The following is a 110,554-nucleotide window of genomic DNA, read 5'->3' as shown; positions in this document are numbered from 1 at the left end:
GTGCGCCGGCACCCGCACGTGTTCGCGGATGCCGTGGCCACCACGCCCGAAGAGGTCCTCGTGCACTGGAATGCGGCCAAGGCGGCCGAGAAGCGCGAGCGCACGAGCGTGCTCGACGGGGTCAGCGACCACATGCCCTCGCTCGCCCTGGCGCAGAAGGTGATGGGCAAGGCGGTGCAGGTCGGCGTCTGCGCCCCGACGCATCACCTGGCCGATCCCGAGACCGAGGCAGAGCTCGGCGACGCGCTGCTCACGCTCGTGCACCTCGCCCGGGCTCGGGGGTGGGACGCCGAGCGCGCCCTGCGCGAGCGCGTGCGCGGTCTGCGCGCCGAGGTGCGCGAAGCGGAGGCCGGCGCGAGCTGACACGCTCGGCTTGCGCGCGGGCGGCGGGACCGCCCGAGTCGCTCTGGAAGAATGGCGCCGTGGCATCCGTGAACCCGCCGCGCGGCATGCGCGACTTCCTCCCCGCTGACAAGGCCCGTCGCGAGCGCGTGCTCGCCGTCATCCGCGAGCGTTACCGCGCGCACGGGTTCGACGAGATCGAGACCCCGGTCATGGAGGACTACGACCGCCTGCACGCCGGGATCGGTGGCGACAACGAGAAGCTGTCGTTCAGCATCCTCAAGCGGGGGATGGATGCCGATGGCATCCGCGCCGCTGCCGACGACCCTGCCGCGCTGGCCGACCTGGGTCTGCGCTACGACCTGACTGTTCCGCTCGCCCGGTTCTACGCCACGCACCGCGCGTCGCTGCCGACGGTGTTCCGCTCCATCCAGATCGCCCCGGTCTGGCGTGCCGAGCGCCCGCAGAAGGGCCGCTACCGCCAGTTCATGCAGTGCGACATCGACGTCATCGGCGACGCGTCGGCGCGCGCCGAGGCCGAGCTCATGGTCGCGAGCCTCGACGTGCTCGATGCGCTCGGGCTCGAGGGCGGCACGATCCGGGTCAACGACCGGCGCGCCCTCGATGCGATGCTCGACGTCTTCGGCTTCGCCCCCGAGGAGCGCCCGGGCGTGCTCATCACGATCGACAAGCTCGACAAGGTCGGCCCCTCGGGGGTCGTGGAAGAGCTGCGCGGACGCGGAGTGGACGCCGCGGCGGTGGATGCCTTCGCCGCGTACCTCGAGCGCCCCGTGGCCGGGTCGTCGTTCGATGAGGCCGGCATTCGCGCGGCGCTGCCCGACGGCATCCCCGACGAGGTCGTCGCGCACCTCGTCGACCTCGGCGACACGGTGGCCGCCGCCCGTGGGGGAGCGGTGCCCCTGGTCTTCGACCCGTTCCTCGTGCGCGGCATGGGGTACTACACGGGCACGATCTTCGAGCTCGCCCACCCGAGCGTCGACTACTCGCTCGGCGGCGGGGGACGTTACGACGGCATGATCGGCCGCTTCCTCGGACAGCAGGTTCCGGCCGTCGGCTTCTCGATCGGCTTCGAGCGGATCGTCGACCTGCTGCCGGCCACCGACGCCGACTGCGAGCGTTCGGTCGTTCTCGTGCACGATCGCGACGTGCCGTTCGCCCACCTGCTGTCCATCAAGACCGCGCTGGTCGCGCAGGGCGCGCGCGTGCGCGTGGAGCAGCGCGCGAAGAACATGAAAGCGCTGCTCGAGCGCTCCGCCGCCGACGGCTACACCTCGTTCGCGACGGTGACCACCGGCAGCGACGTCGACCACCTGGAGCTCAAGCCCCTGGGCTGAGCGCGGTGCCGGTCCCCTCGGATGGCGAGGTGGCTGAGCGTGTCGAAGCCGACGGGCGGGGCGTGGGTCCCGGGCCCTTCGACAGGCTCAGGGACCTCCGTACCGAGGTGGCTGAGCTTGTCGAAGCCGACGGGCGGGGTGTGGGTCTCGGGCCCTTCGACAGGCTCAGGGACCTCCCTTCGACAGGCTCAGGGACCTCCCTTCGACAGGCTCAGGGACCTCCGTACCGAGGTGGCTGAGCTTGTCGAAGCCGACGGGCGGGGTGTGGGTCTCGGGCCCTTCGACAGGCTCAGGGACCTCCCTTCGACAGGCTCAGGGACCTCCCTTCGACAGGCTCAGGGACCTCCCCTCGACGGGCTCAGGGACCTCCGAACCGAGGTGGCGGAGAGCGCCTCAGGCGACGGCGCTGATCAGCGCCTCGTCGGGGCGCTCGGCCGCGAGGCGTTCGAGACGGTCGGCGGTGGCGGCATCGCGCGGCGAGAACCACACCACCCGGGAGCCGAGCGCGTCGTCGAGCCAGAGACTCGACATCTCGAGGTTGAGCTCTCCGACCCGGGCGTGCACCAGGTGCTTCGTCGCGGCGCGCTCGCCCCCGACATCGCCCAGGCGCCAGAGCTCGGCGAATCGCGGGGACTGCTCCTCGAGCTCGGCGATGAACCGCTGCCACGCGGGCTCGTCGTGGTGACGCCCGAAGGCGGCGCGGAGCCGGGCGGCGATGCGGCGCTGCGCGTGGTCGAGGTCGACGTGTGCGCGCTGCCACTCGGTGTCGGTGAACAGGAGCACGGCGCAGTTGCGACGCTCGGCGGGCATCTGGTCGAGGTCGCCGAAGAGGTGGCGGTACGACCGGTTGTAGGCGCGGATGTCGAAGCGCGCGGTCTGCACCGCGGCGGGGTAGGGCAGCAGCTTCTCGAGCAGGTCGAGGTGTGCGGCGCCTACGCAGGGGCGGCTGTCGCGATCGGGCACGGGGAGGTCGGCGAGGGCGAACAGGTGATCACGCTCGTCGTCGCTGAGGCGCAGGGCGCGGGCGATCGCCGAGACGACCTGGGCGGATGCCGCGATGGGGCGGCCCTGCTCGAGCCAGGTGTACCAGGTGAGTCCGACCCCGGCGAGCTGGGCGACCTCTTCGCGGCGGAGTCCGACGACTCGTCGGCGCACGCCCTCGGGGAGCCCGACGTCGGCGGGACTCAGGCGCGCGCGGCGACTGCGCAGGAAGGCCGCGAAGGCGGCGCGGGTCTCGTCCGAGCGGGGCATGAACACTCCTGTCCTCCGGCGAGCCTAGAGCCGTGCGCGGCGGACGCTCGCACGGTGGGGAGTGCTCTCAGTACCAGGATGAGCAGACTCCTGGTACCAGGATGGCATCCGGTTCATCCTGGCACCATGACCAGTACCGCGCACCCTCAAACCGGGTCGGCCCCGATACCTCTCCGTCCCGGAGCGTTCGATGTTCCGACGTGGCGCTATGTCGGGTTCCTCCTCGGACCCTTCGCCGGCACGTTCGCGTTCAACGCCGTCACGGTCACCCTGCCGGCACTGCGCGACCGCTTCGGCGCGGGCGACGTGGCGCTCGAACTGGTCGTGGCGGGATACGGCATCCCGTTCGCGGTGTTCCTCATCCTGGGCGGCCGACTCGGCGACCGCTTCGGTCGTCACCGCCTGTTCGTCATCGGCATGGGGCTCTTCCTCGCCTCGGCCATCGCGTGCGCGGTCGCCCCCTCGATCGAGACGCTCATCGCGGCGCGCGTGGCGCAGGGACTCGGGGCGGCGCTGTGCACGCCGCAGGTGCTCGCGACGATCCAGGCGACCTCGCAGGGCCCCGCACGCACGAGGGCGATCGCCGCCTTCGGTGCGAGCGGCGGCATCGGCGCGGCCGTCGGTCAGGTAGCGGGCGGCGCTCTCGCGGCGACCTCGTTCGGCCCGGTCGAGGGCTGGCGCGCGGTGTTCGTCGTCGTGGCGCTCATCGCGGTCGCGGCGATCGTCTGCGCTCCGCTGGCACCGCGTTCCCGCGCCCACGAGGTGGTCGCGATCGACCTCGTGGGATCGGCGGTGCTCGCTGTCGGCATCCTCGCGGCATCCGTCGCCCTCACCTTCGGCCCCGCGTGGGGCTGGTCGTGGCCGGTGTGGGCGGTGCTCGCGCTCGCCGCCGTGGCCCTCGTGGCGATGTGGCGTCACCAGAACGCGATCGAGCGATCGGGACGCGTGCCCCTTCTGCCGCCGAGCGTGCTGCGCCTGCGCCCCCTGCAGCTCGGTCTGGTGGCCGCGGCGCTGTTCTTCGCGGGATACTCGGCGCTGCTGTACGTCTTCCCCCGCGCCGTCGAGGGCGGCGGACTGACCTCTCTGCAGGCCGGAATGGCGTTGCTGCCGTTCGCCGTCGTCTTCGCGGGGATGTCGCTCGCGGTCGCCCGCATCCAGAGCCGGCTCGGCGATGCGACGCTCGTGCTGGGGGTGAGCCTGCAGATCGTCGCCCTCGTGGCGATGACGGCGACCCTCGCGTTCGCCTGGGGGAGCGACATCGGCCTGTGGCTGCAGCCGGCCCTCGTGCTGCTCGGCGCGGGGCAGGCGCTGATCTTCTCCCCGCTGACCCAGCTGGTCGTGCGGGAGGTGCCGGTCGAGGCGGCGGGCCTGTCGGGCGGCATGTTCAGCACCGCCCAGCAGCTCGCGCTGTCGTTCGGGGTGATCGTGATCGGCAGCGTCGTCACTGTGACCGGGGTGACCGGCCGCGACGAGCTGGTCGCCGGCCTCGTGCTCGACATCGGACTCGCCGTCGCGGTGCTCGTGCTCGCGATGGTGATGCGGGCCCGGGGCCGGCGCGGGGTCTGATCACGCGCGACCGGGAGCTCTCGGCATCCGCCTCTCGAAGGAGATGCACCGGATGCCGGGAGCCGGTCGTCTGCCGGGCGTCACGCCGCGTCCACCCCGCGTTCACCGGCGAGGGGTGTCATCGACGCATGTCCTCTCATCGGCCCCTCGCCGTGACGGCCGCCTCCGCGGTCGCGATCCTCGGGGCGGGGGCGGTCGGAGCCCGCACCCTCATCGTGCGCCAGGCGGCGATCGCCCGGCGCCGCATCGGCAAGCCGCTCGGCGAACAGGCGCTCGACGCCGATCGCGTGTGGCGCCGCAAGAAGCATCCCGGCCGCCCGGTGGAGCTGCTGCTGCTCGGCGACTCGATCGCGGCGGGCCTGGGCGCGACGCACCGACGCGACACGCTCGGCGCGCGACTGGCGAAGGGCGTCGCGCGATCGGCCGGACGCCCGGTGCGGCTGCGCACCGCTGCTGTGGTCGGATCGGAGACCTCGGCCCTCGCCGCGCAGGTCGCCTCTCTCCCCGCGGGGTACCGACCGGATGCCGCGGTGATCGTCGTGGGCGGAAACGACGTCACGCACCGCATCCCGGCGTCGCGCGCGGCGGAGCAGCTCGAGCGGGTCGTGCGCGACCTAAGCGGACGCGGAGTGCCGGTGGTCGTCGGCACGTGCCCCGACCTCGGGACCCTCCGTGCGATCCCGCAGCCGCTGCGCGCATTCGCCGCCCGTTCGTCGCGACAGCTCGCGGCCGCGCAGGCCGCCGCCGTGCACCGGGTCGGGGGTCGCGTCGTGGCTCTCGCGCGCGCCGTGGGGCCGGTGTTCGCCGAGCGGCCCGACGAGATGTTCAGCGAGGATCGGTTCCACCCCAGCGCGCTCGGCTACCGCCGCACCGCCGAGGCCCTGCTGCCGGCCGTAATCGAGGCGCTCGAGCCGTCACCCGGAGTGCGCGCTGGCGATGTGCCCGACCGGGCGGGCGTGCCGAACTCCTGAAATCCGGGTCGGGCGGGCGCGCGCCGCCGCGGATCTCCGGGCTCGAGGTGCGGGACGCGTCGACTTCTCCGGAGTTCGGCACGCCCCGATCCCCGGCGGACGCATAACTCGTGGATCTAGGTTTCCCTCACGCCTCCCATCGATGTCTTTCTCAGCACCTGGCGCGCCGATCCGCTCACGCTCGGCGTGCTCTTCGTGGCATCCGTCGCGTATCTGTTCGGCGTCCGGCGGGTGCGCCGTCGTGGTGAGACCTGGCCGGTGCTGCGCACGATCGGGTTCTTCGCTCTCGGACTGCTGCCGTACGCGGTGATCGAGCTCGGCTTCCTCGGGGTGTACTCGGCGGAGCTGCGGTGGGCCTTCTCGACGCGCGTCGCCCTGCTGATCTTCGCCGTGCCGGCGGGGATTGCGGCCGGACGCCCGCTCGACCTCGTGCCCTCGGGCATCCGGGAGCGGTTCCTCGCGTCGAGGGTCACGCGCATCTTCGGCAACGCGATGATCGCCACCGTCGTCATCGCCGCGGTCTTCTGCCTCTTCCTCACCCCGATCGCCGGCATCCTGCGCGTGAATCCGGTGGTCGAGGCCTCGCTCGGGATCGTCGTGCCCCTCGTGGGGCTCGCGATGGTGCTGCCGATGATGGCGCTGGGCGCCGTGCACACCGGCACCTTCATCGCGATCGAGTTCCTGCTCGCGTTCGTCGAGCTGCTGATCGACTCCGTGCCCGGTCTGCTGCTGCGCCTCAACGACGGCATCCTGGATCTGATTCCGGATGCCGCGCAGACGGCGCCCTGGTGGCCCTCGCTGCTGCACGACCAGCACCTCGCCGGCGACATGATCTGGTTCATCGCCGAGTTCGCCGACGTGCCGATCCTCGTCATCCTCATGGTCCGTTGGATGCGCTCGGACCGCGTCGAGGCGAAGGGGTTCGACGACCTCTCCGACGAGGAGTACGACGAGATGACCCGCGCCCACCTGCGCGGAGAGCGTTGACCGCCCGCCCGCACGCCGACAGGCTGGGGGAGTGCGCACCCACGAAGACGTCGACGCGTTCCTGACCGAGACCCTCGTCGGGTCCGACCCCGCGGGCGAGGCCGCGCTCTCCGCCCAGCACGACGCCGGACTGCCCGCGATCGAGGTCGCCCCGGTGAACGCGAAGTTCCTGCACCTGCTCACGCGAATCGCCGGCGCGCGCCGCGTGCTCGAGATCGGCACCCTCGGCGGGTACTCGACGATCTGGTTCGCCCGCGCCGTCGGCTCGGACGGGCAAGTCGTGACGATCGAGGCGGAACCGGCCAATGCGGAGATCGCCCGCGCGAATCTGGCGAACGCGGGCGTCGCGGACCGCGTCGACGTGCGCATCGGTCGCGGAGCGGACGTGCTGCCGACCCTCGTCGACGAAGAGCCGTTCGACCTCGTCTTCATCGACGCCGACAAGGAATCGAACGAGACCTACCTCGACTGGGCTGCGCGCCTCGGCCGACCCGGCACGGTCGTCGTGCTCGACAACGTCGTGCGCGGGGGAGAGGTCGCCGACGCCGACACGCCCGACAGCAAGGTGCAGGGCGCTCGCCGCGGCATCCTGATGCTCGGCTCCGACCCCCGCTTCGACGCCACGGCGCTGCAGACCCTCGACCGCAAGGGCTGGGACGGGGTGGCCGTGGCGATCGTGGTGGATCCGGTGGCGGGCCTCGGCGGGCACAGAGGTCCCTGAGCCTGTCGAAGGGACCGGACCCACGCGCGCACCGGTGGCTTCGGCGGGCTCGGCCACCTCGCTCCCGACCCGGCCCCACGCCCGACGGGCGACATCACTAGACTCGATCACGGACCGACGACGCTCCGCCCCCTCTCCACCCAAGAACCAACGAGGAGTCCTTCGTGGCACTTATCGAGGCTGTCAACGCGCGCGAGATCCTGGATTCGCGCGGTAACCCGACCGTCGAGGTGGAGGTGCTCCTCGACGACGGAATCGTCCAGCGGGCCGCCGTCCCCTCCGGCGCGTCCACCGGCGCGTTCGAGGCCTACGAGCTGCGCGACGGCGACAAGAGCCGCTACAGCGGCAAGGGCGTGCTGAAGGCCGTCGCCGCGGTTGTCGACGAGCTCGGCCCCGCCATCGAGGGCGTCGAGGCCAGCGAGCAGCGCGTCATCGACGAGATCCTCATCGAGACCGACGGCACGGAGAACAAGTCGCGCACGGGCGCCAACGCCATCCTCGGCGTCTCGCTCGCCGTGGCCAAGGCCGCCGCCGACAGCGCCGACCTCCCCCTGTTCCGCTACCTCGGCGGACCCAACGCGCACCTGCTGCCCGTCCCGCTGTTCAACGTCATCAACGGTGGCGAGCACGCCGACAACGGCATCGACTTCCAGGAGTTCTTCCTCGCCCCCATCGGCGCCGAGACCTACGGTGAGTCGCTGCGCTGGGGCACCGAGGTCTACCACGTCCTCAAGGGCGAGCTGAAGTCGGCCGGCTACAACACCGGCCTCGGCGACGAGGGCGGCTTCGCCCCCGACCTGCCCAGCAACCGCGAGGGCCTCGACTTCCTCATCCGCGCGATCGAGAAGGCCGGCTTCACCCCCGGCACGGACATCGCCGTCGGCCTCGACGTCGCCGCCACCGAGTTCTACAAGGACGGCGTCTACACGGTCGAGGGCAAGGAGTGGAGCGTCGACACGCTCGTCGACTACTTCGCCGACCTCGTCGCGAACTTCCCGATCGTCACGATCGAGGACGCCCTCGCCGAAGACGACTGGGACGGCTGGAAGAAGCTGACGGATGCCATCGGCACCAAGGTGCAGCTCGTCGGCGACGACCTGTTCGTCACCAACCCCAAGCGCCTGCAGCAGGGCATCGACCTCGGCGTCGCCAACTCGCTGCTGGTCAAGGTGAACCAGATCGGCACGCTGTCCGAGACGCTCGACGCGATCTCGCTGGCCACGCGCTCGGGCTACACCTCGATGCTGTCGCACCGCTCCGGTGAGACCGAGGACACCACGATCGCCGACCTCGCCGTCGCCGTGAACGCGGGCCAGATCAAGACCGGTGCCCCCGCGCGCAGCGAGCGCGTCGCGAAGTACAACCAGCTGCTCCGCATCGAAGAGGACCTCGGCGACGCCGCGGTCTTCGCGGGCCGCTCGGCGTTCCCCCGCTTCAAGGGCTGATCGACCGACCATCGAGGAGGGGGAGCCGAGAGGTTCCCCCTCCTTCGTCGTTTCCGGCTAAACGGATGCCGAGACCCGGCGCGTCCGCGAGCCGCCGAGGCCCCGCGACGTAGACTCGCTCGGGTTCCGATGACGTGCGCGCCGGGACGAGGAAGGGAGCATGCCGTGGATCGACCGACATTGCCTCCCCGCCGCCCCGCGGCATCCGACGCCCCGAAGGCGAAGAAGACTGCTGCGCCGCGCGCCGGATCGTCCGCCCGTTCGTCCGCCTCACGCCCCGCTTCGACGCGACCGACCTCGTCGCGTCCCTCGGCTCCGCAGGCGACCGGCCGTCGTGTCGACGTGCGCGAGTGGCTGGGCAAGGTGCGCGTCTCGGGCTTCGTCGTCATCATGCTCGGCCTGGTGGTGCTCGGTACGTTCGTGCTCGTTCCGACCGTCGGCACCTACATGGACCAGCGCCAGCAGATCCAGGCCCTGCGCAGCGCGGTCGAGCTCAGCCAGTCGGAGGTCGCCGACCTGCAGACCCAGCGCGACCGGTGGTCGGACCCCGCCTACATCCGCACGCAGGCGCGGGAGCGGCTCGGCTACACGTTCCCCGGCGAGGTGGTCTACCTCATCGACAACGACCTCCCCGCCTCGGCGACGCCGCAGGAGCAGGACGACGTGAGCCAGGACGTCGGCCAGACGCACACCGACTGGATGGCGCAGATGGTCCGCTCGGTGGCCGCCTCGGGCGCAGCCCAGGTCGCGGTGCCCACGACCCCGACGATCGGCGTGCCCGACCCCGCGCCCACCGACGCCCCGCCCGCGGGCTGAGCCCGGCGCACGCTCGGCGGAGTGTCGCCGACCCCGGGTACCCTGAGAGCGATGAGTACCGCAACGCTTCCCCCCGCTTCCGACGCCGACCTCGCCGTGCTGCAGGCGCAGCTGGGGCGCGTCCCGCGCGGAGTGGTGGGCATCGCCGCGCGGTGCGTGTGCGGCAACCCGACGGTGGTCGCGACCTCGCCGCGGCTCGACGACGGCAGCCCGTTCCCCACCTTCTACTACCTGACGCACCCGGCCGCGACGGCCGCGATGTCGGTGCTCGAAGCGGGTCACGTCATGAAGGAGTTCTCCGACGAGCTCGCCGAAGACGAAGAGCTTCAGGCGGCGTACGTGCGCGCGCACGAGGCGTACCTGCGTGATCGCGCCGCCTACGGCGAGCCCGAAGAGATCGCGGGCATCTCCGCCGGCGGAATGCCCACCCGCGTGAAGTGCCTGCACGCCGTCGCGGGGCACGCGCTCGCGGCCGGCCCGGGGGTCAACCCGATCGGCGACCGCGCGCTCGCCCGCGGTACCTGGTCGCCCGAGCGCTGCGCCTGCGAGAGCCCCGGGGCGGGCGGATGAAGCGGGTCGCCGCAGCCCTGGCATCCGTCATCCTCGTGGCGGTGCTGACGGGTGCGACGGCGACGCCCGCACCGGCACCGGCCAACCCGGTGCCCGAAGACCCGACCGACTCGGTGCGCGCCTCGGAGTACTGGCTCGACCAGTACGGCGTACGCGAGGCGTGGAAGACCACGCGCGGCGCGGGCCAGAAGATCGCGATCATCGACACCGGAATCGGCCGGGGACCCGCCGAGTTCAGCGGGGCCGTCGTCGGCGGCACCGATGTGTCGGGGGTCGGCGCCGCCGACGGGCGCACCCCGGTCGGCGCGGTGGACTCCAACCACGGCAGTTGGGTCGCCTCGCTCGCCGCCTCGCGCGGCACGGGCAACGGCCGCGGCATGATCGGCGTCGCGCCGGAGGCCGAACTGCTGTCGATCTCGGTCGGCTTCGGCAACTCGACCCCCAAGCCCTTCACCGAGCAGATCGCCGACGCCATGCGCTGGGCGGTCGACAACGGCGCGACGATCATCAACCTCTCGCTCACCACCAACACCCTCGACTGGGACACCAGTTGGGACACCGCGTTCGAGTACGCCTTCGATCACGACGTCGTCGTCGTGGTCGCCGCCGGCAACCGGGGGAGCGGCACCGACCGGGTCGGTGCCCCCGCCACGATCCCGGGCGTGCTCGCGGTGGGAGGCGTCGACCCCAACGGCGTCGCGAGCAACGACGCGTCGACCCAGGGCATCACGATCGGACTGTCGGCCCCCAGCGAGCGACTCGTGGGCGTCTCGGCAGACGGGACGCTCGTCGGGTGGAACGGCACGAGCGGCGCGGCCCCGATCGTGGCCGGCATCGCCGCGCTCGTGCGGTCGGCGCATCCCGACCTCGACGCGAACAACGTGCTCGCCCGGCTGATCGAGACCGCGAAGCCCGCCAACGGCGCCTCGTCGGTGCCCGACAAGCTGTACGGGTACGGGCTCGTGGATGCCGCCGCGGCGGTCTCGGCGCGCGTGCCGAGCGTCACCGAGAACCCCCTCGGCAGCCTCAAGGAGTGGATCCGCCTCTACCGTCGGGCCGACACCGAGCCCGCGCCCGAGCCGACGTCGTCGCCCGTCGTCATCCCGCCCCTGCCTCCCGTGGAGGCGGCGCCCGCCGCCGGTTCGCCTCTGCTGCCCTCGCGCGATAGCGTTCTCTACGGATCGTTGCCGCTCGCGGGTGCCACCGTCGCGGCTATAATGATTGCGCTCGGCGTCACTGCTGCTGCCCGGCGAATTCGACAGGCGCGCATCTCCCGCGAGCCGAGCCGCACCACAAACGAGGAGTCCCTCCCATCGTGACAACTACCGTGCCCAGAATCCTCATCGTCGGTGGGGGCTACGCAGGTTTCTACACCGCCTGGAAGCTCGAGAAGCTCCTCGGCCGCGGCGAGGCCGAGGTCACCCTCGTCGACCCGCTGCCGTACATGACGTACCAGCCGTTCCTCCCCGAGGTCGCAGCCGGCGAGATCGAGCCGCGCCACGTCGTCGTGGGTCTGCGCCGCCACCTCAAGCGCACCACGGTCATCGCGGGCAAGGTCACCGGCATCGAGCACGCCTCGAAGACCGCGACCATCACCCCGATCGAGGGCGACGAGACCTTCACGCAGAGCTACGACCAGATCGTCGTGACCGCCGGCGCCGTCTCGCGCACCTTCCCGATCCCGGGCATCGCCGACAACGCGATCGGCCTCAAGACGATCGAAGAGGCCGTGGCCATCCGCGACCGCCTCACCTCGAACTTCGACAAGGCGTCGGTGCTGCCCGCCGGTCCTGAGCGCGACCGTCTGCTGACCGTCGTCGTCGTCGGCGGTGGCTTCGCCGGCATCGAGGTATTCGCCGAGCTGCGCGCGTACGCCTCGTCGCTGCTGAAGTTCTACCCGACGCTGGCGTTCGAAGACACGCACTTCCACCTCATCGAGGCCATGGGCCGCATCATGCCCGAGGTGTCGCAGAAGACGAGCGAGTGGGTGCTCGCCGACCTCGCGAAGAAGGGTGCGTTCGTGCACCTCGACACGCAGGTCAAGGGCGCCGTCGACGGTGTCATCGAGCTGTCGACCGGTGAGCAGCTGCCCACCGACCTCATCATCTGGACGGCAGGCGTCATGGCCAACCCGACCGTCGTGCGCGGGAGCGACCTGCCCGTCGAGGAGCGCGGTCGCATCCGCACCCGCCCCGACCTGCGCGTCGGCACCGAAGACGAGATCGTCGAGGGTGCCTGGGCCGCCGGTGACGTCTCGGCCGTCCCCGACCTCTCGGGTGGTGGCGTGGGCGGCTTCTGCGTCCCCAACGCCCAGCACGCTGTGCGTCAGGGCAAGCTCATGGCGAAGAACATCGTGGCGGTGCTGCGCGGCGAGCAGCCCAAGGAGTACAACCACAAGAACCTCGGCGCCGTCGCGGGCCTGGGTCTCTACAACGGTGCGTTCCAGTCGGGCAACATCGCCCTCACGGGTCTGATCGCCTGGTTCGCCCACCGCGGTTACCACGGCCTGGCCATGCCCACGTGGGAGCGCAAGTTCCGCGTGATCGGCGACTGGATCCAGAACTTCTTCCACGGCCGCGAGGTCGTCAACCTCGAGGCCGTGCAGAAGCCGCGCGCCGCGTTCGAGGAGTTCGCCGCGCGCCCGCGTCCGGCCGCTCCCGCCGCCGACGCTCCCGCGCCGGCCGCAGCCCCGGCCGACAAGAAGGCCGAGCCCGTCGCCGCGAAGTAATCTCTCGCACGCTCGAGACCCCCGTGCCCCTGTGGGTGCGGGGGTCTCGTCGTTTCCGGATGCCGCGGGCGACGTGGTCGTGCCGTGGTGCGGATGCGGTGGGGGACACGCCGGGCGGTCGCGTCCGGGAGCGGCGTGTCGGGGGTGCGGTCCGCAGGACGGCGGGTGGAGCGGTGTGCGGGGTGGCGGGGCCGTCGTGCGGATGCCGTGGGGGACACGCCGGGCGGTTGCATCCTGCTTCGGCGTGTCGGGAGTGCGGTCCGCGGGACGGCGGGTGGAGCGGTGTGCGGGGTGGAGGGGCCGTCGTGCGGATGCGGTGGGGGACACGCCGAGCGGTCGCGTCCGGGAGCGGCGTGTCGGGGGTGCGGTCCGCAGGACGGCGGGCGCATGGCCGCCCGCGATACGGTGGAGCACGGGCCCCCGTAGCCCAATGGCAGAGGCAGGCGACTTAAAATCGCTTCAGTCTGGGTTCGAGTCCCAGCGGGGGCACCATCTAGCCCCGGATTTATGCGGCAGGCGGCCCCCTTCGACCTCAGTCGGCGGGGGCCGCTCGCTATTTACTCGCTGTTTTCGCCGAAGGCGTCGAGCGCCGAAGTCGCGTCCGGGCCGACAGCGAGAGGCTGCACGTAGTGCTTCTTCGTCACGGTGCTGCCCGACGTGTGGCCCAGCTGCGCACCTGCCATCTCGATGCCCAGCTCATCCCGGATGCGGGTAGCGACGGCCTTGCGGAGGGAGCGAGGCGTGATGTCCGCGTAGGGGGTGTCAGCGAGTGCCTCGCGCCAGTTGCGGCGGAGGTTGTGCGGCCAGCGCAGTGTGCCGACGGCGGAGGGGAAGACCCATTCGCAGTAAGAGTCGATGCGGCGTCGGGTGAGGACGTCAACGACGTATTGGGGGAGCTTGAGCGCGCGGTTCGAGTCTTCGGTCTTCGGGTAGGGCTGGACGAAGACCTTTCCGTCGGCGTCGAGGCTGACGGTGCCGCGGATGCTGAGTGTTGGGCGGGGGAGCGCGCTGAGGTCGATGTCGACCCACCGAAGGGCGAGGATCTCGGCCGTGCGTGCGCCGGTGCCGGCGAAGACGTCGAAGAGGTCTCCGAGGTCGGCGGTGCGGCGGTTGCCGCGCTTGTCGGGGGCGGCGTCGTATGCGCGCATGAGCGCAGCCATCTCCCGGATGGAGTGCGCGTCAGGCGCGGTGACGGCTTTGCGCGCCTGGACGATGCGGCCGACGTCGCGGACGGGGTTGGATCGGATGGCGCCGTGGCGAACCCCGAGGGCGAAGACGTGCTGCAGGAGGGTTCGGGCTGTCTTGGCGGTGCCGGGGCCGTGGTCGGCGGTGACGGTCTTGAGGAACCGGTCGACGCGCGGCACGGTGGCCTCGCCGAGTCGGACGCTCCCGAAGCCGTCGCGGACGATCGTGCTGAGGATGTCGGTGTAGCGCCGGACGGTGGAGATGGCGAGCTCGGAGCGCTCGGGCTCGGCGAGCCATTTCTCGGCGGCGTGCTTGACGGTGCTGTCGGCGGTGAGGTCTTCGCCGGCGGGGGCGAGGCGTGCCTTCATTGCGGCGACGAGAACGCGCTCGGCCTCGGCGCCGGTCTTGCCCTGCCTCTGCATCTTTCGGGTCTTGCCGTCGGCGTCTCGGTAGTAGGCGACGGCCGTGGGCTTTCCGTCAACGATCGTGCGGCGGATCTTTCCCCACGTCTCGAGGTGGAGTGGCGGGCGGGGCATCAGCGCGCGGTGAGGCGGCCGGTGCGGTGCAGGCGTACCCACGTCCGCATGATCTTCTCGGTGACGTTCAGCTCGAGGGCGATGAGGCCGGCGTCTTCCGTGATGCCGTGGAAGGACTCGAGGCGGGAGCGTCGGATCAGTCGCTGCGCGGCAATGCGGTCGGCCCGCTCTTCCTGCAGGTCGTTGGTGCCGACGTCGTTGTGCTCGAAGTGCACGATCTCGTGCGCGAGTGCGCAGCGCTCGACGGCGGCGTGCAGGTTTGGGCGGACGAAAATCGCTTGGTGGGCTGACGAGAACGCGGCGACAACCTCTTCGGGTAGGTCGTCGCGGAAGACGATGGGCAGGTCGAGCATCTCGGCATGCGCCCACGGGTCGTAGTCGGCAGCGCAGACGCTGTCGCGGACGCGGTCGATGCCGTACATCAGGCGCATTCCTCGGTGCGTTTCGGGCGCCTCGCTGATCTCGATGTCGTCCCAGTAGTCGTCGTATGCGCTTGCCATCGTGGTACCCATTCCCGTGCTTAAGCCTCCCCGCGCGAGGGATCGACCGGCGTGTTGTCCGTGGTGGCGGCGAGTTCGGTGGTATCGAGCTCGACCGTCTCCAAGTCAGTATGCGTTCGACCTCCGACACCGAACCGTCCGGTCACCACGTTGCCGCGGTCGCGACTCTCGACGCGCGTCAGTAGCTCGCGAGCCAGGTCGACGTCGGAGAGATCGGCGACCCCAACCTTGACGGTCCGAACGTTCGCCTCCGTGTCCGTGATGTATTCGCTCGCGGCCAGCGCCTCGACCACCGGGCGGTCGTAGGCGCGAGCGAACTTCAACACGAACTCGACGGCGGGGCGACTGCCCTGCTTCCAGCGCGTGACGTTCGACTTGTCGATGCCTACGAGGTCGGCGATGTCCTTGGCCTGGACGTCCCCAGCGACTGCCTGCACGAACTTCCACCAGCGAGTTTCATTCACGGCCTTCACTGTAGTTGCGCACACGCAACAGCGCAAGAGAGTGCAGCAACCAAATCGTGGTTGCACAACAGCAACTCGACGCCTACTATCGGTTGCATCGCAGCAACTGACTGTTGCAGCAGGTCGACCAAAGGAGGCGAGATGGCAACCCTGACCATCGACGTCCAGTGCTTCGAGGCCCTCCGGAAGGACCAGGGCCTCGACACCGTCCAATCCCTCGCGACAGCCCTCGGCGTCGACAAGGGGACCGCATCTCGCGTGCTCAACGGCAAGGCCGCGCCCGGTCCGCGATTCATCTCGTCGGTACTCCGAACGTTCCCGATCAAGTTCGAGGACGTGTTCATCGTCGTCGACGACGACGCGCCGGTCGCGAGTGCCGCGATGCGGAGCGCCGCATGAGCGGCGGACGCAGCGGCCCGGTGCTCACGACCAAGGGCGCGGCCGCCTACTGCGGAATCGCTGTTCAGACGCTCTACAACGAGCTATCCGCCGGCACCGGACCGACGTCGCACAAGCAGGGGCGCCTCAACGCCTTCTACGAGGCGGACCTCGACGCGTGGCTTAAGACGCGGATCACGGAACGCGAGATGGCGGTGGCGTCATGACTATCCCGGCTGTCTTCACGCTGGACGGCGCGGACGTGCGCACCGTCGTGCTGGACGGCGAACCGTGGTTCGTCGGCCGAGACGCGTGCGACGTCGTCGGCATCGCGAAGTACCGCGACGCGCTCGCGCAGCTCGCCCCCGACGAAAGGGCGTCCGCGACCGTGGACACCCTCGGCGGCCCGCAGCAGATGACCGTCGTCAACGAGGCTGGCGTGAACGCCCTCCTCCTGATCAGCCGGTCGCCGCGCGCTCGCCTCGTGCAGCGCTGGATCGCGCACGACGTGCTCCCCAGCATCCGTCGCACCGGCGCGTACGTCGCGCCGCAGACGCCCGAGCAGCGCTTGGCCGCCGCCGTGCTCGAGGCGCAGCGGATCATCGAGGCCCGCGACGTGCAGGTCGCCGAGCTAACGCCCCGCGCCGAGGCGTGGGACGAGCTGGCATCGGCCGACGGCGACTTCTCTGTCGCGGACGCCGCGAAGATGCTCGCCCGCGCGGGCGTTGAGACCGGACCGCAGCGCCTCTTCGAGCAGCTCGCCGGCATCCGCTGGATCTTCCGCGGGGGCGACGGCAAGTGGCGCGCGTACGCGACCTACGTCTCCGAGGGATACCTCACCGAGCGACCTCAGTCGCACGAGCACCCGCGCACGAAGGAGCGCGTGCTCGACGCCCCGCAGGTGCGCGTCACGATGCGCGGCCTCGAGCGCCTCCGCATCCGCCTCGGCGTCCTGCGCCCGCTCGAGGTCGCGTCGTGAACCCCGACGAGATGCCGGTGTGGTTCGCCATCCCCACGGCCACCGTGCTGTGCGTGATCTGGCTCGCCCCCATCCTCCGCGAGCGGCGACGAGCACGCCGCCACCGATAGCCCCACAACCCCACAACCTCGATCCCGACCGAAGGGCACATCATGACGGATCACAGCAACACCCTCATCCTGAACGTTCCCGTCCTCACGCGCGCCGTGGGCAGCCTGCTCCGCGCCATCACCCCCACCGCGCAACGCCGCCGCACGTGGGAGCCCGCGCGCGTGCAGTGGAACCACCGCGCCAGCATCCTCGCGAGCCTCGAGCCCGCCGACCGCGCGGCACACAGCATCGCCCGCCCATACCTCGTGATCCACCCGGAGCGTGAGATCGCCGAGGAGCGCAACGGCGCCGCGTACTGCGCCGCGTGCGACGAGCACTACCTCGGCGACCGCTTCGAGTGGGTGCGCTCGCCCGCGTTCCTCCGCGCGCAGCGCTGGGCACACGTGCACAACGCCAAGCGGCACCCGAGGAGATGGCAGCGCGCGCAGCAGTTCCCCGCGAGCATCCCCGCCGAGATCCGAGAGCGCGCCAGCGCATGACCGCCGACTTCTCGTGCCCGTGCGGCACGACCGCCTCCGCCGCGCCCAATGCGACCCCCGAAGACACCGAGACCTTCGACGCCACCGTGCGCCGCCACTTCGCAGGAGACCACTCATGACCACCGACCAGCAGACCTCCGAACCGCGCATCGTCGTCCCGGGCGACGGATCCCGCGTGCAGTGGATGGCCGAGCGCGGCGAAGGCGTCACCGCATCCGAGGCGTGGGAGATCGCGCGCGGCGGCATCAAGACGTGGCGCCGCATCCTCGAGCAGAAGATGAACGGCTCGACGTTCCGCGGCAACCGCGCCACCAACGCCGGCCACGCCCGCGAGGCCGCACTGCTCGACGAGACCGCCGACGCGCTGGACGCCGTCGAGCCAAACAGCGCGCTCTGGGCCGCGGCGAGCAACGACCTGTTCCGCGCGACACCGGACGGCATCGGCTGGGAAGACCAGCACGCCGTCGTCGTCGAGGTGAAGTCGCACGAGCAAGGCTGGGAGCACGACGGCATCCCGATGGACCACCTCGCTCAGATGCAGTGGCAGATGCTGGTGCTCGGCGCGGTCCGCGGCCTCTACGGCTTCGAGGTCCGCGACGAAGACGACCAGCCCCCGCTCGACGGCGCGACGTGGATCCCCGTCGAGCGCGACGAGGAGATGATCGCGTGGCTCACCCAGCGCGCAGAGGCGTTCCTCGCGTGGCGTGAGGCCGGATGTCCCGACGTCATGCCGCTGCCCGACGACGTCGAGGCCGCGCGCGCTGCGTGGGTGCCGCTGAAGCGCGCCGCGGACGCTGCGGCCGCCGCCGAGAAGACCGCGAATGCCGCGTTGAAAAAGGCAATTGAGGGTCAGCCCTACGCACGCCGCTTCGGCCACGTCGGCATCGGCGAGGACGGCGGCTACCAGCTCACCGTGAGCGAGACCCGATCGATCGACGAGGCCGCGTTCAAGGCCGCCGACCCCGAGGGACACGACGACGTGGAGCAGCTGCGCGTTGCGCTCGCATTCGCGGAGGCCGCCGCCGCCCGCACCTACCCGAAGACCACGCGCAGAACGACCCTGCGCTACCAGGAGGCGTGAACCATGCCCGAACCCCGCACTATCACCGTCGAGCAGGCAAGATCCGCAGTCCTCGCCTCCGGCCAGCTCGCCGCCATCGACGGCCCCTATTTCCTCGCCGCTGCAGACGCCGAGTGGCGCGACGTGCACATCGCCGACGCCCCGCCCGTCGCGGCGCGCGTCATCATCACCCGCCGAGACCAGGCGCCCCGCAAGATCACGATCGGCTGGGCAGAATACGAGGCGCAGGAGCAGACCGACCCCGAGTGGAACGCCACCCGGGCCGCCAAGCCGATGACCATCTTCGGCAGCGAGGTCGAGCGTCACGCGTACCGCGCCGTCTTCGCCGACATCCTCGCGCCCCTGCTCGCCGCCACCCCGGCCGCGCCCGCGGACGGACCCGCACCGTGGGAAACCACCGTCGCGCCTGAGCGCGACTGGGCCGCCGACATCGACACGGCCGCAGACGTCGAAGCTCTCGACGTGGTCGTGCGCGAAGCCCGCGCCGCCCGCGTCTTCAAGCCGACACCGGAGGGCACCGCCCTGGATCGTGCGTGGAAGGCGCGCCGCAAGGTGCTCGCCGAGGCCGCCGACGTTGACGCATGGGCGCCGGCGCCCGGACCGTCCGACGCCGCACAGGGCCCGGCGACGCCGGAGCGCCTCGACGAGCTCAACGCGATCGCCACCCGCACGCGCCCGCTCGACCACCTCCCGACGAACCGCGCCGGACGCCGCGCCCAGAAGCGAAAGGGGCACCGCCGTGGACGCTGATCCCTCTACCGGCGCCGTCGTGCCTGTCCCGGACGGGTTCGACGCCGTCCCCCTGAATGTCGCCGTCCTCGACGAGGACTGGCTGCTGCAGTGGACGCCGTCGCGCGCGCAGATCGTCGGCGCCCTGTCAATCGCCCGGGCGAAGAATCTCGCCGCGCCGGGCGCGCTCGACGACTACCGCCGCAAGCTCACTGACGCGAAGCGCGAGCAGAAGGTAGCCATCGGCCTCGCCGTGCAGCGCCTCCGCGGCGAGTTCGGCCACCGCACCACCCGCACAGAGCTCGTTGACCTCGCGCACGGCGTCGACGACCGTGTCATCGCCGCGGACGACGCCGTCGACACCGCCTGGCTGCTATTCGAGTACGCCAAGGATTTTGCCGAGGCGATCGAGCGGGACGTGTCCCTGCTGCAGTCGATCGCCAAGGCGCAGGCGGGAGGACAGCCGTGAGCCCCCGCCGGTCCGCGGATCCGATGGCCGCCGCGCGCCCCGTCGTGCGCGAGCGCTCCCGCGGTGTGTGCGAGCGATGCGGTCAGGCTCGAGCAACCGATATGCACCACCGAAAGCTACGCCGCCACGGCGACCACGCCCCCGCAAATCTCGTGCACCTGTGCCGCGTCTGCCACGGCGCCGTGCACGCTAAGCCCGCAGCCGCCGCGGATGCCGGGTTCATCGTCTGGCGCCACGAGGACCCGCGCGCCCTGCCCATCGCTCACGGCATCTTCGGCCGCGTCATCCTCGACGACGCCGGCGGATACGAGCTCGCAGCATGAGCGCCGCAACGCTCGCTGTCGGGTATCAGCGACCGACTGTCCCCTGGAACGGCCTCACCGTCACTGACCTCTTCTGCGGTGCCGGCGGATCGTCTTCTGGTCTGGTCGAGGCGGGCTACCGCGTCGTCATCGCGGCGAACCACTGGGCACTCGCGATCGAGTCGCACCAGATCAATCACCCCGACACGGACCACTCGCAGGCCGACATCTCGCAGGCGAACCCGGCCTACTTCCCGAAGACGCACGTCCTGTGGGGATCGCCGGAGTGCACGAATCACTCGATCGCGAAAGGCGTGAAGCGCCAGCGTCAGCAGGATCAGGCTCTGTTTGAGCTCGATGGCACCCGCCCCCTCGCCGACGAGGCCGCGAATCGCTCGCGCGCCACGATGTGGGACATTCCCCGCTTCGCTGAGCACCACCGCTACATGGCGATTATCCTCGAGAACGTCGTTGACGCGTACCGCTGGGATCAGTTCGACGCGTGGCAGATGGCGATGCGCGCGCTCGGGTACCGGATGCAGCTCGTGTGGCTGAACAGCATGCACGCGCAGATCGGCGGGCTCCCCGCACCGCAGTCCCGCGACCGCATGTACGTCGTGATGTGGCGCGAGGATCTTGTGACGAAGGACCGCCAGGGCCCCGACGTCGGGAAGTGGACCAGGCCCATGGCTGTGTGCGCCGAGCACGGCGAGGTGCAGGCCGTCCAGGCGTTCAAGAAGAAGGAGGCGTGGGGCCGCTACCGCGCGCAGTACGTCTACCGCTGCCCGACGTGCTGGACGCCGATTGAGCCCGGGTGGCTGGCCGCCGAGTCGATCATCGACTGGTCGCTGCCCGCGCCGCGCATCGGCGACCGCGCGAAGCCCCTCGCTGAGAAGACGCGCGAGCGCATCCGCCGCGGCATCGAACGCCACTGGGCGCCGATCATCGCGAAGGCCGCGGGCAACACCTACGACGGCGTCACGACCGGCTCGGGTTACCTCCGCGTCAGCGACCTGGACTCGCCCATCCCGGCGCAGACGGGCACCGCCGAGCACGGTCTCGCGATGCCGCCGGCGTTCCTCGCCCAGTTCCGCGAGCGCGACCGCACGCAGACGCTCGACAAGGCGCTGCCAACGGTCGTCGCCGACGGCGCGAGCCAGGCGCTCCTGGTGCCTGTGGAAGGTCGCGACGGCAAGAGCGCGGCGTCGGCCGGTGAGCCCCTGCGCACGCAGTCGACGCGCAATGAGACCGGGCTGCTCGTCCCTGCAGGTGGCACATGGCGATCCGACGCGAGCCCTCTCGGCGCGCCCATGCCGGCGCTGACGACCCGCGAGGCGCACGGCCTGGTCGTGCCGCTTCGGAACCACGGCGTCGCGAAGCCGATATCGCACCCGATCGACACGGTGAGCGCCGAGGGCAATCACCACGCGCTCGTGCTCACGAACACGCACGAGAACCGCGCGCGCTCCGTGACCGAGCCGCTGCCGACGGCGACCACCGCCACGACGCAGGCGCTCATCATGCGGAACAACACCGCCCGGGGCGACAGTGGCCAGATGTCGACGCCTGTCGACGAACCGCTGCGCGCGCTCACCACTGCCGGGCATCAGTCCCTCATTGAGCCGGGCGCACCGATCAGCCTCAACGTGGACGACGCTGGGTTTCGCATGCTCGAGCCCCACGAGATCCAACTGGGCATGGGTTTCGCTGCCGACTACCACCTCGTCGGGTCGAAGAGGGACAAGGTCAAGCAGGCTGGGAACGCCGTGACGCCGCCCGCCGCGCGCGACCTCGGCCATGCCGTCGCCGAGTTCCTGCTGGCGGTGCTCGCATGATCGCTCAGTGCCCGCCGATGCTCACTTCTTCCCAGTGGCGTTCGCCTCTCTCGTCGTACCAGACGACGCTGAAGTCGATGCCGGCCCACAAGGCGGTCTCGTCGACGATAACCATCCTGAATGTCCCCGTACCCGGTCCATCGATGCTCGGCCACACTGCCGCTGATCGTAGAGAGGCGCCGAGCCCGGCATCAAGCCGCACATTTCGCGCCGCGGAACCATGCGACCAGTTGACGAGCACGTACTCATCGTCATCGCGTCGGTCTTTCGATGTCGAGATGCTCCATCGGGGCGGGATGACGAGCATGTTCTTGGGCTTGATCTGGCTCTCCGTCGTGATTCGCAGACGGCCAACGGCGCGCGCCATCGTCCGCAGGACGCGCCACGCAGCACGGATGACAGCCCACAGACGCCTCCAGAAAATGGCGCTGAAGATGATCGCCGCGATGGCAAGGCCGACGCTGATCCAGCCCGCCGGGTCCGCCGCAAAAGTCTTCTCGAGATCCCCCACAGAGCGCACTCTACCGGGGGTGATCGCATGACTCAGCGGCCATCGGTTGGAACGGTCTACGCGGTGTACTGGCCCCGCGAAGGGGTGCTGAAGGTCGGCATCATGTGGCGCGACTCGCGCATGCGCGACCTGATCGCGACGGGCGCTGAGGTGCTCATGATGATGCGAGACAGCCCCGCCGCGTGGGAGAGGTACGCCCTCCGCGAGCTCGAGAAGACCTGGCCGCGCGCGTTTCCGACTCTCGCCGACGCCAAGGCCGAGCCCATCCTGCGCCGCGATCGCGGCTTCACCGAGTGCTACCGGGTTCCGGTCGACGAGCTGCCCGCCGCCGTCGACGCGATCCTGAGAGGGACCGTCCTCCATGACATTGACCAGACCAAGAACGACCCCGCTCGAGGCGTACCTGACAGCGCGGACGCTGCCGCCGATGGTGCGGGTGACCGCCGAGGGCCTGCGAATGCATGCCGACGACCACGGCCGCGGCCGCGTCGAGCTGCGGCAGATACTCGCCGACGTGTGGCCGGAGACGTCCGAGGTGACCGAGGCGGTGCTCGTCGATCACCTGCTGCTGATGGCGGAGGCCGACCTGATCGTGCTGTTCGAGGATGCGTCGGGTCGCGAGTGCTACGCCTTCACCTCGTGGGGGCGGGTCGACCGGGCGAACCCGTCGGCCGTGCCGGAGCCGCCGCCGTTCGCGAGACCCTCGCGAGAGCCTCGCGAGACGTTCGCGGCGGGGGAGAGGGAGGGCGCGGGGGAGCGCGAGAGCGAGAGTGCGGGAGCGGGTGGGCGGGAGGCTCACAGCCTCCGCCTGTCTCGCGAGGAGCTGCCCCCGGACCCGTTCTGCCCCGACCACCCGAACGCCACCCTGGATCCCTGCATCGCCTGCCAGAACGCCCGCCTGCGCAACAAGCGCTTCCTCGACCAACGACGACACGACATGCGAAAGGCGGTCAGTGACGATGTCATCCCTTGGTGACCTTCGAGTCCCCCTGATGATCCACCTCGACGGAGACACCTTCCGAGCGATCGAGGCCGCAGCGCACCGTGCGTCGAAGGTCGCCGGCCGGGAGGTGCAAATGCGGGAGCTGATCGAGAACCGTCTCGCTGACGCCGTGGTCGGCATCCGAGTCCCGACGCCGCCGAGGCGAGTGCGGATGAACAACGGCCGTGCGGGGCAGGCCAGTCGCCTGTCGGACGAGGGTCGCGAGGCCATCCGCTCGCTGACGGAGCAGGGGCGATCCGCCAAGTCGATCGCCGAAGAGGTCGGATGCCACCGGCAGACCGTCCTGAACTACCGCCGCAAACTACGCGACGCGCAGCAGCACAAAGAGACGAGGACAGCATGAAGATCAACGGAGCACTGCCCAAGGGCAACGCCGACGGCATCTCGCACGTCGAAACGCGTGTCATCCAAAGCCGGAAAATGATCGCCGCGGTGGTCATGCTCGACCCGGCGTCGATCGATGAGGACGTCGAGACCAGCGAGAAGTCGGTGCGCATGCGCGTGCGGCGCATCGAAGCCATCCTCCCCGAGGACGTCGACGCGGCAACGCGCCTACTCCGCCGAGCGTTCGAGCAGCGCACGGGTCAGGTGACTCTCCCCATCGAGGTAGAGGAAGACCTCGACGAGGCGCTTCGAGGCGTGCAATTCGATGCCGCCACCGGCGAGGTCGTGGACGAGGAGGGACGGGAATGACCGGAGAGACAGTCATCACCGTAGTCGGCAACCTGACGGCCGACCCCGAGCTGCGCTACACCCAGAACGGGATCCCGGTGGCGAACTTCACCATCGCGAGCACCCCGCGCACGTTCGACCGGCAGGCGAACGAGTGGAAGGACGGGGAGGCGCTGTTCCTCCGGGCGAGTGTGTGGCGTGAGTTCGCTGAGCACGTCGCCGGGTCGCTGGCTAAGGGGTCTCGTGTGATCGCGACGGGTCGTCTGAAGCAGCGAACCTACCAGGACCGTGAGGGGAACAACCGGACCGCGATCGAGCTCGAGGTCGACGAGATCGGACCCTCGCTCCGGTACGCAACGGCGACGGTGACGCGTGCAGCGCCGACCGGGCGTCAGCAGCCCACCCAGTCCACCGAGTGGGATTCTCGTCAGCCGGGTGACTCCGAGGCGTGGCCGACCCCGACGTCGGGGGAGGGGAGCTTTGGAGACGACACCCCGTTCTGAGGCGCCTGAGCGGATCGTCTGTCCCGAGTGTGCCGCTGGCAAGCACAGCTCGTGCGCGCACTTCGGCTTCGACGCCGCCGACGAGGAGACCGACTGCCAGTGCGGCTGCGAGACGTCCCGCACGTGCCCCAGTTGCGCCGACACCGTGCCCGAGGGCTGGACCCTCGACGACCACCTCAACTGCAACAACCCGGAGGACTTCTCATGAACGAGCGAGCATGCATCCGTGGCTGCACGGTGCGGGATGTGCACTTCGCGACGTGCCCCTGGTTCGGGGTCGACGAGGGCACGGAGCGTGCGCAGGAGATGCTCGAGGCGGGTGTGCGCTCGTGCTCGGGCTGCGCGCCGCGCGTGGCCCGCGAGGGCGTGCTGGTGTGCGAGGGCTGCTATCGCCGTATCCGACGTCTTTTGGGGGAGACGCCTGACCTGATAGCGCACCTGCGGTCGCTGGCGGATCCGTTGAAGGCGGCCGTGTACGACCGGGTGATGGTGTCGTCGTCGCGGCCGGAGCTCCCGGCGCCGGTGCCGGCTGATCTGGTGGACGCGTCGGATGATCTGATGCGGATGCTGCGGGAGTGGGCGGTCGTCGTCGACCCGGGTCTCGCGGGGCGCGCGGGTCTCGCCGCGGGCACGGAGACGGCTGAGGCGTTCGATGACGCTGACCTGTGCCTGCAGGCGATCCTGGTGGACTTTGACCACCTGGCGAACCGCGTGGAGGTCGTGGCGTTGGCGGATGCCGTGCTGCACCGACATTCGGGGGAGCCGGAGTGGTGGTCGGTGGTCGACGCGCTGGGGAAGTGGCCGCTGGATGATCAGCCGCGGTGGGCGAAGAACCCGTGCCCGGAGTGCGACTGCAAGACGGTGCGTGTGCGTCCGCCGCGCCGGAAGGGTGATGCGGCGGTGTACCAGTGCACGACGTGCGAGTGGGAGTCCGACGATCGTGCGGATGGCGGGTTCTGGGCGGAGGCATTCGCCGAGCTCGTGCCCGACACGACCCCAACCGTGCTGGTCGGCCGGGATGCGCCGGCTCTCGATCGCCCGCCCCTGCCTGCCGCAGACGCGCCTCGTCCTGGGCTGAGAGTCCTTCCGCAGCTACCGCCGGTGCTCCCGGCGTCGGCGGTGTGCTCGGAGTGCTTCACGGCGCGCGCGGTGAATGGGGCTTGCGCATGTGGCTGACGCAGGAGCAGGCCGCGGCCCGGGCGGGGGTGACTCCTCGCACGATTCGCAACTGGGTGGCGTGGGGGGAGATCAAGCCCCGCCTGGGCCGGTTCGCGGAGGCGGACGTGGTCGCGACGGAGAAGCGGATGCGCGCTCGGCGTGGTCGACGCAGAACACCATCGACCTAGGGAGCCGGCCACTGTTGGCATCCGGGCGAGTCGATTCATGCAAGGGGTCGCAGTCACGGGTGAAGACCCGTTGCACGCGGAAGAAGGCACCCATACAGCACTGCCACTCACAGAGGACAGGTGCTCCGAGAGACAGCTCCCGTGTATATGATCAGGGCATGCAGCGATGGACCTCGAGCTACCGCTTCGAGTGGACTCCGATTGTGACCTTCGGGCGGAGGCAGATCCGCTTCCTCGACTGGATCGAAGAGAACCTCGAACCGGTAGCTTTCTACGACCAGGTTGGAGTGACTGGTGTTGCCCTGGTCTCGAGGAATGTCCGCCTGACTCTCGATCAACGAGGGATGACTCTCCAAGACGGATCTGCCGTTGATGCGGGCGTCTCCTTGCTGATGCCAGCGGTGCGCGGAGTATTCGAAATTCTGGAACCAAAGGGAGCGCAGCTCCATAGCGCGTCTGTCGCGTGGTCGCGTGGGATAGATCACGTTGCCTACAACGAGGCTCGGGCGTCGCTGGCGCGATCAATCTCCCGGATCGGTCTCAATGACTCAGGCCCGCTCGCGATCGACGTGTCGGCACTGATGGACATCGCGACGCCTGCCTATAAAGGTCAGGTAGAATGGGGTGTTGTCAGCGCGGACGAGCTGATCGATCGCCTCAGCGTTCCGGAGGCGGGTCGTCTCTCGTCGAACAGGCCTGAAGCTGAGCTTCCTGGGATCGATGCTGGGGATCTTCCCGAGTCGTCGCTCTTCGTGGACACTAGTTTCCGGGCTACAAGTTCAGAGCTGATTGACAGCGCGCAAGGGATTGCAGACGCTGTTGACGACGTTAATAGAGTGAGCATGAGCACAGCGGATGCGATATTCGCTGGCACCGAGGAACTATGGGGGAAAAAATGAGCTCGACTCCAACCATCGAGCGCGCCGCATTGGCGCCTTCCACCGACTGGGTGGACATAGTCCCTCCCCGCAACGGCGCCCGCCTGACCAGCGCAAGTGTCCTCATTGCAATCAGCCGAGCCCGCATGGGAATGGACGACAGCATCGTCATCGACACGGACGCTTTGCGCCCGGTGGACAGCGCAGACATCGACGCCGCTCACCTCGCCGACGACCGCTGGGACAGTTGACCCACTGACCGATGCAGGTCTTGATACAGCGTGGCCAGGTTTGGCACGCGCAAGTGCCGTACAACGATGAGGTAGACGAGTCGAAGGTTAGGCCGATCGTGATCGTCGGGTGGTCAGACTTCGGATCCAAAGATGACCACAACATCCTCGTCGTGCCGTCGTCGACATTCGGTGGCGACCCGTCGAAGGCCAAATCGAGCGACCTGTCCCTAGCGGATTGGAAAGCAGCGGGGTTGAGTGCCGGCTCATTTATCCGGACGCGACGCGTGATGTCGTTGCACCCCTCGATGATCTTGTGGGAGCGCAAGATGCTCGGCACCCTCATCAAGTCCGACTGGGAGGCTGTGCTGTCGGGTATCGGCCTAATGTTCGCCACGACTCAGTACGCGGCCGTACCCGGGGCAAACGTCTGATCTCGACGAGCCAGAGATGGATTGAAGCCTCGCCAATCCGGCGGGGCTTCAGCTCTTCCGTGAGGGACACCCCAGGCTGAGCGTTTCCAGCGTTTCCACCTGCTGTGGTACGCTGTGCGTGCACTCGAATAATGCCCAAGCCCTGCCGACATCGGCGGGGCTTTCGTCGTTCCTGGGTGCGTTTACTTCCGGCCTGGTGCCCCAGGCGGGATCTCGTCTCACACGCCGCACGCTCACCTCAGACTGCACGAGCGGCCACCGACGCCCACCGCCCCTCACACCGCGGCGCGTTCGGATGGCACCACCTTCTGCATCCAGAGCCCCCTGCCGCGCGCGTGAGACGCAGACGTGAAAGGCGGGGCGCCCGGCCGCGATGACGCACCGGGCGCCCTACCGCTAAGCCGCGGGGGTAGCGACGTGGGCAATCCGCGTTATGCGAACGGGCATCGACGTCGACAACGACGGACCGAGCTGCTCGCTCAAGGTGCTCGATGCGTCTGGGGCGGATGCCGGTGGCCGGGGGACTGGCTCGGCGTCACGATGGCGCAGACGCTGAATCACCTCGATGACCGGTTCCCCGTCGTTGACGAGGTGGTGCCGATCAAGTACGGCGGGTCACCCACGGCGACCGACAACACTCGGCTGCTGCACCGATGGTGCAACCAGCAACGAGGGGCAGGACGCGAGGCACCGACCATCGTCGTGCACGAGTCCGAACCTCGCCCCGCAATCGCATCATCCCCAGGCTGGGGCCCGCAGAGGTAGCACGACAGCACGAGGCCGGGAGCGACTGACCACGATGACTGACCAGGGACAGCCCACCACGGGTGCATCGAGGCCCGCAGGCCGCCACCAGGCGCCGCACAGGGGGCACCACCCCCCACCCCCCGCAAGGGGCGGCGACCCCAGGGGATCGTGTACGTCCACGAGGTCGTGCGCGGGCTGCTGCTGATCATGGCGGCCTTCGCGCAAGGAGCGGCGCTGTGATTTGCACCCTCGCCGCCGTCGCGCACGCCCTCGCGTGGGCCGTGCTCTGGACTGTCACCTGGGTCGGACGCACCGCCGCGCGCGTGTGGGGTCGCATCCACGAGCCCCGCGTCGCGAAGGTGTTCCATCTCATCGGCTACCTCCTGGCCGTCGGCATCGGCGCCGTCACCCTCTGGCGACCGCCGACGTCGATCGAGACGCCCCTCGGCCCCACGCTCACCACCATCTGGGGCGCGCTCATCCTCACGGGGGCGGTTGCAGCGGCCGTCGCAGTCCTCCCCGGCTGGTGGTGGCTCGAACGCATCGGCATCTACTGCGTGGCCACCGGCGCCCTGATCTACTTCGCGGTCGTCATGACGCTGCACGTGCAGGGCCCGCCCGGCGCATCGCGGCTCACGCAGGCGGGCGTGATCCTCGCGTTCGCGTGGCTGGTCAGCGCGAACCGGCTCTGGGAGATCCGGGGCTACACCTTCGAACCGCGCGGGAGGTAGCAGTGGACCCCGCCGCTCAGGAGCTCACGCGCAACGTGCTCCTCATCCTCGGTGGGGTGCTCGGCGCGGAACTATTCAAGTCCCTCCGCGACGGCATCACCGGTTCGATGCGTCGGCGTCGCGCCGAGGTCGATCGCATCGCTCGCGAGAAGGCCGCCACCGAAGACGAGATCCACGACCTCGAGACGTGGAACCGCATCGTCACCGAGCACGCCCACGCCGTGCGCGTCGTCGCCATCCAGGCGGGTCTTCCCGTCCCGGAGTTTCCGGCGCGACCGCCCGGGAAGAAGAAGTGACCCCGGACCGTCCGGGGTCGTCTCGAAAGGACACCAGCATGACCGAAAAGCTCATCCCCGCCGACGCGCAGCTCGCCGCCAAGCGCGGCTTCGTGCGCACCACCTCGCAGGCCTACGGCACCGCCCTAGCCGGCGGCGTCAGCACGGCCGTCATCCTCGGCGTCGTCACAGGCGAAGCGCCGCTGGTGCCGCTGCTGATCACGGCAGGCGTCACCCTCGTGTCGCCCGTGATCGCCGGCGCCGCGTCCTACTTCTCGATCCTGTCGCGCGGCATTCCCGGCGACTACGCACCCGTCGAGTGACACGGCTCCTGGCGGCGGTCGGCATCACGCTGGCCGCCGCCTACCTCGCGCTCACCCTGCAGCTGCTTCCTCTGCCGCGACGCGGCACCCCGACCACATCACATCGAACGGAGTAGCCGCGCATGGGCGATGTCACGTTCAGCGTCCGCACCTATGGGATGGGCGCCTTCCCCGCAGACGAGAAGCTCATCGTCGCTTTCGAGCCCTCGGGGCCTGGGTTCACCGCGTTGTCGTCCTTCCCGCAGCGCACGGTCTACGCCGAACCCGAAGCCGACGGCTTCGTGCGAGTCAACCTCGCCCCCACCCTCGGCCTCAGTCCGGAGGTCTACTACCGCGTGCGATTCGAGTGGTTCTACCGCCACCCCGTGGAGGACCGGTGGATCAAGCGCGGCTGGTCCGACGTTGCCACGGAGCTTCGCGTGCCGTCCCAGGGCGGAGACCTCGGCGAACTGCTCGCCTCGACGCCCCCGCCCGGGGCCTACATCTGGGGCTTCGGCCCGCCCCCCAAAGCCATCAACGCGATCTACGTCGACCTCCTCGGAATGGTCGGCGGGCTGTACATCCCAACAGGAACGGTAGGAATCTGATGACCGATCTCTCAGTGGTCACCGGCATGGCGTACGTCGGCGACCTGCCCGCCGTCCCCGACGCGATGCTGGCCAGCCTCCTGCGCAACCCGACGCAGGCGCGCGCCGTTCTCGAGGCACTGTTCCAGACGAACGTGCCCGAGATCGTCGTCGCCGAGCTGGCGAAAAACCCCACCCTCGTCGCCGGCGCCGCAGCCGCCATCGCCGCGCAGCTCGCAGCAGCCGACGTCATCATCGGCACCGACAAGCGCGTGATCCCCGCCGAGGCCAAGGTCGGCTGGTACGTGATGCCGGAGTCGTCGGGCTACATGATCGCCCTGCAGGCGATCACGAAGCGTGACGCGTGGATTCTCGCCGGCATCACCCTCGACGGCTCCTGGAAGTTCCGCGGCGACGCGGGCGACACCAGCGGATCCCTCTCGCGGATGAAGATTCCCGACGCCATCCCTGAGTGGTGGGTCGGTCTGCCGCAGTGGCACCTCGACACCATCTACGCCACCGCCCTCGGGAGCAAGGGCGAGGTGCTGGCCGCTGACTTCAACGCGCGTACCGGCCCCATGGCCGTCCAAGTCGCCACCGCGCCCGTCGACGACCACAACGTCCCGGGCCGCGCGACCGTCCCAGGTCGTGGCACGTTCCTCGCCTACACGCACCACGGCCTCGAAGGCGACAGCCAGCTGCGCGTCGTGGTCGGCGGCGGCAGCGGACGCGCCGACTGCCTCACCGGCAAGACCGTCAGCTCGTTCAACATGGGCGGCGCGGCGTCGTACGCGGCACCGTGGAACCTCGCGCACGCAAGGACCGCCACTACCGACACGTTCTGGACGCTTGTCCGCGTGGCGCTGAAGTGGTGCATCCGGGAGAACGTCGCCGATTGGCCCACCAGCACGGTCACCGCAACGGCGGGCATCAAGCAGCTCGTGGAATTCCCCGACCAGGCGTACCTGCACGCTTCCGTCGCAGCTGTCGACGCATTCGGCAACCCGACGAAGCTCGGCATCATCGCGGGCTTCAACCCTGCCGTCACCCGCAGCGCCGTCTACGTGCTCGAGCTGGATCTGAAGACCGGCAAGATGCACGACAAGAAGAACCCGGACGTTACCCAGGACATCAACTCAGCGACCGAGCCGCTGAAGTCCTCGGCGCTCACCGCGGTGCTGCCCGACAAGGCCTCCGGCACGCGCCGGGTGCTCGGCCTGTACTGCGACAACGGCGGCAAGCTGTGGAAGCTGCTCACCGTCGAGTACGCCGGCGCCGTCGGCCCCGACGGGATCATCACGGAGTACACCTTCGATGTCGACGCGATGCAGCTCGTCGGTAACCCGCGCACGTTCGGTGCGACAGGTCGTCACTTCGAGCGGTACCCCGGCGGTGCGCAGTTCGACCGCAACGGCAAGGTCTGGCACATCAACGAGTCCGGCAACATCTACACGCTCTCGCAGGAGGGCGTGTCGGTTCGCAAGTCGTCTAAGGGCATGCTCCGCGTGCTGACCGTGACGCCCATCGTCAAGCAGACGGGCGAGCCGTTCGCCGACGTGCTCACCGGAGACATCAACGGCTCCTACACGGACTACCGGGCGTGGTCCGACGTGAACCTCCTCGCGATCAAGAAGGGAGCCTGACATGGGCGCCGGTCTCGGAGCACCCCCGTCCGCGCTGTTCGACCCGACCGGGCTGCAGCGCATCACCCCGCCGAACCCCGCGGTCATCCCCGGGACGTTGTTCTGGTGGGAGCCGGGCACGATGGCCAGCCGTACCCTGGTGCCGGCCAACGGGGATCTCATCGAGAACCAGTCTGGGTGGGCGATCGACCTGCTCGGCGAGCAGGCACGATGGCTGACCTACAAGAGCTCGCTCCTCACCGGGGCCGCGTCACGGCTGCAGCCGAACGGCGAGTTCCGAGTGACCCACGGTCGCGGCGCGGCGACGCAGGCGGAGAGCATCACGCTCGAGAATCAGCGCGTTCGCGACCACATCGACGGCAACCGGTCGCGTCGCATCGGGCAGGTGCTCGCCTACAACGTGACGCAGAAGCCGGAGGCGTACACACCGTCTGTCAGTCAGCGGGTGATGGGTCTGGTCGACGCGACGAACTACAGGGCCGCGATCGCGCTCAGCTCGGACCGCACCCTTCTCACCGGGTACCCGACCGGCGCGACCCGCCTGTACAACAAGACGGGATCCACCGCTGGCGGCCGCGACATTGTCATCACCGTGCACGACGGGTACACGGGCGCGGCATCCTCCAGCCCCACGTTGCTCGGGCTCAACAACGGCGGCGCCGGCGCACCCGGCATGTCATTAGACGTGTTGTTCGCCGGCATGTGTGACTTGACCGCCGCGAACATCGGTCCTGTCGCGTGGGCGACTCTTATGCTCGCGCACTACAACGAGGTTCTCGCCACCGGCGGGATCTACGCCTGAACAACTACGCCCCCGGCGCCCCTCACCTTCTGGTGGGTGGACGCCGGGGGCGTTTTTGTTCGCGCGCGGGGGGGGGGGGGGGGGGCTTAGTTCGCGAGTCCTGCGGCAACAGACCGCTGCAACTTGCCGAGGCCCTGCGATGTGATGTCTCCGATCCATCTCAGGTGCATGAGAGGGGGATGAATCATCGGATCTTTCAGCATCCGGGCGACGGATTCGAAGCCGAAAATGCCTTTCTCTTTCTCCTTCGGAGCACGGAGGTGGTTGCGACCCGACATGGTCTGCGAATAACGGATCAGATCCGCGACGGTCACATCATTTCCACGCGCAATCCCGATGACGTTCTCGGCCCACTCTTTCCGTGAGAGTCGAAGAAGCGGTGCAGGGAGGCCAGGGTCGTGGTGGCGAGGGAGCATAGCTACGCCCTGCCACATGTCGTGCAGGTCGTCGCGACCCTTCGCGAAATGGGCCTTCATCTGCTCTCTCGTCTCCAAAGGTATGTGCGTAGCACGGTCTATCTCGGCGTCCGAGGGGTGCGCGTTGAGAAGGATCTGCCGCACTGTGAAGACTGGTGTGATGCCTTCGCGCGCCGCGAGGTCATCAACAGGGCTGTCCCAATCGACCAACATCTGACGCAGCAACTGACCGAGCTCGGACAGCTCGCCGTCGTCGAGAGCGGCGCGCCCTCGTGACAGACTGCGGATGCGATCCACGTTACGGACGAAACCTGCGTCCACGTGCTCTCTACCTAGCCGATCAATGAACTCGTCGTCGAGCATCCGCGTGCGTCCTCTCCTCTGGCGCATCAGCGTAGCCAAATTTCTCACCCGCGAGCCGCCGCGGCGTTGATTTGCATCCGACGAACGGTAACGCCGTTGCGTCACGCGACAGGCTGCCAGTGGCACCCTCGCGGGGCACCCCTTTATACGACAACGCCCCCGGCGTCCCTCATCTCGAGGTGACGCCGGGGGCGTTTCGTCGCGTGACCCGCTCCTACGCCTCGCCGGAGGTGGCCTCACCGAAAGTGCGTTCCTGCAGGTAGGCGCACAGGTTGCCAGCTACGACGATCTCCGCGCCGAGATTGATGAGGTTGACCGGCCGCACGGTTTCCTCTTCGTGTCGCTCGGTAAGCGTTGCCTGCCACATGACCTCCGCCGGACCGGTCGACTCGAGATAGATCGACGCGGAAGTGTTCTGCATGGTTATCACGACCAGGCCGACGTCGTCGGACTCTTCGGTGTCCTGTTGCAGTACCCGGATGCTGCCCGCGATGACGTGACCCTGGTCTTGAAAATCGCGCACCCACTCTTCGAGTTGGGCGATCTTGGGGCGGGGCAGAGCGACAGTCCCGTCCGTGGTGTTCTGCTCAGACATAGGAAAACAGTAGCCCGAGAGAGGAAGGCAGCGGCTAACGAGGGAGCAGGACTAAGGAGTCCTCGTCGCGGCCAAGCCCCCTGCTCGCGTAGTGCGCCGGAGCCGCCAGAATCAACGCCCCGAGAATGAACCAACCGCCGATGTCGGATGGCATCAGGGCCACACCGATCACGCCGCATGCGACGACAAGGGACCACAGAACTATGCGGACCACCGGCATCAGAATTGGTGACACGAGGATAGGAGTTTAGTCGCGGGCAACCGCGCAGACGCGCCTTGAGGTGATCTGGCGTCTCAGAGACAGATCACGCGACCATACCGGCAGCCCGCGAGGCAAGTCGTCGTAACGGGAGGCCGCGTCTGTCAATATCGAACCATGACCGGAGCCGTCCGGAGCGGAGACCAATATCGCGACGCCCGCTCCACCCAGCTCGAAGAGCTGATGCAGACAGTAGTAGCGGGAGACGCCGCGGCCTTCGCACGAATTTACGACCTCACCGCCGCTCAGGTTTTCGGGGTGATCGTCCGAGTCGTCAAGAACCGTGCACTGGCAGAGGAGGTTCTGCAGGACGTCTACCTTCACGTCTGGCAGAACGCATCGAGATTCGTAGCCGCGAGAGGCACCGTTGGTGCCTGGATATGCATCATCGCGCACCGACGTGCAGTGGACTGTGTCCGGGCGACTCAATCGTCGCGCGAGCGCGACTGGCGCGAGGGCACACGCTTAGCTCGCGACAACGTCGTCAACCCACACGAGTCGATAGACAGCCAAGAAGAGCGTCGATACCTCTGCGAGGCGCTTGCGCAATTGTCGCACGAGCATCGGCGGTATCTGGATCTTGCGTACGGTGCCGGCCTCAGCCAGGCCGAAATCGCGGCTCACACCGGAGTGCCCCTTGGTACGGTCAAGTCCCGAATGCGGAGGGCACTCACACTGCTACGCGGGAATCTCGCGAACAACCCGGTCTTCATCGCCTGATCGCGCGGGATCAGGCGCGCGAGTGCCCACCTAAAACGGCGGGGCCCGCCTAGGCTGCACCGTCGGACACACTGATGACTATTGGTGGTGTCGGAGATACTCAGCGATTGAGAGTTCGGTCGCTCCACGCCAACGCTGCTTCGTGCGCACGAGGGTGAAGCCGAGTGTCTTCAGCTCTCGAGCCGTATCGGGTGTCAGCAACTGTCGAGGGTGCTTCTGCCAACCGCCTGGAATGCGGTATGCGTGCGTGATTGTGCGTCGTTGAGCCATCGGCTGCTCCGTGTGTTGGGGGGAGGTGAGCCACGATACGGCCATCAGAGACATCCCGGTCGCGTCCACGGGCATTGCACGCACCGTTGAAAGAGGCAAAGGGACGCGTTCGGCTACCCACTGACCGACGTCTTGGACGACATATTCCTCGGCTCGAGATAGTTGTCGGCCGAAGCCACCACCCCGCTCGAGCGGCGCCAGCATGACGCCGCGTATGCCAAGTACCAAGACCGCTTCCGAGCCGCCTATATGGCGAAAGTAGGGCGGCGCTCTCGGAGCTGAGTGCGGGGCACGCGACACCGCTCCCTAGGTGCAGATCGCGCCCGTCTCCGGCGCCGATGAGTCGTCGTCACATCGTTGTGTCGAGAACGAGGCCGTTCGGTCCGCTGGCGTCCTGCATCATCTGCTCGATGAGCTGACCATCGAGCTTCGGTGCACGGCTACCGAAGAATTGCATCACGATCGGTGTCGCAGGGTGCAGCCACAGGCTCAGCGTTCCCTGCTCGGGGTGCGGGGCCATCAGCATGAACGGTTCTTGCCGGCGCAGCTTATTCATGATGACGACACGAAGGTGGGAGAGGAGGCGGTCCTCGATGTCGAGGACGTGACGCTCCTGATAGATCCGACGGCCCACGGGGTCAGGCGCTTTCGGTTGTGTCGTGGCGTCCGCTGTCGCGGTCCCACTCGAGCGATTTCCACTGCAGGAATGTGCAGAGGTTACCGGCGACGACGAGTTCGGCGGCGAGGCTGGCGAGGACGTAGGGCGGGATGCTCAGAGCGCCATCGTCGAGCTCGACGGTCGCATGCCAGAGTGGTTCGTCGTACCCGACGGGCTCGAGGTGAATCGACCCCTTGGCGTGGACGAGGCCGACGGTGACCAGGCCGGTGTCACGCTCGGCCGTATCCTCTCGCTCCACGACACGCACATCGCTCGCAACAAGGTGACCCTGGTCGATGAACTCCCGCACCCACTCCTGAAGCATTGATCTGCTGCGGCGCGGGGGTGAGTCCGCGATGGCGTCTTCTGGCACGGTCCTAGCCTAATAGTTCGCGTCGCTGAATTCTTTTCGAGGTTGACCTACCTCGGCGAGCCGCTGAAGGATACTGATCACGTGACCCAGATTTCCTTACGAGTATCGGTCGAGGATCTCGCAGAGGTCGTTCGACTGGCGACCCTCGCTTTTGACGACTCCGTGCAGGGCACAGGCTCGGCTTACGAGGCGAGAATCAGGCCTGTCCTCGACAACTTGCACGACCAGGTGCATCGGCTCGTTGAGGGGTGAATGCGCCACCTAGGGATCCGAAGCCGGTGGTCCCGTGCGCGGGTGCCGCGCGACGGCGTGCGCCGTCGGCAGTCCACGCAGCCGCGCCGGGGATCTCGGTGACGATCGCGGCGACCAGGGCGGCGGAGTGCTCGTCGTCGTAGTACCCCGCCCACCGGCCCGCCTCCATCGCCAGGATGTCCACGCGGTCGCCGGCCATTTCGAGCAGCTCGGCGATCACCGGGACCGTGTTGCGGTCGTACCGGTGGCGGGAGCAGATCGCCGACAGGTGGATGCCGAGAAGCACGTCGGGGTGCAAGGGGCGGGACATGGCGGGGATGCTACGCCGCACTGCCGACATCGGCGCCGTCTAGGCTCACCCCATGAAGAAGCTTGGGGGAGCGGCCATCGCCGCGCTGTCCGTCATCCTGCTCGCCGGTTGCTCCGCCCCGGCACCCGAGGCCGCACCAGCCGAGACAAACGCCCCCGCAGCATCGTCCGCGCCGCCCGCGGCATCACCCACACCCACCGCCACCCCGATCGCCGCGGCCACCTGCGACAGCTACCCGCCCCTCGCCTCCGAGCAGGCGGATGGGGGAGCGGTCGAGGCGCAGGTCGGGGCGATCGCCCTGCCCGACGGTGTCACCCTCAACCCGGGGGTGCAGACCATCACGTCCGTCGACGAGCCCGGCACCTTCGAGGCTGTCGTCCGCGTGTGCAGCGCACCGCTCAGCGAGGACGCTCTGATCGAGGTCGGCAACGCGATCGCCGTGCCCCTGTCGCAGACCCCCGCCGGCGAGACCGTCACGTCCCTCGTCATCTCCGGCTGGTCGCCCGGGGGCGCGACGCTCACGAAGGGGGAGGCGGTGACGACGGAGTTCCAGCTGTACACGTGGAACCCCAACGCCGCCGTGCCCCTGTCGTCGAACTGGAAGTGATGTCGGAGGTCCGAGAGGCACTCGGACCATGCCCACCGACAGTGAACTGCTCGACTTCGAGCGCCGCCACGAGCGGCACACCGGCAAGAAGGAACTGCTCATCCTTGACGAGCTCGGGCTCAGGCCGGCCCGGTATTACCAATTGCTGCGTCGCGCCGCGCGGACGTGGGAGGCGTGGGCGTCGGACCCGATGCTGTGCCGTCGCGTGCTCGACAGGCAGAGCGCCGCCTGAGCCGCTATTTACTCGCGGTTTTGCCGACGTTACGAGCGTTTACTTGGGACTACTGGCCAGGGAAAAGGCCTGGTGAAGTAGGCATAAGTAGTCAAGCGTAAACCCCGCCCCATACCGCTTCAGTGTGGGTTCGAGTCCCACCGGGGGTACGCGAACGATACAGCGCTCTCCGCATCGCCTGGGAGTCCTCACCCTGCTCCGTAACCGTCGTCACCCCGCGGTTACACTGAAGGGCAATCTCTCGAACGGAGTGTGGGGACTTATGTGGGAGTGGCTCGTACCGGTCATCGTGATCGTCGGCATTCTGGTGATCGCCGGCATCTACCTGTGGGCCACCTACAACGCCCTCGTCGCGCTCAACGTGCGCGTGGACGAAGCGTGGAGCGACATCACCGTCCAGCTGAAGCGGCGCGCCGACCTGCTGCCCAACCTCATCGAGACGGTGAAGGGCTACGCCGCCCACGAGAAGGCCGTCTTCGAGAACGTCACGCGAGCGCGCGCCGAGACGCTCTCGGCGCAGAGCCCCGCCGAGGCCGGTGTCGCCGAGGGGCACATGCAGCAGGCGCTGAAGTCGCTGTTCGCGGTCGCCGAGGCGTACCCGCAGCTGCAGGCCAGCCAGAACTTCCTGCAGCTGCAGCACTCGATCGTCGACACCGAAGACAAGATCCAGGCGTCGCGCCGGTTCTACAACGGCGGTGTCCGCGAGCTGAACACCAAGATCAAGGTGTTCCCCAACAATCTCTTCGCGCGCCAGCTCGGCTTCCACGAGCGCGAGTTCTTCGAGGTGGTCGACGGCGCCGCCATCTCGGAACCGCCACGCGTGCAGTTCTGACCTTGAGCGCCCCCTCCGCTTCGGCAGAGGGGGCGCGTTTCAGTTGGTGCGCCCGTCGGGGTGATCGTGCCGGTCGGCCCTCAGTGCCACGGCGATCTGGTCGGCCGCGTCGCCCCAGCGCGACACGGTGACGCGTTCGAGGCCCTGCCAACGGGCGGCCGTGCGCAGTTCGGCCGCGACGCGATCCGCGGCCTCGGGCGGTGCTCCGGGCTCCCACCAGGCCGACTGCACGCGCAAGGCGCTGTCGGCGCGATCGGCCTTCAGATCGATACGGCCCACGACGTCGTCGCCGACGAGCACGGGCAGCGAATAGTAGCCGAACCGGCGCTGGGGCGCGGGCGTGTAGATCTCGATGCGGTAGTCGAAGTCGAACAGCCTCTCGGCGCGATCGCGGAACCACACCACCGGGTCGAAGGGGGTGAGGATCGCCGCCGCATCGATGCGTCGCGGGCGGGCGGCGTCGCGGTGCAGCCACGCCTTCGCCGGACGCCCGGCGATGCGCCAGCCGTCGACCTCGACAGGCAGGAGCTCGCCGCTGTCGACGAGATCGCGGATGCCGGCGAGAACCGCGGGACGGTCTCGGATGCGCCAGTAGTCGGCGAGGTCGGATGCCGTGGCCACGCCGTACGCCACGGCGGCGCGCCGGACGAGCTCGCGGATGGCCTCGGCGCGAGGGACCGCCGTGTCGAGGACGGAGGCAGGGAGGACGTCGGATGCCAGGGCGTAGCGCCGCTCGAAGCCGCGGCGCCCCGCGATGGCGACCTCGCCGAACAGCCACAGGCGTTCCAAGCCGTTCTTGACGTCGTCCCAGCCCCACCAGGAGCCACGTGATCCGCTGCGCGCGTCGTGATCGATCTCGGCCGGACGCAGGGGCCCGCGATCGGCCAGTTCGTCGCGCAGCCACTGCAGCAGGGGCTGGTTGGCCTCGGCCCAGGCGTCGTGCCCGTACTTGGCCCGGAGGTCGTCGCGCCGGAATTGCAGCAGCGGCCAGTCGTCGACCGACACCAGCGAGGCGACGTGCGCCCATGACTCCACCCACGACGGACGACGGGCGAAGGCGAGCTTGTCGAGCAGAGCGGTGTCGTACGCCCCGAGGCGTGCGAACAACGGCATGTAGTGCGAGCGCGAGAAGACGTTGACCGAGTCGATCTGCAGGATGCGCATGCGATGCAGGGCGCCGGTGATCTGGCGCGTGCCGACGGCGTCGGGCCGGGGGCGGGCGAAGCCTTGAGCGGCCAGGGCGATGCGGCGCGCATCGGCGCGGCGGAGCGTCGTGGTCATGTCTGTCACCGTATCGGCGACCTCCGACATGCTCGGCGATCCACGTCGGAGGGCGGCGGTAGGCTGACGGGATGAGCGGCACCGATCCCGAACCTCGCGGATCGTTCCTCGACGCCCTCAAGCGGCGCACCGTCTCGAGCGACCTGCAACCTCCGGTGCCGCCCGCGCTGCGCCAAGCGACCGCTTACGCGTGGCGCCTGCTCGTCATCGCCGCCGCTCTCGCCGTCGTGGTGTTCGTGGTCATCCAGCTGAAGCTGCTGGTCGTGCCGCTTCTCATCGCGGTGCTCATCACCGCGCTGGTGTGGCCGGCCTTCTCGTTCCTGCTGCGCCATCGGTGGCCGAAGTGGCTGGCCATCGTCGTCACGGTCCTGGGCACGATCGCCGTGATCTCGGGCCTCGTGTGGCTGGCCGTCTGGCAGATCACCCGCGAGTTCGGCTCGGTCCGTCAGCGCACCGTCGAGGCCGTCACGCAGTTCCGCCAGTACCTCATCGACGGCCCGCTGCACTTGAGCGCCCAGCAGATCGACGACGGCCTGCGACAGGCGGGCACGTTCCTGCAGCAACAGGCCGAAGTGCTCTGGACCGGCGCGCTGGCCATCGGCACGACGATCGGCCACGTCGGCACGGGCGTGCTGCTGACGCTGTTCATCCTGCTCTGCCTTCTTGCCGACGGCGGCGGCATCTGGCGCTGGACGACCCGGTTGTTCCCCCGTGTCGCGCGTCCCGCCGTCGACGGCGCCGGTCGCGCGGGCTGGCGCACCGTGAAGAGCTACGCGCGCACGCAGCTCCTCGTCGCCACGATCGACGCGATCGGCATCGGCCTCGGCGCCTTCCTGCTCGGCGTGCCGCTGTCGATCCCCATCGCCGTCCTGGTGTTCCTCGGCGCGTTCATCCCGTTCGTGGGTGCCGTCGCCACCGGGGCCCTCGCCGTCTTCATCGCCCTGGTCTATAACGGCCCGCTGATCGCCCTGTTCATGCTCATCGTCGTGCTGGCCGTGCAGCAGATCGAGAGCCACATCCTGCAGCCGATCCTCATGGGCTCCGCCGTGAAGGTGCACCCCCTCGCCGTCGTGCTCGTCGTCGCCGGTGGGGCGATGGTCGGCGGGATCGCCGGCGCCCTGTTCGCGGTGCCCCTGGCGGCGTTCGTCAACGTCGTGGCCGTGTACCTCAGCACCAAGGCCTGGCAGCGCACCGGCGACCCCCTCGCTTCCCCGGATCTCATCTGGCGGACCGTCCCGCGTGAGCGCGGAAGGAGATCATGAACGACACTCCCACTCTGGCCGAGTTCGAAGATGCCGCGCAGAATCTGCGCGGCATCATCACGCGCACGCCGCTCGACGAGTCCCTGCACCTGACCGAGCTCCTCGGCGTGCCGGTCAACCTCAAGCTCGAGAACCTGCAGCGCACGGGGTCGTTCAAGATCCGCGGGGCGAGCTACCGCCTTTCGCGGCTGTCCACCGAGGAGCGCGCGCGCGGCGTGGTCGCGGCATCCGCCGGCAATCACGCCCAGGGGGTCGCCCTGGCCGCGCAGCAGCTGGGCATCTCGGCGACGATCTTCATGCCGTTGGGCGTTCCCGTGCCCAAGCTGCTGGCGACGCGGGGGTACGGCGCCGAGGTCATCCTCGAGGGCGCGACCGTCGAGACGCCCCTGCGCCTCGCGGCGGAGTTCGCCGAGCGCACGGGCGCCGTGCTGATCCACCCCTTCGACCACCGCGACATCATCGTGGGCCAGGGAACGCTCGGACTCGAGCTCGTCGAAGACATGCCCGACCTCGAGACCGTGATCGTCGGGATCGGCGGGGGAGGCCTCGCCGCGGGCGTCGCTGCGGCGGTCAAGGCCCGCGCAGCCGCCGAGGGGCGGACGGTGCGCGTGATCGGCGTGCAGGCGCACAATTCCGCGGCCTACCCGTCATCGCTCGCCGCGGGGTATCCGATGCAGGTCGAGACGACGCCGACGATCGCCGACGGCATCGCCGTCGCCCGCCCGGGCGACCTGCCGTTCGAACTCATCCGCCAGTACGTCGACGAGGTCGTCACCGTGACCGAGGACGATATCGCGCGCGCGCTGCTCGTTCTGCTCGAGCGCGCAAAGCAGGTCGTCGAACCCGCGGGAGCCGTCGGTGTGGCCGCGATCCTCGCGGGCAAGGTGAACGCCAGTGGCCCCACGGTCACGATCCTCTCGGGCGGCAACATCGACCCGCTGCTGCTGCAGCGCGTCGTGGCGCACGGGCTCTCGGCATCTGGTCGCTACATGTCGCTGCGCATCCCGCTTCCCGACCGCCCCGGGCAGCTGGCCCGCGTGTCGGAGCTGCTCGCCGGCGTCGGCGCGAACGTCATCGAGGTGCTGCACACGCGCCACGGGCAGGGCCTGCAGATCAGCGAGGTCATCCTGCAGCTGAGCGTCGAGACGCGCGGCGAGGAGCACCGCGCCCTCGTGATCCAGACGCTCGAAGACGCCGGGTTCATCGCGACCGTCGTTCCGAACTGAGTGTCCGGCGCCGGGCCGGTCGGGTCCGGTTCTGACGCGGGCGCGCTTCGCGGGCTGTGCGGGCACGTGGCGGGCGTGCGCTGGAGGGCGCGGTCGTTGTCGCGCGTTGCGCGAGGTTTGGGGCGCATTTCTCCGTTCGGGGCGAGCATCATCCGCCCCGAGCGGCGGAATCCGCCCCAAACCGTAGAGTCCGCGGAAACGTCGCGAGCCGCCCACCCGACGACGGGGGAGCGGCTCGCGAGGAGTCAGCGGGTCACTGACCCGAGTAGGTCTCGACCTTCACGACCTCGACCGAGATCTCTTTGCCGTTGGGCGCGGTGTACGAACCCTTGTCGCCCTCTTTGAGCCCCATGATGGCGGCACCGAGGGGGGACGCCTCGCTGTAGACGTCGAGCTCGGAATTCGCGGCGATCTCGCGGTTGCCGAGAAGGAACTTCTCTTCGCCGCCGGCGACGATCGCCGTCACGACGGTGCCCGACTCGACCACGCCGTGGCTCTCGGGGGCCTCGCCGACCTTGGCGTCTTTGAGCAGCTGCTGGAGGGTGCGGATGCGGGCTTCCTGCTTGCCCTGCTCGTCTTTGGCGGCGTGGTAGCCGCCGTTCTCCTTGAGGTCTCCCTCTTCGCGTGCGACCTCGATGCGCTTGGCGATCTCTTCGCGACCCGTCGTAGAGAGGTGCTCGAGCTCGTTGTGGAGGCGGTCGTAGGCGTCTTGCGTGAGGAACGTCACCTGAGCGTCGTTGGACACGGGTACTCCTTCGTCGAGGCGCAGACGGCGATGCGTTTTCGGGCCGTCGGCGGGGGATATGTCGAACGCCCCGGCATCGAGCCGGGGCGCTTCCTGACCTACGAGTTTACGGTACCCAGCAAGCGTTGACAAAACCTGTCGTCGCCAGGGAAAGCGTGGGAATCGTCTCGGTGAAGGCGCGGGTGTGATCCTCGGATGCCGGGTACTCCACGACCCGCCAGCCCACGGTGCCGTGGTCTTCGTCGCGGGCTTCGAGGGCGCAGGCGACAGGTTGTCCGGTGGGGCCGGTGATCTGGAACGTGGCCGACACGGACTTGTCGTTCTCGACGGTGAACCCGGTGTCGGTCGCGGTGACCGAAGCGGCGCTGCTGGCGAAGGTCGTCCACCCGAGGTAGCCGATCGCGCTCAGTGCCAGGACCGCGACGATCGTCCAGCCCAGGATGCGGCGCCGCGGGGAGCGCGTGCGCCCGTAGCGGTCATCGAGCAGGGCTTGCGTCGTCATGGTCTCTCCGGGCTTTAGGCTGGAGTTCCAGGCTACGCGCTTCCGCCCGGACCGAAGGACTCCATGCTTCCCGTGATCGTCGCTCTCGCGACCACACCCTCCCCGGTCGTCACCCCCGACGAGTCGATCGTCACGCCCGGGCCGCTCGGCTTCGCCGCGATCGCCTTCATCGGCGTCGCGGTCTTCCTGCTCGTGTGGGACATGCTGCGCCGCATCCGCCGCGGCCGTTACCGCGAGGAAGTGAACGCCGAGCTGGATGCGGAAGAGCAGGCCCGCGCCGCCGAGAATGCCAGCACGGTCGACGACCAGGACATCGACCCGGCCGCTCCTCGCAGCTGAGTCGTTGCCGGGGTCCCCGGCATCCGGAACCTCTGTCGCCGTACGAGTCGCCGCGGCGCGCCGCTCGGGTGGCCCGCACGCGACGAACTCACGCGCGACGCGGGGCGGGATCAGCCCCCGTGGTACGCGGGGGCGAGCGAGATGAGCAGGCACGCCGTCCAGTGGCAGAGGAACGCCAGCACGGTGCACACGTGGAAGATCTCGTGGAACCCGAAGTGCCCCGGCCATGGGTTGGGCTTCTTGAGGGCGTAGACGATCGCCCCGGCCGTGTAGAGCAGGCCGCCGACGACGACCAGCACCATCATCGCCACGTTCGCCGCGAGCAGGTCGCCGAGGTACATCACAGCGGCCCAGCCGAGCGCGAGGTACAGCGCGACGTAGAGCCAGCGCGGCGCGTTGATCCAGAAGACGCGGAACAGGATGCCGAGGATCGCCCCACCCCACACGATCGACAGCAGCAGCGTGGTCTTGGGGGTCGGTAGGGCCAGGACCGCCAGCGGGGTGTACGTGCCGGCGATCAGCAGGAAGATGTTGGCGTGGTCGATGCGCTTGAGCACGGCCAGCATCTTCGGCTTCCAGGTGAAGCGGTGGTAGAGCGCCGAGTTGCCGAACAGCAGCATCGACGTCACCATGAACACTGCTGCGGCCCACTTGGCGGGCGTGCCCTGGGCGAGGGCGATCAGGACGATGCCGGCGACGATCGCGACGGGGAACGTGCCGGCGTGGATCCATCCGCGCCAGGTCGGCTTCATGTCCTTCTGCGCGCCGAGGGCCCCCGCTTCGAGGAGGGGGAGCTGGGGCATGTCGGGGCCGTCGGCCGGGGTGGAACTCGTCACCCTTCCGAGATTACGTCTGCTCCCATGCGCCGCAGGGAACATGAACCGATGCTCACCCTTCCCCCAGGAATCGACCACCCGGGATACGAGGGGAAGGCCTCGACGCGGTAGCGTAGGCGGGTGGCGCGCGAGCGGAAGAACGAGGGGCGGGGTCCCCTCTACCGTCTCTACATCTCGCGCCTGCGCCGGCGCATGCCGACCACCGTGCCGCACCACGTCGCGATGATGATCGACGGCAATCGTCGTTGGGCGCGCCAGCTCGGCTACGACAGCGCCGCGCACGGTCACCGCGCGGGTGCCGCGAAGATGCACGAGTTCCTGCGCTGGTGCGACGACCTCGGCATCGAGGTCGTGTCGCTCTACCTGCTCTCCAACGACAACCTCGTCAAGCGCGACAGCAAAGAACTGCAGGAGCTGCTCGAGATCATCGCGCAGCTCGCGGGAGAGCTTTCGCGCGAGCCGAACTGGCGGGTCCAGCACGTCGGTCGCGCCGAGGGCCTGCCGCCCGAGCTCGCCGAAGTGCTGCACGAGGCGACGGAGCGCACCCGCGGCCACAAGGGTCTGCACGTCAACCTCGCCGTCGGCTACGGCGGGCGGAGCGAGATCGTGGATGCCGTGCGCTCGATCATCGTCAAGCACGACGAGTCGGGCGGGTCGCTCGAAGAGCTCGCCGCGAGTCTCACCCCCGAGCAGATCGGCGAGCACCTCTACACCGGTGGCCAGGCGGACCCCGACCTCGTGATCCGTACGTCGGGGGAGCAGCGGCTCAGCGACTTCCTGCTGTGGCAGTCGGCCCACTCGGAGTTCTACTTCGTCGAGGCTCTCGGCCCCGACCTGCGCGAGGTGGACTTCCTCCGCGCCATCCGCGACTTCGCGGCGCGCGACCGCCGGTTCGGTCAGTAGCACCCACCCGGCCGGCCGCCCGGTCGCGCGCACGGGTGCCCGAGCGGCATCCGGTGAACTACTTCACGGCTGCGAGACGCGTGAACGCGCTGTTCACGAACTCGTCACATTCGCGGCGTGTTAACGACCCTCGAGGGTGTCGCGGAGTCGTACGGTGATCACATCGGACACGGAGTCCGGTCGAGTCGACCTTCGGATCGCGACTCGTGACCCACAGGTCGACTCGTGAAAACCGGGTGAAACACCCGGGTCGGGAGTGGGTTGTGACTGCACGAGCACCGTACGACCAGCGTCACGTCGTCGAGAGCACCGAGTCCGAAGCCGGAGCCGATCAGGCCCTGCGCACGTACGTCCTGGACACCTCCGTCCTGCTGAGCGACCCCCGGGCGTTCTTCCGCTTCGCGGAGAACTCCGTGGTGATCCCCGTCGTGGTGATCATAGAACTCGAGGGCAAACGTCACGACCCCGAGATCGGCTATTTCGCGCGGCAGGCCCTGCGCCACCTCGACGAGCTCCGCATCGAGCACGGCCGCCTCGACTTCCCCGTGCCCGTCGGAGACGACGGCACGCTGCGCGTCGAGCTGAACAACACCGACCCCTCCGTGCTGCCCTCGGGCATGCGCACCGGCGGCAACGACAGCCGCATCCTCGCGGTCGCGATGAACATCGCCAAGGACGGCGCCGAGGTCACGGTCGTGTCGAAAGACCTGCCGATGCGCGTCAAGGCGGCCTCGCTCGGTCTCAGCACCGAGGAGTACCTCGCCGAGCAGGCGATGGATTCGGGCTGGACCGGCATCACCACGATCGACCTCTCGGGCGACGAAATCTCGGACCTGTACGAGACCGAGGTCGGGGTGAGCCCCGCCGTGGCGGGTCTGCCCGTGAACACCGGCCTCGTCATCCACTCCGAGCGGGGATCGGCGCTGGGCCGCGTGACCGGCAAGGGGGAGTACCGCCTCGTGCGCGGCGACCGCGACGCCTTCGGGCTGCACGGCCGCTCCGCTGAGCAGCGCATCGCGCTCGACCTGCTCCTCGACCCCGAGGTCGGGATCGTGTCGCTCGGCGGGCGCGCCGGCACCGGCAAGTCGGCCCTCGCCCTCTGCGCGGCGCTCGAGGCCGTGCTCGAGCGCCAGCAGCAGAAGAAGATCATCGTGTTCCGCCCCCTGTTCGCCGTGGGCGGTCAGGAGCTCGGCTACCTCCCCGGCGACCAGGCCGAGAAGATGGGGCCCTGGGGACAGGCCGTCTTCGACACGCTCGGCTCGGTGGTGTCGGGCAACGTCCTCGAGGAGGTGCTGGCTCGCGGCCTGCTCGAGGTGCTGCCTCTGACCCACATCCGCGGCCGATCGCTGCACGACGCGTTCGTGATCGTCGACGAGGCGCAGTCCCTCGAGCGCAACGTGCTGCTGACCGTGCTGAGCCGCATCGGCCAGAACTCCCGCGTGGTGCTGACGCACGACGTGGGCCAGCGCGACAACCTGCGGGTCGGTCGGCACGACGGCGTCGCCTCGGTGATCGAGACGCTGAAGGGCCACGGCCTGTTCGGGCACGTCACCCTCACGCGCTCGGAGCGCTCGGCCATCGCCGCGCTCGTGACCGAGCTGCTGGAGGCCGGCGAGCTGTCCTGACGAGATCGAGGAGGGCCGGGATGCCGCGGTGTCCCGGCCCTTCGTCGTGCGGGGGCCGACGGGGAGCTGATGTCGGGCGCCGCGGCATCCGGGAACTCCCTCGTCACCCCGCGGTGCGCCGGCCGGTGCCGATGTCCGTAGATGAGAGGGTTCTCATCTGCGACTCCCCGCGATCTCACGAACGCCCGTCAGGGTGGAAGCACAGGCGGGGAACACCCCGCCGCCGCCTCGGCGGATCCCCTGGAACGAGAGCGTCACGCGCAGGTCACCGCTCTTCGGGTGAGTCGGAAGACCACCGGACGCATCTCCCTGAGCCCCCGGTTCCCCCACCGGGGGTTTTCGGGTTTCCGCCGTCACTCCCAGCGGTAGCCGGCCCCGCGGACGGTGACGATGTGGGCCGCGCCGATCTTTGCCCGCAGGTAGCGCACGTAGACGTCGACGACGTTGGAGTTGGGGTCGAAGTCCATGCTCCACACGCGACTCAGCAACTGCTCCCGGCTGAGCACCTGCCCCGCGTGACGCACGAACTCCTCGGCGAGGGCGAACTCGCGGGCACTCAGATCGACCTCGCGCGAGCCGACGGTCGCGCGCCGACCGAGCACGTCGAGCGTGACCTCGCCGTGGGCGAGGGTCGCGACCCCGACCGTCACCGGCTCGCGCAACCGCAGGCGCACGCGCGCCAGCAGCTCGTCGAACTTGAAGGGCTTCGCCACGTAGTCGTTGGCCCCCGCATCGAGCCCGTCCACGGTGTCACGGGTACTCGTACGCGCGGTCAGCATGATGACGGGGATCGTCGCCCCCTGCCCGCGCAGGCTCCGCAAGACCTCGAAGCCGTCCATCGTCGGCAGTCCCACGTCGAGGAGCACGAGGTCGCACGATCCCGACAGGGCGGTGTCGAGGGCTTCGGCGCCGTCGTCGACGATCAGGGTCTGGTAGCCGGCCGCCTCGAGTCCCTTCGCGACGAAGGCCGAGATGCGCTCTTCGTCTTCGGCGATGAGGATGCGGGTCATCCGGTGGCCTCTCTCTGCAGCACGACGTCGCCCGCGCGCACCGGGGTCGGCAGGGCGGCCGAGGCGCGGACGCCGGTGACGGGGATGTGGAGCGTGACCGTCGCGCCGCCGCCGGGGGTGTCGGAGACGGAGCAGCGGCCGTCGTGAGCTTTCGCGATGGCGTCCACGATCGACAGGCCGAGGCCCGAGCCGTCGACACCGCGGCGCGTCGACAACCGGTCGAACCGGCGGAACACGCGGTGGCGGGCGGCGGGGGGGATGCCGGGGCCGTGGTCGCGCACCCAGAGATAGGCCGTGGTGTCGTCGGCGGTGCTGCCGATCTCGACGGGGGAGCCGGCGGGGGTGTACTTGGCCGCGTTGTCGGCGAGCTGCAGCCACGCCTGCACGATGCGGTCGGTGTCGCCGAGGATGCGCACGCGCGCACGGTGCGCGACGGACCAGGGGTGATGGGGGATCGCGCCCGCGAGCTCGGCGACGCGGTCGGTCAGCGCGGAGACGTCGATGACCTCGGCCGCCAGAGCGTCGGTCTCGACGTCGGCCAGCGCGTCGATGTCGTCGACGAGGCGCGTCAGCCGGTCGAGCTCGGCGATGCCGAGCTCTCGCGTCTCGGCCGCGTCGTGCGGATCGGCGGGATCCATCATCTCGAGGTGACCGCGCACGATGGTGATGGGGGTCTTCAGCTCGTGCCGCACGTCGTCGAGCAGCTGGCGTTGCGCATCGACCGACATCGCGAGGCGGTCGAGCATCGAGTTGACGGAGGTGGCGAGGTCGGAGATCTCGTCGTTGCCGTGGGCGCGCAGGCGGTCGCCCATGCGGTCGATCGTGATGGCGTCGGCGGTGTCGCGCAGGCGCTTCAAGGGCGAGAACAACCGCCCGATGACGAACCACCCGGCGACGGCCACGAGCACGAGGACGACGGCGCCCGTCACGGCGTAGCTGGCGGTGGAGAGGGTCACGAGCTCCATGCGCTGGTCGACCGAGATCAGCTGCACGACCACGCCGTCGGTCACGGGCACCGCGGCGTACATCATCGGACCGTGGCTGCTGTCGACCCGCCCCGAGAGCTCTCCGTCGGCGATGGCCGCGGACAGCGACGAGACCAGGGCGGCGTCGCCCGCGACGTCGAGACCGGGAGGTGAGGGCGTCGAGGCCAGCACCCGTCCGCCGACGAGGGCGACCGTGCCGTCGCTGCGACCGGGGATCGCCGCCGAGGCGAGCGCGACCGCGCTGCCTCCGCTCGACGACACCGTCGCGACGAACCCGTCGAGCTGGCGTTGGGCGTTCTGGACGACGCGTTCGCTCTGCACGAGGAAGGTCGCCCCGCCCGCCAGGATCAGCCCGAGCAGCACGACGCCGAGGATCGCGCCGAGGAGTCGCACCCGCGTCGAGAGAGGTCTCGTCGCGGGGCTCATCCTTCGATTATGGCGCGCCTCGGCGTCGTGATCGTGCGGGGGCGGCTCAGCCCGGGTGCGTCATCGACAGCAGGTCGAGCTTGGCGTCGAGCACCTCTTCGGTGATCTCGCCGCGCTCGACGTAGCCGAGGTCGATGACGGCCTCGCGCACCGTGATGCCCTTGGCGACGGAGTGCTTCGCGATCTTCGCCGCGGCCTCGTAACCGATGACCTTGTTGAGCGGGGTGACGATCGAGGGCGACATGCCGGCGAACGCCTCGGCGCGCGCCACGTTGGCCTCGAGGCCGTCGATGGTCTTGTCGGCGAGCACGCGCATGGCGTTGGAGAGCAGGCGGATCGACTCGAGCAGCGCGGTGCCCATGACGGGGATCGCGACGTTGAGCTCGAACGACCCCGAGGCGCCGGCCCAGGCGACGGTGGCGTCGTTGCCGATCACGCGGGCGCACACCATGAGCGTGGCCTCGGGGACGACCGGGTTGACCTTGCCGGGCATGATCGAGGAGCCGGGCTGCAGGTCGGGGATGTGCAGCTCGCCGAGACCGGTGTTGGGCCCCGAGCCCATCCAACGGATGTCGTTGTTGATCTTGGTCAGCGACACCGCGATGGTGCGGAGGGCTCCGGATGCCTCGACGAGGCCGTCGCGGTTGGCCTGGGCCTCGAAGTGGTCCTTCGCCTCGGTGATCGGTAGCTGGGTCTCGGCCGCGAGCAGCTCGATGACCTTCTGCGGGAAGCCGAGCGGGGTGTTGATGCCGGTACCCACGGCCGTGCCGCCGAGGGGGACCTCTCCGACGCGGGGGAGGACGGCCTCGACGCGCTCGATGCCGAGGCGCATCTGGCGGGCGTAGCCGCCGAACTCCTGGCCGAGGGTGACGGGGGTGGCGTCCATGAGGTGGGTGCGACCCGACTTCACGATGCCCTTCCAGGCGTCGGCCTTGGTCTCGAGGGCGGTCGAGAGGTGCTGCAGCGCCGGGATGAGGTCGGTGATCAGCGCCTGGGTGACGGCGATGTGCACCGAGGTCGGGAAGACGTCGTTCGACGACTGCGAGGCGTTGACGTGGTCGTTGGGGTGAACGGTGTCGCCGAGGATGCGGGTGGCGAGGGTCGCGAGCACCTCGTTCATGTTCATGTTCGACGAGGTGCCGCTACCGGTCTGGTAGGTGTCGACCGGGAAGTGCGCGTCGTGCGTTCCGGCGACGACCTCGTCGGCGGCTTGGGCGATGGCATCCGCGATCGCACCGTCGAGCGTGCCGAGCTCCTTGTTGGCGAGGGCCGCGGCCTTCTTGATGCGCGCGAGGGCGGCGATCTGCGTCGACTCGAGCCCCTTCCCCGAGATCGGGAAGTTCTCCACCGCGCGCTGGGTCTGCGCGGCGTAGAGCGCGTCTTTGGGCACCCGCACCTCACCCATGGTGTCGTGTTCGATGCGGTACTCGATGTCGGTCACGTCGTCGTTCCTCCAGGTCGTTCGTTCGGTTCTCAGATGCGGGGGTCTTCTACGTCGCCCACGATGACGACGGGGACGGCTTCACCCTCGTCGAGGCGGTAGTTCGCTCCGACCACGGCGGTGCGGCCCTCGGCCACGGCTTCGCTGATCAGTTCGGAGGCGCGCAGCAGGTCGGCCACGGTGTGGCGCAGGTGCTCACGGCCGACGAGCTCGGGGTCGACGTGCTCGGGCAGGTGGCCGTCGACGACGTTCTCTCGCTGCACGCGGCGCACGGCGGGCACGATGGGCGCGATCTGCCGCCAGATGTACGGCGGGAGCGTGGGGGCGTCGGCGCCGGTGCTCTCGATCGCCGCGCCGACCGCTCCGCACGCGTCGTGCGCGAGCACGACGATGAGCGGGACTTCGAGCACGCCGACGGCGTACTCGAGGCTGCCGATCACCGAGTCGGAGATGACCTGGCCGGCGTTGCGCACGACGAAGAGGTCGCCCAGACCCTCGTCGAAGATGATCTCCGCGGCCAGGCGCGAGTCGGCGCAGCCGAAGAGGGCGGCGCTCGGGTGCTGCGAGGAGGCCAGCTCGGCGCGGCGCTCGACGTCTTGGCGGGGGTGGGCGGGTTCGCCCGCGATGAAGCGCTTGTTGCCCTCCACCATCTGCTGCCACACCTGACGGGGGGTCATGCGCTCGCTCACGGGACCTCTCTCAACTGCTCGATCTGGGATGTGACGGATGCCGCCGCGAGGGCGGCCGTTTCGGGTGCGGCGTCGCCGTAGACGAGCACGTAGTCGGGCCCGGCGGGGGTGGCGAGCGCGTAGTCGATGTTGCCCGTGCCCGAGGGGTTGGACGGGCGGTAGACGTTCCAGGTGATGCCGCCGACTTCGGTGGTCTCGGTGCTGCGGGTGCCGTCGAGCACCTGGCCGACCCATGCCTCGTCGGCGTCGAAGCCCTGGGCGACGCGGAGGAAGCCCGACTCGCCCTCGCGCACGTAGACCATGGTCCACGCCTCGGTGCCGCCGACGCCCTCGGTGCTCGCCTGGTTGACGCGCCAGCCGTCGCCGAGCGACGGGGTCAGGACGGGACGACCGAGGTCGCTCTCGATGCCGGCCGCGAGAGCGGGAACATCGGGCTGGGGCTGGGCCACCGGCTCGCCGCGGGGCACGCCGGCCACCACGACGAAGACCACCGCGACGGTCACGAGGATCGCGGCGATGAGGTTCTTGAACGTCTTGCTGTTGCGGTAGCGCGCCGAGAACTCCGCCTTGCGGTCGGCGGTCTCTTGCGGGGTCTCGGGGCGGCCGAGGTGCGCGACGATGCGGGCCATCAGTCGTCTCCCTCGCCGCGCGCGGCGTCGAGCCGCCGCTTGGCGCCGAGCAGCCACTCTTCGCAGCGGGCGTAGAGCTTCTCGCCGCGCTCCCACAGAGCCAGGGACTCCTCGAGCGTGGGTGCGCCCTGTTCGAGCTCGGCGACGACGCGCACGAGTTCGTCGCGGGCCTGCTCGAACGAGAGGGTGGCGACGTCGGCGGCGGAGCCGGGGGTCGTCGCGGTCATGTCGTCCATTCTAGGCGCGACCCTCCGACGGGCCGTCGCCGATTGACTCGGCGTCGAGGGGAGTGTTTCCGGATGCCGTGCCCTCGGCGTTCGACCGGGGTGCGGCATCCGTCGTCCCGTGCGGCACCACGTCGGGCACCGCTCCCTCGGACCGGGCGGCGAGCGTGCCGTTCTCGACCGTGAGGCGCAGGGCCGCACCGGCGGGAGCCTGGGCGGCGTCGCGCACGACCGAGCCGTCGTCGAGCTGCGCGATCGCGTAGCCGCGAGCCAGCGTGGCCACGGGCGAGAGCGCGCGCAGGGCCGCGCCGAGCTCGCTCGTGCGGCGCTGCCCGGTCTCGATGCGACGGTCGACGATGTCGCGACCGCGGTTCGAGAGCATCCACAGCTCCTGCGCGCGAGAGGTGAGCATGGTGTGCGGGGTGCGCAGCGCCGGGCGGGAGCGGACCTGCTCGAGCTGGGCGATGTCGTGCAGCACCCGCTGGGTGAGGCGGCCGGTCAGGCGCGCGCGCAGCTGCGACACGAGAGCGCGCTGCTCGCTGACGTCGGGGACCACGCGCTTGGCCGCGTCGGTGGGGGTGGACGCGCGCACGTCGGCGACCTCGTCGAGCAGGGGGCGGTCGTTCTCGTGGCCGATGGCGCTGACGATCGGGGTGGATGCCGCGGCCACCGCTCGCAGCAGTCGCTCGTCGCTGAAGCCGAGCAGGGTCTGCGGGTCGCCGCCGCCGCGGGCGATGATGATGACGTCGACCTCGGGGTCGGCATCCAGCGCCTTCAATGCCGCGATCGTCTCGGGAACGCAGCGATCACCCTGCACGGCGGCGTGCCGCGTGCGGAAGCTCACCCGGGGCCACCGCAGCTCGGCGTTGCGGTGCACGTCTTTCTCGGCATCCGAGTTCTCGCCCGTGATGAGACCGATGCAGTGGGGGAGGAACGGCAGCTTCTTCTTGCGCACGGGGTCGAACAGGCCCTCCGAACGCAGCTGCACGCGCAGGCGCTCGAGGCGCTCGAGCTGTTCGCCAAGGCCCACGTGCCGCATCGCCGAGATCGCGAACGAGAAGTCGCCGGTGCGCGGGAAGTAGTCGGCCTTCACGCACGCGACGACGTGGTCGCCGACCTTGAGGTCTCTCGGCAGCCGGTTGAGGGTGCTCGACCAGATGCGGAACGCCACCGTCGACTCGGTGCCGAGGTCTTTCAATCGCCCGAACACGTTGCCGCCGCGGCGGTTGAACGAGGTGATCTCGCCCTCGACCCAGACCGATCCCCAGCGCTCGATGAAACCGCGGATCGTGTCGTTCAGCCGCGACACCGAGGTGGGGGCGTCGGTGGAGGAGTCGCGCGGGTGCACGCTGTCGGCGGGCGGCGCCTGACCCGGAACGGTCTCGGGCTGGAAAGAGGTCATGTCACTCGCTGGGATGCACGCCGTCGGCGGGGGCCGCGAGAGCCGGACGTCTCTCGGGAGGGGAAGGTCCCATGCTATCCGGACCGGTCGCGCCGGGCGGGTTCGGCCGGTGCCCAGGGGCGCCCCCGTAGAATCGAGGGGTGAGCTCACCTGCCGTGCACCTGCCCGTTCCCCGCATCCCGGGTCGACGCGGACGGCTTCAGGACGTCCCCGTCCAGGGCAAGAAGAAGGTGCTGCTCGCAGCACCCCGCGGCTACTGCGCCGGCGTCGACCGTGCCGTCATCGCCGTCGAGAAGGCGCTCGAACGCTACGGCGCCCCGGTCTACGTGCGCAAGCAGATCGTGCACAACATCCACGTTGTGACCGAGCTCGAGAAGAAGGGCGCGATCTTCGTCGAGGAGGTCGACGAGGTCCCCTCGGGCGCCCACGTCGTCTTCAGCGCCCACGGGGTGTCGCCGGCCGTCGTTTCCGCCGCCTCCGACCGCGGCCTGCAGGCGATCGACGCCACGTGCCCCCTCGTGACCAAGGTGCACCGCGAGGCCGTGCGCTTCGCCCGTGATGACTTCGAGATCCTGCTGATCGGCCACGAGGGCCACGAAGAGGTCGAGGGCACCGCCGGCGAGGCTCCCGAGCACGTCACCGTCGTGAACTCGCCCGCCCACGCCGACACCATCGAGGTGCGCGACCCGTCGAAGGTCGTGTGGCTCTCTCAGACCACGCTGTCGGTCGACGAGACGATGGAGACCGTGCGGCGCCTGCGCGAGCGCTTCCCCGAGCTGCAGGATCCGCCCTCCGACGACATCTGCTACGCCACCCAGAACCGCCAGGTCGCGATCAAAAAGGTGGCCGTCGGCGCCGACCTCGTGATCGTGGTGGGTTCGGCGAACAGTTCGAACAGCGTGCGCCTGGTCGAGGTCGCCCTCGAGCACGGCGCGAAGGCCGCCTACCGCGTCGACTACGTCGACGAGGTCAAGCAGGAGTGGCTCGAGGGCGTCGAGACCGTCGGCGTCACCAGCGGCGCGTCGGTGCCCGAGGTGCTCGTGACCGAGGTGCTCGAAGAGCTCGCCGGCGCCGGTTACCGCGACGTCGAAGAGGTGCGCACGGCCGAGGAGGACTTGATCTTCTCGCTGCCCAAGGAGCTGCGTCAGGATGCCTCGGGCAAGCGCGACAGCCGCGCGCTCGGCGGTCGGGGGCACGCGTGAGCGACGACTCCTCGCGCGGCGATGCACGCCCGGCCGAGGTCGGATCGCGCCCGCGTCCGCAGTTCGGTGAGTACGCCACACCCGAGGAACAGCGCGCCCGCATCCAGCGACCCGAGGTGACCGAGGCGCTCGACGCCGGCGTCGCCCCGCAGCCCGCCCCCACCCCCGAGCCCGCGCGCGCGGCGCAACCGGCCGCCGCGGGCTTCCCCGTTCCGACCACGCGCGGGGCCCGCGTCGATCGCATCGTCACGTTCGGTCTGCTCTTCTACGGCCTGTTCTCGGTGGTCACGACGATCATCCAATTGCTGAACTTCCCCGAGTACGCCGAGACCGGCGCGCGCATGCTGGGCGTCGAGGCGACCTTCACCAACCTGTCGGCCGGTTACGTCTGGGGCGCCGCGGCAGCGGCCGTGTACGGCATCGGGTGGCTCGCCACCGCGGTGCTCACCTGGCGCCGCATGAAGCGCGGCCGCCTCGCCTTCTGGATCCCGCTGGTCGGATTCGTCGTGACCGCACTCATCGCCGGCATCTGCGTCACCATCGCCCTCGTCGGCGACCCGCAGTTCATGTCGGCGATCGTGAACACCGTCCCGAGCTGAACCGTCGGGCCCGGCATTCCGTGTCCCCTGTGGACGAGGGAGAGGGGATGCCGCGATGCGAGACGAACACGCGCAGTTGACAGCGCTCTACGACGCGCACGCGACGCCCGTCTGGCGCTACGTCGTCAGCCTGACCGGTGACCACGCGGGAGCCGACGACGTGGTTCAGGAGACCCTCCTGCGCGCGTGGCGCACACCCAAGGTGATGGCGGACGACCCCGCGTCGCTGCGGTCGTGGATGTACACCGTCGCGCGCAACATCGTCATCGACGAGGCCCGCAGCGCCCGTCGGCGCCACGAGCACTCGGTCGACGAGCTGCCCGAAAGGGTGCGTGACGACGACACGGATGCCATGTTCGATGCGCTCCTGGTCGAGGAGGCCCTCGCGACCCTGACCCCGGATCACCGCGCGGTCATCGTCAGCGCCTACTACGGCGGGCGCAGCGTCGCGCAAGCGGCGGAAGAACTCGGCATCCCGGCCGGCACCGTCAAGTCGCGATTGCATTACGCGGTGCGAGCACTGAGGCTCGCCCTGCAGGAGAGAGGGGTGACCCGATGAGCCACGAACACGATCGACTGTCGTCGTGGGACGGCGCCTACGTTCTGGGCGCGCTGTCGGCGAGCGACCGAGCCGAGTACGAAGCCCATCTCGCGGAGTGCGCGGAGTGCCGCGCCGCCGTCGGAGAGCTCGCACCGACGGCAGGACTGCTGTCGCGCCTGTCGGCCGACCGCGCCCGCGCCCTCGACGCCTCGACCGGTCCGGTGCCGCTCGCGACCCCCAACCCCGCGCTGCGCGGACGCGTCGTCGAGACGGCCAAGCGACGCAGGGCGCGGCGGAGGACGGTGTGGGTGCTCGCGGCATCCGTCGCCCTCATCGGCGTGGCCGTGCCGAGCGTGGTGGCGATCACGAGCTCGGCGCAGCAGTCGGCGGGCACCGTCTACGCGCTGGACGACATCGCGGGAGCGCCGCTCGAGGCATCGGTGCGGCTGACCTCGGCGCCCTGGGGCACGCGGATCGACCTCGTGTGCGAGTACACCGGAGAGGTGCTCGACGCCCCGCCCGGAGGATGGCCCTACGCCTTGGCGATCACCGACGGGTCGGGCGCGACCAGCGTGCTCTCGACCTGGAGGGCCGACCCCGGCTCGACGACCGAGCTGAGCGCGGGCACCGATCTGGCGACCACCGACATCGGCGCCGTCGAGATCCGCACCCTCGACGGCGACCGCGTGGTCATGCGGCACGAGTTCGCCACGCCCTGACACGTGCCGCGGCGTGGCGGGGGCGTGACGGCGGCCTTGAGCGGACGGTTTAGCATCGACGCATGCCCCGTCTCGTCGCCGTCTGCGCCGTCCATGAATTGCATCCGGATGCCGGATCGATCGGCGTCACCGCGATCGACAAGCGTCCCGTCGACGGAGCCGTACGCGTCGGCAAGCTCGGCGTCCGCGCAGACGTGCAGGCCAGCCGTAAGCACCACGGCGGACCCGACAAGGCCGTGTACGCCTACGCGCAGGACGACGCGTCGTTCTGGGAGGGCGAGCTCGGCCGCGAACTGCACCCCGGGTGGTTCGGCGAGAACCTGCGGGTCGAGGGGCTCGACGTCAACGGCGCCCGTATCGGGGAGATCTGGCGCATCGGCGACACCGTCGAGGTGGAGGTGACGATGCCCCGCACGCCGTGCGCGACCTTCGCGCGCTGGGTGGGCGGATCCGCCTCGCGGGGATGGGTCAGACGCTTCTCCGACGAGGGACGCCTCGGCGCCTACCTGCGCGTGCGCCGCGCCGGCGAGGTGCGGGCGGGGGATGCCATCGAGGTGCTGTCATCTCCCGCGGATGCGCCGACGGTGCTCGAGGTCTACCGCAGCTGAGGGCTGCCCTGCCGATCATGCGCTGTGCGCGACGGCGGGGCTTTTTGCCGGCACACCCTGGGCTGGCTGTGTGATCGCGGGCCGTTCCGCCTCGCCGGTGGCGCGAGACTGCAACTCGCTGACGAGTCCGCTGCAGGCTGACGCCGGATTGTCAGCGAGATGCAGTCTCGATGCTCGAGGGGCGCTCGTATGGTGGACGCCGACGCGTGCGGCGGGGGACCGGGGCGCGGCATCCGGAAACGACGAACGCCCCGGCGTGAGAGCCGGGGCGTTCGAGGGATGACGAGGCGTCAGCTCTTGGACTGGCCGTACGAGCCGAGCTGCTTCGTGGCCTCGACGACGCGGACGGCCATAGCCGACTCGGCGACCTTGCCCCACGCGCGCGGGTCGTACTGCTTCTTGTTGCCGACCTCGCCGTCGAGCTTGAGCACGCCCTCGTAGTTCGAGAACATGTAGCCCGCGATCGAGCGCGTGAAGGCGTACTGGGTGTCGGTGTCGATGTTCATCTTCACGACGCCGTTGGCGACCGCGAGGGCGATCTCTTCGTCGGTCGAGCCGCTGCCGCCGTGGAAGACGAGGTCGAGGGGCTTGGGGCCGGTGCCGAACTTGGCGGCGATGCCCTCCTGGATCTCGCCGAGCAGCTCGGGGCGGAGCTTGACGCCACCGGGCTTGTACACGCCGTGCACGTTGCCGAAGGTGAGGGCCGAGATGTAGCGGCCGTTCTCGCCGAGGCCGAGGCGCTCGACGGCCTTGGTCACGTCGGCGACCGTGGTGTACAGGGCCTCGTTCGAGCCCTCGTGCTGCACGCCGTCTTCTTCGCCGCCGACCACGCCGACCTCGATTTCGAGGATGGCGTTGATGTTCTTCATGCGGGGGAGGAGCTCTGCGGCGATGTCGATGTTCTCGTCGAGGGGAACGGCCGAGCCGTCCCACATGTGCGACTGGAAGATCGGGTTGCGGCCCGCCTTGACCTCTTCTTCGGAGGCCTCGAGCAGCGGCAGGACGAAGCCGGGCAGGGCGTCCTTGGGGCAGTGGTCGGTGTGCAGCGCGACCGTGATCGGGTAGTTCTTCGCGACCTCGGTCACGTACTTGGCGAAGGCGAGGGCGCCGGTGGCGCGGGCCTTGACGGTGTGGCCGGCGAAGTAGTCGGCACCGCCGGTGGTGACCTGCAGGATGCCGTCGGAGCCGGCCTCGGTCAGGCCCTGGAGCACCGAGTTGATGGTCTGCGAGCTCGAGACGTTGATCGCGGGATACGCGAAGCCGCCGGCCTTCGCGCGGTCCAGCATGTCGGCGTACTGCTCAGGGGAAGCGACGGGCATGGAGGTGCTCCTTGGTCGTTGTCGGGACAACGGTCACTCTAGCGAAGCCGCCCGATCGTGACGGTGCGGGCGCGGCAGGAACGCGGCACTTCTGCTGTTTCGTTAAGAACCGCGATTCCTTCGTTGCACATGCGCTCAAAACCGGGGATTGTCCTCCCTCGGCTGGATACAGTGACCCCATGGTGAGCCTGACTGCCGACATGAGCCCTTTGCACCCCGACCGCAACCTGGCTCTGGAGTTGGTGAGGGCGACGGAGGCTGCATCCATCCGTGCCGTCCCCTTCATCGGTCGAGGCGACAAGGAGGCCGCCGACGGTGCGGCCGTCGACGCGATGCGCGCGTTCTTCAGCACCGTCAACTTCGACGGCACGATCGTCATTGGAGAGGGCGAGAAGGACAACGCCCCCATGCTCTACAACGGGGAGCGCGTCGGCAGCGGTCGCGGACCCCAGTGCGACGTGGCCGTCGACCCGATCGACGGCACCTCGCTCACGGCCGCGGGCCGCCAGAACGCCCTTTCGGTCATCGCCGTGTCGGACCAGGGCACGATGCTCGACGCCTCGAGCGTCTTCTACATGGACAAGCTCGTCACCGGTCCCGCGGGTGTGGGCGTCGTCGACATCCGCCTCCCGATCGGGGAGAACATCCGCCTGCTCGCGAAGGCCCTCGGTAAGCCGGTCGACGAGCTGGTCGTCTCGGTGCTGAACCGCCCGCGCCACGAGAAGCTGATCGCCGACATCCGTGAAGCCGGGGCCGGTACGCGCCTGATGAGCGACGGCGACGTCGCCGGTGGCATCAACGCCGCCCGCCACAACGCCCGCACCGACATGTGCGTCGGCATCGGCGGAAGCCCCGAGGGCATCGTCACCGCGTGCGCGATCAAGGCGCTGGGTGGCCACATCCAGGGTGTGCTCGCCCCGCGGACCGACGACGAGAAGGAGAAGGGTCGGGATGCCGGCCTCGACGTCGACGGCCAGGTGTATGAGGCCGATGGCCTGGTGAAGGGCAAGAACACGATCTTCGTCGCCACGGGCGTGACCGACGGTCAGCTCGTGCAGGGAGTCCGTCGCGATGGCGACTTCATCTACACCGAGAGCGTCGTGCTGCGCGGTGCCTCGGGAACCCTCCGCCGCATCTCGTCGGAGCACCTGACCTCGAAGTGGCTGTGACGCCGCGCGGCTGAACGCGGGCGCACGTGCGCCGCTCAGGGTTGCGGCGTTCCCTCGCGAGACTGCATCTCGCTGACAAGTCGGTTGCACGCTGCACCGGTCTCGTCAGCGAGATGCAGTCTCGTGGTTTGAGGGGTGCGGGGGCGGGCCTCGACACGAAGCCGGGCGAGGCGCGCGGTCGTCGCCTCGACGTGCAGATACAGCCGGGCGTGTCGTGACGCAAGTGTGACCGGGGTCAAAGGGCTCGTCTGGCAGAATCTCAAGGAGTGTCAACGGCGACGCTGTGTTCTTCCGAGACCCGAAGGGGGATCGTCCATGGCAGCAGCTCCGACGAATCAGGCCGCACCTCAGACAGGTGCACAGGCGGTCATCGCCAGCGCAGTCGACCCTGCGCGTCGCCCCGATGTGCTTCTCCGCGTTCGCCGCGACGAGGGCCACGAGGTCAGCGCGTGGTGGATGGTCGGCGCCTTCGTCGGTGTGTCCGCGGCCGTGGTCAGCCTGCTGAGCTGGGTTCCCGGCGGGTCTTGAGCCTCACCGTGGGTGAGCACTGCGGCTCGCCCCTCTGCGTCACCGCGACCCTCACTGGTCTCCTTCCAGTCCGGCGCGCTCCCGCACCGACCCGAGGTCTGCGCGGACACCGGCGCGACGGTCTCGGTCATCCGCGAACCGCGCTGACGGTTGGTCGTCGTCGAGATCGATCATCTCGGGGGCCGTCCATCGCCGCGGCGTCGCATCGAGCGCGGCCGGGGCCGCCACCGCGTCGAGCTTCGTCTCGTCGATGCCGGGGAACTTGCGCGCCGTGACGAGCACGCGCGACTCGAGGGATCCGGCGAAACGGTTGTAGCTGTCGACCGTCTTCTCGATCGCGCGACGGAGATCGTTCGCGTGACCCGCCAGCACCCCCACCCGCTCGTACAGTTCGGTGCCGAGGGTGAAGAGCGTGCGGGCCTCGTCGGAGACGTCTTGCTGCGTCCACGTGAACGCCACCGTCTTGAGCACCGCCCACAAGTTCACCGGGGAGGCGAGGGCGACGCGCCGCGTGAAGGCGTAGTCGAGCAGCGTCGGGTCTTCGTCGAGCGCGGAGGCGAGCAGCGACTCGCTCGGCAGGAAGCAGACCACGAACTCGGGGCTCGTCGTCAGCCCCGACCAGTACGCCTTCTTCGCGAGGGCGTCGACGTGCGCGCGCACGGCCTTCGCGTGCTTCGCGAGCAGACCGGAACGGCGGATGCCCTCGTCGCCGTTCGCCGTGACCGGGATCGCGCTCGCCTGCAGGTACGCGTCGAGGGGCACCTTGGCATCCACCGCCAGCGCCTTGCCCCCGGGCAGTCGCACGACCATGTCGGGTCGACCGGCGCCCGCGTCGCTCGAGATCGAGGACTGCAGGTCGAAATCGACGTAGCGGGTGAGACCGGCGGCCTCGACGACGCGGCGCAGCTGTGTCTCGCCCCACACTCCGCGGGTCGTTCCCGAGCGCATGGCGGAGGCGAGGGACTCCGTCGTCGCGCGCAGGGCCTCGTCGGCCTCGCGCGAGAGGCGCAGCTGCTCGCCGAGCGCGGTGTACTGCTCGACGCGGTCGCGCTCGAGACCGTCAACCTTGCGCTGCATCGCGTCGAGGGTCTCGCGCACGGGGTCGAGGGCGCGCAGCACCGTCTGCTCGCGCCGTTCGCGCTCTTCTCGCGCGGCCTGGTCGGCCCGGGATTGCCCCGCCAGCTCGCGGTACAGAATCACCTGGTGGTCGAGCTGCGCCCTCAGGCCGGCACCCTCGGCCTCTGCGGCGGCCACCCGCGCCGACAGCGCCTGCTGCGCGGTCGCGTCGCGAGCCGCCGCGCGCGAGGTCGCGACGAACCAGCCGCCCGCGGCGCCGACGGCGAGGGCGATGATCACGAGGATGAGGGCGATGGCGTCCATAGGGTCAGCATGCACCAGACCTCCGACATCGCCGGAAAGACGGGCCGAAACGGCTCAGGCGACCGCGCGCTCGGCCGGCTCGACGGCGATCTGCGACACCCGCACGCCGAGATGCGCGGCGAGGGCGAAGACGTCGTCCGCACCCGCGCGCCGGGCGCAGTCGATCGTGATCTCCGCGCACGCGACCGCATCGGCGAGGGCGTCGTGGTGGGCGAACGGCGAGCAGCCGGCCTCGGCGGCCACGAGCGGGAGGCGGTACGACGCGAGCGAGTAGGTCTTGCGCGACATCTGCACGCTGCACAGGTAGCGGTACGGCGGGCACTCGTCGCCCGTCGCCGCGCACGCGCGACGCAGCACCGACATGTCGAAACCGGCGTTGTGGGCCACGAGCACGTCGGAACCGGCGAACGCGGTGAGGCGCTCCAGCTGCTCCGACCACCCCGGCGCGTGCATCACGTCGGCGGGCTGGATGCCGTGGATGCCGATGTTGATCGGCGCGAAGTGGTCGTGACCGGCGGGAGGCTTGATCAGCCAGGCGGCGGTGGCGACGACGCGGCCGCCCCGGACCCGGGTGAGACCCACGGCACACGCGGACGCACCACTGGAGTTCGCCGTTTCGAAATCGATCGCGGTGAAGTCCAGAGCCACGCCTCCACCCTCACCCGGCCCGGCGTCGAGCCGAGGAGGCGCGCCGGGGTCGGCGGCATCCGGGATCGCTCGAAAAGACTCCGGATGCCATGTCGGAGGGTCGGCGTAGGGTCGGGGCCATGAGCGATCAGGCGAAATCGACCTCGTTCGGACAGGCGGCCTCCGCCTATGAGTCGGGGCGCCCGGGCTACCCCGCCGAGGCGGTCGCGTGGCTGCTGGAACGGGTGCGCGAACCGGGGCGCGGTCTGCGCGTGGCCGACGTCGGTGCCGGAACGGGCAAGCTGACGCGCTCCGTCGTCGAGCTCGGTGCCGACGTCGTGGCCGTCGATCCGGATGCCGACATGCTCGCGACCCTGCGGGAGAACGCACGAGGAGTGCCCACCTTCGTCGGAACGGCCGAGAGCCTGCCGCTGCCCGATTCCGCCCTCGACGCCGTCGTCATGGGGCAGGCGTGGCACTGGGTCGACGTCGAGCCGGCCTCCCGCGAGGTCGCGCGTGTGCTGCGCAGCGGGGGAGAGCTGGGGCTCATCTGGAACATCCGCGACGACAGCGTCGACTGGGTGAAACGGCTGACGGCGGCGATGGGCGGTTCGAACGCCGAGGTGCTCCTGGCGACGACTGGACCGCGCGTGGCCGAGCCCTTCGAGGGGCTGGAGCACCGCGAGTGGCGCTGGGACCGGCAGATCACCCTGCCGCAGTTGCGCGACCTCGTCGGCTCGCGCAGCGACGTCATCACGGCCAGCCCCGAGAAGCGGGCGGGAATCGACGCCGCGGTCGACGGGGTCGTGGCATCCGTGCCGGGACTCGCCGACGGCGGGGCGGTCGCGCTGCCGTACGTCACCCACGCGTTCCGCACGCGGCGACACTGACGCGGTGAGGAGTCTCTCAGCCGGGTAACCTGGACTCCCGTGGCTCTTACCATCGGAATCGTCGGCCTTCCCAATGTCGGAAAGTCGACCCTCTTCAACGCTCTGACCAAGAACTCGGTGCTCGCGGCGAACTACCCGTTCGCCACCATCGAGCCCAACGTCGGGGTCGTGAACCTTCCCGATGTGCGCCTGCAGAAGCTCGCCGATGTGTTCGGCAGCGAGCGGCTCGTGCCCGCTGCGGTGTCGTTCGTCGATATCGCCGGCATCGTCCGCGGCGCGAGCGAGGGCGAGGGCCTCGGCAACCAGTTCCTCGCGAACATCCGTGAAGCGGATGCCATCGCGCAGGTCGTGCGCGGATTCGCCGACGACGACGTCGTGCACGTCGACGGTTCGGTCAACCCGGCGAACGACATGGAGACCATCAACGCCGAACTGCAGCTCGCCGACCTCCAGACGCTCGAGAAGGCGATCACCCGGTACGAGAAGGAGGTCAAGGGCAAAAAGCTCGACCCCTCGGTGCTCGAGGCCGCCAAGGCCGCGCAGGACGCCCTTCAGCGTGGCGTGCTGCTGTCGGCATCCGGAATTGACCTCTCGCCGATCCGCGAGCTCGGGTTGCTCACCGCCAAGCCGTTCATCTTCGTCTTCAACGTCGACGAGGCCGTGCTCACCGACCCGTCTCGGAAGGACGAACTCGCCGCGCTGGTCGCCCCCGCGAAGGCCGTGTTCCTCGACGCGAAGATCGAGTCGGAACTGATCGACCTCGACCCCGAGGACGCCGCCGAGCTGCTCGCGTCGACCGGTCAGGACGAGTCGGGCCTCGACCAGCTCGCCCGCATCGGGTTCGCCACGCTGGGCCTGCAGACCTACCTCACCGCGGGTCCCAAGGAAGCGCGCGCGTGGACGATCCCGCAGGGCGCGAAGGCGCCGCAGGCGGCCGGTGTGATCCACACCGACTTCGAGAAGGGCTTCATCAAGGCCGAGGTCATCTCGTTCGACGACCTCGTCGAGCTCGGCTCGGTCGCCGAGGCCCGTGCGAAGGGCAAGGCCCGCCTCGAAGGCAAGGACTACGTCATGCAGGACGGCGACGTGGTGGAGTTCCGCTTCAACAACTGAGCGGGTCGAGAGGAACGGTCGGGTGAGTTGCGACGGGATCCGACGGGACGCGGAGCGACGCGTCGCAGAGCTTCGGGCTCGGCTCATCGAGTGGGACGTTCTCGGGGTCTATGCCGACGACGACGGACCGGGTGATGAGAACGAGTACGACGATCTGATCGCGCCGATTATGCGTTGGCTCGGGGCTGGTGACGATGCCCCTCTCCTCAGTGCGCGCATCGTGACTCTCTTGCGCGACGATTATGGTCTCGACATTCCGCACAAAGATGCGGCGTCGCCGTTCGCTTCTTCGCTCGTCCGATGGTGGCGGGAGGCCAACTCGAATATGGACACGGCGCCGTCTATGAGCCCTGCGGCAGGGCCGCGGCGGCGCGGAGATCCGGTGAATTCGTGAACGATATTCGCACGTTGAAGATCGCGCAGTTCGTGTGCCTCCCCGTGTGGATTGGCGCAATGTTCGCCGTGTTCGCCGCACCCGCTGAGGGGCGGTTGATCTGGCTCGTTCTGTGGATCATCGCGGCGATCGTGTTCTTCGTCGCGTTCTGGCGCGCCATGTGGCTCGCCGCTGATCCCCTGCGCGGCCGGCGCCGCGGCGATCAGTAGTGGTAGCGAGCCTGCAGGATCGTCACTCGAGCGTCGTCAGCGACGTAGACGAGCCGGTTCGCCTCATCGATGCGTCGTGACCACGCTCCCGCCAGCGCGTGCTTCAACGGCTCGGGTTTGCCGATCCCGTCGAAGGGATCGTCACGCAGAACGTCGGCGATGAGCAGGTTGATCCGGCGAAGGGTTTTGCGGTCCTGGGTCTGCCAGTAGAGGTAGTCCTCCCACGCGCCGCTGGTCCACGCGAGGAGACGTTCGCTCACGGTTCGACGAGCTCGTGCGACTCGACGTCTCCGGCGCGCGCGTCCTGGAGCGCGCTCAGAAGTCGACGAGCGTTCTCGGGGGATCGGAGAAGGTAGCTCGTCTCGATGAGAGAGTCGTATTCGTCTTTCGACATCAGCACCGCCGAGCCTCGCTTCGAGGTGATCTCGATTTCCGAGTGGTCGAGGTTCACCCGCTCGATGAGGCCGAAGAGGTCGCGTCGCGCCTCGCTCGTGGTGATCGCCATCAGTCCTCCAAGTGGTACAGGATATGGTACCACTTGGCTCTCGGTCGTGCCACGCCGCGCGCCCATCGAGCAAGGGTCCGACGGCGATGTCGGAGCCATGCCACGCCGCCCGGCCGTCCGGGAAGAGTACGACGGTGATGTCGGTGCCCCTGCCTACACTGCTGGCATGGCCCAGATCGACGCCCGCGTCGCGAACGTCCCGTCCGGGTGGGTGCTTCCGCTCGCCTCGAAGAAGCGGCTGCAGCTCCTGCCGGCCGAGATGTTCAACCGCACCTTCGACCGCGCACCCGACGAGTGGCTGCACGTCGCCCCGCTCAAGCGCCCACCGCTCTTCCTGACCGTCGTGTGCGGGCTGATCGCCGCCGGGGCGGGCTGGGTGACCTGGGCCGTGCTCGCGCAGGCGGGCACGACCCCCTCGATGCAGGGACCGATTCCGTACGTGATCGCGGTGGTCTTCGGCATCCTGGGTCTGTTCTTCCTGCTGTCGTTCGTCAACCTCGTCTTCGCCGCGCGTAGCCGCTCGTCGTGGGGCAACCGTCAGTGCGTCGCCGTGGGCCGCAGCGGAGTGGCCGTGCGTTTCCAGGGCGCGTCGGTCGACATTCCTTGGGCTGAGGTGACGGCGATCCGCGCCACGACGACCAACGACAGGGGCGTGCAGCAGGCGCGACCGGTCAAGATCCCGATCCTGCGCATCGAGCGCGACACCGGCGACGGCACGCGGGGCGTCGTCGGGGACTGGAAGATCGCGACGTTCGCCCTGGATGCCGCGCCCCGGGCCACCTATGCGGCTCTGCACTACTACTGGACGCATCCGTCGGCCCGCGGCGAACTGGGAACGACCGTGGCGCAGCAGCGCATCGACGGTTTCGCGGGATTCGCACCGACGACGGTCGGCTGAACCCCGCCGTCAGCCGAGGGCTCGGCGGGCACGAGCGAATGCCCCCGACCTTTCAGCCGCGCCCGGCGGACACGCGCGAACGCCCCCGACCTTTCGGCCGGGGGCGTTCGCGTCGTGGATCAGCCCCCGATGGGGGTGGGGTTCGTCGGGTTCGGGGGGACGGGGAGCGACCCGTTGATGCGGTTCTGCGCCTGGCACTGGCTGGTGCAGTTGGTCGCACCCGCGGAGAGCTCGATCGCATCCTCGCCCAGCACGCCGCCCATGCGGCCGCCCGAGGCGACGGTCCACTTCGTGACGGTCGCATCCTGGTAGGTCTTCGTGGCGACCTGCGGGCTGTCCTTGCCCAGCAGCATCTGGTGCGCGCCCGGGCCGGAGGTCACGGCATCCACCCCGTTTCCGAAGTTGATCTTGCCGGTGTACTGGTTGACGAAGTAGAAGAGTCCGGGGCCGAGTGTGTGCACGAGTTCGACCGGGGCGGCGAACTCGGGCTCCATCTGGAAGATGCCGCCCTGCGCGCCGTCCTTCGCCTGGATCTTCAGCTTGCCGCCGGCGGTGGTGAAGATCGCCACCAGGGAGTCGTCGCGCACCTCGAGGCTCGACAGCCGGGCGCCGCTGCGCTGGGCGGCCGTGAGGGTCGGGACCTTCGAGGCGAACACGACGGTGGGGCTCGTGACCATGCGCTGCGTGTCGGGAGCGCCCGTGAGGGTGTAGTCGTAGACGCCGAGCGTGGCGGGGTCGATCGTGAAGCGGTTGTTCGTGCCGCTGACGGTGATGCGGCCCGAGACGGCGACGTCCTTGAGCTTCGCGTCCTTGCCGGGTGCGGGGTTGTAGGTGGTGCCGTTCACGGTGACGGCGTAGTCGCCGCCGACCGAGGTCGTCTTCGCCTGCGCGGCGGCGGGGAAGAGGAGACCGGATGCCGCGACCAGGGCGGCCGCGACGATCGCGGTGGTACGGGTCAGGGTCGAACGGGGGGAGGTGCTGCTGCTCATGAGGGCCTCGTTTCGTCGGTTGAGCTGCTCCCACCGTCGCGGCCGGCGCCCGGACCGGGCAATGCGACCTTGGTAGTACGACCATCGTCCGATGGCCCGGCCGTGCGCTTTCGCGAACAGTGGACAGCGTTCCCCGCACTGCGGGTGAAAATGGGCGAAAGGACGGATGACATGAAGAAGCGGATCCTTGTCGGAGCGGGAGCTCTGCTGATAGCCGCCGCACCCGCGGCGATCGGGTTGTGGGGCAATGCGTCGTTCGCCGAATCGGTGCCCGTGCCGGTGCCCTCGCTCGCCCAGGTGCTCGCGCCGACGCCCTCGCCCTCGGCATCCGTCGACGATCATGGCGGAGACGTTCCGCGCGACCAGCGGGTCGAGCCCGGCGACGACCGCGATGGCGGCGCCACCTCGACCGATGACTCCGCTCCCGGCGGCGACGGCTCTCACGGCAGCGACGACGGTGCGGCGGTGACGACTCCCGAAGACGCCGGTGGCGACGCCCCGCGCGACACGCGCGTCGAACCCGGCGATGACAGAGCCGTGCAGGGCACGGGTGATTCGACGCAATCCCGCACCGACGACAGCGGCCGCGCTGGGAGCGGCGGCACGGACGATGGCGGCACAAGCGGACACGGCGGCGACCGCCACGGGGGAGACGACTGAGTGGCATCCGACCCCTCCGCTCCGTCGTGGGAGGTGCTCGTCACGGCGCGCCCCTCTCGGACACTCCCGCGCACCCTGTCGACCCGTGCCGTGCTGCTGCGCCTCGCCGCGGGGCTGGCCGCCGTGCTGGTGGCCGTCGCAGCGCTCGCCGGGTTCGGCGCGCAGTGGCTGGCGGAGCGCGAGGCGGTCAACGATGCCGCGCAGGTGACCAACGTGCTCGCGGACGCCGTCGTGCGGCCCGCGCTCAGTGACGCGCTCGCCGCGGGAGACCCGGCCGCCGTCGCTGCCTTCGACGTGACCGTGCGGTCGCAGATCCTCGGCGACGACGTCATCCGGGTGAAGATCTGGAGCCCCGAGGGGCGCGTGCTCTACGCCGACGAGCCGCAGTTGATCGGCCGCACCTTCGAGCTCGACGAGGCCCAGCGCGCGGCCCTCACGACCCCCTCGACCCGTGCGGCGGTGTCGGACCTGTCGGAGGACGAGAACGAGTTCGAGAGCGGGTCGCGCCTGCTCGAGGTCTACCGTCCGGTGTGGTCGGCGAGCGGGCAGCAGCTGCTGTTCGAGGTCTACTACCCCTATGAGCCCGTCGCGGCGCGCTCAGCGGAGCTGTGGCGCGGATTCACCGGCGTGACGACGAGCAGTCTGCTGCTGCTCGCGGTGCTCACCGCCCCGATCGTCTGGACGCTTCTGCGGCAACTCCGCCGGGCCGAGACGCGACGCAGCGAACTGCTGCAGCGGGCGGTGGATGCGTCGGATGCCGAACGCCGACGCATCGCGGGCAGCCTGCACGACGGCCCGGTGCAGGAACTCGTCGCCACCAGCTACGGCGCCGAGAGCGCGGCCGTCGAGGCCGACCGCCGCGGCGAGGAGGCCGGGGCGTCGCGCCTGCGCGAGGTGGCGGCGGCGGTCCGCGGGAACGTGCGCGTGCTGCGCTCGCTGCTGGTCGACATCTACCCCGAGAGCCTGGGCGCGTCCGGTCTCGCCTCCGCCCTGCACGACCTCGCGGCGACGGCCCGCACGCGAGGAGCCGACGTCGTGCTCGACCTGCGGATGCCCGTGGACGAACTGCCGGAGGAGCACGAGCGCCTGCTGTACCGGGTCGTGCAGGAGGCATTGCGCAACGCCGTGACCCACGCGGCTCCCTGCCGCGTCGTGATCACCGTGGCCGCGGAGGACGCCGGCACCGTGCTGACGGTCGCCGACGACGGCCGGGGGTTCGACATGGCGACCCTGCACCGCTCACCCGTCGAGGGGCACCTCGGCACGCGCGTTCTGCGCGACCTCGCCACCGATGCCGGCGCCGAGCTCGCCCTCGCCACCGCTCCCGGTCACGGCACGGCGTGGCGCGTGACCCTTCCCCCGCACGATCGCCCCCGGGAGTCCGAATGATCCGCGTCCTCGTCGTCGACGACCACTCGATGGTGCGGGAGGGACTCGCCTCGGTGCTCGCCGCGGACGGTGACATCGTGGTGTCCGCCACCGCGGCGAACGGCGCGGAGGCCGTCGCGCTCGTCGGCACGACCGAGGTCGACGTCGTCGTCATGGACGTGTCGATGCCGGTCATGGACGGGATCGCGGCGACGCGTGCCGTGCGGGCGGAGCATCCCAGCATCCGCGTGCTGGTGCTGACCTCGTTCGGCGACCGCGACCAGGTCCGTCGGGCGATCGCCGCCGGCGCCACGGGGTATCAGCTCAAGGACGCCGAGCCCGCCGACCTGCGCTCCGCCGTGCGATCCGTCGCGGAGGGCCACACGCCGCTCGACGCCCGCGTCGCCGGCGCTCTGCTTCCGGATGCCGCGGCACCGGGCAACGGCCTCAGCGCGCGCGAGGAGGAGGTGCTGCGGCTCGTCGCGAACGGCCTCGCGAACAAGCAGGTGGCCACGGCGCTCGGCATCTCGGAGCGGACCGTGAAGGCGCATCTGGGCAACGTCTTCCGGCAGATCGGCGTCGCCGACCGCACGAGCGCCGCTCTGTGGGCGCGGGATCACCTGAGGTCGTGAGCGACGATCACGCGCGCTCGGCGTAGACCACCCGGTTGTCGACGTACGAACCCGCATCGCGATCGAACACCCCGCCGCAGGTGATGAGCCTCAGCTCGTCTTTCGCGGTGGCGCCGAAGGCACGGGCGGTGGGGAAAGCCGACTTGGGGTAGTCGGCCGTTTCGGTGACGCGGTAGACGTGGGCGGTGCCGCCGTCGTCGTATACCTCGATGACGTCGCCCACGACCACGTTCTCGAGGTCCACGAACACCGCAGGACCGGTGGGCGAGTCGACGTGGGCGGCGATGACGGTCGGGCCGGTTCCGCCGGGACGTCCGCCGCTGGTGAACCATCCCACCTCGTCGTAGTCGGCCGGGACCTCCATGCTCCCGTCCGCGGCGATCCCGAGGTCGATCAGCTCTTCGTCGAGGGAGAGCGCTGGGATGACGACGCGGGAGGGCGCAGGGGGAGCCGGAGCCGCGGGTGCGGCCGCTGCGGCTTCGGGCGTGGACGCCGGTGGGGCGGGGGACGCCGGTGGGACGATGGATGCGGGAGATGCCGGGGCGGCTGCCGGGGATGCGGCGGTGCATCCCGCGTAGGCCAGCACGCCGACGAGCGCGAGCACGCACGCGGCACGCAGGGTCCGCCCTGTCCGGGCGATCCGCCGCGCGCCGCGCCGTGCGTCGGTCACTTCGCGTCGGCCGCGCGTCGACGCTGGACGACGAAGACGGATGCGGCGACGAGGCCGAGTCCGCCGGCGGCGGCCGCGATGCCCCAACCGCTGGCGTCGGTCGCCGCAGCGCCTCCGGCCCCGGTGTCGACTCCGCCGACGGGGATCGACGTCAGCTGGCCGCGGACCACTCCGGCTGCGAAGTCGACCGTGTGCGAATCGCCCGTGAACCCGGCGGGGTTCGCTTCGATCTGCTTGAGCGAGAAGCCCGTGCCGGTGTCGGCGCCGTTCGTGACGACACCGGTGGTGAAGGGCCCCTGCAGGCATCCCGACGAGGTGCGCGGTCCGTCGCCGACCGGCTCCGGATTCGGGAAGGCGATTCGCGGCGGGCCGGGCTTGCCGACGGCGGCTTCGTGGATGTGCGTCGCCGTCTTGGCGGGGCTCTGGTAGTCGCCGCTGACGCCCTCGAGGCGGATGTCGTAGCAGATGATCTCCTCGTCCGAATTGATGCGGAACGTGAAGGTGCCGGTCGCGCCGCTCTGCCCCGGTGCGGCGACCCCGTCGTTGTTGATCACCTGATCGGGGGTCGCCATGACCGTGAACGCACTCGTGAATTCGGCCGGTTCCGACACCTCCGTCTCGGCGAACGCGGGGGAACCGACGGCCAGCAGAGCGACACCGGCCAGGGCGCCGATCGTCAGTGGGCGGGCGTACGTCTTCTTCGTCATCGTCGTGCCTTTCGATCGGGACGCGGAACGTCCGGTGGCAGAGGTGTACGACCGCGAGTGCTTCGGCGTTCATTGGGGCCGAGAATTCGTCCGGCGATGAACGCGGGCCGCCGCGCCGACGTATACCTCACAGGGCCGCCGCTTCGGCGACCGTTAATCTCGGAGGGGCGGCGCGCATGACGGGGTCGACCGGGCGAAGCAGGGAGAGGCGCATGCACGCATCTCGGCCACGTCCGGCGGGAGCGGGATTCGACCTGCGCCGGGCCTTCGACGACAACGCCAACGCCCTGCTCGGCTTCGCCGTCAACGCCCTCCGAGACCGTCCGCTTGCGGAGGACTGCGTGCAGGAGACGTTTCTCCGCGCGTGGCGAGCGCGCGATCGGTTCGACGCCCAGGGCGCCTCCGAGCGCACCTGGTTGTTCGCGATCGCGCGCAACGTCATCGTCGATGCGCTCCGCGCTCGCGCCCGCCTCCCGCTGATCGGCGATCACGCCGAGCTCGAGAGCCGCGCGGCGGAGGCGATCGATCCCCTCGAGCGTCTGCGCATGCTGGAGGCGCTGTCGGTCCTCACGGAGGCGCACCGCACCGCCGTCGTCGCCGTCCACCTGCACGGTCGCACCTATCAGGAGCTCTCGGATGCCACGGGCGTGCCCGTCGCGACCTGGCGCACCCGCACGTTCCACGCACTCCGCGCCCTCAGGACGCACCTCGAAGAGATGGAGGAGCCCGATGCGCACTCCCGATGACCACTGGGCCGAACTGGCCGCGGCCGCGCTCGCTGGCGAGCTGACCGCGGCGGAGAGCGCCGAGTTCGACGATCTCCGCCGAGCCGATCCTGCTCGCGCGGAGGAATACGCCTCGCTGCAGGCGCTCGCCGGGCGCCTGCGTCAGGGCGATCTCACCTGGACGGCTCCGCGCGACGCCGACGACCTGTGGGAGGGGATCCAGGGTGCGGTCGACGGCGAGGTCTCGCCCAAGGTCGACCTCGTTCCGGATGCCGCGGCGGCACGCCGACGCCGGCGATGGGTCACGCCGCTGACCGCCGCGGCGTGTCTCGTCGTCGGGGTGGTCATCGGGGTCAGCGGAGCCGGTGCGTTCACCTCGACAGTGCCGTCCGGTCCGCCCGGGACCCTGGGGCGGTCGAGCAGATCGCGGTGAGCGACGACGTCGGCGGCGTCGACGTCTCGGCGGAGGTCGTGGCGCACACGTAGGGCACCGAGGCGTACCTCGAGGCGTCCGGACTCGACGTCGGAGCGACCTACGAACTGGTGTTCGTGGGCGTCGACGGCACGGAGTTCAGCGCCGGAGAGGTGCTCGGTTCGGACGTGCCCATCGTGTGCCGCATGAATGCGGCGGTGCTCCGCGGCGACGCGGCGCGGATGGAACTCCGCGACACGGGCGACGCGGTCATCGCGCACGCGGAACTTCCCGCCGTCTGACCCGTGATGTCGCGGGTCGTGCGCCTCAGCCCAGCTCTCCGGGGTGGGTGAGGCGCCACCACAGTGTCGGCTCCTCGATCGCGCCCGAGATCTTCACGCTCGACGAGGTCGATCGGGGTCCGGCGGTCCACGAGACGCTGCCCACGACCTCGCCGTCGGCGTAGTTCTGCGGTGTCGTGGTCTTCAGGTCGACCGCGATCGGGGTGTCCGACCACGTGCGCACCTCGCTCGTCTGGGCGAGGACGAGCGAGGCCTTCGCTCCCCACGGCGTCGAGATCGAGCCGATGGTGTCGCCGACCGTGCCGACGGTGACGTCGTGGAACCCGTCCGCGACCCCCTCCAGCATGCGTCGGACGTCGTCGTCGGTGCTGTCGTGCGTCTCGCCGCCCATGCGCACTCCGGTGATCTGCAGGGGCGTGCCGACGCCGACGTCGAGGCGGGAGGTGAAGAGCAGATTGAACGTGCCGTCGCCGAGATTGCCGGTCTTGAGCCCCGTGACTCCGAGGGTGCCGAGCAGGTCGTTGGTGTTGGTGACGTATCCGGGACCGGGCACGTCGATCGAGCCGGTGGCGGCGATGGCGGCGACGGCGGGATTCGCCGCGGCGAGACGCGCGAGGGCGAGCAGATCGCTCGGCGTGCTGGTGTTGCGGGAGTCGAGCCCCGTGGCATCCACGATGCGGGTGTTGGTCAACCCGTTCGCGCTCAACCACGTGCGGGCGGCCTGCACGTAGGCGCCCTCCGAGCCGAAGCCCCACCGCGCGAGGGCGACGGCGTAGTTGGCGGCCGAGGGGAGCAGCATCGTCGCCAGCGCGTCGTGCTGCGACATGCGCGTGCCGTCGGGCATGCGGGCGACGACGGCGTCCTGCACGTAGAACTGGTCGTACAGATCGGTGTCGGCCTTGGTGAACGAGATCGTGGGACCGGGGTCGTCAGCGCTCGCGAGCGGGTGCGCATCGAGCACGACCAGCGCCGTGATCAGCTTCGCGACGCTGGCGATGGAGCGGGAGTCGTCGCCACCGGTCGAGGCGAAGACGTTCGCGGCGTCGGGCCCGAGGAAGGCGTCGCCGCCCTCGACCCGCAGCAGAGCGGCACCGGCCGCGGGCATGGGCACGGACGCGGCTGCCCCGGGGGTCACCGCGGGAGCCTGCGAGGTGACGGTGGGAGCGGGCAGCGCCGCCGTCGAGGCCCACCACACGTACCCGCCGGAGCCGGCGAGGAGCAGCAGGATCACCCCGAGGAACGACAGGGCGACGATCTTGCCCGCGGGGCCGGGAGGCGTCGGCTCCGGGGGAGCGTCATCGAGGAGGTCGGCGAAATCCGAGAGCGTGTGAGACGTGGTCATGAGCGGTCACGGACGATCGTGATGGCTGCTTCCCCCCGGTGCATTCTCTGAACCTAACCCGCCGCAGTGCCTCACGGCGAGATGAATATCAAGCCCCCCTCGCGGGTGAAGGTCGGCGACTTACTGTGTACGCACATCGGGAGATTCCCGAAGACCACAGGGAGGAGCCGACATGGGACTCGACGACAAGATCAAGAACGCCGCGGAAAACATCGCTGGCAAGGCGAAGGAAGCCACTGGCAAGGCGACGGACAACGAGCGCCTCGAGGCCGAAGGTCAGGCTGACCAGACCAAGGCCCACGCCAAGCAGGCCGGCGAGAACGTCAAGGACGCCTTCAAGTAAGTCGCCCTCCCCGAAGTGCCCTCATCCCTCGCGGATGGGGGCACTTCGTCTTTTCGGACGACATCGCGCCGACGATGTCGGCTCTCGCCACGGCGTGGCCGCGTGGCGGGCCGCAGCGGGACCGACCGGGATAATGGCGACATGACCGCTGTCGTTCCCATCGAGACGCCTACGCTCGTCTCGGGCACCCCCGTCGTCCTCCGCGCCCACGGCTACGAAGCCGCAATCGCGAGCGTGGGCGCTTCCCTCCGCTCCCTCACCTTCGAGGGGCGCGACCTGGTCGTTCCCTTCGCCGCCGACGAACTGCGTCCCGCCTACCGCGGCACGACGCTCGCGCCGTGGCCGAACCGCGTGGTCGACGGCATCCACCACTTCGACGGCGTCGAGCACCAGCTGCCCCTCACCGAGCCGAACCGCGGCCACGCCCTGCACGGACTGCTGTCGTGGGTCGACTGGAACGTGCGCGAGGCGACCGATGACTCCGTCACCCTCGTCGCCACGATCACCGCGCAGGCCGGCTACCCGTGGTGGGTCGTCGTCTCGACGACGTTCTCGCTGGATGCCGACGGCCTCACGCAGACCGTGCGAGCCACGAACCTGTCGGACACCCCCGCCCCGTGGGGCACCGGACCGCACCCATACCTCGTCGCGGGACCGGCGACCCTCGACGAGTGGACGCTCGGTCTGCCGGCCGACACCGTGCTCGAGGTGACGCCCGACCGTCTGGCGCCGGTGGCACTGGCATCCGTCACCTCCGACGCCGAGCGATTCGACTTCCGCGAACCGCGAGTGCTCGGCGCCGTCGAGATCGACCACGCCTACACGGGCCTGATCCCGGATGCCGGCGCCCGCACGACCGTCACGCTCACCGACCCGTCGGGCACGGGCGTGGCCATGAACTGGGGCACGGACTGCCCGTGGGTGCAGATCCACACCGCAGACCTCCCGGCCGGTCCCGGCACGCCCGGACACCGCGCCGGTCTCGCCGTGGAACCGATGACGTGCGCGCCCGATGCGTTCAACGACGACGCGTACGACTTCGCCACCGGTGTCGTCTCGCTCGACCCTGGTGCCTCGCACGAGGCCGGCTGGACCGTCTCGGCCCGCTGAGCCCCCGAACGACAGAACCGCCCCGGAGTGATCCGAGGCGGTTCTGTCGTTCAGGCGGTCAGACGACCTGGGCGCCGCACATGCCGCAGTCGCCGCCGACCGAAACCTCGACGAAGCAGTCGGGGCACATCGTGCGCGTCGGGCGGTCGGTGATCAGCATCGGCTTCGAGCTCGGGGTGCGACGCTCCTTCGGGGCGGACGCGGCACGCGCGCGTCGGGCCTCGATGGTCGGCGCGGGCGGCGGCGGGGGAGCGGCCGGCTTGTGCGCCTCACAGTAGAAGCGGACGAAGCCGCCGTGGTGCTTGGGGTGCTGGTGCTTCACCGCCCACAGCTCGGTGCGGTCGTACAGGGGGCCGTCGGCACCGCACGCGACGCAGCGGGTGGCTTCGCCCGGAACGACGTCGGCGACCAGCACGGGGACATCGAAGCGGATGGCATCGCGCCAGTCCTGCGACGAGACGATCTTCATGGGGGACCCTTCTTCGGGCGGTTCGGGCCGCCTCACCTTCAACGGTACGCTCCCGGCCGCCCGTCGGGGGACGCGATCGTGCGCGGATGGGGTGGACAGCGGCCGGAGCCCCCCGGATAGGTTGGAGGCAATTCCCCCGTGCTGCCGTCGGCGGCACCCGTCGAAGGAGAAGCATGGAACTCGCCGCTCTCGGAGCAGTCGGACTGATCGCCGTCGTCGTCGTGGTGGTCGCGATCGTCGTGATCCTGGTCCTGGCCCTCGTCGTCCGCGGCTGGTACCGCGTCGCCAAGGCCGACGAAGCCCTGGTCATCGTCGGAAAGCGGCAGAAGGGCGCCGACGGTGAGTCGTCGCGCATCACGGTGATCACCGGCGGGGGAGCGATCGTCAACCCGCTCACCCAGCGCGGCGAGATGATCTCGCTGCGGGCCCGTCAGATCAAGATGGAGCCCACCGCGCAGTCGTCGAACGGCGTCACGGTCAACGTCAGCGGTGTGGCCCTGGTGAAGATCGGGTCCGACCCGGAACAGGTGCGTCGCGCGGCCGAGCGTTTCGCCTCGCAGGACAAGGCGATCGAGCAGTTCACGACCGAGCAGCTCGAGGGTGCGCTGCGGGGCGTCGTCGCGACGCTGACCGTCGAGGAGCTGATGCGCGATCGTCAGCGCCTGTCGGACCAGATCGCCGAGGGCATCAAGGGCGACCTGTCGTCGCAGGGCCTCATCCTCGACTCGTTCCAGATCCAGGGCGTCACCGACAGCAACGGCTACATCTCGGCGCTCGGTGCCACCGAGGTCGAGCGCGTGAAGCGCGAGGCCGAGGTCGCCCGCATCAACGCCGTGCGCGAGATCCGCGCCCGCCAGATCGCCACCGACGAGGCCAACCTGATCGAGCAGACCAAGCTCGACAAGAACAGCGCCGCGGCCAAGGCCGAGGTCGGCCGCGCCAACGCCGAGGCCGAGCAGGCCGAAGCCCTCGCCCGCGCCGAGCGCCGCCAGGCGGTGCTCGAGCAGGAGGCCCAGAACACGCAGGCGCGCCTCGAGTCCGAGGTCAACCGCGTCGCCGACGCCGACCTGTACCAGCGCCAGAAGGACGCCGACGCCGACTCGTACGCGCAGATCAAGGCCGCCCAGGCCCGCGCGCAGATCGCCGAGCAGGAAGCCGCCGCCGTGCGCGTGCGCGCCGAAGCCGACGCGCAGTCGGTGCGCCTCGCCGGTGAGGCCCGTGCCGAGGCGATCCGCGCCGAGGCCGAGGCCCTCTCGCACAACCAGGAGGCCCTGCTGGCCCAGCGCGCCCTCGAGTCGCTGGTGCCGATGATGGCGGAGTTCGCCAAGGGCTACGACCGCGTCGGGAACATCACCGTGCTCGGCGGCGAGGGGGCCAGCGGTCACCTCGCGACCGAGTCGGCGACGGGCCTGCGTTCGTCGTTCGAGGCCGTGAAGGCCGCCACCGGCATCGACCTGACGCAGATCATCCAGGGCCGCGCGATGGCCGACGCCTTCGCCGAGTCGACGCAGCGGCCCGCCGCCACCGGCACCACGCCCGCGTCTCCGGCGCCGTCGACCGCCCCCACGGCATCCGAGCCCGGAGCCTGAGAGCAGCGCCGACATGCCCGAGGCACCCGAGGTCGAGGCGCTCGCGCCGTTCCTGCGCGAGCGCCTCCGCGGTCACGAGGTCGTCGGGGTCGACCTCGTCGAAGGGCGGGCGCTCAAGACGCGTGCCCGTCCCCTCGACGAACTGATCGGCCGGCGCGTGACCGCAGTCACGCGGTTCGGCAAGCACATCGACCTCGACCTCGACGGGGTGCACCTCGCGCTCGGCTTCGGCCGGGCGGGATGGGCGACCTGGCAGGACGCGGGGGCCGCAGCGGTCGACTCCACGGCCGCGGTGATCGCGCGGATCGCGTTCGATCACGGCATCCTGGGCATCACCGACGCCGGTGAATGGCTCTCGGTGCAATTGCACGTGGTCGACGCCGCCGATGAGGTGCCCGCGGTGGCGAAGCTGGGTCCGGATGCCGCGGACCCGGCGTTCTCGCGCGAGATGCTCGTGACCGCGCTCGGCGGTCGGCGCAAGCAGCTGAAGGCCCTGCTGCAGGAGCAGGAGACGCTGGCCGGGATCGGCAACGCGTACTCCGACGAGATCCTGTTCGCGGCGCGGCTGGACCCGACGGCGCATGCGGCGAGCCTGAGCGCCGACGAGATCACCCGGCTGCACGCAGCCCTTCACGACACCCTGACCGCGGCCGTGCTCGCGCGACGAGGAGTGCCGATCGCCGAGCAGAAGGCCGCGAAGGTTGCCGCGATGCAGGTGCACGGGCGCACGGGCGAGCCGTGCCCCGGGTGCGCCGGCGTGGTCGAGGACATCCCCGGCACCAAGGGCGGCGGGCAGTGGTGCCCCGCGTGCCAGTCTTCCTCTGCGTGAGGGGTGGAGAACTGTCGCCTGGCGCGTGCCTCGGCCCCGCCTGCCCGTCTTCCCGCGCGTGAGGGGGTCGACAACTGTCGCCTGGCGCACGCCCCCCCCCCCCCCCCCCCCCCCCCCCCCCCCTGCCCGTCTTCCCGCGCGTGAGGGGTCGAAAGGTGTCGCCTGGCGCACTCCTCGGCGACACTTTTTGACCCCTCACGCGAGTGAGGGCCCCGGACCGGAGTCCGGGGCCCTCGTCAACGGGGGAGCTCAGGCCGTCTGGCCGGAGTGCTTCCCCTCGGCGACCTCTTCGACGAGCTTCGCGTTGAACGCGGGCAGGTCGTCGGGGTTGCGGCTCGAGACCAGGCCCTGGTCGACGTGCACCTCTTCGTCGACCCACGTGGCGCCGGCGTTGCGCAGGTCGGTCTGCAGCGTCGGGTAGCTGGTGAGCGTGCGGCCCTTCAGCACGTCGGCCTCGGTGAGGATCCATCCGCCGTGGCAGATGACAGCGACCGGCTTGTGCTGGTCGAAGAAGCCGCGGGTGAACGACACGGCGTCCTTCACGATGCGGATGTCGTCGGCGTTCTGCACGCCGCCGGGGAGCACGAGGGCATCGAAGTCGCCCGCAGAGGCACCGGAGACCGAGAGGTCGACCTTCTGCTCGTGACCCTTCTCGCCGCTGATGCTGCCGTCGTTCGGCGAGACGAGCACGGCCTCCGCGCCGGCGGAGGTCACGGCCTCCCACGGGCTGGTGAGCTCGCTGTCTTCGAATCCGTCGGTGGCCAGGAACGCGATGCGCTTTCCGCTCAGATCGGTCATGTCGAACGCCTCTCTTGTTGTCGATCGGGGGTGATACCACGCTAGGAACGGCCGCCGTGGGCGAGACGGGGGTTGCGGATGCCGCGGGGCGGCGGTAGTCCCGCGCGGCGGCCCTCGCGCTCTCGCGCAGGCGTAGGATCGAGCGCATGTCCGGTGAACCCACGTCCGACACGGCCCTCGCATCCAAGCCGCTCATCACGCTGCTGAATGCACCCGCTGTCGAGACCGACGACGACAAGCCCTCCGCTTCGCAGTGCTGCGGCGGCGGTTCCTGCTCGATCTGATCCGGCGCTGACGCGCCGGCGGAGCCGCGGAGGGTCGCGCTCCCTCGTGCGGACGGTGCGGCTTTCGCGTGCGCGCGGCGACGCCTTATTCGACCCGCGTCGCTTTCGTCGTACTGGCGGCGCCGCTTCCGCATCCCAGGGGCGACATCGAGACGGGTCTGTGCCCGCCTCGTATACGCCTCACTGCGAGGTGAGCAGCGCGCTGGCCCGGTCTGGCTCCGCTTCCCTGCGCGCTGAGCCGCTCACCGGCCTCTTCCGCCGCGGCCTCGGTTCCGCCTCAGTGCGCGATGACCGGAGCGCCTGCTTCCTCCGCCTCCGCGGGCTTGCGGACGAAGCACGCGAGGACGACCGCTGCGGTGGCGATGACCGCGCCGACGAGGAACGACACGTGCACACCCGACGCGACGGCGCCGGGCTGATCGGCGCCGCCGGCGAGGGCGGTGCTCGAGAACACGGTCATGATCGCGACGAAGCCAGCGGTGCCTGCGGCTCCTGCGACCTGCTGCGCGGTGCCCACCACGGCACTGCCGTGCGAGTAGAGCCGGCGGGGGAGTGAGCCCAGCGCCGAGGTCATCAGCGGGGTGAAGACGAGGCCCAGTCCGAGATTCAGCCCGAGGTACACGGTGACGATCCACCAGATGGGAGTGCTCTGGTCGAAGGTGAGTGCCATCGTCCACAACACCGCGGCCGCGATGACCATTCCGGGGATGACGAGGGGGGTCGGCCCGAAACGGTCGAAGAGGCGGCCGACGATCGGCGCCATGACACCCATGAGCACGCCGCCCGGAAGCAGCATGAGGCCGACGGTGAGGCTGGAGAGGCCGAGCGCCTGCTGCAGGAAGATGGGCAGCAGGATGAGCGAGCCGAACAGCGCGGCCATGACGATCGCGACCAGCGGGACCGCGAGCCGGAACGACGGGCTCTGGAACACGCGGAGGTCGAGCAGGGCGGCATCCGAGCGCTGCAGGCGCAGCTGACGGATCACGAAGACGGTGACGAAGACCGCCCCGACGGCGAGGGGGATCCACACCGGAACGGACGCATGTCCGGATGCCGATTCTCCGATCGCGCTGAGGCCGTAGACCAGACCGCCGAAGCCGATCGCCGACAGGATCACGGAGAGCACGTCGAATCGTGCGTCGGGGCGGGTCTGGGTGACGTTGCGGACCCACCGAGCGCCGAGCGCGATGGCCACGAGGGCGATAGGCAGGATGAGCCAGAAGATCGCGTGCCAGGTGAGCGCGGACAGGATGAGGCCGGAGACGGTCGGACCGACCGCGGGTGCGACGGCGATGACGATCGTGACGACGCCCATGACGCGGCCGCGCTTGTTCGCGGGGACCAGGTTCAACACGGTGGTGAACAGCAGAGGCATCATCACGCCCGTGCCCATCGCCTGGATGATGCGACCCACCAGCAGCACCCCGAACGCCGGTGCGATCGCGGCCACGAGCGTGCCCACCGCGAACACTCCCATCGCGGCGAAGAAGACGTTGCGGATCGGGAAGCGCTCGAGGAGGAAGCCGGTCAGGGGGATGACGACGGCCATCGTCAGCAGGAACGCCGAGGTCAACCACTGACCGGTCGCGGCGCTCACGCCGAAGTCGGCCATGATCGCGGGGAGCGCCACCGACATCGTCGTCTCGTTGAGGATGACGACGAATGCGGCGACGACCAGCAGGGCGATCACCGGGCCGGAGCGGTGTGACGGGGCCTCCGAAGCGGGCGCGGAGTTCGGCCGGGAGACGGGGACGGTGCCGGTGGTGGCCATGACGAGGTCCTTTTCGAGACGGGGGGCTTCGTGGCGCCACGCGGGCGACTGCAGGGAAGGCAACGGCGGCCGCCGGCGGGATATTCCGGCATCGAGACATTTCTCGTTCCGGATGCCGCGGCGGGCGCGCCGAGTCTATCGAGAGGCCCCGACATCGAGGCCTCGCGAGCCGGTGTCGGTGGTCGGACGTAGGCTGGCCCGCATGAGCATGGGCGGGATGGGCGGGAGCATGTTCCGCGGCGTGGACGCCGAGTCGCAGCGGCGCCGCAACGCGCAGGCGCCGCGGGTCGCGAACCTCGGTCGGCGCGTGGTCGAGCTCTTCCGTCCCTACCGGTGGCGCATCGTCTGGACCGCCGTGCTGGTGGTCGTCGGCGCCGCCGTGGCCGTGATCCCTCCGCTGCTCGTGCAGCGCATCTTCGACGACGCGCTCTTCCCCGTCGACGGCTCGAGTCCTGATCTGCGGCTGCTCGCGACGCTGGTCAGCATCATGATCGTGCTGTTCCTCTTCTCGGCGGGGCTCAACGTCGCCCAGACGTGGCTCACCGCCACGGTCGGCAACCGGGTGACCGGCGACCTGCGCACCCGTCTGTTCGACCACCTGCAGTCGATGGAGCTCGGCTTCTTCACCCGCACCAAGACCGGCGTCATCCAGTCGCGTCTGCAGAACGACGTCGGCGGGGTCTCGGGCGTGCTGACCAACACGGTCACGAGCATCCTCGGCAACGCGGTGACGGTGATCGCCTCGCTGGTGGCGATGATCCTGATCGATTGGCGCCTGACCCTCATCGCCATCGCGCTCATGCCGTTCCTCATCTTCGTGCAGCGCCGCGTCGGGCAGGTGCGCGCGCGCATCGCCGGCGAGACGCAGGAGTCGCTGTCGGAGCTGTCGGCGATCACGCAAGAGACGCTGAGTGTCAGCGGCATCCTGTTGTCGAAGTCGTTCAACCGCCAGCGCACCGAATCGGCGCGCTTCGACGCCGAGAACGACAACCAGGTGCACCTGCAGGTGCGGCGGGCCATGAGCGGTCAGGGCTTCTTCGCCGTCGTCCAGGTCATCATGTCGAGCGTCCCGGCGATCATCTACCTCGTCTCGGGCTACCTCATCGGCGGAGGCGCCGGAGCGATCACCGCCGGCACGATCGTGGCGTTCACCACAGTCCAGGCGCGCCTGCTCATGCCCCTCATGGGCCTCATGCGCGTGGCCCTCGATGTGCAGACCTCGTCGGCGCTGTTCGCCCGCATCTTCGAGTACCTCGATCTACGTCCCGCGATCGTCGACGTGCCCGACGCGAAGCCGGTGTCGGCGGCGCCCGGGCCGGTCGGGCGGATCGAGTTCCGCGACGTCGAGTTCCGCTACCCCGACGCCCCCGAACAGGCGCGTCCGACGCTCGACGGCGTCTCGTTCACGGTCGAGCCCGGTCAGCACGTCGCCTTCGTCGGACCGTCCGGCGCGGGTAAGACGACGATCCTGTACCTCACGCCGCGCATGTACGAGGCCAGCGGCGGGGCCGTGATGTTCTCGGGCGCCGACGTGCGCACCCTCGACCGCGCGTCGATCATCGACGAGATCGGCATCGTCTCGCAGGAGACCTACCTCTTCCACGCAACTGTTCGCGAAAACCTCCGCTACGCCCGCCCCGACGCGACCGACGACGAGATCGAGGCCGCGTGCCGGGCGGCGAACATCCACCACGTCATCTCGTCGTTCGAGGCCGGGTACGACACGGTCGTGGGCGAGCGCGGCTATCGCCTCTCGGGCGGCGAGAAGCAGCGCATCGCCATCGCGCGCGTGCTGCTGAAAGACCCGCCGGTGCTGCTGCTCGACGAGGCCACGAGCGCCCTCGACACCGTGTCCGAGCGCATCGTGCAAGAGGCCCTCGAGACGGCGTCGCGCGGCCGTACGACCCTGTCGATCGCGCACCGCCTGTCGACGGTGATCGGCGCGGATCAGATCCACGTGGTGGATGCCGGCCGCATCGTCGAATCGGGAACCCACAGCGAACTTCTGGCCCGAGGCGGCCTGTACGCGAGCCTCGCCGCCGAGCAGCTGGCCTCGTCGTTCGTGCTCGCCGAGGAACAGCTCGACGCAGCGGGTCTCGCCCGCGCGGCCCTTCCCTCGCGTCGCGCCGACGAGGCTCCGGCCTGACGCGAAGTTCCGTCGGAGGACCCTGAGCCTGTCGAAGGGGCCGGGCCCCCGCGGGTGCCTGCACTCATGGGGACCGCGTGAGACTGCATCTCGCTGACAACCCGACGTCAGGCTGCAACGGATATGTCAGCGAGATGCAGTCTCGCGATCCCGGCGGCCGCGGCACCCCCAGCGCCGCGGCACCCCGGCGGCCGTGGCACCCCCGGCGGCCGCGGCACCCCGGCGGCCGCGGCACCCGCAGCGCCGCAGCGCCCGCCGCGCTGCGCCCGCGCGTCAGCCGGGCAGCATCGCTGTGAACGACTCGAGCGCGATGCGGTACGCCGGGTCGGGGTGCGTCTCGGCGAGGCGCTCGAGCGGCGGCAGGTCCAGCGTGCGGATCAGGGCCCCGCGTTCGCGCACGGCCGCATCGGCTCCCGCGGCACGAAGCACGGCAATCCCCTCGCCGAGGGCTTCGAGGTAGTCGCGCAGCACGTCGACCTCGCCGAGGCGTTGCGTGATCGAGCCGCCGTCGCGCCGCTGGCGCCACTCGACCACCACGTCGGGGATCGTGTCGAAGGCGGGCGCCAGGGTGTACATGCGCTGCGCGAGCACCTGGTCTTCGTAGTAGCGGCCCTCGGGAAAGCGCAGGTCGTGCTCGCGCCAGAAGTCGGTGCGGCTGAGCTTCGACCACGCGACGATGTTCCCGGATGCCGCGGGGTGCTGCTCCAGCGAGACGCCCTCGCGCGCCGGGTCGGTGGCGGCCGTCACCCACGGTTGCACGTCGCCTGCGGTGTAGCCGGGGCCCTCGGCATCCGGACGCAGACGCACGTACGCCCCCACGACGAAGGCGCTGCCGGAGCGGTCGAGCGTGTCGGCCAGGCGCGAGAGGGCGTCGGGGCGCATCACGTCGTCGGCGTCGAGGAACGCGGTGTAGGGCGTCTCGACGAGCGCGAGGCCGGAGTTGCGGGCGGCGCCGAGTCCGCGCTGCTCGTCGTGGCGCACGAAGCGGAAGCGCGGGTCGTCCGCCTCGGCGTCGGCGAACAGGCGGGTGGTGTCGTCGGTCGAGCCGTCGTCGACGAGCACGGCCGTCCAGTGCGGGTGCGTCTGCGCGCGGAGGGAGTCGAGGGCCTCCTCCGCGTACTCGGCGACGTCGAACCCGGGGACGATGACGGTGACGGCGGTGGAACTCACCCGCGCGATCCTACGGCGGTGACGGCGGCGGCGACGGCATCCGCCACGTCGTCGAGAGAAGCGGTGAGGCCGTGCGGAAGCGTGAACCGCACGGCGGTGCGGGCCTCGTCGTGGTCGACGCCGATCGCGAGCAGCACGTGCGAGGCCTCGTCGCTGCCCGCCGCGCACGCGGATCCACTCGATGACACGATGCCGTGCCGTTCCAACTCGAGCAGCACGGTCTCGCCGTTGGTGCCGGGGAACACGAAGCTCGCCGTGCCGGGGAGGCGATGCGTGGGGTGACCCGTCACACGGGCGGTCGGCACGAGAGCGAGCACGCGGGCGATGAAGGCGTCGCGCAGGGCGCCGACCCGGGCGGCCTCCTCGGCCCTCTCGGCCTCGGCGAGGGTGAGGGCGGTCGCGATACCCACGGCTCCCGCGACGTCGGGGGTGCCCGCGCGGCGTCCGCGCTCCTGCCCTCCGCCGTGCAGCAGGGGCTCGAACGGGAGGCGTCCGCGCACGGCGAGGATCCCCGTGCCCTTCGGGGCGCCGATCTTGTGTCCGGCGATGGTCACGGCATCCGCCCCCGTCCCCGACAGCGGCAACCACCCCGCGGCCTGTACGGCGTCGAGGTGCAGGGGCATTCCGCGGGCGTGTGCGACGGCGGCGAGCGCCGCGACGTTTTGCACCGTGCCGATCTCGTTGTTGGCGTAGCCGACCGACACGAGGGCCGTATCGTCGCGCAGCGCTGCGGCGAGCGCCTCGGGGGTCAGGGTTCCGGTGTCGTCGACGGGCGCGTGGGTGACCTCGACGCCGTGCAGGCGCTGCAGGTAGTCGGCCGAGGCGAGCACCGATTCGTGCTCGATCGCCGTGGTCACGAGATGCCGGCGCCCCGAGCCGAGCACGATCCCCTTGATCGCGGCGTTGTTCGACTCGGTGCCGCCCGAGGTGAACAGCACGTCTCCGGGACGCATGCCCAGCACGGCGGCGACGCGACGGCGGGCGTCGTCGAGGGCGGATGCCGCGGCCTCACCCACCTCGTGATGGCTCGACGGGTTGCCGAAGTAGCGGGTGAGGTACGGGGTCATGGCCTCGAGCACCTCGGGGCGCACGGGGGTGGTGGCGGCGTTGTCGAGGTAGAGGCTCACGCCGTCTCGATGCGGATGTCGAGCCCGAGGTCGAGGGCGGATGCCGAGTGCGTGAGCGCTCCGACCGAGATGACGTCGACGCCGGTCTCGGCGATCGCGCGGACGGTCTCGAGTGTGACGCCCCCGGAGGCCTCGACCTGCGCGGCGCCGGCGATGCGGGCGACCCCGGTGCGCAGGTCGTCGAGCGAGAAGTTGTCGAGCATGATCGTGCCGACCCCGGCCGCGAGCACCGCGTCGATCTGCTCGAGGCGGTCGACCTCGACCTCGACGTGAGTGGTGTGGGGGAGCCGCGCGATCGCGCTCTCGAGGGCCTGCGTCACCGACAGTCCCTGAGCGGTGAGCACGGCGAGGTGGTTGTCTTTGGCCATCACGGCATCCGACAGTGAGAAACGGTGGTTGTGACCGCCGCCGTCGCGCACGGCCTGTCGCTCGATCGCGCGGAGGCCGGGCGTGGTCTTGCGCGTGTCGACGATGCGCGCGCCGGTGTGCGCGACCTTGGCGACGTAGCGGGCGGTGAGGGTCGCGATGCCCGACATGCGCTGCACGAAGTTGAGCCCGATGCGCTCGGCGGTCAGCACCGCGCGGGCGGGACCGGTGACCACCGCGAGTGTGTCACCGGGGGCGAAGCGCTCGCCGTCGACGACGAGCTGCTCGACGGAGGTCGAGGGGTCGGTCAGGGTGAAGGCGGCGGCGAACACCGCGGCGCCGCTGAAGACGCCCTCGACGCGCGCGACGAGCTCCGCGCGGGCGACGGCGTTCTCGGGGATGAGCGTCTCGCTCGTGAGGTCGCCCCACGGGGCATCTTCTTCGAGAGCGGCGGTGACGACACGGTCGATGGCGGAGCGGCTCAGCATGCGAGGACCTTCGAGGGGGAGGGGGCGGATGCCGCGGCGTCGGCCGCGGGGGCATCGACGGCGGGGGTGGGCGTGGCGGCGTCGGAACGGAAGTGCGCACCCACGGATGCCGTGCGCCGCAGCGCCGCGTCGACCACGTGCGAGGCGACGAGGAGGAGGTTGGCGTCTTCGACGTCCAGGGCTTCGGAGCCTCCGCGCCACGCGGCCAGGATGCCGGCGGCCCGGGTGAGTCCCGCGGCATCGCGCATGAGCCCCGCATCGGTCCACATCAGCTGCTGAAGTGCTGCACGCGTGAAGGGCGGGGCCGCGGCATCCGGAACCTCCCGAAGGGGGACGGGCGCGACGGGTGCAACGGGCCAAGCCACGTCGCGGGCCACCGCCTCGCCGGCGCGCGCACCGAACACGGCGCCCTCGAGCAGGGAGTTCGAGGCCAGGCGGTTGGCTCCGTGCACGCCCGTGCGGGCGGTCTCGCCGACCGCGTAGAGCCCGGGCACCGTCGTGCGCCCGTCGAGGTCGGTGACGACCCCGCCCATCAGGTAGTGCGCGGCGGGGGTCACCGGGATCGGCTCGCGGCCCCAGTCGAGACCCCGCTCGCGCACCGCGGCGTCGATCGTGGGGAAGCGCTGCGCGAGGCGCTCGCCGCCGATCGCGGTGGCATCGAGCCGAACGGGGCGACCGCCCTGCGCGGCCATCGCGCGCGCGTTGGCGCGGGCCACGACGTCGCGCGGGGCGAGCTCGCCGTCGGGGTGGGCGTCGAACGCGAAGCGGCGGCCGGCGTCGTCGACGAGGGTCGCGCCCTCTCCGCGCACGGCCTCCGATACGAGGAACGGCGCGCCCACGGCGAGGGCCGTCGGGTGGAATTGCACGAACTCGAGGTCAGCCACGGCCGCGCCGGCGCGGATCGCCGCGGCGATGCCGTCGGCGGTCGCGCCCAACGGGTTGGTGGTGTGGGCGTAGAGCTGACCCGCCCCGCCGGTGGCGAGGATCACCGCGTCGGCGGCGAGGCGCTCGCCGCCGTCGAGCTGGATGCCGACGACGCGGCCGTCGGCGATGACCAGGTCGCGCAGCAGCGCGTGTTCGCGCAGCTCGATCCCCGAGTCCCGGACCGCATCGCCGAGAGCGGCCTGGATCGCCGCTCCCGTCGCGTCGCCGCCCGCGTGCAGGACGCGTGCCACGGCGTGAGCCGCCTCCAGCCCCCGCGAGAAGTCGCCGTCGGCGGCGCGATCGAAGTCCACGCCGCGCTCGACGAGCTCCGAGATACGGGCCGGACCCTCGCCGACGAGCACGTCCACGGCATCCGGATCATTCAGTCCCGCGCCGGCGGTCAGCGTGTCGGCGGCGTGCGAGGCCACGGTGTCAGCGGGGGAGGTGACCGCCGCGATCCCGCCCTGCGCCCACCGCGTGTTGGTGTCGGGCAGTGCGCCCTTGGTCACGACCGTGACGTGGCATCCGCTCTCGGCCGCGTGCAGCGCCGCCGTGAGACCGGCGATGCCGCTGCCCACCACGACGACGGTGGTCATTTCACCGCGCCGTTCGGCTTGGCCGCGAGCATGCGCTCGAGGGCGACGGTCGCAGGCGCTGCGACGTCCGCCGGTACCGTGATGCGGTTGACGACCTCGCCCGCGACGAGCGACTCGAGCACCCAGGCCAGGTAGCCGGGGTGGATGCGATACATCGTCGAGCAGGGGCACACCACCGGGTCGAGGCAGAAGATCTCGTGCTGCGGGTACTGTGCGGCCAGGCGCTGCACGAGGTTGATCTCGGTGCCGATCGCGAAAGTCGTGGGCTCGGTCGCCGCGGCGATGGCCTTGCGGATGATGTCGGTCGATCCCGCTTCGTCGGCGGCGTCGACCACGTCCATCGGGCACTCGGGGTGCACGATCACGCGCACGCCGGGGTGCTCGGCGCGGGCCTTGTCGATCTGGTCGACGGTGAAACGGCGGTGCACCGAGCAGAATCCGTGCCAGAGGATCACGCGGCTGTCTTCGATCACATCGGCCGTCGAGCCGCCGAGCGGCTTGCGCGGGTTCCACATCGGCATCTGCTCGAGGGGCACGCCCATCGCTTTGGCGGTGTTGCGGCCCAGGTGCTGATCGGGGAAGAACAGCACGCGACGACCGCGCGCGAACGCCCACTCCAGCACCGTCCGCGCGTTCGACGAGGTGCAGACGATGCCGCCGTGACGCCCGACGAAACCCTTGATGGCGGCGGAGGAGTTCATGTAGGTCACCGGGATCACGGGGACCAGGCCCTCGGAATCCGGGTTCTCGAGGTCGCCGAGCACGTCTTCGAGCTGCTCCCAGCACTCCTCGACCTGGTCGATGTCGGCCATGTCGGCCATCGAGCAGCCCGCGGCCAGGTTCGGCAGGATCACGGCCTGGTCGGGGCGCGACAGCAGGTCGGCGGTCTCGGCCATGAAGTGCACGCCGCAGAACACGATCGCCTCGGCCTCGGGGCGCTCCTTCGCGGCGTTCGCGAGCTGGAACGAGTCGCCCACGTAGTCGGCGTGACGCACGACCTCTTCGCGCTGGTAGAAGTGCCCGAGCACGACCACCCGGTCGCCGAGCGTCTGCTTCGCTGCGCGGACGCGGGCGTCGAGCTCGTCGTCGGACGCGTCGCGGTACTCCTGCGGCAACTCGCCTTGTCGCGGCGCCCCCGTGGGGATGACATCGCCCATCGACGAGCCCGGGCCGTACCCGGGGCGCGTGTCGAAGTCCCAGGGGCCGACGGCGAGGTCGGTCGTGCAGGTCGCATCGGTCGAGGCGCCCGAGACGATCGCCTGGATCGCGTGATCGACGCTGGGGTCGATCGCGGGGCGGGGCTGCAGGGTGAGAGGCGTGGCGGACATGGGCGTTTCCGATCAGTGACGGGACGGGAGCGGGCCGCGGTCGGCGAGCTCCACGTCGCGGTTGTAGCGGTAGAGGCGGGCGGGTCGGTGGCTTCCGGTGCGGAAGCGCTCGGTCGGGATGAGGGTGTCGGACGTGTCGACCTGGCGGCGGAAGTTCGCCGGGTCGAGGCGCTTGCCGAGGATCGACTCGGTCACTTCGCGCAGGTCGGCGAGCGTGAACTCATCGGGCAGCAGGCCGTGAGCAATGCGGCTGTAGCCGACCTTGTTGCGCAGGCGCCACAGCGTGTACTCGACGATGTCGTTGTGGTCGAAGGCGAGGGTCGGCAGGTCGGTCGCGTCGAACCACTCGACGTTCTCGGGGGCGTCGCCCTCGCGGGCGTGCGCGGCCACCTGGGCGTCGACTTCGTCGGAGCGCAGCAGCGCCCAGTACACGATCGACACCACCCGGGTGGGGGAGCGGTCCACGGCCCCGAACGCATACAGCTGCTCGAGGTAGCTGGGGGTGAGGCCGGTGGTTTCAGCGAGGGTTCGGGATGCCGCGGCATCGAGCTCTTCGGTCGCGTCGAGCCAGCCGCCGGGCAGCGCCCACCGCCTGTCGAAGGGGTCGCGCGTGCGGCGCACCAGGGGGAGTGAGAGGACCGGTTCGTCGTCGGCGTCACGGCGCACGCTGAAGATCACGGTCGACACCGCGACGCGCACATCGGCGTCGCGGGACTCGGACTGAGGGGTTCGTGTCATGGTGACCATATCTCCGGGAACGATCTTAGTGTCATTCCGACTCGAAGGGCGAATCGCGCGGCGGACGCATACGGTTTGGGGCGCACCCCGTCGTTCGGGGCGCGAAATTGCCGCCCCGAACGGCGGGATCCGCCCCGAACGGCGAGAGGGGGACACAGCAGCTCCGCCCGGCCGCACCGCCCGGCCGCGCCGGCCCCGCGCGTCGAAAGGGTTCTCTCAGATGCGCGTCCTAGCCTCGAAGGGATTCAGGAGGTCCGGATGCCGATCGTCGACATCGCCCTGATCGTCCTTCTGGCGATCGCGCTCGTTTCAGGCCTCTCGCGGGGCTTCCTCGCCACCATCGGCTTCTTCGCCGGCCTCGCGCTCGGCGCGCTCGCCGCGTACTGGGCGACGCCGTTCGTCGGGCAATGGGTCACCGATCCCTCGTGGCGTGGGCCGGCGATGATCGCCGCGGGCACCCTCCTGCTGTTCCTCGGAGCCTTCCTCGGCGGCAGCGTCGGCAGCTTCTTCCGCCGGGGCGCGGATCGCATCAAGCTGCGTGTTCCCGAGCGGCTGCTCGGCGGGGTGGTCAACGTCGCCGCGGCCAGTCTGGTCATCTCGTTCGTCGCCGGCGCGCTCACCCCCGTGGGCTTGCCGGTCGTGTCGGCGGCCCTCGGCTCCTCTGTCGTCGTCCGCACGATCGACGACCTCACCCCGCCGCCGGTGCGCACCGCTCTCGGCGACCTGCGCGGTCAGGTGTTCGCCGGGGGGATCCCGCGCTTCCCCGACCTCATCCAGATCGGCCCCGTCCCCACCACGCCCTCGATCGCGCTCGACGACCCCGCGCTCACGCAGGCCGCGCAGTCGGTCGCCCGCGTCTCGGGCACGGCTTACGCCTGCGGTGTCACCTCGAGCGGCTCCGGTTTCGTCGTGGCCGACGACCGCGTGGTCACCAACGCGCACGTGGTCGCAGGCGTCGACGCGCCCCTGGTCGAACTGCCCGGCCAGCCGGCGCGCGAAGGCCGCGTGGTCTACTTCGACCCCATCGACGACATCGCCGTGGTCTCGGTCGACCAGCTCGATGCGCGGGCCCTGCCGATCTCGTCGGCGCTCGCCGTCGGTTCTCCTGCCGTCGTGCAGGGCTACCCCGGTGGCGGTCCGTTCACCTCGGGCAGCGCGCAGGTGATCTCGGAGGGAACCGTGCCGGTCCCCGACATCTACGACGACAGCTCCGCACCCCGCGACATCTACGCGATCGCCGGCATCGTGCGACCCGGCAACTCCGGCGGCCCGCTGCTCACCACCGACGGCCAGGTCGCGGGCATCGTGTTCGCCCGCTCCGACACCGACGACAACGTCGGCTACGCCATGACCCCCGCCGAGCTCGAGCCGGTGATGGCCCAGATCGACGCGTTGTCGACGCCCGTGGCATCCGGCACCTGCACGCGGGACTGATCGCGCACGAGTCCGGCGGCCCGCCGACCAGGGCAACCTCTGTGCGTCTCCCGCGGTGCGCCGGTGCTCCGCTAGGCTGACCCCACAAGTCCACACCGGCCCCATGATCGATGCGGGAGAGCTCCGGCGAACGCAGCCGGGCACCGAAGGAGCAAGCCTCCCCGCCAATCTCTCAGGTACGCGTACCGCGTCGATCGGGCCACTCTGGAAAGAGGTTCGGGATGCCACGTCCCCGAGCCCGCCGACGGTGAAAGCCGCGCGAATCGCGCGGTGAAACTCTCAGGCCCATGACAGAGGGGGAGTTCTTCAGGCGCCGCCCGGCGTCTGTCCGTCATCGCGAACGGCAGAACTCATGACCGAAACCCCCGCTCCACCGCGCACGTCCCCGCTGAACGATCGGCACGAGGCCCTCGGCGCCTCGTTCACCGACTTCGGCGGCTGGAACATGCCCGTGCGCTACACCTCCGACCTCGCCGAGCACCGCGCCGTGCGCGAAGCCGCGGGGCTGTTCGACATCTCGCACATGGCCGAGTTCCACGTCGAGGGCGACGCGGCGGCCGCGTTCCTCGACTACGTGCTCGCCGGGCGCCTGTCGACCATGAAGATCGGCAAGGCGAAGTACTCGCTCGTGCTCGCCGAGAGCGGCGGCATCGTCGACGACGTCATCGTCTACCGCTTGGGGGAGCAGAGCTTCCTCGTCATCTCCAATGCCGGCAATCGGGATGCCGTGGCGGCGGCGTTCGACCTGGCGCAGCGCACGTGGGTCCCCGCGTCGGACGCTTCGATAGGCTCAGCGACCGGCGCTGGCGGAACCCTCGCAACAGCTGTCCCCGCGTCGGACGCTTCGACAGGCTCAGCGACCGGCGCTCGCGGAACCCTCGCGACCGCTGTCCCCGCGTCGGACGCTTCGACAGGCTCAGCGACCGGCGCTCGCGGAACCCTCGCGGTCGCCGACGTCACCGACGATTACGCCCTCATCGCCCTGCAGGGCCCCGAAGCCCGCGGCATCCTGAGCTCCACCCCGGGCGTCGAGATCACCGGCACCGCTCTCGATGAGCTCGGCTACTACGCCTGGACCGACGGCACTTTCGACGGCGCGCCCCTGTTCGTCGCCCGCACCGGGTACACCGGCGAAGACGGCTACGAGCTCATGATCCCCACCGCGCAGGCGGCGGACCTGTGGGACGCCGCGCTCGCCGCCGGCGCCGACCGCGGCCTCGTTCCGTGCGGTCTCGCCGCGCGCGACACCCTGCGCCTCGAGGCCGGCATGCCGCTGTACGGCCACGAGCTCTCGCGCGACATCGTCCCCGCGCAGGCGGGTCTCGGCCGCGTCGTCGCCGTCGACAAAGAGGCGTTCGTCGGAAAGGACGGCCTGTCGTCCGGTCCCGCCGACGCCCCCGTGCTCGTCGGTCTCGTCTCGGAGGGCCGCCGCGCGGGCCGCGCCGGCTATGCCGTGCTGCATGGCGACGACACCGTCGGCGAGATCACCAGCGGCGCCCTCAGCCCCACTCTCGGCCACCCCGTGGCCATGGCGTTCGTCGCGCCCGCGGCATCCGCCATCGGAACCGAACTGTCCATCGACGTGCGCGGAACCCGCATCCCCGCGACCGTCACCGCCCTTCCCTTTTATCGGAGAAACGCATGACCGACCTCACCGCCCTCAGCTACACCTCCGAGCACGAGTGGATCGCCCTCGAGGGCGACATCGCCACCGTCGGCATCACCGACTTCGCCGCTGACAAGCTCGGCGACGTCGTCTTCATCGAGCTGCCCGGCGCCGACTCGGCCGTCTCGGCCGGCGACGTCTGCGGCGAGATCGAGTCGACCAAGTCGGTCGGCGAGCTCTACGCGCCGCTCAACGGCACGGTCGTCGAGGTCAACGACGCCGTGGTCGACGACCCCTCGCTGGTGAACGCCGAGCCGTTCGCCGGCGGGTGGCTCATCAAAATCCGCGTCGAGGGCGACCTTCCCTCCGACCTGCTCGACCGCGCCGCCTACGAGGACCTCACCGCATGAGCACTCTCCTTCCTCCCCGCACGGACGCGGGCACCCCCGCCGCCTTCACGGACCGCCACATCGGCATCGGCCCCGACGCCCAGGCGCACATGCTCGAGGTCGTCGGCTACGACAGTGTCGAGGCACTCGTCGAGACGGCCGTCCCGGCCTCGATCCACGTGCAGGCCCGCGCCACCAGCGCGATCCCGACCGCGGCCACCGAGGCCGAGGCCCTGGCGGAACTGCGCGAGCTGGCATCCGCCAACCGCTCCGCCCGCCCGATGATCGGTCTCGGCTACTACGACACCTTCACGCCGTCGGTGATCGCGCGCAACGTCCTCGAGAACCCGTCGTGGTACACCGCGTACACGCCGTACCAGCCCGAAATCTCGCAGGGCCGGCTCGAGGCGCTCATCAACTTTCAGACGATGGTGACCGACCTGACCGGCCTCGCCACGGCGAACGCGTCGATGCTCGACGAGTCCACCGCGGTCGTCGAGGGCATGCTCGTCGCCCGCCGCGCGTCGAAGGCGAAGACCGCCCTCTTCCTGGTCGATGTCGACGCGCTGCCGCAGACCAAGGCGCTGCTGCACCACCGCGCCGCGGCCGTCGGCATCCGCATTCTCGAGACCTCGTTCGAGGGGGAGGTGCCCGAGGCGTTCGGCGCGTTCGTGCAGTACCCCGGCGCGACCGGTCGCATCTGGGACTTCTCGGCGGTCGCCGAGGCGGTGCACGCCGCGGGTGGTCTCGTCGTGGCCGCCGCCGACCTGCTCGCGTTGACCCTGCTGCGCTCGCCCGGCTCGCTCGGCGCCGACGTCGCGGTGGGCACGACCCAGCGCTTCGGCGTGCCCCTCGGCTTCGGCGGACCCCACGCCGGCTACATGGCCGTGCGTGCGGGCCTCGAGCGTCAGCTGCCCGGCCGCTTGGTCGGCGTGTCGCAGGATGCCGTCGGCGCCCCCGCGTACCGGCTGTCGTTGCAGACGCGCGAGCAGCACATCCGTCGCGAGAAGGCGACCTCGAACATCTGCACCGCCCAGGTGCTGCTGGCCGTGATGGCGGCGATGTACGCGGTGTACCACGGGCCCGACGGGCTCCGCGCGATCGCGACGCAGGTCGCGCGCAAGGCCGACGCCCTGGCATCCGCCCTGCGCTCCTCCGATCTGACGCTCGCGAGCGACGCCTTCTTCGACACCGTGCGCGTGCACGTGCCCGGGCGCGCGCAAGACGTGATCGACCGCGCCCGCGAGCGCGGCTACCAGCTGCTCTGGGTCGACGACGCGACGGTGGGCGTCTCGGTCGATGAGACGACGACGGATGCCGATGTCTCGGCCATCCTCGACGCCTTCGGCCTCGCAACGGAGACGCTCCCCGAAGGCGAGGCGCTGCGCGGGATCGATGCGGCCCTGCACCGCGACGACGAGTTCCTCACGCACCCCGTCTTCCACGCGCACCGCAGCGAGACGGCGATGATGCGGTACCTCAAGACCCTCGCCGACCGCGACTACGCGCTCGACCGCGGCATGATCCCGCTGGGCTCGTGCACGATGAAGCTCAACGCGGCCACCGAGATGGCGGCGGTGTCGTGGCCGGAGTTCTCGCGCGTGCACCCCTTCGCCCCTGAGGCCGACGTGCACGGCTACCTCGAGATGATCGAGCAGCTCGAGCGCTGGCTGGCCGAGGTGACCGGCTACGACGCCGTCTCGCTGCAGCCGAACGCGGGTTCACAGGGCGAGCTCGCGGGGCTCCTCGCGATCCGCGGCTACCACCTCGCCAACGGCGACACCGAGCGTACCGTGTGCCTCATTCCGTCGTCGGCGCACGGCACGAACGCCGCCTCGGCGATCCTCGCGGGCATGAAGGTCGTCGTCGTCGCGTGCGACGAGGCCGGCAACGTCGACCTCGGCGACCTGCGCGCGAAGATCGCGCAGCACGCGGCCGAGCTGTCGGCCCTGATGATCACGTACCCCTCGACCCACGGGGTGTACGAGCACGACGTGCTCGAGATCACGCAGGCCGTGCACGACGCCGGCGGACAGGTGTACGTCGACGGCGCCAACCTCAACGCGCTGCTCGGCTTCGCCCGCTTCGGCGACCTGGGCGGCGACGTCTCGCACCTCAACCTGCACAAGACGTTCGCGATCCCGCACGGCGGCGGCGGACCCGGTGTGGGTCCGGTCGCGGCGAAGGCGCACCTCGCGCCGTACCTGCCCTCGCACCCGTTCTCGCAGCGCGCGGATCACGCCGGTGGCGTGTTCGACGGGGGACCGGTCTCGGCCGCTCCGCACGGCTCCGCCGGCATCCTGCCGATCTCGTGGGCGTACGTACGCATGATGGGCGCCGAGGGGCTGCGGCAGGCCACCGCCGCGGCGGTGCTCTCGGCCAACTACATCGCCACGCGCCTGCGCGAGCACTACCCGGTGCTGTACGCCGGTGAGGGCGGACTCGTCGCGCACGAGTGCATCCTCGACCTGCGTCCGCTCAAGGAGCAGACCGGCGTCACCGTCGACGACGTCGCGAAGCGCCTCATCGACTACGGCTTCCACGCCCCGACGATGTCGTTCCCGGTCGCCGGCACCCTGATGGTGGAGCCGACCGAGAGCGAAGACCTCGCCGAGCTCGACCGCTTCGTGGATGCCATGATCGCGATCAAGCTTGAGGCCCTCGCGGTCGCGGCGGGGGAGTGGCCCGCCGACGACAACCCGCTGGTCAACGCCCCGCACACCGCCGAGACGGTCGTGGTGGGCGAGTGGGAGCACCCGTACTCGCGCGAGACCGCGGTGTACCCGGTGCGCTCGCTGATCCGCGGCAAGTACTGGCCCCCGGTGCGCCGCATCGACCAGGCCTACGGAGACCGCAACCTGGTCTGCTCGTGCCCGCCTCCGGAGGCGTTCGCCTGACCCGCGCGCGGCGTCGGCTCCCGGCATCCGGGGTCGGCGCGGCGCGGGGTCGGCAGGGCTCGGCGGGCCCGTTCATTTCGCGAGACTGCATCTCGCTGACAACTCTGTTGCAGCTTGACGGGGGTTTGTCAGCGACTTGCAGTTTCGCGCGTGCTGGCGGCGAGGCTGTCGGCCGCGAGGTACCGCCCCGCGAGGTACCGCGCCGCGAGGTACCGCCCCGCGAGGTACCGCGCCGCGCTGCCGGCCACGCTTGCGCCCCACCGGACGTCGAGACTGCATGTCGCTGACAACTCCGTTGCAGCCTGACGCGGGTTTGTCAGCGAGATGCAGTCTCGCGCGCCAATGACCCCCGAAGGACACCCCGAAGCGAGGCCAAACGGCCCGGATCGGGGGTGTGGACGATCGGCATCCCGACGCCCAGCAGCATCGCCCGCAGGGAAGTGGCCTCGGCGACGTCGTCCCATGCCCAGTGCACCACGGTGCGGACCCCCGCGGCCAGAAGTCGCCGATCGCGTTTCTCCCGCGCGCGAAGCGCCTCGAGGGGGTCGCCGAAACGGCCGTCGTACTTGTGGTGACCGTCGGCTTCTCCGGCGATCCTCTGTGCGGGCCACCAGAGATCCACACGGTCCTCTCGCTCGTCCGTTCCCGGAAAGCGCTCCTGCAGTTCGGGAGCCGGGAACCCCAGCCACTCGATCGAGGCTCTGCTGATCGATTCGAGAGGGGACTCGGCGGCCCGATCGGCGCGATGCAGCGCCCACCTCGCCTGTCTCCTTCCGCGGGCGGATGAACGCTCCTCGTTCAGCACCACGAGCGCGAGGTCGCCCAGGGAGGGGTCGCGACGAATCGTGGCGTCGGCGACGGCGAGCGCCAGAGCGGGGTGCCGAGACCGGGCGATGTCGATGCAGGTGTCGGCGAGCGATGTCACCCGGATGCCGTCGACCTCCGCGAACGTACGATCTGAGGCTGCCGTCGTGTGCACACGCACTCCGCCCGAGCGCCGGGAGGTGGCGCCGTGCTCGGAGAGGACATGGATGTCATGATCGCCACCCACCAGCGGAAGCCCCAGAAGGACGGCGGCCGACTCGAGACACAAGACATCATCCGGATGCCACATCGCGTGCGCCTGCACTCGGAGCCCGTACCGCTGCCACGGCGCGAGGGCGTTCCATTCATCGCGCCGGGCGTACACACCCCGATTGAGACGGAGCACCTCGCCCCTTCGTCGGCTCCGCGTCGAGTGCACGAGAGTGCCGGCAGGGAGCAACGTCGCGGGAAGCTCGAGAGAAGACATGCGGTCCACCGTGGTCGAGCGACGCCGTCCCCGGGGCGCGCGACACTCAATCCGTGGAGAACGCCGCGCACCGGCATCCGGTGCAGAAGGCGCAAACGATCGACTTCGCTGGCTGGACGTCTGAGACGCCCGCTGCCGGGCCTCGCCTCGCGCGCCGAGGGCGTGTGGCCCGCGCGGCCTCGCCCCACACCCGCCGAGACTGCATCTCGCTGACGACTCGATTGCAGCGTGATGCCGGTTTGTCAGCGAGTTGCAGTCTCGCCAGGAAATCGGCCACCCTGTCGCGGTCACGCCCGGCGACCGCGACAGCGGCACGCTCGCGCGAAGACCCGCCGAGACTGCATCTCGCTGACAACTCCGTTGCAGCGTGACGCGGGTTCGTCAGCGAGTTGCAGTCTCGCGGCAAACGAGACCCGGACGCGCCCCGCGAACAGGGCCGAACCCCGCCCGGCGGGCCCCGGCGGGCCCAGGGTGATCCCCAGGAGGCCTTTAGTAAAGTGCCCCTGTGCACCACGGGCTGAACGACGTTCCTCGACCGAATCGACGACGCCGCGGAGTCGGCGGCCTGCTCGCGATGGCCGCAGCCGCCGCCGTCGTGCTCGCCGGGTGCTCCGCGCCCGAGACGAGCCCCGCGCCGCGTGAAGAAGAACCCACCACCCTGACCCTCGGTGTGGTCGGCTCGCTCACGAGCTTCAACGCCGCCAGCGCCACCGGCGACACCGACGCGAACCGGGCCGTCGCGGCCCTGCTCGACGAGAAGCTCGGCTCTCTCGATGGCAACCTGCAGGTCGTTCCGAACGACGGCCTCGGCCGCATCACCCGCGTGCAGGGCGATCCGTTGAAGGTCAGCTACGAACTCTTCAGCGACCGCGTCTGGTCGGACGGCACCGAGGTCAGCCTCGACGACCTGCTGTTCGGGTGGGCCGTGTCGTCGCACTACTTCGACGACGCCACCTACGACGCCTCGGGCCAGCTGGTGTCGGGCACCCGCTACTTCGACACCGCGGCACCGGCCGACCCCAACGCCGCGACGACGCGACCGAGCCTCGACCGCGCCAACGACACCCTGACCCTCACCTACGCCCAGCCCTTCGCCGACTGGAACCGGCAGTGGCTGCTCGACCGGCCGATCCACGTGGTCGCGCAACGCGCGGGCGTGAGCGTGAAAGACCTCGTGACGGCGATCATGACGACACCCGCGGGCGACCCGGCGGCGCCGCGCGAGCCGAATCCGGTGCTCGCGGCGGCCGCGAAGGTCTGGAACACCGGCTTCGACGTGGCCCCCGGTACGACGCCCGATCCCGCCGGCGTCGTGTCGTCGGGACCGTGGAAGGTCAGCGCCATCACCGACGACACCCTCGAGCTCGCGCGGCGCGACAGCTACCAGGGCGGACACTTCCCGGGTCTCGAGAGCCTGAAGGTGCGCTTCTTCGCCGACCGTTCGGCGCAGCTGTCCGCCGTCGAGGCGGGGGTGGTCGACGTCGCGAACGTCGGCGACATCGACGCCACCGAGCTGAAGACGCTCACCGATGCCGGGCTGCAGGTCAGCACCGGACCGACCACCCAGACCCTGCAGCTGCGGTTCGCCGACGGCACGGCATCCGCCCTCCGTCAGGCCACGACTCTCTCGCTCGATCGCTCCGCGCTGGTGAAGGACGTGCTGGGCGACGTGCGCCCCGACGCGCAGCCGCTGCAGTCGTTCCTCTCGTCGCCGGCGACCGGTCAGCTCTACAACGACCTCGTGTCGGGCAACGGAGCCCCCGGAACCGGGAGCGACGTCGACGGAGCCCGCTCGGCCCTCGACGATCGCGCGGCCGTGCTGCGCGTCGCCTACGACAGCACCGACGAGGTGTCGTCGACGGTGTTCGCGCGTCTCGTGACGATGGCGGCCAAGGCGGGCATCGCGGTGCGCGCGGCGACGGCCGACGACGTTCCGGATGCCACCCTGGCCTGGGTGGGCGAAGACGAGAGCCTCTACCGCTCGGCGCGCGACCGCATCGCGGAGGGGGTCGATGGCGAGAACACCGAGGAGCTCTTCGACGAGCTGACCGTGCACACCGACCCGGTCGACGTCCTGTCGGAGGCCAAGGAGATCGACCGCTCGCTCTTCACCGCGTACGCGGGCGTGCCCCTGCTCGAGCGCACGGGCGCCGTGGTCGCCGCGGCCGGAGTCGGAGGAGTGACCTACACCTCCGAGCCCAACGGCGTGCCCCCGTCGTTCTGGATCTGGTCGCCGCCGCAGAGCTGAGCGACGTTCCGCATGCCGGGAGCCCTGACTTCGCCTCGCCATCGCTGCGGACGAATGTTCCGGATGCCGAGACCCCGGCGCTCTCGTTGCGCGCGGCGCCTCAGGGGGTCGGGGTCGGCGTCGACGCCGGCGCGGGCGGCGCGAAGATCGCGGGCCACCAGGCCGCGGCGAGCGGGTAGCCCACGAAGGCGACGATGTCGATGATCGTGTGCGCGATCACCAAGGGCATCACCCTGCCCCAGCGCTTGTAGCACCAGCCGAACACGAGGCCCATCACGACGTTGCCGAGCGCCGACGGCCACCCCTGGTAGAGGTGGTAGCTGCCGCGCAGCAGCGCGGTCGAGACGATGATGCCGGTCCACGACCAGCCGAGGCGGCGCAGGCGATCGAAGAGGAAGCCGAGGAAGATGACCTCCTCGGTGAGGCCGGCGCGCAGCGCCGCCAGTACGAGGAGCGCGATGACCCACCACGACGAGTCGAGCGGGGCGGGAATCACCGTGATGCTCTGCCCGATGGAGCGGCCGATCGCGTAGACGCCGATGCCCGGCGCTCCGATGAGCACGACGAGCAGGACGCCGCGGAGGAGGTCGCCGCCGAAGCGGCGGAAGTCGAGCCCGATCCGGCGCAGCGCGTTGTTCGCCGGCTCCCACAGCAGGTAGACCGCGAGGGCGACCAGGGCGAGCGAGAAGAAGATGTCGAGAAACTGGTAGATCGCATCCCACAGCGGCTCGGCGCTGCGCGAGGGGTTCAGCTGCGTCTGCTGCTGCGAGATCGGGGCGCGGGTGGCTGCGCGCACGAACGACACGACCGAGTAGATGGCCGATTGACCCACGCTGACGAGCAGCACGATCGCGATCTCCCAGCCCAGACGCCGACGGTCGTACCGGTCGGCGGGGGAGAGGGTCGGAGGATAGGTCCAGTCGGCTGGACCCCGAAGGGCGCCCGACTTGTCAGATTGCCACATCTGAACCCTTCCGAGTAAATCCTCTGTAACGTTTTTCAGAGGAGTTTGGGGCACCTGGGTAAACGTGCCTAGTGTGTTCTCATCCTGCCCGACGGATCTTCCATGCATCTTGTGCTGCGTGAAAACCTACCCGGGCGACGATCATCCCTTCCCTGGAGGAACTGTGAAGCGCAACAAGATTGCCCTTTCCGGTCTCGCCCTGCTGGGAGCCGTCGGGCTTATGCTCGCCGGCTGCGCAGGCGGAGACTCGGACAGCGGCTCTGCATCCGGCAGCGGCGACGCGTCGGCGATCATCCGGACCAACGGCTCCGAGCCGCAGAACCCGTTGATCCCCACCAACACGAACGAGGTCGGTGGCGGAAAGATCCTCGACTCGATCTTCGCGGGCCTGGTCTACTACGACGCAGACGGCGCCCCGGTGAACGACATGGCCGAGTCCATCGTCACCAACGACCCCCAGAACCTCACGGTCACCCTGAAGAAGGGCCAGAAGTTCACGGACGGCACCGAGGTCAAGGCCGACAACTTCATCAAGGCCTGGAACTACGGCGCGCAGCTGTCGAACAACCAGCTCAACAGCTACTTCTTCGAGGACATCGTCGGTTTCAGCTACGACGCTGACTCCGAGCTCACGGGTCTGAAGAAGGTCGACGACTACACCTTCACGATCGAGCTCTCCAAGCCCGCCGCCGACTTCGCGCTGCGCCTCGGCTACTCGGCGTTCTTCCCGCTGCCCGACTCGGCCTTCGCCGACATGGCCGCGTTCGGTGAGAACCCGATCGGCAACGGCCCGTACAAGCTCGCCAGCGACAGCGCATGGCAGCACAACGTGCAGATCGACCTCGTCAAGAACGAGGACTACCAGGGCGGCCGCACCGTCGCCAACGGTGGTCTGACCGTCGTCTTCTACGCCTCGCAGGACGCGGCCTACGCCGACCTCCTCGGTGGCAACGTCGACGTGATCGACGCGATCCCGCCGGCATCGCAGGCGACCTTCACCTCCGACCTGGGCGACCGCGCGGTCAACCAGCCGGCGGCTGTGTTCCAGTCGTTCACGATCCCCGAGCGCCTCGCGCACTTCAGCGGTGAAGAGGGCAAGCTGCGTCGTCAGGCGCTGTCGATGGCCATCAACCGCGACGAGATCACCAAGACGATCTTCCAGGGCACCCGTACGCCCGCCAGCGACTTCACCTCGCCGGTCATCAACGGCTGGTCCGACTCGCTCGCCGGCTCCGACGTGCTCAAGTACGACGAGGCCAAGGCGAAGGACCTGTGGGCTCAGGCCGACGCCATCTCGCCGTGGACCGGCACCTTCCAGATCGCGTACAACGCCGACGGTGGACACCAGACCTGGGTCGACGCGGTGACCAACTCGATCAAGAACACCCTCGGCATCGACGCGTCCGGCGCGCCGTACCCGACGTTCAAGGAAGCCCGCTCGGCCATCACCGACCGCAGCATCCAGACCGCGTTCCGCACCGGTTGGCAGGCCGACTACCCCGGTCTGTACAACTTCCTCGGACCGCTGTACGCGACCGACGCCTCGTCCAACGACGGTGACTACTCGAACCCCCAGTTCGACCAGCTCCTGAGCGACGGCATCGCCGAGACCGACGTCGACACCCAGAACCAGGACTTCCAGAAGGCCCAGGAGATCCTCCTGCAGGACCTCCCGGCCATCCCGCTCTGGTACTCCAACGTGACCGGTGGCTTCGCCGAAGGCGTGAACAACGTCAAGTTCGGCTGGAACTCGGTTCCGCTGTACTACGAGATCACGAAGTAACCCTTCCGATCTCTGGCCGCGAGGCGGTGACGGATTCGTCACCGCCTCGCGGTCTGCCAGCCAGGCCTCATCACGACGTGTGATAAAACGGCACGGGCCCTTTCGGGGCCGTCGCCCCACGAAAACGTCGGATGAGGCGTTTCCCACGTTCGAAAAGAGAGCGGATGCTCGGCTACATCCTCAGACGTCTGCTGCAGGTGCTCCCCGTGTTCTTCGGGGCCACCCTGCTGATCTACTTCATGGTCTTCGCCATGCCGGGAGACCCGATCCTCGGGCTCTTCGGCGACAAGACCCCCGCCCCGCAGGTCGTCGAAGCCTTGCGGGCCCAATACCACCTGGACCAGCCCTTCATCGTCCAGTACTTCCTCTACATCGGCGGCATCTTCCAGGGTGATCTCGGAACCACGTTCTCGGGTCAGTCCGTCAACGAGGTCCTCGCGCGCACGCTCCCCGTGACGGCGCGTCTGGCGATCATGGCCCTGGCCATCGAGTTCGTGCTCGCCGTCGTGGTCGGCACGATCTCGGCCATCCGCAAGGGCAAGCTGTTCGACAACGTCGCGCTGATCATCGCGCTGCTGTTCGTGGCGCTGCCGATCTTCGTGGCCTGCTTCCTCGCGCAGTACTTCCTCGCGGTCCAACTCGGCTGGTTCCGCCCCACGGTCGGTGCGCAGAACAACTGGGGCGATCTGATCCTGCCGGCCATCGTGCTCGGCTTCAGCCTCTTCGCCACGAGCATGCGCCTGATGCGCGGGTCGGTCATCGACACGCTCAACCAGGACTGGGTGCGCACCGCCTACAGCAAGGGCCTCTCGCGTCGCCGCGTGATCCCCGTGCACGTGCTGCGAAACTCGCTCATCCCGGTCATCACCAACTCCGCGACCAACTTCGGCGTGCTGCTGGTCGGCGCGACCGTCACCGAGGGCATCTTCAACATCCCCGGTGTCGGTAACACGCTGTACCAGGCCACCATCCGCGGAGAGGGCCCCACGGTCGTGTCGTTCGTGACCGTCTTCGTCATCATCTACGTGCTGGTCAACCTGGTCGTCGACCTCCTGTACGGCCTTCTCGACCCGAGGATCCGCTATGTCAAGTAGTCAGTTCCCGGCGCCGCACTACGTCGCGCCGATCAAGACCGAAACGATCTCCGTCGACGCCGTCCGCGTGGCGGCGCGCAAGAGCAACCTGTGGCTCGACGCGTGGCGCGACCTCCGTCGTCGTCCCACCTTCTGGATCGCCCTCGCCGTCATGTTCGTCGTGATCCTCATGGCGATCGCTCCAACGCTGTTCACCCAGGTCCCCCCGAACAACGACTGCCAGCTGTCCAACAGCAACGGCGGACCGCAGGCGGGCCACATCCTGGGCTTCACGTTCCAGGGCTGCGACACGTTCTCGCGCATCGTCTGGGGTGCCCGCACCTCGCTGTCGGTGGGTCTGCTGGCCACCGCGATCGGCACGATCATCGGCCTCATCATGGGCGCGCTGTCGGGCTTCTACGGCGGATGGCTCGACGCGGTGATCTCGCGCGTCGGCGACATCTTCTTCTCGATCCCCTACATCCTCGCGGCCATCGTCGTGATGAGCGTGTTCTCGCAGTACCGCAACGTGCTGACCCTCGCCTTCGCCATCGGCGGGTTCGCGTGGGCCTCCACGGCTCGCGTGGTGCGCGCCGAGGTGCTGCGCGTGCGACAGGCCGACTACGTCGCGGCCTCGCAGGCGCTGGGGCAGACGAAGTTCAAGACGCTGCTCACCCACGTCATCCCGAACGCCATCGCGCCGCTGCTGGTGGTCACCACGATCAGCCTCGCCGCGGCGATCGTCGCCGAGGCGACCCTGTCGTTCCTCGGTGTCGGCCTCGGCGGCAGCACCATGTCGTGGGGCAACGACATCAGCCAGGCGCAGCAGTCGCTGCGCGTCGCGCCCGCGGCGCTCATCTGGCCCTCGGTCGCCCTGACGGTCACGGTGCTGGCGTTCATCCTGCTGGGCGAGCTCATCCGAGACGCCATCGACCCGAGAGCGAGGGCCCGCCGATGAGCGACGCCACCATGACGCCTCTGCTGTCCATTCGCGACCTCAAGGTCGCCTTCGAGGGCGAGGGCGGATCCCGCCAGGTGCTCCACGGCGTGAGCCTCGACGTCTTCCCCGGCCAGACCGTCGCCATCGTCGGCGAGTCGGGCTCGGGAAAGTCGACCACCGCCTCCGCGGTGATCGGCCTGCTCCCCGGCACCGGTCACGTCACCGGCGGCAGCATCACGCTCGACGGGCGCGAGCTGACCGACCTGAGCGCGACGCAGTTCGAGTCGGTGCGCGGCAAGGACATCGGCTACGTCCCTCAGGACCCGATGTCGAACCTCAACCCGGTGTGGAGCATCGGCTTCCAGGTGAAGGAGGCGATCCGTGCGAACGGCATCGCCACCGGTCGCAAGGAGGTCGAGAAGCGCGCGATCGAGGTGCTGAAGCAGGCCGGCCTCGCCGACGCCGAGCGTCGCCTGCACCAGTACCCGCACCAGTTCTCGGGCGGTATGCGCCAGCGCGCGCTCATCGGCATCGGCCTCGCGGCCGACCCGAAGCTCCTGATCGCCGACGAGCCGACCTCGGCCCTCGACGTGACCGTGCAGCGCGTGATCCTCGATCACATGGCCTCGTTGACGCGTGAGCGCGGCACCTCGGTGCTGCTCATCACGCACGACCTGGGACTCGCCGCCGAGCGCGCCGACACCATTGTCGTGATGAACCAGGGCGAGATCGTCGAGTCGGGTCCCAGCCGCGAGATCCTCGAGAACCCGCAGCACCCGTACACCCAGCGCCTCGTCGCCGCTGCGCCCAGCATCGCCTCGCAGCGCATCCAGGCGAAGGTCGAAGACCGCGGCATCCTGCGCGAATCCGACATCGACGCCCCGGCGACCGTCAAGGTCACCGACCTGGTCAAGGAGTACAAGATCCGCCAGGGCGGGTTCCGCAGCGAGCAGTTCCGCGCCGTCGACGGGGTCTCGTTCGAGATCCCGCGCGGCAAGACGCTGGCGCTGGTGGGGGAGTCGGGCTCGGGCAAGTCGACGATCGCCAAGATGGTGCTCAAGCTCGAGGAGCCCACGTCGGGCTCGATCGAGGTCGACGGGGTCAACACCGGCAAGCTGAACGCGAAGGACACCTTCAACCTCCGCCGCCGCATGCAGCCGGTGTTCCAGGACCCGTACGGTTCGCTCGACCCTCTGCGGAGCATCGGCAACCTGATCGCCGAGCCGTTGAACATCCACAAGGTGGGCGACAACGCCTCGCGGCGCGCCCGCGTGGAGGAGCTGCTCGAGCAGGTCGCCCTGCCGCAGGAGCTCGCCTCGCGCTACCCCAACGAGCTGTCCGGCGGACAGCGTCAGCGTGTCGCCATCGCGCGCGCACTGGCGCTCAAGCCCGACATCCTCGTGCTCGACGAGGCCGTGTCGGCCCTCGACGTGCTGGTGCAGGCGCAGGTCCTCCAGCTGCTGGCGGAGCTGCAGTCCGAGCTCGGTCTGACCTACCTGTTCATCACGCACGACCTCGCCGTCGTCCGTGTCGCCGCCGACCTGGTGTGCGTCATGGAGCGCGGCAAGCTCGTCGAACAGGGCACGGTCGACGAGATCTTCGCGCAGCCCTCGCAGGAGTACACGCAGCGTCTGCTCGACGCGATCCCCGGCGCTTCGCTGTCGCTGGGTGGCGCGTGACGCGCGACGATCGATTCCGGGGCACGGAACACCCGCGGGTGTTCCGTGCCCCGTCCGCGGTCGTCGGGCTCGTGCTCGGGGCCGCGCTGGCAGTCGTCCTCCTCGGCGACGCCGCGATCCGGGCGGGGATCGGCGAGATGCTGCTCATCGCCCCGCGGGTGCTGTTGGCGCTCTGGGGCGTGTACGCCCTGCTGTTCGCCCCGCACGTGCGGATCGACGCGAACGGCATCCGGATCCACAACCCGCTGCGCGTCAGCGACATCGCCTGGGCGCGTGTCAGCGACATCGACATGCGCTGGCAGCTCGAGGTGAAGACCGACGAACCGCGGGTCTACAAGGCCTTCGGCGGGCCCGTCGCCGGCCGCCCCGGTCGACCGCCCCTGCGCCGTGGCGACGACGACCGTGCGCGGCGCGAGCCGCCCGCCATCCGCGACCTCCAGGTCATCCAGGACGCGTGGGAGTCGGCTCGACCGACGGCCCCGAAGAACGGCTCCGTCCGTCGTTTCTGGGACATTCCCTCGGCGATTTCCCTCCTGGTTCTGATCGTCTGGGTTATTATCGCTTTGTTCATTTCCGGCGGTCTCCGCTGAGCGCAGTGCTGCGCTCGAGCTGACCGTTCGTGACAAAGCGCCATGTAAGCGCTTTGTTACATTCGTGAAAAGTGTGTTCCCCCCGCGCACATTCCGCGAAAAGCCGACGTAGGGTCGCTGAAGATCCTTAGCCAGGCGAAACAATCGGCGGGGATCTCGAAGGCGAGAGGACCCCCCATGATGCAGACCCCCGAGACGTTCCGGACGGGCATTCGCGCGTCATGACGTTCTACGTTCTGCGCCGGTTCCTGAACTACGCCGTTCTCAGCCTGCTCGCCACGTGCCTCGCGTACGTGCTGGGAAGTGCGCTGCTGCGGCCTCAGGACCGCTTCTACGGCATGAACCCGCGGCCGCCCCAGGAGTCGATCATCGCGAGCCTCGACGCTCTCGGTGCCAACCCCGACGTGCCGATCATCGTGCGCCTGTGGAACTGGTTGGTGAACCTGTTCACCAACTTCTCCCTCGGCACCACGATCGGCGGCCAGGACGTCATGACCGAGATCGCCACGCGCGCCGGCACGAGCCTGCGCCTGCTGCTCATCGGCTCGATCCTCGGCGCCATCGTCGGCGTACTCATCGGCGTGTGGGGCGCGGTGCGCCAGTACCGCGCGAGCGACCAGGTCACGACCTACGCGTCGTACCTCGTGTTCGCGACCCCGACCTTCGTGATCGGCGTGCTGCTGATGATCGCGGCCACCGCCTTCAACAACGCCCTGGGCAACCAGGTGATCCGCTTCACCGGCGAGTACACCGCGGGGGTCGAGGGCTTCGGCCCGATGCTGGCCGACCGTGCCGTGCACCTGCTGCTGCCGACGATCGCGCTCGTGCTCATCAGCGCCGCGTCGTTCTCGCGCTACCAGCGCAGCATGATGCTCGACGTGCTGGGGGCCGACTACATCCGCACCGCCCGCGCGAAAGGGCTGCCGCGCACGCAGGCATTGTTCCGTCACGGCGTGCGCATCGCCCTCATTCCGATGTCGACGTTCTTCGCCTACAGCTTCGGCACCTTGATCGCCGGTTCGGCGATGCTCGAGATCGTCTTCTCGTGGCGCGGGATGGGGCAATTCCAGCTCAACGCCGTGACGCAGCAGGACATCAATGCGGTGGCGGGCTCGACGCTTTTCGTCGCCGTGCTCGTCCTGCTTTCTTCGACCCTGTCCGAAGTGCTCTACGCAGCCCTCGACCCGAGAGTGAGGAGCTGACATGACAATGCAGGAAGACGCCCTCGACGGCACCCTCGTCGCCACCAGCCCGGTCACCCGCGCCCGCAAGCCGCTCTCGCGCGGTGCACTGGTGCGCGCACGCCTGCGCAAGATGCCCCGGTTCTGGGTCGGCGCGAGCGTGCTCGTGTTCATCGTGCTCTGGGCCTTCATCGGACCCCTGCTCTCGCCGTGGGACGCCACTCAGCGCGACTTCCTCAACGTCGGCCTCGGCCCGACGCAGTTGCACTGGTTCGGCACCAACGGCATCGGGCAGGACATCTACGCCCAGACGCTCGTCGGCCTGCAGAAGTCGCTCATCATCGGCGCCCTCGCGGGTGTCGGCGCGACCCTGATCGCCGCGGCGGTGGGCTCGGTCGCCGGCTACCTCGGCGGCAAGATCGACGCCGTCATCGGCTGGATCATCCACCTGCTGCTGGTGGTGCCCTCGTTCTTCATCCTCGTGCTGCTGAGCCCGCTGACGCGCGGCCTGTCGTGGCTGGCGCTGACCTTCTTCCTGGCGGTGTTCAGCTGGATGATCCTCGCCCAGGTGGTGCGCAACCAGACCCGGTCGCTGCGCAACCGCGACTTCGTGCGGGCGGCGCGCTACATGGGCATGCCGACCCGGCAGATCCTCGGCCGCCACATCATCCCCAACATCGCGTCGCTGCTGATCATCGACGCGACCCTCGGCATCGTCGCGGCCATCATGGCCGAGACCTCGCTCAGCTACTTCGGCTTCGGCGTGCAGGCGCCCGACGTCTCGCTCGGCACCCTGCTGTCGGCGGGCACCTCGGCCGCCGTGACCCGCCCGTGGCTGTTCGTGTACCCCGCCGGCGTGCTGATCGTGCTGCTCCTGGCCATCAGCCTCATCGGCGACGCGCTGCGCGACGCCATCGACCCCACTTCGGGAGCGAACCGTGACTGACCCCCGTTCCGCCACCTTGCTGTCATCGACCGGACGCCAGCCGCTGCTGTCGGTCCGCGACCTCAGCGTGACCTTCCCCCAGCGCGAGGGCAACGCCGTCCGCGCCGTCCGCGGCATCTCCTACGACGTGCACGAGGGCGAGTTCCTCGGCATCGTCGGAGAGTCCGGTTCCGGTAAGAGCGTGTCGTCGCTCGCGGTGATGGGGCTGCTGCCCTCGAACGCCCGCGTCGAGGGCGACATCGTCTACGACGGTCGGTCGCTGCTGGCGATGAACGATGCCCAGCTGTCGAAGATCCGCGGCGCCGAGCTCGCGATGGTCTTCCAAGACCCGCTGTCGGCGCTCACCCCGGTCTACACGGTGGGCGACCAGATCTCCGAGGGCCTGCGCCTGCACGACAAGGCACTGTCGGCCCAGGCCGCGCACGCCCGCTCGGTCGAGCTGCTCAAGCTCGTCGGCATCCCGGATGCCGAGCGTCGGGCCCGCGCGTACCCGCACGAGTTCTCGGGCGGTATGCGTCAGCGCGCGATGATCGCCATGGCCATCGCCAACGATCCGCGGGTCATCATCGCCGACGAGCCCACCACGGCGCTCGACGTGACGATCCAGGCGCAGATCCTCGAGGTGCTGCAGAAGGCCCGCGAGGTCACGGGCGCCGCCGTCGTGCTCATCACGCACGACCTCGGCGTCGTGGCCGGTCACGCCGACCGCGTCGCGGTGATGTACGCGGGCAAGCTCGTCGAGCGCGGCTCGGTCGACGAGATCTTCCACGACCCGCACATGCCCTACACGGTGGGTCTGCTGCGCTCGGTGCCGAACATGCAGACCGCCGGCTCGCAGCGTCTGGTGCCGTTGGAGGGACGCCCGCCGTCCCTCGCGAGCCTGCCCAAGGGGTGCCCCTTCGCGGCGCGCTGCCCGATCGCGATCGACGCGTGCCACGACATCGAGCCCGAGCTCGCGATGCACGGCACCGACCCCGATCACGTCTCGGCCTGCATCCGCGCCGACGAGATCGCATCCGGTGCCCTCGCCCGCCCCGACATCTTCCCCCGCCCCGAGGCGCTGGGCGAGATC

Annotated in this window: 120 protein-coding genes, 1 tRNA gene, 1 pseudogene and 1 riboswitch (2 of these 123 running past the window's edge); of the genes and pseudogenes, 81 read left to right on the top strand and 41 right to left on the bottom strand. The window is 69.9% G+C overall.

Features of this window, described 5'->3' with window-relative positions; translation table 11 throughout:
- Both LPW41_RS11830 and hisS read left to right on the top strand, forming a co-directional pair.
- Nucleotides 1-363, top strand: partial view of a MazG family protein gene (locus tag LPW41_RS11830; RefSeq protein WP_144835357.1) — the 3' portion only. Its footprint begins 243 nt before the window's first position; the window shows 363 of its 606 coding nt (coding positions 244-606); its start codon lies off the left edge, out of view; the stop codon is at nt 361-363.
- 86 nt (nt 364-449) lie between these two features.
- Nucleotides 450-1,697, top strand: coding sequence for a histidine--tRNA ligase (hisS, locus tag LPW41_RS11825; protein ID WP_230704946.1), 1,248 nt, complete (start codon nt 450-452; stop codon nt 1,695-1,697).
- A 393-nt stretch (nt 1,698-2,090) separates the two neighbouring features.
- On the opposite strand, the gene LPW41_RS11820 is transcribed toward hisS, so the two are convergent.
- Complete coding sequence (locus LPW41_RS11820) at nt 2,091-2,948, bottom strand: helix-turn-helix transcriptional regulator (protein ID WP_154096328.1); 858 nt, start codon at nt 2,946-2,948, stop codon at nt 2,091-2,093.
- Nucleotides 2,949-3,074: 126 nt separating this feature from the next.
- On the opposite strand from LPW41_RS11820, the gene LPW41_RS11815 reads away from it, so the two are divergent.
- The 10 genes from LPW41_RS11815 to LPW41_RS11770 all read left to right on the top strand — a co-directional run bounded on the left by LPW41_RS11815 (nt 3,075) and on the right by LPW41_RS11770 (nt 13,244).
- The gene (locus LPW41_RS11815; RefSeq protein WP_230704918.1) at nt 3,075-4,514 is read left to right on the top strand and encodes an MFS transporter; all 1,440 of its coding nucleotides are present in this window, start codon (nt 3,075-3,077) and stop codon (nt 4,512-4,514) included.
- Nucleotides 4,515-4,642: 128 nt separating this feature from the next.
- Nucleotides 4,643-5,485: an SGNH/GDSL hydrolase family protein gene (locus LPW41_RS11810; protein WP_230704917.1), complete on the top strand. Its 843-nt coding sequence runs from the start codon at nt 4,643-4,645 to the stop codon at nt 5,483-5,485.
- Nucleotides 5,486-5,680: 195 nt separating this feature from the next.
- Nucleotides 5,681-6,472 carry a cytochrome c oxidase assembly protein gene (locus LPW41_RS11805; protein WP_230704916.1) on the top strand — a complete coding sequence of 264 codons (792 nt, stop codon included), beginning with the start codon at nt 5,681-5,683 and terminating at the stop codon, nt 6,470-6,472.
- 31 nt (nt 6,473-6,503) lie between these two features.
- Nucleotides 6,504-7,193 (top strand): O-methyltransferase, encoded by a 690-nt coding sequence (locus LPW41_RS11800; protein ID WP_154096331.1) that lies wholly within the window; start codon nt 6,504-6,506, stop codon nt 7,191-7,193.
- A gap of 164 nt (nt 7,194-7,357) precedes the next feature.
- A complete protein-coding gene (gene eno / locus LPW41_RS11795) occupies nt 7,358-8,638 on the top strand; it encodes a phosphopyruvate hydratase (RefSeq protein WP_154096332.1) in 1,281 nt (426 codons plus the stop codon).
- A gap of 165 nt (nt 8,639-8,803) precedes the next feature.
- A complete protein-coding gene (locus LPW41_RS11790) occupies nt 8,804-9,454 on the top strand; it encodes a septum formation initiator family protein (protein WP_230704915.1) in 651 nt (216 codons plus the stop codon).
- 51 nt (nt 9,455-9,505) lie between these two features.
- Nucleotides 9,506-10,024 carry a DUF501 domain-containing protein gene (locus LPW41_RS11785; protein ID WP_230704914.1) on the top strand — a complete coding sequence of 173 codons (519 nt, stop codon included), beginning with the start codon at nt 9,506-9,508 and terminating at the stop codon, nt 10,022-10,024.
- Nucleotides 10,021-11,343, top strand: a complete 1,323-nt coding sequence (locus tag LPW41_RS11780; protein ID WP_230704913.1) for a S8 family serine peptidase — start codon at nt 10,021-10,023, stop codon at nt 11,341-11,343. The genes LPW41_RS11785 and LPW41_RS11780 overlap by 4 nt, the downstream gene beginning before the upstream one ends.
- Before the next feature lie 8 nt (nt 11,344-11,351).
- Complete coding sequence (locus LPW41_RS11775; RefSeq protein ID WP_144835307.1) at nt 11,352-12,752, top strand: NAD(P)/FAD-dependent oxidoreductase; 1,401 nt, start codon at nt 11,352-11,354, stop codon at nt 12,750-12,752.
- A gap of 416 nt (nt 12,753-13,168) precedes the next feature.
- Nucleotides 13,169-13,244, top strand: a tRNA-Leu gene (locus tag LPW41_RS11770).
- A gap of 65 nt (nt 13,245-13,309) precedes the next feature.
- Here LPW41_RS11770 and LPW41_RS11765 read toward each other — a convergent pair.
- The 3 genes from LPW41_RS11765 to LPW41_RS11755 are packed head-to-tail and all read right to left on the bottom strand — an operon-like array spanning nt 13,310 to nt 15,437.
- Nucleotides 13,310-14,473: a tyrosine-type recombinase/integrase gene (locus LPW41_RS11765; protein ID WP_230704912.1), complete on the bottom strand. Its 1,164-nt coding sequence runs from the start codon at nt 14,471-14,473 to the stop codon at nt 13,310-13,312.
- Nucleotides 14,473-14,973: an ImmA/IrrE family metallo-endopeptidase gene (locus tag LPW41_RS11760; RefSeq protein WP_230704911.1), complete on the bottom strand. Its 501-nt coding sequence runs from the start codon at nt 14,971-14,973 to the stop codon at nt 14,473-14,475. Before LPW41_RS11760 ends, LPW41_RS11765 begins: the two co-directional genes overlap by 1 nt.
- A 20-nt stretch (nt 14,974-14,993) precedes the next feature.
- Nucleotides 14,994-15,437: a helix-turn-helix transcriptional regulator gene (locus LPW41_RS11755; RefSeq protein ID WP_230704910.1), complete on the bottom strand. Its 444-nt coding sequence runs from the start codon at nt 15,435-15,437 to the stop codon at nt 14,994-14,996.
- A gap of 141 nt (nt 15,438-15,578) precedes the next feature.
- Here LPW41_RS11755 and LPW41_RS11750 point away from each other — a divergent pair, with 141 nt between their 5' ends.
- The 11 genes and pseudogenes from LPW41_RS11750 (at nt 15,579) to LPW41_RS11710 (ending at nt 21,800) form a co-directional block, all read left to right on the top strand.
- On the top strand, nt 15,579-15,836 hold the full coding sequence (locus LPW41_RS11750; RefSeq protein ID WP_230704909.1) for a helix-turn-helix transcriptional regulator: 258 nt from the start codon (nt 15,579-15,581) through the stop codon (nt 15,834-15,836).
- Nucleotides 15,833-16,042, top strand: a complete 210-nt coding sequence (locus LPW41_RS11745; protein ID WP_230704908.1) for a helix-turn-helix domain-containing protein — start codon at nt 15,833-15,835, stop codon at nt 16,040-16,042. Before LPW41_RS11750 ends, LPW41_RS11745 begins: the two co-directional genes overlap by 4 nt.
- Nucleotides 16,039-16,794 (top strand): phage antirepressor KilAC domain-containing protein, encoded by a 756-nt coding sequence (locus LPW41_RS11740; protein WP_230704907.1) that lies wholly within the window; start codon nt 16,039-16,041, stop codon nt 16,792-16,794. The genes LPW41_RS11745 and LPW41_RS11740 overlap by 4 nt, the downstream gene beginning before the upstream one ends.
- A gap of 152 nt (nt 16,795-16,946) precedes the next feature.
- Complete coding sequence (locus LPW41_RS11735) at nt 16,947-17,384, top strand: hypothetical protein (protein WP_230704906.1); 438 nt, start codon at nt 16,947-16,949, stop codon at nt 17,382-17,384.
- Complete coding sequence (locus tag LPW41_RS16865; RefSeq protein WP_269074283.1) at nt 17,381-17,503, top strand: hypothetical protein; 123 nt, start codon at nt 17,381-17,383, stop codon at nt 17,501-17,503. Before LPW41_RS11735 ends, LPW41_RS16865 begins: the two co-directional genes overlap by 4 nt.
- A complete protein-coding gene (locus LPW41_RS11730) occupies nt 17,500-18,465 on the top strand; it encodes a YqaJ viral recombinase family protein (RefSeq protein WP_230704905.1) in 966 nt (321 codons plus the stop codon). Before LPW41_RS16865 ends, LPW41_RS11730 begins: the two co-directional genes overlap by 4 nt.
- Nucleotides 18,466-18,468: 3 nt before the next feature.
- Entirely contained in the window at nt 18,469-19,215 is a 747-nt protein-coding gene (locus LPW41_RS11725) for a hypothetical protein (RefSeq protein ID WP_230704904.1), read from the top strand.
- Nucleotides 19,205-19,663, top strand: coding sequence for a hypothetical protein (locus LPW41_RS11720; RefSeq protein WP_230704903.1), 459 nt, complete (start codon nt 19,205-19,207; stop codon nt 19,661-19,663). Before LPW41_RS11725 ends, LPW41_RS11720 begins: the two co-directional genes overlap by 11 nt.
- 23 nt (nt 19,664-19,686) lie before the next feature.
- A pseudogene (locus LPW41_RS17170) lies at nt 19,687-19,842 on the top strand (HNH endonuclease); the annotation flags it as partial.
- Nucleotides 19,843-19,845: 3 nt separating this feature from the next.
- Nucleotides 19,846-19,986, top strand: a complete 141-nt coding sequence (locus tag LPW41_RS11715) for a hypothetical protein (RefSeq protein ID WP_230704902.1) — start codon at nt 19,846-19,848, stop codon at nt 19,984-19,986.
- A complete protein-coding gene (locus LPW41_RS11710) occupies nt 19,983-21,800 on the top strand; it encodes a DNA cytosine methyltransferase (RefSeq protein ID WP_230704901.1) in 1,818 nt (605 codons plus the stop codon). Before LPW41_RS11715 ends, LPW41_RS11710 begins: the two co-directional genes overlap by 4 nt.
- A 4-nt stretch (nt 21,801-21,804) precedes the next feature.
- On the opposite strand, the gene LPW41_RS11705 is transcribed toward LPW41_RS11710, so the two are convergent.
- Nucleotides 21,805-22,311, bottom strand: a complete 507-nt coding sequence (locus LPW41_RS11705; protein WP_230704900.1) for a hypothetical protein — start codon at nt 22,309-22,311, stop codon at nt 21,805-21,807.
- Between the two features lie 436 nt (nt 22,312-22,747).
- Here LPW41_RS11705 and LPW41_RS11700 point away from each other — a divergent pair, with 436 nt between their 5' ends.
- The 14 genes from LPW41_RS11700 to LPW41_RS11640 all read left to right on the top strand — a co-directional run bounded on the left by LPW41_RS11700 (nt 22,748) and on the right by LPW41_RS11640 (nt 32,464).
- Nucleotides 22,748-23,287: a hypothetical protein gene (locus tag LPW41_RS11700; RefSeq protein WP_230704899.1), complete on the top strand. Its 540-nt coding sequence runs from the start codon at nt 22,748-22,750 to the stop codon at nt 23,285-23,287.
- Nucleotides 23,288-23,303: 16 nt separating this feature from the next.
- Nucleotides 23,304-23,657: a helix-turn-helix domain-containing protein gene (locus tag LPW41_RS11695; RefSeq protein WP_230704898.1), complete on the top strand. Its 354-nt coding sequence runs from the start codon at nt 23,304-23,306 to the stop codon at nt 23,655-23,657.
- A complete protein-coding gene (locus LPW41_RS11690) occupies nt 23,654-24,007 on the top strand; it encodes a hypothetical protein (RefSeq protein ID WP_230704897.1) in 354 nt (117 codons plus the stop codon). Before LPW41_RS11695 ends, LPW41_RS11690 begins: the two co-directional genes overlap by 4 nt.
- The gene (locus tag LPW41_RS11685; protein WP_230704896.1) at nt 24,004-24,489 is read left to right on the top strand and encodes a single-stranded DNA-binding protein; all 486 of its coding nucleotides are present in this window, start codon (nt 24,004-24,006) and stop codon (nt 24,487-24,489) included. The genes LPW41_RS11690 and LPW41_RS11685 overlap by 4 nt, the downstream gene beginning before the upstream one ends.
- A 204-nt stretch (nt 24,490-24,693) precedes the next feature.
- On the top strand, nt 24,694-25,665 hold the full coding sequence (locus LPW41_RS11680; protein ID WP_230704895.1) for a hypothetical protein: 972 nt from the start codon (nt 24,694-24,696) through the stop codon (nt 25,663-25,665).
- Nucleotides 25,656-25,835 (top strand): helix-turn-helix domain-containing protein, encoded by a 180-nt coding sequence (locus LPW41_RS17165; RefSeq protein ID WP_368858423.1) that lies wholly within the window; start codon nt 25,656-25,658, stop codon nt 25,833-25,835. The genes LPW41_RS11680 and LPW41_RS17165 overlap by 10 nt, the downstream gene beginning before the upstream one ends.
- A gap of 158 nt (nt 25,836-25,993) precedes the next feature.
- Entirely contained in the window at nt 25,994-26,734 is a 741-nt protein-coding gene (locus LPW41_RS11675; RefSeq protein WP_230704894.1) for a hypothetical protein, read from the top strand.
- A 241-nt stretch (nt 26,735-26,975) separates the two neighbouring features.
- The gene (locus tag LPW41_RS11670) at nt 26,976-27,377 is read left to right on the top strand and encodes a type II toxin-antitoxin system PemK/MazF family toxin (RefSeq protein WP_269074282.1); all 402 of its coding nucleotides are present in this window, start codon (nt 26,976-26,978) and stop codon (nt 27,375-27,377) included.
- 983 nt (nt 27,378-28,360) lie between these two features.
- On the top strand, nt 28,361-28,855 hold the full coding sequence (locus LPW41_RS11665; RefSeq protein WP_230704892.1) for a hypothetical protein: 495 nt from the start codon (nt 28,361-28,363) through the stop codon (nt 28,853-28,855).
- A gap of 2 nt (nt 28,856-28,857) precedes the next feature.
- A complete protein-coding gene (locus LPW41_RS11660; protein WP_230704891.1) occupies nt 28,858-29,151 on the top strand; it encodes a hypothetical protein in 294 nt (97 codons plus the stop codon).
- A 38-nt stretch (nt 29,152-29,189) separates the two neighbouring features.
- Nucleotides 29,190-29,453, top strand: a complete 264-nt coding sequence (locus LPW41_RS11655; RefSeq protein WP_230704890.1) for a hypothetical protein — start codon at nt 29,190-29,192, stop codon at nt 29,451-29,453.
- Between the two features lie 122 nt (nt 29,454-29,575).
- Nucleotides 29,576-30,040, top strand: coding sequence for a hypothetical protein (locus LPW41_RS11650; RefSeq protein ID WP_230704889.1), 465 nt, complete (start codon nt 29,576-29,578; stop codon nt 30,038-30,040).
- Complete coding sequence (locus tag LPW41_RS11645; RefSeq protein WP_230704888.1) at nt 30,040-31,662, top strand: hypothetical protein; 1,623 nt, start codon at nt 30,040-30,042, stop codon at nt 31,660-31,662. Before LPW41_RS11650 ends, LPW41_RS11645 begins: the two co-directional genes overlap by 1 nt.
- Nucleotide 31,663: 1 nt before the next feature.
- Nucleotides 31,664-32,464, top strand: coding sequence for a hypothetical protein (locus LPW41_RS11640; protein WP_230704887.1), 801 nt, complete (start codon nt 31,664-31,666; stop codon nt 32,462-32,464).
- Between the two features lie 86 nt (nt 32,465-32,550).
- On the opposite strand, the gene LPW41_RS11635 is transcribed toward LPW41_RS11640, so the two are convergent.
- Both LPW41_RS11635 and LPW41_RS11630 read right to left on the bottom strand, forming a co-directional pair.
- Nucleotides 32,551-33,243, bottom strand: coding sequence for a hypothetical protein (locus LPW41_RS11635; RefSeq protein ID WP_230704886.1), 693 nt, complete (start codon nt 33,241-33,243; stop codon nt 32,551-32,553).
- Between the two features lie 214 nt (nt 33,244-33,457).
- Nucleotides 33,458-33,838 (bottom strand): hypothetical protein, encoded by a 381-nt coding sequence (locus tag LPW41_RS11630; RefSeq protein WP_230704885.1) that lies wholly within the window; start codon nt 33,836-33,838, stop codon nt 33,458-33,460.
- A gap of 376 nt (nt 33,839-34,214) precedes the next feature.
- Here LPW41_RS11630 and LPW41_RS11625 point away from each other — a divergent pair, with 376 nt between their 5' ends.
- Nucleotides 34,215-34,817: a sigma-70 family RNA polymerase sigma factor gene (locus LPW41_RS11625; RefSeq protein ID WP_230704884.1), complete on the top strand. Its 603-nt coding sequence runs from the start codon at nt 34,215-34,217 to the stop codon at nt 34,815-34,817.
- Between the two features lie 619 nt (nt 34,818-35,436).
- Here the strand turns inward: LPW41_RS11625 and LPW41_RS11620 are convergent.
- From LPW41_RS11620 to LPW41_RS11610, 3 genes are all read right to left on the bottom strand, one after another.
- Complete coding sequence (locus LPW41_RS11620) at nt 35,437-35,721, bottom strand: ATP-dependent DNA ligase (protein WP_230704883.1); 285 nt, start codon at nt 35,719-35,721, stop codon at nt 35,437-35,439.
- A 4-nt stretch (nt 35,722-35,725) separates the two neighbouring features.
- The gene (locus LPW41_RS11615) at nt 35,726-36,118 is read right to left on the bottom strand and encodes a hypothetical protein (RefSeq protein WP_230704882.1); all 393 of its coding nucleotides are present in this window, start codon (nt 36,116-36,118) and stop codon (nt 35,726-35,728) included.
- Nucleotides 36,119-36,314: 196 nt separating this feature from the next.
- Nucleotides 36,315-36,680 (bottom strand): hypothetical protein, encoded by a 366-nt coding sequence (locus tag LPW41_RS11610; RefSeq protein ID WP_230704881.1) that lies wholly within the window; start codon nt 36,678-36,680, stop codon nt 36,315-36,317.
- A 52-nt stretch (nt 36,681-36,732) separates the two neighbouring features.
- Between LPW41_RS11610 and LPW41_RS11605 the strand changes: the two genes are divergently transcribed.
- From LPW41_RS11605 to LPW41_RS11595, 3 genes are all read left to right on the top strand, one after another.
- Complete coding sequence (locus tag LPW41_RS11605) at nt 36,733-37,287, top strand: hypothetical protein (protein WP_230704880.1); 555 nt, start codon at nt 36,733-36,735, stop codon at nt 37,285-37,287.
- A gap of 28 nt (nt 37,288-37,315) precedes the next feature.
- Nucleotides 37,316-37,519: a DUF3263 domain-containing protein gene (locus LPW41_RS11600; RefSeq protein WP_230704879.1), complete on the top strand. Its 204-nt coding sequence runs from the start codon at nt 37,316-37,318 to the stop codon at nt 37,517-37,519.
- 262 nt (nt 37,520-37,781) lie between these two features.
- The gene (locus LPW41_RS11595; protein ID WP_144835306.1) at nt 37,782-38,351 is read left to right on the top strand and encodes a LemA family protein; all 570 of its coding nucleotides are present in this window, start codon (nt 37,782-37,784) and stop codon (nt 38,349-38,351) included.
- Between the two features lie 39 nt (nt 38,352-38,390).
- Here LPW41_RS11595 and LPW41_RS11590 read toward each other — a convergent pair whose 3' ends face one another.
- A complete protein-coding gene (locus tag LPW41_RS11590) occupies nt 38,391-39,632 on the bottom strand; it encodes a winged helix-turn-helix domain-containing protein (RefSeq protein WP_230704878.1) in 1,242 nt (413 codons plus the stop codon).
- 71 nt (nt 39,633-39,703) lie between these two features.
- Between LPW41_RS11590 and LPW41_RS11585 the strand changes: the two genes are divergently transcribed.
- Both LPW41_RS11585 and ilvA read left to right on the top strand, forming a co-directional pair.
- Nucleotides 39,704-40,894, top strand: coding sequence for an AI-2E family transporter (locus tag LPW41_RS11585; protein WP_144835302.1), 1,191 nt, complete (start codon nt 39,704-39,706; stop codon nt 40,892-40,894).
- On the top strand, nt 40,891-42,120 hold the full coding sequence (gene ilvA, locus LPW41_RS11580; RefSeq protein ID WP_144835301.1) for a threonine ammonia-lyase: 1,230 nt from the start codon (nt 40,891-40,893) through the stop codon (nt 42,118-42,120). Before LPW41_RS11585 ends, ilvA begins: the two co-directional genes overlap by 4 nt.
- Nucleotides 42,121-42,373: 253 nt before the next feature.
- On the opposite strand, the gene greA is transcribed toward ilvA, so the two are convergent.
- Nucleotides 42,374-42,865: a transcription elongation factor GreA gene (gene greA, locus LPW41_RS11575; RefSeq protein WP_144835299.1), complete on the bottom strand. Its 492-nt coding sequence runs from the start codon at nt 42,863-42,865 to the stop codon at nt 42,374-42,376.
- A 106-nt stretch (nt 42,866-42,971) separates the two neighbouring features.
- A complete protein-coding gene (locus tag LPW41_RS11570; protein ID WP_144835297.1) occupies nt 42,972-43,367 on the bottom strand; it encodes a DUF4307 domain-containing protein in 396 nt (131 codons plus the stop codon).
- A gap of 63 nt (nt 43,368-43,430) precedes the next feature.
- On the opposite strand from LPW41_RS11570, the gene LPW41_RS11565 reads away from it, so the two are divergent.
- Entirely contained in the window at nt 43,431-43,706 is a 276-nt protein-coding gene (locus LPW41_RS11565; protein WP_144835291.1) for a hypothetical protein, read from the top strand.
- Between the two features lie 110 nt (nt 43,707-43,816).
- On the opposite strand, the gene LPW41_RS11560 is transcribed toward LPW41_RS11565, so the two are convergent.
- Nucleotides 43,817-44,509 (bottom strand): hemolysin III family protein, encoded by a 693-nt coding sequence (locus tag LPW41_RS11560; RefSeq protein ID WP_144835351.1) that lies wholly within the window; start codon nt 44,507-44,509, stop codon nt 43,817-43,819.
- A gap of 153 nt (nt 44,510-44,662) precedes the next feature.
- Here LPW41_RS11560 and LPW41_RS11555 point away from each other — a divergent pair, with 153 nt between their 5' ends.
- Nucleotides 44,663-45,445, top strand: a complete 783-nt coding sequence (locus LPW41_RS11555) for an isoprenyl transferase (protein ID WP_154096339.1) — start codon at nt 44,663-44,665, stop codon at nt 45,443-45,445.
- 263 nt (nt 45,446-45,708) lie between these two features.
- Nucleotides 45,709-47,070 (top strand): PhoH family protein, encoded by a 1,362-nt coding sequence (locus LPW41_RS11550; RefSeq protein ID WP_230704877.1) that lies wholly within the window; start codon nt 45,709-45,711, stop codon nt 47,068-47,070.
- A 353-nt stretch (nt 47,071-47,423) separates the two neighbouring features.
- Here LPW41_RS11550 and LPW41_RS11545 read toward each other — a convergent pair whose 3' ends face one another.
- The 7 genes from LPW41_RS11545 to xseA are packed head-to-tail and all read right to left on the bottom strand — an operon-like array spanning nt 47,424 to nt 53,877.
- Nucleotides 47,424-48,080 (bottom strand): response regulator transcription factor, encoded by a 657-nt coding sequence (locus LPW41_RS11545; RefSeq protein WP_144835285.1) that lies wholly within the window; start codon nt 48,078-48,080, stop codon nt 47,424-47,426.
- Nucleotides 48,077-49,492 (bottom strand): HAMP domain-containing sensor histidine kinase, encoded by a 1,416-nt coding sequence (locus tag LPW41_RS11540; RefSeq protein WP_144835283.1) that lies wholly within the window; start codon nt 49,490-49,492, stop codon nt 48,077-48,079. The genes LPW41_RS11545 and LPW41_RS11540 overlap by 4 nt, the downstream gene beginning before the upstream one ends.
- A gap of 46 nt (nt 49,493-49,538) precedes the next feature.
- Nucleotides 49,539-50,933 (bottom strand): aspartate ammonia-lyase, encoded by a 1,395-nt coding sequence (locus LPW41_RS11535; RefSeq protein WP_144835281.1) that lies wholly within the window; start codon nt 50,931-50,933, stop codon nt 49,539-49,541.
- A 32-nt stretch (nt 50,934-50,965) separates the two neighbouring features.
- The gene (locus LPW41_RS11530) at nt 50,966-51,610 is read right to left on the bottom strand and encodes a carbonic anhydrase (RefSeq protein ID WP_144835350.1); all 645 of its coding nucleotides are present in this window, start codon (nt 51,608-51,610) and stop codon (nt 50,966-50,968) included.
- An 8-nt stretch (nt 51,611-51,618) separates the two neighbouring features.
- Nucleotides 51,619-52,251, bottom strand: a complete 633-nt coding sequence (locus LPW41_RS11525) for a DUF4245 family protein (RefSeq protein WP_154096341.1) — start codon at nt 52,249-52,251, stop codon at nt 51,619-51,621.
- A complete protein-coding gene (locus tag LPW41_RS11520; protein WP_144835277.1) occupies nt 52,251-52,478 on the bottom strand; it encodes an exodeoxyribonuclease VII small subunit in 228 nt (75 codons plus the stop codon). The genes LPW41_RS11525 and LPW41_RS11520 overlap by 1 nt, the downstream gene beginning before the upstream one ends.
- Before the next feature lie 10 nt (nt 52,479-52,488).
- Nucleotides 52,489-53,877, bottom strand: coding sequence for an exodeoxyribonuclease VII large subunit (gene xseA, locus LPW41_RS11515; RefSeq protein ID WP_154096342.1), 1,389 nt, complete (start codon nt 53,875-53,877; stop codon nt 52,489-52,491).
- Nucleotides 53,878-54,017: 140 nt separating this feature from the next.
- Here xseA and LPW41_RS11510 point away from each other — a divergent pair, with 140 nt between their 5' ends.
- The 5 genes from LPW41_RS11510 to LPW41_RS11490 all read left to right on the top strand — a co-directional run bounded on the left by LPW41_RS11510 (nt 54,018) and on the right by LPW41_RS11490 (nt 57,546).
- The gene (locus tag LPW41_RS11510; RefSeq protein ID WP_186325601.1) at nt 54,018-55,079 is read left to right on the top strand and encodes a 4-hydroxy-3-methylbut-2-enyl diphosphate reductase; all 1,062 of its coding nucleotides are present in this window, start codon (nt 54,018-54,020) and stop codon (nt 55,077-55,079) included.
- Nucleotides 55,076-55,678 (top strand): DUF6264 family protein, encoded by a 603-nt coding sequence (locus tag LPW41_RS11505; protein WP_154096343.1) that lies wholly within the window; start codon nt 55,076-55,078, stop codon nt 55,676-55,678. The genes LPW41_RS11510 and LPW41_RS11505 overlap by 4 nt, the downstream gene beginning before the upstream one ends.
- A gap of 55 nt (nt 55,679-55,733) precedes the next feature.
- A complete protein-coding gene (locus tag LPW41_RS11500) occupies nt 55,734-56,237 on the top strand; it encodes a sigma-70 family RNA polymerase sigma factor (protein WP_144835271.1) in 504 nt (167 codons plus the stop codon).
- Nucleotides 56,234-56,938 (top strand): zf-HC2 domain-containing protein, encoded by a 705-nt coding sequence (locus LPW41_RS11495; protein WP_154096344.1) that lies wholly within the window; start codon nt 56,234-56,236, stop codon nt 56,936-56,938. Before LPW41_RS11500 ends, LPW41_RS11495 begins: the two co-directional genes overlap by 4 nt.
- A 62-nt stretch (nt 56,939-57,000) precedes the next feature.
- Nucleotides 57,001-57,546: an MOSC domain-containing protein gene (locus LPW41_RS11490; protein WP_154096345.1), complete on the top strand. Its 546-nt coding sequence runs from the start codon at nt 57,001-57,003 to the stop codon at nt 57,544-57,546.
- 290 nt (nt 57,547-57,836) lie between these two features.
- Here LPW41_RS11490 and fbaA read toward each other — a convergent pair whose 3' ends face one another.
- On the bottom strand, nt 57,837-58,865 hold the full coding sequence (gene fbaA / locus LPW41_RS11485; RefSeq protein WP_144785501.1) for a class II fructose-bisphosphate aldolase: 1,029 nt from the start codon (nt 58,863-58,865) through the stop codon (nt 57,837-57,839).
- Nucleotides 58,866-59,044: 179 nt separating this feature from the next.
- Between fbaA and glpX the strand changes: the two genes are divergently transcribed.
- Nucleotides 59,045-60,034, top strand: coding sequence for a class II fructose-bisphosphatase (gene glpX, locus LPW41_RS11480; protein WP_144835263.1), 990 nt, complete (start codon nt 59,045-59,047; stop codon nt 60,032-60,034).
- A 579-nt stretch (nt 60,035-60,613) separates the two neighbouring features.
- On the opposite strand, the gene LPW41_RS11475 is transcribed toward glpX, so the two are convergent.
- Together LPW41_RS11475 and LPW41_RS11470 are read right to left on the bottom strand one after the other, a co-directional pair.
- A complete protein-coding gene (locus LPW41_RS11475; protein WP_230704876.1) occupies nt 60,614-61,942 on the bottom strand; it encodes a DNA recombination protein RmuC in 1,329 nt (442 codons plus the stop codon).
- A 54-nt stretch (nt 61,943-61,996) separates the two neighbouring features.
- The gene (locus LPW41_RS11470; RefSeq protein ID WP_230704875.1) at nt 61,997-62,590 is read right to left on the bottom strand and encodes a 3'-5' exonuclease; all 594 of its coding nucleotides are present in this window, start codon (nt 62,588-62,590) and stop codon (nt 61,997-61,999) included.
- A gap of 119 nt (nt 62,591-62,709) precedes the next feature.
- Between LPW41_RS11470 and LPW41_RS11465 the strand changes: the two genes are divergently transcribed.
- The 3 genes from LPW41_RS11465 to LPW41_RS11455 all read left to right on the top strand — a co-directional run bounded on the left by LPW41_RS11465 (nt 62,710) and on the right by LPW41_RS11455 (nt 65,175).
- A complete protein-coding gene (locus tag LPW41_RS11465; RefSeq protein WP_230704874.1) occupies nt 62,710-63,459 on the top strand; it encodes a class I SAM-dependent methyltransferase in 750 nt (249 codons plus the stop codon).
- Nucleotides 63,460-63,498: 39 nt separating this feature from the next.
- A complete protein-coding gene (gene ychF, locus LPW41_RS11460; protein WP_230704873.1) occupies nt 63,499-64,572 on the top strand; it encodes a redox-regulated ATPase YchF in 1,074 nt (357 codons plus the stop codon).
- Nucleotides 64,573-64,962: 390 nt separating this feature from the next.
- Nucleotides 64,963-65,175, top strand: coding sequence for a hypothetical protein (locus LPW41_RS11455; RefSeq protein ID WP_144835249.1), 213 nt, complete (start codon nt 64,963-64,965; stop codon nt 65,173-65,175).
- Here LPW41_RS11455 and LPW41_RS11450 read toward each other — a convergent pair.
- Both LPW41_RS11450 and LPW41_RS11445 read right to left on the bottom strand, forming a co-directional pair.
- Nucleotides 65,169-65,435: a Txe/YoeB family addiction module toxin gene (locus LPW41_RS11450; RefSeq protein ID WP_154096351.1), complete on the bottom strand. Its 267-nt coding sequence runs from the start codon at nt 65,433-65,435 to the stop codon at nt 65,169-65,171. The genes LPW41_RS11455 and LPW41_RS11450 overlap by 7 nt on opposite strands.
- Nucleotides 65,432-65,680: a type II toxin-antitoxin system Phd/YefM family antitoxin gene (locus LPW41_RS11445; protein ID WP_144835245.1), complete on the bottom strand. Its 249-nt coding sequence runs from the start codon at nt 65,678-65,680 to the stop codon at nt 65,432-65,434. The genes LPW41_RS11450 and LPW41_RS11445 overlap by 4 nt, the downstream gene beginning before the upstream one ends.
- Before the next feature lie 166 nt (nt 65,681-65,846).
- On the opposite strand from LPW41_RS11445, the gene LPW41_RS11440 reads away from it, so the two are divergent.
- Nucleotides 65,847-66,578, top strand: a complete 732-nt coding sequence (locus LPW41_RS11440; RefSeq protein ID WP_230704872.1) for a hypothetical protein — start codon at nt 65,847-65,849, stop codon at nt 66,576-66,578.
- Between the two features lie 119 nt (nt 66,579-66,697).
- On the opposite strand, the gene LPW41_RS11435 is transcribed toward LPW41_RS11440, so the two are convergent.
- The gene (locus LPW41_RS11435; protein WP_144835242.1) at nt 66,698-67,567 is read right to left on the bottom strand and encodes a hypothetical protein; all 870 of its coding nucleotides are present in this window, start codon (nt 67,565-67,567) and stop codon (nt 66,698-66,700) included.
- Nucleotides 67,568-67,738: 171 nt separating this feature from the next.
- Between LPW41_RS11435 and LPW41_RS11430 the strand changes: the two genes are divergently transcribed.
- From LPW41_RS11430 to LPW41_RS11420, 3 genes are read left to right on the top strand one after another with little or no spacing between them, the layout of a single operon-like run.
- Nucleotides 67,739-68,227, top strand: coding sequence for a hypothetical protein (locus LPW41_RS11430; protein WP_144835240.1), 489 nt, complete (start codon nt 67,739-67,741; stop codon nt 68,225-68,227).
- Nucleotides 68,228-69,616, top strand: coding sequence for a sensor histidine kinase (locus LPW41_RS11425; RefSeq protein ID WP_144835238.1), 1,389 nt, complete (start codon nt 68,228-68,230; stop codon nt 69,614-69,616). It abuts the gene before it with no gap.
- Complete coding sequence (locus LPW41_RS11420; protein ID WP_230704871.1) at nt 69,613-70,227, top strand: response regulator transcription factor; 615 nt, start codon at nt 69,613-69,615, stop codon at nt 70,225-70,227. Before LPW41_RS11425 ends, LPW41_RS11420 begins: the two co-directional genes overlap by 4 nt.
- A 7-nt stretch (nt 70,228-70,234) precedes the next feature.
- On the opposite strand, the gene LPW41_RS11415 is transcribed toward LPW41_RS11420, so the two are convergent.
- Complete coding sequence (locus tag LPW41_RS11415) at nt 70,235-70,897, bottom strand: class F sortase (RefSeq protein ID WP_230704870.1); 663 nt, start codon at nt 70,895-70,897, stop codon at nt 70,235-70,237.
- On the bottom strand, nt 70,894-71,604 hold the full coding sequence (locus LPW41_RS11410; RefSeq protein WP_144835233.1) for a CHRD domain-containing protein: 711 nt from the start codon (nt 71,602-71,604) through the stop codon (nt 70,894-70,896). Before LPW41_RS11410 ends, LPW41_RS11415 begins: the two co-directional genes overlap by 4 nt.
- Before the next feature lie 212 nt (nt 71,605-71,816).
- On the opposite strand from LPW41_RS11410, the gene LPW41_RS11405 reads away from it, so the two are divergent.
- From LPW41_RS11405 to LPW41_RS11395, 3 genes are all read left to right on the top strand, one after another.
- Nucleotides 71,817-72,350 carry an RNA polymerase sigma factor gene (locus tag LPW41_RS11405; protein WP_144835231.1) on the top strand — a complete coding sequence of 178 codons (534 nt, stop codon included), beginning with the start codon at nt 71,817-71,819 and terminating at the stop codon, nt 72,348-72,350.
- A complete protein-coding gene (locus tag LPW41_RS11400) occupies nt 72,334-72,762 on the top strand; it encodes a hypothetical protein (RefSeq protein WP_230704869.1) in 429 nt (142 codons plus the stop codon). The genes LPW41_RS11405 and LPW41_RS11400 overlap by 17 nt, the downstream gene beginning before the upstream one ends.
- 116 nt (nt 72,763-72,878) lie before the next feature.
- Nucleotides 72,879-73,043 carry a hypothetical protein gene (locus LPW41_RS11395; RefSeq protein ID WP_230704868.1) on the top strand — a complete coding sequence of 55 codons (165 nt, stop codon included), beginning with the start codon at nt 72,879-72,881 and terminating at the stop codon, nt 73,041-73,043.
- A gap of 25 nt (nt 73,044-73,068) precedes the next feature.
- On the opposite strand, the gene LPW41_RS11390 is transcribed toward LPW41_RS11395, so the two are convergent.
- Complete coding sequence (locus LPW41_RS11390) at nt 73,069-74,385, bottom strand: D-alanyl-D-alanine carboxypeptidase family protein (RefSeq protein ID WP_230704867.1); 1,317 nt, start codon at nt 74,383-74,385, stop codon at nt 73,069-73,071.
- 172 nt (nt 74,386-74,557) lie between these two features.
- Here LPW41_RS11390 and LPW41_RS11385 point away from each other — a divergent pair, with 172 nt between their 5' ends.
- Both LPW41_RS11385 and LPW41_RS11380 read left to right on the top strand, forming a co-directional pair.
- On the top strand, nt 74,558-74,728 hold the full coding sequence (locus tag LPW41_RS11385; RefSeq protein WP_074697048.1) for a CsbD family protein: 171 nt from the start codon (nt 74,558-74,560) through the stop codon (nt 74,726-74,728).
- 141 nt (nt 74,729-74,869) lie between these two features.
- Nucleotides 74,870-75,838 carry an aldose 1-epimerase family protein gene (locus LPW41_RS11380; protein WP_230704866.1) on the top strand — a complete coding sequence of 323 codons (969 nt, stop codon included), beginning with the start codon at nt 74,870-74,872 and terminating at the stop codon, nt 75,836-75,838.
- 58 nt (nt 75,839-75,896) lie between these two features.
- On the opposite strand, the gene LPW41_RS11375 is transcribed toward LPW41_RS11380, so the two are convergent.
- Nucleotides 75,897-76,307 (bottom strand): glucose-6-phosphate dehydrogenase, encoded by a 411-nt coding sequence (locus LPW41_RS11375; RefSeq protein ID WP_144835224.1) that lies wholly within the window; start codon nt 76,305-76,307, stop codon nt 75,897-75,899.
- A gap of 173 nt (nt 76,308-76,480) precedes the next feature.
- Here LPW41_RS11375 and LPW41_RS11370 point away from each other — a divergent pair, with 173 nt between their 5' ends.
- Both LPW41_RS11370 and LPW41_RS11365 read left to right on the top strand, forming a co-directional pair.
- The gene (locus LPW41_RS11370) at nt 76,481-77,896 is read left to right on the top strand and encodes a flotillin family protein (RefSeq protein WP_144835222.1); all 1,416 of its coding nucleotides are present in this window, start codon (nt 76,481-76,483) and stop codon (nt 77,894-77,896) included.
- A 13-nt stretch (nt 77,897-77,909) separates the two neighbouring features.
- Nucleotides 77,910-78,725, top strand: coding sequence for a DNA-formamidopyrimidine glycosylase family protein (locus LPW41_RS11365; RefSeq protein WP_230704865.1), 816 nt, complete (start codon nt 77,910-77,912; stop codon nt 78,723-78,725).
- Nucleotides 78,726-78,974: 249 nt separating this feature from the next.
- Here LPW41_RS11365 and LPW41_RS11360 read toward each other — a convergent pair whose 3' ends face one another.
- On the bottom strand, nt 78,975-79,523 hold the full coding sequence (locus LPW41_RS11360) for a type 1 glutamine amidotransferase domain-containing protein (RefSeq protein ID WP_144835217.1): 549 nt from the start codon (nt 79,521-79,523) through the stop codon (nt 78,975-78,977).
- A 146-nt stretch (nt 79,524-79,669) separates the two neighbouring features.
- Between LPW41_RS11360 and LPW41_RS11355 the strand changes: the two genes are divergently transcribed.
- The gene (locus LPW41_RS11355) at nt 79,670-79,807 is read left to right on the top strand and encodes a hypothetical protein (RefSeq protein ID WP_230704864.1); all 138 of its coding nucleotides are present in this window, start codon (nt 79,670-79,672) and stop codon (nt 79,805-79,807) included.
- 277 nt (nt 79,808-80,084) lie between these two features.
- On the opposite strand, the gene LPW41_RS11350 is transcribed toward LPW41_RS11355, so the two are convergent.
- Nucleotides 80,085-81,578 carry an MDR family MFS transporter gene (locus tag LPW41_RS11350; RefSeq protein ID WP_230704863.1) on the bottom strand — a complete coding sequence of 498 codons (1,494 nt, stop codon included), beginning with the start codon at nt 81,576-81,578 and terminating at the stop codon, nt 80,085-80,087.
- Nucleotides 81,579-81,786: 208 nt separating this feature from the next.
- Here LPW41_RS11350 and LPW41_RS11345 point away from each other — a divergent pair, with 208 nt between their 5' ends.
- Complete coding sequence (locus LPW41_RS11345; RefSeq protein ID WP_230704945.1) at nt 81,787-83,724, top strand: ABC transporter ATP-binding protein; 1,938 nt, start codon at nt 81,787-81,789, stop codon at nt 83,722-83,724.
- Nucleotides 83,725-83,997: 273 nt separating this feature from the next.
- On the opposite strand, the gene LPW41_RS11340 is transcribed toward LPW41_RS11345, so the two are convergent.
- The 6 genes from LPW41_RS11340 to LPW41_RS11315 are packed head-to-tail and all read right to left on the bottom strand — an operon-like array spanning nt 83,998 to nt 90,461.
- Nucleotides 83,998-84,894: a glycosyltransferase family 2 protein gene (locus tag LPW41_RS11340; protein ID WP_230704862.1), complete on the bottom strand. Its 897-nt coding sequence runs from the start codon at nt 84,892-84,894 to the stop codon at nt 83,998-84,000.
- Nucleotides 84,891-86,021, bottom strand: a complete 1,131-nt coding sequence (locus LPW41_RS11335; protein ID WP_308071716.1) for a cysteine desulfurase family protein — start codon at nt 86,019-86,021, stop codon at nt 84,891-84,893. Before LPW41_RS11335 ends, LPW41_RS11340 begins: the two co-directional genes overlap by 4 nt.
- Nucleotides 86,018-86,875: a carboxylating nicotinate-nucleotide diphosphorylase gene (nadC, locus tag LPW41_RS11330; protein ID WP_230704861.1), complete on the bottom strand. Its 858-nt coding sequence runs from the start codon at nt 86,873-86,875 to the stop codon at nt 86,018-86,020. The genes LPW41_RS11335 and nadC overlap by 4 nt, the downstream gene beginning before the upstream one ends.
- The gene (gene nadB, locus LPW41_RS11325) at nt 86,869-88,395 is read right to left on the bottom strand and encodes an L-aspartate oxidase (RefSeq protein WP_230704860.1); all 1,527 of its coding nucleotides are present in this window, start codon (nt 88,393-88,395) and stop codon (nt 86,869-86,871) included. The genes nadC and nadB overlap by 7 nt, the downstream gene beginning before the upstream one ends.
- Nucleotides 88,392-89,723, bottom strand: a complete 1,332-nt coding sequence (gene nadA, locus LPW41_RS11320; RefSeq protein ID WP_230704859.1) for a quinolinate synthase NadA — start codon at nt 89,721-89,723, stop codon at nt 88,392-88,394. The genes nadB and nadA overlap by 4 nt, the downstream gene beginning before the upstream one ends.
- Before the next feature lie 12 nt (nt 89,724-89,735).
- Nucleotides 89,736-90,461 (bottom strand): NUDIX domain-containing protein, encoded by a 726-nt coding sequence (locus LPW41_RS11315; RefSeq protein ID WP_230704858.1) that lies wholly within the window; start codon nt 90,459-90,461, stop codon nt 89,736-89,738.
- A gap of 258 nt (nt 90,462-90,719) precedes the next feature.
- On the opposite strand from LPW41_RS11315, the gene LPW41_RS11310 reads away from it, so the two are divergent.
- The 4 genes from LPW41_RS11310 (at nt 90,720) to gcvP (ending at nt 96,787) form a co-directional block, all read left to right on the top strand.
- Complete coding sequence (locus tag LPW41_RS11310; RefSeq protein ID WP_230704857.1) at nt 90,720-91,895, top strand: MarP family serine protease; 1,176 nt, start codon at nt 90,720-90,722, stop codon at nt 91,893-91,895.
- 103 nt (nt 91,896-91,998) lie between these two features.
- Nucleotides 91,999-92,093: riboswitch (glycine riboswitch) on the top strand.
- A gap of 154 nt (nt 92,094-92,247) precedes the next feature.
- Nucleotides 92,248-93,540, top strand: a complete 1,293-nt coding sequence (locus tag LPW41_RS11305) for a glycine cleavage system aminomethyltransferase GcvT (protein WP_230704856.1) — start codon at nt 92,248-92,250, stop codon at nt 93,538-93,540.
- Nucleotides 93,537-93,911, top strand: a complete 375-nt coding sequence (gene gcvH / locus LPW41_RS11300; protein WP_230704855.1) for a glycine cleavage system protein GcvH — start codon at nt 93,537-93,539, stop codon at nt 93,909-93,911. Before LPW41_RS11305 ends, gcvH begins: the two co-directional genes overlap by 4 nt.
- On the top strand, nt 93,908-96,787 hold the full coding sequence (gene gcvP, locus LPW41_RS11295) for an aminomethyl-transferring glycine dehydrogenase (protein WP_230704854.1): 2,880 nt from the start codon (nt 93,908-93,910) through the stop codon (nt 96,785-96,787). Before gcvH ends, gcvP begins: the two co-directional genes overlap by 4 nt.
- Nucleotides 96,788-97,103: 316 nt before the next feature.
- On the opposite strand, the gene LPW41_RS11290 is transcribed toward gcvP, so the two are convergent.
- Nucleotides 97,104-97,976, bottom strand: a complete 873-nt coding sequence (locus LPW41_RS11290) for a hypothetical protein (RefSeq protein ID WP_230704853.1) — start codon at nt 97,974-97,976, stop codon at nt 97,104-97,106.
- Nucleotides 97,977-98,583: 607 nt separating this feature from the next.
- Here LPW41_RS11290 and LPW41_RS11285 point away from each other — a divergent pair.
- Nucleotides 98,584-100,326, top strand: a complete 1,743-nt coding sequence (locus tag LPW41_RS11285) for an ABC transporter substrate-binding protein (RefSeq protein WP_154096371.1) — start codon at nt 98,584-98,586, stop codon at nt 100,324-100,326.
- 100 nt (nt 100,327-100,426) lie between these two features.
- On the opposite strand, the gene LPW41_RS11280 is transcribed toward LPW41_RS11285, so the two are convergent.
- Entirely contained in the window at nt 100,427-101,290 is an 864-nt protein-coding gene (locus LPW41_RS11280; RefSeq protein WP_230704852.1) for a CPBP family intramembrane glutamic endopeptidase, read from the bottom strand.
- Between the two features lie 163 nt (nt 101,291-101,453).
- Here LPW41_RS11280 and LPW41_RS11275 point away from each other — a divergent pair, with 163 nt between their 5' ends.
- The 8 genes from LPW41_RS11275 to LPW41_RS11240 all read left to right on the top strand — a co-directional run.
- Complete coding sequence (locus tag LPW41_RS11275; protein WP_222123942.1) at nt 101,454-103,073, top strand: ABC transporter substrate-binding protein; 1,620 nt, start codon at nt 101,454-101,456, stop codon at nt 103,071-103,073.
- Nucleotides 103,074-103,237: 164 nt separating this feature from the next.
- Nucleotides 103,238-104,167 carry an ABC transporter permease gene (locus tag LPW41_RS11270; protein WP_144835187.1) on the top strand — a complete coding sequence of 310 codons (930 nt, stop codon included), beginning with the start codon at nt 103,238-103,240 and terminating at the stop codon, nt 104,165-104,167.
- Nucleotides 104,157-105,104 carry an ABC transporter permease gene (locus tag LPW41_RS11265; protein WP_144835185.1) on the top strand — a complete coding sequence of 316 codons (948 nt, stop codon included), beginning with the start codon at nt 104,157-104,159 and terminating at the stop codon, nt 105,102-105,104. The genes LPW41_RS11270 and LPW41_RS11265 overlap by 11 nt, the downstream gene beginning before the upstream one ends.
- Nucleotides 105,101-106,765: an ABC transporter ATP-binding protein gene (locus LPW41_RS11260; RefSeq protein ID WP_144835183.1), complete on the top strand. Its 1,665-nt coding sequence runs from the start codon at nt 105,101-105,103 to the stop codon at nt 106,763-106,765. The genes LPW41_RS11265 and LPW41_RS11260 overlap by 4 nt, the downstream gene beginning before the upstream one ends.
- A 38-nt stretch (nt 106,766-106,803) precedes the next feature.
- Nucleotides 106,804-107,355 carry a hypothetical protein gene (locus LPW41_RS11255; RefSeq protein WP_230704851.1) on the top strand — a complete coding sequence of 184 codons (552 nt, stop codon included), beginning with the start codon at nt 106,804-106,806 and terminating at the stop codon, nt 107,353-107,355.
- Nucleotides 107,356-107,576: 221 nt separating this feature from the next.
- The gene (locus tag LPW41_RS11250) at nt 107,577-108,557 is read left to right on the top strand and encodes an ABC transporter permease (RefSeq protein WP_144835179.1); all 981 of its coding nucleotides are present in this window, start codon (nt 107,577-107,579) and stop codon (nt 108,555-108,557) included.
- Between the two features lies 1 nt (nt 108,558).
- On the top strand, nt 108,559-109,482 hold the full coding sequence (locus LPW41_RS11245; RefSeq protein WP_144835177.1) for an ABC transporter permease: 924 nt from the start codon (nt 108,559-108,561) through the stop codon (nt 109,480-109,482).
- A protein-coding gene (locus LPW41_RS11240) for an ABC transporter ATP-binding protein (protein WP_187358379.1) crosses the window boundary here: on the top strand, nt 109,475-110,554 show its beginning. The gene runs 1,113 nt beyond the window's last position; 1,080 of the gene's 2,193 nt are visible here — the first part of the coding sequence; it begins with the start codon at nt 109,475-109,477; its stop codon lies off the right edge, out of view. Before LPW41_RS11245 ends, LPW41_RS11240 begins: the two co-directional genes overlap by 8 nt.

It is taken from the genome of Microbacterium sp. JC 701 (assembly GCF_021026215.1).
Lineage (GTDB): Bacteria > Actinomycetota > Actinomycetes > Actinomycetales > Microbacteriaceae > Microbacterium > Microbacterium algihabitans.
The sequence above is the reverse complement of the archived record's forward strand: the minus strand, read 5'-3'. Positions and strand labels throughout refer to the sequence as shown.

Coding starts and splice junctions, on each gene's coding strand:
- LPW41_RS16865 (WP_269074283.1), top strand. CDS start 17,381: ATGACCGCCGACTTCTCGTGCCCGTGCGGCACGACCGCCTCCGCCGCG.
- LPW41_RS11545 (WP_144835285.1), bottom strand. CDS start 48,080: ATGACCCGCATCCTCATCGCCGAAGACGAAGAGCGCATCTCGGCCTTC.
- LPW41_RS11375 (WP_144835224.1), bottom strand. CDS start 76,307: ATGAAGATCGTCTCGTCGCAGGACTGGCGCGATGCCATCCGCTTCGAT.
- LPW41_RS11500 (WP_144835271.1), top strand. CDS start 55,734: ATGCGAGACGAACACGCGCAGTTGACAGCGCTCTACGACGCGCACGCG.
- LPW41_RS11630 (WP_230704885.1), bottom strand. CDS start 33,838: ATGTCTGAGCAGAACACCACGGACGGGACTGTCGCTCTGCCCCGCCCC.
- LPW41_RS11305 (WP_230704856.1), top strand. CDS start 92,248: ATGACCGAAACCCCCGCTCCACCGCGCACGTCCCCGCTGAACGATCGG.
- LPW41_RS11280 (WP_230704852.1), bottom strand. CDS start 101,290: ATGTGGCAATCTGACAAGTCGGGCGCCCTTCGGGGTCCAGCCGACTGG.
- LPW41_RS11495 (WP_154096344.1), top strand. CDS start 56,234: ATGAGCCACGAACACGATCGACTGTCGTCGTGGGACGGCGCCTACGTT.
- LPW41_RS11725 (WP_230704904.1), top strand. CDS start 18,469: ATGCCCGAACCCCGCACTATCACCGTCGAGCAGGCAAGATCCGCAGTC.
- LPW41_RS17165 (WP_368858423.1), top strand. CDS start 25,656: ATGTGGCTGACGCAGGAGCAGGCCGCGGCCCGGGCGGGGGTGACTCCT.
- LPW41_RS11445 (WP_144835245.1), bottom strand. CDS start 65,680: ATGGCGATCACCACGAGCGAGGCGCGACGCGACCTCTTCGGCCTCATC.
- LPW41_RS11435 (WP_144835242.1), bottom strand. CDS start 67,567: ATGAGCAGCAGCACCTCCCCCCGTTCGACCCTGACCCGTACCACCGCG.
- LPW41_RS11670 (WP_269074282.1), top strand. CDS start 26,976: ATGCAGGTCTTGATACAGCGTGGCCAGGTTTGGCACGCGCAAGTGCCG.
- LPW41_RS11745 (WP_230704908.1), top strand. CDS start 15,833: ATGAGCGGCGGACGCAGCGGCCCGGTGCTCACGACCAAGGGCGCGGCC.
- nadA (WP_230704859.1), bottom strand. CDS start 89,723: ATGTCCGCCACGCCTCTCACCCTGCAGCCCCGCCCCGCGATCGACCCC.
- LPW41_RS11710 (WP_230704901.1), top strand. CDS start 19,983: ATGAGCGCCGCAACGCTCGCTGTCGGGTATCAGCGACCGACTGTCCCC.
- LPW41_RS11815 (WP_230704918.1), top strand. CDS start 3,075: ATGACCAGTACCGCGCACCCTCAAACCGGGTCGGCCCCGATACCTCTC.
- LPW41_RS11785 (WP_230704914.1), top strand. CDS start 9,506: ATGAGTACCGCAACGCTTCCCCCCGCTTCCGACGCCGACCTCGCCGTG.
- LPW41_RS11640 (WP_230704887.1), top strand. CDS start 31,664: ATGGGCGCCGGTCTCGGAGCACCCCCGTCCGCGCTGTTCGACCCGACC.
- LPW41_RS11650 (WP_230704889.1), top strand. CDS start 29,576: ATGGGCGATGTCACGTTCAGCGTCCGCACCTATGGGATGGGCGCCTTC.
- LPW41_RS11695 (WP_230704898.1), top strand. CDS start 23,304: ATGATCCACCTCGACGGAGACACCTTCCGAGCGATCGAGGCCGCAGCG.
- LPW41_RS11605 (WP_230704880.1), top strand. CDS start 36,733: ATGAAGAAGCTTGGGGGAGCGGCCATCGCCGCGCTGTCCGTCATCCTG.
- LPW41_RS11380 (WP_230704866.1), top strand. CDS start 74,870: ATGACCGCTGTCGTTCCCATCGAGACGCCTACGCTCGTCTCGGGCACC.
- LPW41_RS11740 (WP_230704907.1), top strand. CDS start 16,039: ATGACTATCCCGGCTGTCTTCACGCTGGACGGCGCGGACGTGCGCACC.
- LPW41_RS11560 (WP_144835351.1), bottom strand. CDS start 44,509: ATGCCCCAGCTCCCCCTCCTCGAAGCGGGGGCCCTCGGCGCGCAGAAG.
- LPW41_RS11750 (WP_230704909.1), top strand. CDS start 15,579: ATGGCAACCCTGACCATCGACGTCCAGTGCTTCGAGGCCCTCCGGAAG.
- LPW41_RS11345 (WP_230704945.1), top strand. CDS start 81,787: ATGGGCGGGATGGGCGGGAGCATGTTCCGCGGCGTGGACGCCGAGTCG.
- LPW41_RS11360 (WP_144835217.1), bottom strand. CDS start 79,523: ATGACCGATCTGAGCGGAAAGCGCATCGCGTTCCTGGCCACCGACGGA.
- LPW41_RS11625 (WP_230704884.1), top strand. CDS start 34,215: ATGACCGGAGCCGTCCGGAGCGGAGACCAATATCGCGACGCCCGCTCC.
- LPW41_RS11520 (WP_144835277.1), bottom strand. CDS start 52,478: ATGACCGCGACGACCCCCGGCTCCGCCGCCGACGTCGCCACCCTCTCG.
- ilvA (WP_144835301.1), top strand. CDS start 40,891: ATGAACGACACTCCCACTCTGGCCGAGTTCGAAGATGCCGCGCAGAAT.
- LPW41_RS11365 (WP_230704865.1), top strand. CDS start 77,910: ATGCCCGAGGCACCCGAGGTCGAGGCGCTCGCGCCGTTCCTGCGCGAG.
- gcvH (WP_230704855.1), top strand. CDS start 93,537: ATGACCGACCTCACCGCCCTCAGCTACACCTCCGAGCACGAGTGGATC.
- LPW41_RS11355 (WP_230704864.1), top strand. CDS start 79,670: ATGTCCGGTGAACCCACGTCCGACACGGCCCTCGCATCCAAGCCGCTC.
- LPW41_RS11730 (WP_230704905.1), top strand. CDS start 17,500: ATGACCACCGACCAGCAGACCTCCGAACCGCGCATCGTCGTCCCGGGC.
- LPW41_RS11540 (WP_144835283.1), bottom strand. CDS start 49,492: ATGAGCCCCGCGACGAGACCTCTCTCGACGCGGGTGCGACTCCTCGGC.
- LPW41_RS11250 (WP_144835179.1), top strand. CDS start 107,577: ATGACGTTCTACGTTCTGCGCCGGTTCCTGAACTACGCCGTTCTCAGC.
- LPW41_RS11595 (WP_144835306.1), top strand. CDS start 37,782: ATGTGGGAGTGGCTCGTACCGGTCATCGTGATCGTCGGCATTCTGGTG.
- LPW41_RS11635 (WP_230704886.1), bottom strand. CDS start 33,243: ATGCTCGACGACGAGTTCATTGATCGGCTAGGTAGAGAGCACGTGGAC.
- LPW41_RS11265 (WP_144835185.1), top strand. CDS start 104,157: ATGTCAAGTAGTCAGTTCCCGGCGCCGCACTACGTCGCGCCGATCAAG.
- LPW41_RS11245 (WP_144835177.1), top strand. CDS start 108,559: ATGACAATGCAGGAAGACGCCCTCGACGGCACCCTCGTCGCCACCAGC.
- LPW41_RS11310 (WP_230704857.1), top strand. CDS start 90,720: ATGCCGATCGTCGACATCGCCCTGATCGTCCTTCTGGCGATCGCGCTC.
- LPW41_RS11525 (WP_154096341.1), bottom strand. CDS start 52,251: ATGGCCCGCATCGTCGCGCACCTCGGCCGCCCCGAGACCCCGCAAGAG.
- LPW41_RS11430 (WP_144835240.1), top strand. CDS start 67,739: ATGAAGAAGCGGATCCTTGTCGGAGCGGGAGCTCTGCTGATAGCCGCC.
- LPW41_RS11490 (WP_154096345.1), top strand. CDS start 57,001: ATGCCCCGTCTCGTCGCCGTCTGCGCCGTCCATGAATTGCATCCGGAT.
- LPW41_RS11270 (WP_144835187.1), top strand. CDS start 103,238: ATGCTCGGCTACATCCTCAGACGTCTGCTGCAGGTGCTCCCCGTGTTC.
- LPW41_RS11600 (WP_230704879.1), top strand. CDS start 37,316: ATGCCCACCGACAGTGAACTGCTCGACTTCGAGCGCCGCCACGAGCGG.
- LPW41_RS11440 (WP_230704872.1), top strand. CDS start 65,847: ATGGCCCAGATCGACGCCCGCGTCGCGAACGTCCCGTCCGGGTGGGTG.
- nadB (WP_230704860.1), bottom strand. CDS start 88,395: ATGACCACCGTCGTCGTGGTGGGCAGCGGCATCGCCGGTCTCACGGCG.
- LPW41_RS11260 (WP_144835183.1), top strand. CDS start 105,101: ATGAGCGACGCCACCATGACGCCTCTGCTGTCCATTCGCGACCTCAAG.
- LPW41_RS11475 (WP_230704876.1), bottom strand. CDS start 61,942: ATGGACGCCATCGCCCTCATCCTCGTGATCATCGCCCTCGCCGTCGGC.
- LPW41_RS11565 (WP_144835291.1), top strand. CDS start 43,431: ATGCTTCCCGTGATCGTCGCTCTCGCGACCACACCCTCCCCGGTCGTC.
- LPW41_RS11735 (WP_230704906.1), top strand. CDS start 16,947: ATGACGGATCACAGCAACACCCTCATCCTGAACGTTCCCGTCCTCACG.
- LPW41_RS11675 (WP_230704894.1), top strand. CDS start 25,994: ATGCAGCGATGGACCTCGAGCTACCGCTTCGAGTGGACTCCGATTGTG.
- LPW41_RS11390 (WP_230704867.1), bottom strand. CDS start 74,385: ATGACCACGTCTCACACGCTCTCGGATTTCGCCGACCTCCTCGATGAC.
- LPW41_RS11590 (WP_230704878.1), bottom strand. CDS start 39,632: ATGACCACGACGCTCCGCCGCGCCGATGCGCGCCGCATCGCCCTGGCC.
- LPW41_RS11655 (WP_230704890.1), top strand. CDS start 29,190: ATGACCGAAAAGCTCATCCCCGCCGACGCGCAGCTCGCCGCCAAGCGC.
- LPW41_RS11385 (WP_074697048.1), top strand. CDS start 74,558: ATGGGACTCGACGACAAGATCAAGAACGCCGCGGAAAACATCGCTGGC.
- fbaA (WP_144785501.1), bottom strand. CDS start 58,865: ATGCCCGTCGCTTCCCCTGAGCAGTACGCCGACATGCTGGACCGCGCG.
- LPW41_RS11645 (WP_230704888.1), top strand. CDS start 30,040: ATGACCGATCTCTCAGTGGTCACCGGCATGGCGTACGTCGGCGACCTG.
- LPW41_RS11405 (WP_144835231.1), top strand. CDS start 71,817: ATGCACGCATCTCGGCCACGTCCGGCGGGAGCGGGATTCGACCTGCGC.
- LPW41_RS11465 (WP_230704874.1), top strand. CDS start 62,710: ATGAGCGATCAGGCGAAATCGACCTCGTTCGGACAGGCGGCCTCCGCC.
- gcvP (WP_230704854.1), top strand. CDS start 93,908: ATGAGCACTCTCCTTCCTCCCCGCACGGACGCGGGCACCCCCGCCGCC.
- LPW41_RS11410 (WP_144835233.1), bottom strand. CDS start 71,604: ATGACGAAGAAGACGTACGCCCGCCCACTGACGATCGGCGCCCTGGCC.
- LPW41_RS11685 (WP_230704896.1), top strand. CDS start 24,004: ATGACCGGAGAGACAGTCATCACCGTAGTCGGCAACCTGACGGCCGAC.
- LPW41_RS11690 (WP_230704897.1), top strand. CDS start 23,654: ATGAAGATCAACGGAGCACTGCCCAAGGGCAACGCCGACGGCATCTCG.
- LPW41_RS11820 (WP_154096328.1), bottom strand. CDS start 2,948: ATGCCCCGCTCGGACGAGACCCGCGCCGCCTTCGCGGCCTTCCTGCGC.
- LPW41_RS11810 (WP_230704917.1), top strand. CDS start 4,643: ATGTCCTCTCATCGGCCCCTCGCCGTGACGGCCGCCTCCGCGGTCGCG.
- LPW41_RS11420 (WP_230704871.1), top strand. CDS start 69,613: ATGATCCGCGTCCTCGTCGTCGACGACCACTCGATGGTGCGGGAGGGA.
- glpX (WP_144835263.1), top strand. CDS start 59,045: ATGGTGAGCCTGACTGCCGACATGAGCCCTTTGCACCCCGACCGCAAC.
- LPW41_RS11400 (WP_230704869.1), top strand. CDS start 72,334: ATGCGCACTCCCGATGACCACTGGGCCGAACTGGCCGCGGCCGCGCTC.
- xseA (WP_154096342.1), bottom strand. CDS start 53,877: ATGACCTCTTTCCAGCCCGAGACCGTTCCGGGTCAGGCGCCGCCCGCC.
- LPW41_RS11370 (WP_144835222.1), top strand. CDS start 76,481: ATGGAACTCGCCGCTCTCGGAGCAGTCGGACTGATCGCCGTCGTCGTC.
- LPW41_RS11760 (WP_230704911.1), bottom strand. CDS start 14,973: ATGGCAAGCGCATACGACGACTACTGGGACGACATCGAGATCAGCGAG.
- LPW41_RS11680 (WP_230704895.1), top strand. CDS start 24,694: ATGAACGAGCGAGCATGCATCCGTGGCTGCACGGTGCGGGATGTGCAC.
- LPW41_RS11315 (WP_230704858.1), bottom strand. CDS start 90,461: ATGACACGAACCCCTCAGTCCGAGTCCCGCGACGCCGATGTGCGCGTC.
- LPW41_RS11610 (WP_230704881.1), bottom strand. CDS start 36,680: ATGTCCCGCCCCTTGCACCCCGACGTGCTTCTCGGCATCCACCTGTCG.
- LPW41_RS11765 (WP_230704912.1), bottom strand. CDS start 14,473: ATGCCCCGCCCGCCACTCCACCTCGAGACGTGGGGAAAGATCCGCCGC.
- LPW41_RS11570 (WP_144835297.1), bottom strand. CDS start 43,367: ATGACGACGCAAGCCCTGCTCGATGACCGCTACGGGCGCACGCGCTCC.
- LPW41_RS11585 (WP_144835302.1), top strand. CDS start 39,704: ATGAGCGGCACCGATCCCGAACCTCGCGGATCGTTCCTCGACGCCCTC.
- LPW41_RS11780 (WP_230704913.1), top strand. CDS start 10,021: ATGAAGCGGGTCGCCGCAGCCCTGGCATCCGTCATCCTCGTGGCGGTG.
- LPW41_RS11350 (WP_230704863.1), bottom strand. CDS start 81,578: ATGGCCACCACCGGCACCGTCCCCGTCTCCCGGCCGAACTCCGCGCCC.
- nadC (WP_230704861.1), bottom strand. CDS start 86,875: ATGCTGAGCCGCTCCGCCATCGACCGTGTCGTCACCGCCGCTCTCGAA.
- hisS (WP_230704946.1), top strand. CDS start 450: ATGCGCGACTTCCTCCCCGCTGACAAGGCCCGTCGCGAGCGCGTGCTC.
- LPW41_RS11530 (WP_144835350.1), bottom strand. CDS start 51,610: ATGACCCCCCGTCAGGTGTGGCAGCAGATGGTGGAGGGCAACAAGCGC.